This window comes from Mesorhizobium kowhaii, assembly GCF_003253745.1.
GTDB classification, from domain to species: domain Bacteria; phylum Pseudomonadota; class Alphaproteobacteria; order Rhizobiales; family Rhizobiaceae; genus Mesorhizobium; species Mesorhizobium kowhaii.
The window spans coordinates 283,886-395,176 of the sequence record NZ_MZXV01000013.1 but is presented as its reverse complement, the minus strand read 5'-3'; the positions used below and the strand labels follow the sequence as shown (position 1 = coordinate 395,176).

Here is a 111,291-nt window from a genome sequence, read left to right as displayed (position 1 = left end):
GCCGCGATAGGGTTTTCTCGACACCAGGCCGTCGGCGCACAGCCTGGTCAGCATCTTGGCCACCGTCGGCTGGGCGACGCCGAGCCGTGCCGCGATATCGACCTGGCGCGCCTCGTTGCCGTCCTCGATCAGGTCGGCGATCAGCTCGACATAATCCTCGACCAGCGCGCTGCGGCGCGCTTCGCGCGTGTGCCTGAACCCTTCCGAATGGACATCGGCATCAGGCAGCGGCTTTTCGCGCGGGACCGGTCTGTTCTTCAGCGCCAATGCGCGCCCCTCCTGGGAGTTTAGCCGTCGATGCATTTATAGCACGGGCTCTGATTCTTCAGCCCGTTTATTTGCATTCCGCCACAGGTGCAACCGGCGGTCCCGATTGCAAATTTAGTGCATTGACACGGGAACCGAATAAAAAGCACCGACAATGAAATATAGCATATTGCATAATGTTGAGCCATGGCATAGCTTAAGGGAACATCAGCACGTCTCGCGGAAAGCCCCCTCATGTCTGAAGTCGAAGCCACAGCCTCCCGGTCCACATGGCGGTTCGCCAGGCCCGAGGAGGACGACCAGCCCAGCCTGAGGGAAGTCAATTCTTCCATCGCAGTGCCGAGTTCGGGCGTCTGGTTCCGCCGGCTGTTCGCCTTCATGGGCCCCGGCTACATGGTCTCGGTCGGCTATATGGATCCGGGCAACTGGGCGACCGACCTCGCCGGAGGCGCCCAGTTCGGCTACACGCTGCTGTTCATCATCATGCTGTCCAACCTGATGGCGATCCTGTTGCAGGCGCTGGCCGCCCGCCTTGGCATCGCCACCGGGCGCGACCTCGCCCAGGCCTGCCGCGCCTACTATCCGCGTCCGGTCAATTTCGTGCTGTGGATCGCCTGCGAACTGGCCATCATCGCTTGCGACCTGGCCGAGGTCATCGGCACGGCGATCGCGCTGCAACTTCTGTTCGGCATTCCGCTGATCGGCGGCGCCATGCTCACCGCGCTCGATGCCTTCCTCGTGCTGCTGCTGATGAACAAGGGGTTTCGCTATCTCGAAGCCTTCGTCATCGCGCTTTTGATCATCATCTTCAGCTGCTTCGCCATCCAGATCTTTGTTGCCGCACCGCCGGCCGGCTCGATCCTGCATGCCATGTTCGTGCCGTCGTCCGAGATCGTCACCAATCCGGCGATGCTCTACATCGCCATTGGCATCATCGGTGCCACCGTCATGCCGCACAATCTCTATCTGCACTCCTCGATCGTGCAGACCCGCGCCTATGAACGCACAGACAAGGGCAAGCGCGACGCCATCAAATGGGCGACGACGGACTCGACCATCGCCCTGATGCTGGCCTTGTTCGTCAACGCCTCGATCCTGATCGTGTCGGCGGTTGCCTTCCACAACACCGGCCACCAGGATGTCGCCGAGATCGGCCAGGCCTTCGAGCTGCTGTCGCCGCTGCTGGGCCTCAGCATCGCCTCGATCCTGTTTGCGGTGGCGCTGCTGGCTTCCGGCCTGAACTCGACGGTGACGGCGACGCTGGCCGGCCAGATCGTCATGGAAGGTTTCCTGCGCCTGCGCATCCCCAACTGGGCACGCCGGCTTTTGACACGCGGCGTCGCCATCATCCCGGTGGTGGTCGTCACCGCGCTCTATGGCGAAAAGGGCACCGGCCAGTTGCTGGTTTTCAGCCAGGTGATCCTGTCGATGCAGCTGCCCTTCGCGGTCGTCCCGCTGGTGCAGTTCGTCTCCGACAAGAAGAAGATGGGCAACCTTGCCATTCCGCGCAGCGTCGCCGCACTGGCCTGGGTGGTCGCCGCGGTCATCCTGGTGCTCAACTTCAAGCTGCTCTACGACACCATGTTCGGGGTCGGCTGAGTTTCGGCGTCGCCGAGAAATCGACTGCCCTCTGCGAAGAGGTAATCTCGCGACAAATCGGCAATCCGCGCTATCTTGTCCCGCGTCATGACCGGGATCGAAGACATCAGGACGTTCTACGCGCGGCTGATGGCCGCCAACGCCGGCTCGCGCGATCCGCGCCTGGAGGCGGTCTTCGCCGAAGTGCCGCGCGAAGCCTTCCTCGGCCCCGGGCCGTGGAGGATCGTCGCCGGCAACGGCAAGATCACAACGCCGAGCGCCGATCCGGCCCACATCTACCAGAACGTGCTGGTGGCGCTCGACGACGCCAAGGGCATCAACAATGGCGAGCCGTTCCTGCACGCCATGTGGATTGGGAAGCTTGCACTGAGACCCGGCGAGGCCGTTTGCCACATCGGCGCCGGCACCGGCTACTACACCGCGGTGCTGGCCAGGCTGGTTTCCCCCGGCGGCACCGTCACCGCTTTCGAACTCGACGCCAAGCTGGCCGAACTCGCACGACAAAATCTCGAAGCCTATGGCAATGCAACAGTCGTCCATGGTGACGCCGTGACGACGCCCTTGCCGCCATCCGACGTCATCTATGTCAATGCCGGCGTCGCTGCGCCACCGGCGGGATGGCTGAAGGCGCTGCGGCCAGGCGGCCGCATGATCTTTCCCTGGCGCCCGGCCGAGCGCGTCCCGCTTGCGGTGATAGTGACCCGCACCGAAAAGGGCTTTGCTTGCGATCCCTTCATGCGCTCGTGGTTCATTCCATGTGTCGGCGCCTCGGTTGCAGGCCCTGCTGCGAAGATCCCGACGCGCGACCAGGCCGCGCGCAGCCGCTCGATCTGGCTGACGTCGGACAAGGCGCCGGACCGCACCGCCACCGCGATCTTCGGCGATGTCTGGTTCTCCTCGCGCAGCCTCGGTGGCAGGCCACGCAATTGACGCGCCGATGGCGGGTTTGCCAGAAATTTCACATGGCCAGAAATTTCACATGGAGTGTCGGACGGGTGACCGGTCGCTCGTCCTTGGGTTGAAGTCCGGCCACGACGGTGTGGATTGAAGAACGGGAGTATTGGAATGAGAAAGATCATCGCAGCGACATTCGTCAGCCTCGATGGCGTCATGCAGGCCCCCGGCGGTCCGGAAGAGGATCCGGTCGGCGGCTTCAAGTTCGGCGGCTGGACGTTCCACTACTGGGACGATGCCATGGGCGCGTTCATGGGCGAGACCTTCACCAAGCCCTTCGACCTGCTGCTCGGCCGCAAGACCTACGACATCTTCGCCGCCCACTGGCCTTACCAGGACAACGACCCGATCGCCGAAAGCTTCAACGCCGTCACCAAATATGTGGCGACGCACCGGCACGACACGCTGACCTGGAACAACAGCCAGTCGCTGGGCGACGATGTCGTGGCGACGCTGCGCCAGTTGAAGCAGGAAGACGGCCCGGATCTGCTCATCCAGGGGTCGAGCGACCTGATCCAGACCTTGCTGGCCAATGATCTGATCGACGAGATCAGCCTGCTGATCTTTCCGCTGGTGCTGGGCAAGGGCAAACGGCTGTTCGGCAACGGCACAATGCCTTCCGCCTTGAAGCTGACCCGCTCGCAGGCCTCGAGCACCGGTGTCATCATGGCGACCTATGAGCGCGGCGGCGAGATCAAGGCTGGATCGTTCGCGCCGGAGAAGCCATCCGAGGCAGAGATCGAGCGGCGCAAGACCTGGAAGTAGCGGAAGAGATTTCAGAACCTGGGTTCCTCGCCCCCGCCGGAGCGGGGGAGAGGTGGCCGCGAAGCGGACGGAGAGGGGGTTTTCGTAGAACGAATGCCCATTGGAACTGGGCACCGTCGCGCCAGTCCCCTCTCCGTCTCAGCTGCGCCGAGCCACCTCTCCCCCACATTCGTGGGGACGAGGAACCCAAGTCTACAACCCTCAAGCCGCCACCAGTCGCCGCGCCAGCCCGTCACGGATATGCCGCGCGAACTCCTGCGCTGCGAGCCCGACGCCGTGCCTGGGCAGATGCAGGTTGATGGCAAAATTCGGCAGCGGCGGCAGCCCGGACTCCAAGGGCAATATGTCGAGATCGGCCGGCACGGTGGAGGCCAGCCATGTGGTGACCGCAAGATCGGAGCGCACGGTCGCCGTCGTCGCATCGATGTTGCCGTTCTCGAACACGGTGCGCCATTCCAGCCCATGCTCGCTGAGCGCCGACAGCACCGCCGGTCGGAAGGCACAGGTGTCGGCAACGATCGAGACCGGCAGCGGCCGCTTGGCGCGGGCAACGCCGCCCTTGGCGCCGACCCAGACCAGCCGGTCGATGGCAAGGCACTCGCCGGCCGACGGGCCGACCCGTTCCTCGATCACCGCAAGGTCGATGGTTCCCGCCGCAAGGGCGGCGGCCAGTTCCGGCGACGAGGCGCACACCAGCGATATCTCGACCTGCGGATAGGTCTCGGCATAGCGCTTCAGCACCGGCGCCAGCAAGGTGCCGACAAGATCGTAGGGCACGCCGAGCCGCACCTGGCCGGCCACCGGGGTACCCGCCATTTCGGCCCAGATCTCGTCATTGAGGCCGAGCAGCCGCTTGCCCTTGCCGAACAGCCGCTCGCCGGCGCGCGTCAGCCGCAAGCCGCGCCGGTCGCGCTCGAACAGGCTGGAACCAAGCGCCTCCTCCAGCCGCTTGACCTGCTGGCTGACCGCGCCCTGTGTCAGGTGCAGCGCATTGGCAGCCGCCGTCATGCTGGCCTTGTCGGCGACGGTGACGAAGGTGCGGATCAACGCCATGTCGAGATTTCGGATCATGGCTGGCATTATGACTGCTAATGCCAACCATGGCAAACATTGCATTTACTGAAGTTCGCGCGTGGCTACGATGGCAACTTCCTACAGAGGAAGCCGCATGCTCGAGTCCATCATCCCCCTCGTCCTGTTTGCGATCGTTGCCACCACTACGCCCGGCATCGCCACGACCTTGTCGACGGCGTCCGGCGCGCAGTTCGGCTTTCGCCGTTCCGTTCCCTTGCTGGTCGGCAGCGCCGCTGGCCTCGCCACCGTGACAGGGGCCGCGGCGGCCGGGCTTGCCGGCCTGCTGCTTGCCGTGCCCTCGCTGCAACTGGCGATGAAGGTCATCGGCTCGCTCTATCTCGTCTGGCTGGCGATCAAGATCGGCCGCAGCGGCCCGCCCAACCTGGACGTGACCATGGCCAGACCGAACAGCTTTCTCGGCGGCGCCGGCATTCAATGGATGAACCCCAAGGGCTGGGCGATGGGGCTGGGTGCTGCGGCCTCTTTCGCGGCTTTGGCCAGCGGCCCGCTGCAGCTTGCGCTGCTGCTCGGCGCCACCTTTGGCCTCGCGGCGGCTGCCTCGCTGTCGCTGTGGTGCGTGGCCGGCATGCTGCTCGCCCGGCTGCTCAAGACCGAGTGGCAATGGCGCGCGCTCAACGTCGTGCTTGGCTTGGTGCTTGCCGCCTCGATCATTCCGATGTGGCGGTCGGCCTAAACGCCAACCGCCACGCTCTCATCAAGCCGCGTAGCGTGCCGCCGGCTTGTCGGCATGCAGGCTGCCGTAGAAGGCTTGCCGCGCGCCGAGGAACGTGTCCAGCTTGGCCGCGTCGGCAAGCCCCGGCACCGTGACGGCTTCGCCTTTGGCCAGCCCGACTAGCGCGGCATCGACCAGATCATCGGCCGTCATGACGATCTCCTGCGGAAGGCTGTCGATATCGCTGCCGGCAAGCTCCCAGAAATCGGTCCGGGTCGCCCCCGGCAACACCACCTGCACCTTCACCTCGGTATCAGCAACTTCGCGCTGCAGGGCTTCGGTGAAGTTGACGACATAGGCCTTGGTGCCGCTGTAGATGCCGCCGAACGAGGTGTCGAAGGCGAGCACCGAGGCGATGTTGACGATGGCGCCACGGTTGCGCGCCACCAGCCCCGGCAGTACTGCACGGGTCAGCCGCGTCAAGGCGATGACATTGACCTTGATCATCCGCTCGGCCGCATCGGCGTCGGCCGTTGCGACGACCTGCTGGCCGCCGATGCCGGCATTGTTGACCAGCAGCGTCACGCTGTCGTCGGCGGCGATCACTTGCTCGACGCGGCGGATATCATTGTCGTCGGCCAGATCGGCGCCGATCACGCTGACCTTGCGGCCGTAGGCATAGCGCAGCTTCTCCGCCAGTTCCTCGAGCCGGTCGGCGCGCCGCGCCACCAGCACCAGATCATAGCCCTGTCCTGCCAGCCGGTCGGCATAGATCGCGCCGATGCCTGCCGAAGCACCGGTGACGACCGCCGTGCCCTTGTTGTCCTGTCCACTCATTGTCCTGTTCCTTCTTCGACTGATTTGCTTCGTTCAACCCGGCCGCCGGCACCGTGGGCAATCGCCCTCGCCGTAGCCAAAATCATCTGATTTCATTTAGTGGCATATGCCACCATTAACGAAATAGGCATATGCCACTATCTTGTCAATGATCGGAACGGGGATTATTTATGGACGCTGCGGGCGGACATCCTGTCGCCGTCGCTAAGGATAACATCATGTCGAAAGACACCCTGCCCGGCCTGACACTCTGCAACAACGCCATGCTGCGTCGCGCGGCGCGCAAGCTTGGCCAGTTCTATGATGATGTGATGGCGCCCTCGGGCCTGAAAGCCACGCAGCAAGGCCTGCTCTACCAGATCCATATCGGCAACGAGCCGGCGATGGGCGCCATTGCCGCCTCCCTGATCATGGACCTGTCGGCGCTCGGTCATACGCTGAAGCCGCTGATCCGCGACGGCTATGTCGAGACCTTTGCCGATCCGGACGATCGCCGCATCAAGCGCGTGCGGCTGACGCCGCGGGGTCTGGTCAAGCTCGACGAGGCGATGAAATTGTGGAGCGTCGCCCAGCAGCGCTTCGAGGATGTGGTCGGCAAGGATCAGGCGGCAAAACTGCGCGCGGCGCTGGATGACATCGCCGCGCTGGATTTTGATTTGCCAGCCAGCTGAGCCGGCCGGCGATCCAAGGACCGTTCTATTCTGCCGGGACCGCAACCGGCTTCACCAGCCGACCGGCCAGCACGATGCCGAGCCCGATCAGCGGGAAGGCCGCGGCGACCAGGCCGAGATCGGCGGGCGCGCCGTAGCGCAGCACGGCACCACCGACCACCGCGCCCAGCGCCACGCCGAGATAAAGCGCCGAGCCGTTGAGCGACAGCACGATCGGGGCGGCGTCGGGCGCCAGCTTGATGATGCGGCTGGCCTGCGCCGGCGGGAACGCCCAGCCGACAATGCCCCAAGGCACCATCATCGCCATCAGCGCCGGCCCGGCAATGTGGGGCGGCAGGAAGGTCGGTATGACCGACAGCAGGACCAGCATGGCGGCGCTCAGCGCCAGCGACCAGCCGACGGTGCGCGTTGCGCCGAAGCGATCCGCTGCCTGGCCTCCGGCAATGTTGCCGATCACGGCGCCGACACCGAAGGCGAGCAGCATGCCGGGCAGCGCGATCTGGCTGAGCCCGCCGCCCTCGATGGCGAGCGGCGCGACATAGGCAAATACGGTGAAGGCACCGGTCAGCGCCAGCAATGTCGTCAAAAGGATCGGCATGACACCGGGACGCAGGGCCGCCGCCAGCCGGCGCTTCAGGGGCAGCCTGGTGCCGACAATGCCGCGCGGCAGCCGGTACCACAGGATGGCGCCGGCAAGCGCACCGAGGCCGGCAATGGCGTAGAAGGTGCCGCGCCAACCGGCGATCGTCGCAACCAGCGCGCCGAGCGGCGCGCCGACGGCGACGGCCACCGTGGTGCCGCCGACGACGACGGCAATGGCGCGGGCCCGGTGATGGTCATCGACCAGCGCCACCGCGGTGCCCTGCGCGGTCGCGGCGAACAAGCCGGACGACAGCGCCATGACGATGCGCGCGATCAACAGAAGTTCGAAGGAGGAACTCAAGGCGGCGGCAATGTTGCCGATGACGAAGAACACCAGCGTCCACAGGATGACGCGGCGGCGGTCCCATTCGCCGGTCAGCGTCGCCAGGATCGGCGTGCCGACCGCATAGGCGAGCGCAAAGGCGGTGATCAGCGTGCCGGCCAGCGGAATGGAAATGCCGGCGTCCGCCGCGATGTCGGGCAGAAGGCTGGAGATGACGAAGCCTTCGGTCGAGATCGTGAACGATCCGAGCGCAAGCCAGAAGAGGCGCTTGTCCATGGGGCGGTGTCCTTAGTTCAAAGGTTATTGAACAATTGGACATGACAGGGCATGATGTCAATGAAGCCAGGGGAAAATAGCTGAACCCTCCTGACAGCCCTGTGTCAGCACAGTCGGTCAGCACGGGTCATGAAACGGAGAAACAGTGTGCAGGGCCACGGCCGGACGGATGCGTTGAAATCGGCCCGAACTGCGCTTAGGTTCCGGCGATGACCTTGCCACACCCCAATACCGACCAGATTAGCCTGCCGATCGTGCTCGGCGTGCTCGGCGACCCGACCCGGCTCGCCATCGTGCGCTATCTCGCCAGCAAGGAAGGCGTGCCGTTGAACTGCAGCCAGTTCCTCGATCTCGGCTCGAAGACCAATCTCAGCTACCACCTCGCCAAACTGCGCGAGGCCGGCGTCACCCGCGCCGAGGTGGTCGGCACCAACCGGATGATCACGCTGCGCCGCGCCGACCTCGACGCCCGCTTCCCCGGCCTGCTCGACAGCGTTATCGCCGCGGCCGGAGACGATCCCGCGCTGCCCGCGGTCGGCGGCCACGACCTCGAAATCCCCGCCTGAGGCTGTTCCTCGCCCTCGCTTGAGAAACGTTGCCTCACCAACGGAGCCACCCAAAATGTGCATCGCTGTCTTCGCCGATATCCACGGCAATGTGCTGGCGCTGGACGCCGTGCTTGACGATCTGAAGCACCGCGGCGGCGCCGACCTGACCGTCAACCTCGGCGACAGCGTTTCCGGCCCGCTGTGGCCGCGCGAGACGATGGAACGGCTGGAAGCACTCAACCTGCCGACGGTGCGCGGCAACCACGACCGTCGCGTCGCCGCCGACCCGGCCGACGACGCGATGTGGCCTTCCGACGCCTACGCGCAGGAGCGGCTGACGCGGGCGCAGCGCGAGGCGCTGTTCGCTCAACCCCTCACCTTGGAGATCGCGCCCGGCATCATCGCCTTCCACGCCCGCCCCGACCATGATGAGAAATATCTGCTCGATGCGATCACCGATGGCCAACTGGTCCGCGCCCCTCTGGCGGCGATCCGGCGGCGGCTGAAGGCACTCGACCCCGCCTGCCGTATCGCGCTGTGCGGCCATAGCCACCGGGCGGAGCTGATCCGCATTCCCGGTGGTCCGGTCATCTTCAATCCCGGCAGCATCGGCTGCCCCGCCTATGACGATTCGACGCCGCCGGCGCATGTCTCCGAGCAGGGCTCGCCGCATGCGCGCTATGGTATCGTCACCCTAGGCGCGGGCCAGCCCGACCGTTTCGAGGCCATCGCCGTCGACTACGACCATGAGGCGGCGGCCAGACAGGCCGAACTGGCAGGACGCCCGGAATGGGCCCACGCGCTCAGGACGGGGTTTATGCCCGGATAAACGCGCTTGCGTTTATGCCAGGCTGAACGCCCTTGCGTTCTTGCCGCCAGGGTCGAATTTTCGGGCTTACATGGCGGCACGTCGTCCCTTATAAAACCGGCCGGGCATGCGGCGGACTCGACCCGCAGCGTGCATAGTGTCTCTGAGTATCAGCGCACGGCCAAATGATGAGGCGCACAGTTACGCTCCGAACAACCCTGCCTGCGCTGATTGCCGTTCCGCTGCTGATGGCGGCATGGCCGGCCATTGCCATGGCCGAAGAGGCGTCGGATCTCGTCATCTCCATCGTCACCGGCCTGGCACCGGACGATCTTCTCAATGTCCGCGCGACCGCATCGCCGATCGCCAAGGTCGAAACGCGTCTGGCCGTCGGCGACAGCGTCACCAATCTCGGCTGCAACGACGTCAACGGCCACGAATGGTGCAAGATCGAGAGCACCGGCAAGGAAAAGCTGAGCGGATGGGCGCCGGCGCGCTACCTCACCCCCCTCAATCCGGCCCCCTATGTCGAAGGCCAGACAAAACCGGTCGATGCGACGGAGGTCGCCTCCAGCGGCAATGAGGCCGACCAGGCACAGCCGCCGGACAGCCCGCAGACCACCGGCACGGACAGTCCTGCAAAGCCGCAGCCGGCGGTCGCACCACCGCCCGACCTGACGGAGCGGCTGGGCGGCGCTGATCCGGTGGCTGGGGCCCAAAGCACGCTGAAATCAGCCGCCGAAATCGGCCAGACGGCTATGCAGGATGCCTACGGCCTGGCCTTCGCTGCGCAGGAAAACCCGACGACCGGCGAGATCGAAGAGCCGGTCGCGGCCCTGGCATCCACTGCCCCGCCGCCTGACCCGCAGACCGTCGCGCGGTTGGAACCGCCGTCCGATCATGCCGCCGATGCCACCAACGAGATTCCCTGCGCCCGCTATGTCGGTGAGCCGATGACGCGTTGTGCGGTCAGCGTCGTGCGCGCTGGCACGGACAAGGCCGACGTCACGGTCACCTGGCCCGATGGCGGCACCCGCGTCATCTCCTTCGTCGCCGGCAAGCCGGCCGGCTCCGACGCGCGCAGCGACTTCCGCTTCACCCGCGAAGGCAGCCTGAACATGATCCGCGTCGGCGTCTCCGAACGCTTCGAGATTACTGATCGGTTGGTGCTGGGCGGTTAGTTTCTTAGGGGAGTAAGGGAGTAGGGCAGTAAGGCAGTATGTTTACAACGCGCTCGAACCCCTACTGCCCTACTTCCCTGCCCGCATTTTCGGGGTTACATCGGGCAAAACTCTTCCCTATAAGGCCCTCCTAGCCTGATACCAGAATCGCGAGCACAACCGGCCGGGTCTTCCCGTCCCGGTTTTTTGTGCAAGCCGCCCGCCGAACGGAACTTTCGCCCATGCCAAGACGCACCGACATCAAGTCGATCCTGATCATCGGGGCCGGCCCCATCGTCATCGGCCAGGCCTGCGAGTTCGATTATTCCGGCACCCAGGCCTGCAAGGCGCTGAAGGAAGAAGGTTTCCGCGTCATCCTGGTCAATTCCAATCCGGCCACCATCATGACCGATCCGGAATTGGCCGACGCCACCTATATCGAGCCGATCACCCCTGAAGTCGTCGCCAAGATCATCGCCAAGGAACGGCCCGACGCACTGCTGCCGACCATGGGCGGCCAGACCGCGCTCAACACCGCTTTGTCGCTGCGCCGCATGGGCGTGCTCGACCGCTACAATGTCGAGATGATCGGCGCCGACGCGCATGCCATCGACAAGGCCGAGGACCGCGCGCTGTTTCGCGAGGCGATGAAGAAGATCGGCCTGGAAACGCCGAAGTCGATGCTGGCCAACGCCACCGACGTCAAGAACACCGACCGCAAGACGCATGAGGCCGAGCGTGCCGCCGTCAAGGCCGAGGCCCCGGCCGATCTCGATGCCGCGCTCGATGCGCTGGAAACCCGCTGGAACCTCGGCGAAGGCGACCGCAAGCAGCGCTACATCAGCCACGCCATGGCAATCGCCGCCCAGGCGCTCGACCATGTCGGCCTGCCCGCCATCATCCGCCCGTCCTTCACCATGGGCGGCACCGGCGGCGGCATCGCCTACAACCGCGCCGAATTCTACGAGATCGTCCAGTCCGGCCTCGACGCCTCGCCGACCACCGAAGTGCTGATCGAGGAAAGCGTGCTCGGCTGGAAGGAGTATGAGATGGAGGTCGTCCGCGACAAGGCGGACAATTGCATCATCGTCTGCTCGATCGAGAACATCGACCCGATGGGCGTGCACACCGGCGACAGCATCACCGTCGCCCCTGCCCTGACGCTCACCGACAAAGAATACCAGATGATGCGCAACGCCTCGATCGCGGTGCTGCGCGAGATCGGCGTCGAGACCGGCGGCTCCAACGTGCAGTTCGCCGTCAACCCGGCCGATGGCCGGCTGGTCGTCATCGAAATGAACCCGCGCGTCTCGCGCAGCTCCGCTCTGGCTTCGAAGGCGACCGGTTTCCCCATTGCCAAGATCGCGGCCAAGCTCGCCGTCGGCTACACGCTGGACGAGCTGGAGAACGACATCACCGGCGGCGCCACGCCCGCCTCCTTCGAGCCGTCGATCGATTACGTCGTCACCAAAATCCCGCGCTTTGCCTTCGAGAAGTTCCCCGGCGCCGAGCCGGTGCTGACCACCGCCATGAAGTCGGTCGGCGAAGTCATGGCCATCGGCCGCACTTTTCAGGAATCGCTGCAGAAGGCGCTGCGTGGACTGGAGACCGGCCTCACCGGATTGGACGAGATCGAGATCCCCGGCCTTGGCCATGGGACTGCGCCCGCCAACCGTGCCGACGACCGCAACGCCATCCGCGCCGCGCTCGGCACGCCGACGCCCGACCGGCTGCGCATGGTGGCGCAGGCGATCCGCATGGGCACATCGCTGGAAGACGTGCACGCCATGTGCAAGATCGACCCCTGGTTCCTCGAGCAGATCGCTGGCATCGTCGCCATGGAAGCCCGCATCCGCGAGCACGGCATCCCTGGCGATGCCGTCAACCTGCGCATGCTGAAGGCGATGGGTTTTTCCGACGCCCGCCTCGCCTCGCTGACCAAAACCGACGCCGAGGTGATCCAGAATATCCGCGAAAAGCTCGACGTTCATCCGGTCTACAAGCGCATCGACACCTGCGCGGCCGAGTTCGCGTCGCCCACCGCCTACATGTACTCGACCTATGAAGTGCCGTTTGCTGGCGCGCTCGCCAACGAGGCGCAGGTCTCGTCGCGCAAAAAAGTCGTCATCCTCGGCGGCGGGCCGAACCGCATCGGCCAGGGCATCGAGTTCGACTATTGCTGCTGCCACGCCGCCTTTGCGCTGCGCGACGCCGGCTATGAAGCGATCATGATCAACTGCAACCCGGAGACCGTCTCGACCGACTACGACACCTCGGACCGGCTCTATTTCGAGCCGCTGACGGCGGAAGACGTGCTGGAAATCCTGCGTGCCGAGCAGGCGTCGGGCGAACTGGTCGGCGTCATCGTCCAGTTCGGCGGCCAGACGCCGCTGAAGCTGGCCGACGCGCTGGAGAAGGCTGGCATCCCGATCCTCGGCACCTCGCCCGACATGATCGATTTGGCCGAAGACCGCGACCGCTTCCAGAAGCTGCTGCACAAGCTCGGCCTGACCCAGCCGAAGAACGGCATCGCCTATTCGGTCGAGCAGGCCCGCCTCGTCGCCGGCGAGCTCGGCTTCCCGCTGGTGGTGCGCCCCTCCTATGTGCTCGGCGGCCGCGCCATGCAGATCATCCATGACGAGGGCATGCTGCAATCCTACCTGCTCGACACCGTGCCCGGCCTGGTGCCGGAGGACATCAAGCAGAAATACCCCAACGACAAGACCGGCCAGATCAACACGCTCTTGGGCAAGAACCCGCTGCTGTTCGACACCTATCTCTCGGGCGCCATCGAGGTCGATGTCGATTGCCTCTGCGATGGCAAGGCGACCTTCGTCTCCGGCATTCTCGAACACATCGAGGAGGCCGGCATCCATTCGGGCGACAGTGCCTGCTCGCTGCCGGTGCACTCGCTGCCTTCGGAATTGGTCGACGAGCTGGAGCGCCAGACGGCCGCCCTTGCCCGAGCCCTCAATGTCGGCGGCCTGATGAACGTGCAGTATGCAATCAAGGACGGCACGGTCTATGTGCTGGAGGTCAATCCGCGCGCATCACGCACCGTGCCTTTCGTCGCCAAGACCATCGGGCGGCCGATTGCCAAGATCGCCGCCCGCATCATGGCCGGCGAGAATCTCGAAGGCGCCTTCGCCCATTACGGCGCCATGCCCGACCCCAGAAGCCCCGGCCACATCGCGGTCAAGGAAGCAGTGTTCCCCTTCGCCCGCTTCCCCGGCGTCGACATTCTGCTCGGACCGGAAATGCGCTCGACCGGCGAGGTCATGGGCCTCGACCGCGACTTCGCGCTCGCCTTCGCCAAGAGCCAGTTAGGGGCCGGCGTAGACCTGCCACGCTCCGGCACGCTGTTCGTCTCGGTGCGCGACGAGGACAAGAAAGGCATCTTGCCGGCGGTCAAGCGCCTGGCCGGCCTCGGCTTCAAGGTGCTGGCGACCTCAGGCACGCAGCGCTTCCTCGCTGAAAACGACGTCGTCGCCGAGAAGATCAACAAGGTGCTGGAAGGCCGCCCGCACATCGAAGACGCCATCCGCAACCGCCAGGTGCAGATCGTCTTCAACACCACGGATGGCCAGAAGGCGGTGTCGGACTCGAAGTCGCTGCGCCGCGCCACGCTGATGCAGAAGGTGCCGTATTACACGACGCTGTCGGGTGCGGCTGCGGTGGCCGAGGCGATTGCAGCGCTGAAGGCGGGGAACCTCGAAGTGCGGCCGCTGCAGGAGTATTTTGCCTAGTCTAGAGCGAAGCGGCGGCTGCCTCAGCTTCGGCGTCGGCGTCGTAATTCCACACCCAGGCGCGTTCCTGCGGCTGAGCGTCAAGCTTGCGGTCGCGGCTATGCAAATCGCCACTGGATGCGTCATAGCGAGCACCACTCACGCGCGACATGCGCTGGACGCCGGCAGTCCGCTCGCGCCGTAGCTGCTCGTAAATCAGCAGCGCCCGTGGGGCTGACTTGCGGTCCGCGTGGCTCAGCACGGTCGCCAGGGCAACTGCATCTTCGATGGCCTGATTGGCTCCTTGTCCCAAATGCGGCAGCATTGGGTGGGCCGCGTCGCCCAGCAGGGTCAGGCGTCCGCGAGTCCAGCTTGCGAGCGGCTCACGATCGAACAGGCCCCACCGAAACGCAGTTTTCAGTTGGGCAATGATCGTCTCAACCATTGGGTCCCAGCCGGCGAACTCCCGGGCAAGGGCGGAGGGATCGCCCCGTGCCGACCATGACTCCTTCATCGGCTCGTCAGTCGTCACAAAGCCGACGTAGTTGATGAGCAGGCCGGCCCGCACCGGAAAGACGAGAAAATGCTTGCCTGCACCGAGCCAGTTGCGCATCGCTCCTGGCGGCCACGAGACACCAGCCGCCGGGATCACCCCTCGATAGGCGACCGATCCCGAATAGAGCGGGGCGGACGGGGCGACTACGAACTGCTGAAGGGTTGAATGGATGCCGTCAGCGGCGATCACGACGTCGGCCGTGGTGCGCAAACCATTGGCGAAAGTGATGACGGCCTGCTCATCGTCCTGTTCGAAGCCGATACATCTGTGGCCGGCCTTCACAATGTCGGCAGGTAGCCGATCGACGAACATTGCCAGCAAATCGGCGCGGTGCATGCCGTAGAACTCGATTTGGCCGGCAAGCTCGGGGGGCCACATCACGGCGGCATACGATCCATCGGGGCGACGAAACTGTGGGTCGATCCATCTGGCCCCCGAGCGGATCAACTCGTCACCGAGGCCGAGCCGCCGAAGCATCCGGACACCGTTCGGTTGGATCGCGACGCCGGCACCGACCTCGGTCAGGGCCGTCGCCTGTTCATAGAGACGGACGTCCATGCCGCGTTGAAGCAGGGCAGCAGCAGTGGCGGCGCCGCCGATGCCGCCGCCAATGACCGCCACGCGTAGCGGGCTCGTGCTCATTGCTCCGGCTCGTCAAGCATTGTCAGCCCTTGGCGCGTGCCACCACCGCGGCCGCCCGTGAATATGACCCGCTTTCTCGCCCGCAAGGGAATATGCGCTATACTGCCTTCCCCGCGAACCAAGAGAACCGGAACCTCATGCCACCGCCACACACTCGATCTCGATATCAAACTCCATAGGCCATGACGCCACCGGCACGAAGCTGCGCGCTGGCGGGTTGACACTAAAGTACTTCGCATAAACCCGGTTGATGGCGTTGTAGAAGCCGGAATTGACGGCGTAGATGCGCACCATCACCACATTGTCCAGCGAGGTGCCGGCCGCTTCCAGGCAATGTTTCAGGGCCTTGAGCGAGGCCTCGGTCTGCGTTTCGATGTCGCCGCGCACCATCTCGCCGGTCACCATGTCCACCGGCGGCGTCGCCGAGATGAACACGAAGCCGTTGGCCTTGACCGCAGTCGAGCAGGGAAGCCCGAGCGCCCGCACCTTGGCCGACATGACCGGCACTTCGATGACTTCTTTGTTCACGGCAATCCTCCCTGGGTTTGCAGGGAGCTTATCGCGCCACCGGCCGAACGCCAGAGCCGAGCCATGGTCCAGCCCCGCTCAGCTCAGCCCACCGCCACACACTCGATTTCGATATCAAACTCCATCGGCCATGACGCCACCGGCACGAAGGTCCGCGACGGCGGATTCTCGGGAAAATGCCTGGCATAGACGCGGTTGATGGCGTTGTAGAAGCCGGAATTGACGGCGTAGATGCGTACCATCACCACGTTGTCCAGTGACGTGCCAGCCGCTTCCAGGCAATGTTTCAGCGCCTTCAGCGACGCTTCGGTCTGCGTTTCGATGTCGCCCTTCACCAGTCTGCCGGTCAAGATATCGAGCGGCGGCGTGCCGGACACGAAGACCAGCCCTGCGGCTTTGGTCACCAGCGACAGCGGCAAGCCCAAGGCCCGCACGGCCGCCGACAGCACCGGCACTTCGATGATTTCTTTCTTCATCGCAATCCTCCCTTTGTTTGCAGGGAGCTATCCCGGCAGTAGCGGAACGCCAGCGCGGATGCATGGGCCAGAACTACCCCTGCCCCGGAAATGGCGCGCCGTCCTTGTGCAGGAAGCGGCCATCGGAGCTCGGGCTCATCATGTCGATGTCGGAGCAAGAGATGACATCGTCCGGATTGCGCGAGCCGACCTCCAGATAGACCGCCGTCGTGGACGACCGGTTGATCAGGTGATGGCCGTTGCCGCTGTTTTTGGCAAAGGTGGCGCAATCGCCTGCCTTGAGCAGCGTCTCGCCGCCATCCTCGACCAGCGTCAACTCGCCTTCCAGCACGGTGACGAACTCGTCCTCATGGCTGTGCCAGTGGCGCTGGCTGGACCAGCCGCCGGGCGGCAAGGTCATCAGGTTGACGCGAAATCGGTGAGGCCGCCGGCATCGCCCAAGCGCCGCCGCGTGCGGTCGGCGCAGGGTTGATCGAAAGGCGCGGGGTAGCCCGAGCCCTTGCGGACGGGCACGGCTGATAGGTCGATCTTGGGCATGGTTGCTACCTCAATTTCTCGAAGGTCCAACGCGGCAGATGCGGTGAAGTTGCGCGCCCTTCCGTTCCCCCCTTGTGGGGGAAGGTGGCCTCGCGCAGCGAGGTCGGATGAGGGGGTGTTCCAGCTTGGCGATACGCTCACTTAAAACAGCAAATTAGCGCCGAAGAGCGTACAATCGCCAACGCCTCATTCCCTCCAACACCCCTCATCCGTCTCGGCGCTGCGCGCCGATCCACCTTCTCCCCCTGGGGGAGAAGGCAGGCCCCCCTCTAATGACAACACCCCCCACCATACTGCAACTGCTCGTGCCAGTTCGGCCGGCCCTCAGGCGTAAAATCCATCAGGTTCCACAGGATCTCGCAGGTACCGATGGCACGGGGGTCCTGGCCGGGTTCCGTCGGCGCGAAGCCGAGCTCGGACGACCAGAAATGGCGGATGCCGTCGGCGTCGCGATGAAACACCGACAGAAGCGGGATCTGCGCGCCAGCCGCATCCTCGGCATTGTAGTCGCGCTTGAAGCTGTTGGAGGCCGACGACACCAGCCGCATGTTGCGCCAGCCACGGTCGCGGCCGAGCGTGACCAGGTTTTCGAGCGCGGTCTTGCCCACCACCGCGAAATTGAACCCGGCGACTTCGAGATGACCGACCGCGCCGTCGAACTGGTCGAGCAGCGCCGTGCAGGACGGGCATGGCTGGTCCGGTCGCGCGAGCTTCGCCGTGTCGCCGCTTGTCGCCACCTCGCGCGTCTCCTGCGGGTGGCGGGGAAACATCATGTTGTAGAGAATGAGCGAGTCCTTATCCGGCGCAAACAGCTCCGACAGTTTCAGCTTCGCGGGCTTGCCATCAGCGCCAAGCCCATCGAACACATAGTCCTGCGGCACCAGTCCGCCGGGCGGCAGCGCGCGCCGCGCGACCGCGACTTCTTCCATGACGAGGCGCAGTTCGATTTCCTTCTGCAGCAATTTTTCGCGGGCGGTGCGGTATCTGGCGGATTCGTTGGGAAAGGTGATCATGATCGGCTCCTTGGGTCGTCGCGCCGGCGTCCCGGCGCGGTTGCTCTACGACCCAAGGACGTCTGGCGACGATCGGTTCCGACATTTTTGCACGCCGCGCGGCGACGAGGGAGCATGCCTTCCCGAAGGGTGGACGAACGCTACTGCGCCGCCGGCACCGGACAGTCCAGGACGCCTTCCTCGCAATGGAGATAGTCCTGCAAATCCTTCAGCCTGAGGTTGGTAAGTCCCGCCTGGCAATTGGCGACCACCATCGGACGGACGCTGCCCGCATTGGCGGGCGGGCCGCCCTGGAAGGCGCATTCGGCGTCGCGGAAAGCGACCCAGGCGCGCTGCGCATCGACCAGCAGCGTCTTCGACGCCGCGTTGTCCTTCAGCCGGCCCTCGATCTGCTTGTAGGCGCCGTTGAGCTTCTTGTCGGCCGCGTCGAAATCCTTGCCGGCGCATTCGTCCATGGTGGCCTGGTCCTGCGCGTTGGCGCAGTCGTCGGCCCGGGCGGCGTTGACGAGCAGTGGAGCAGCAAGGATCAAGGTGGCAAGGCTGGAGAGCAGGAGCCGCATCATGTTTCCTCTGGTTCTGGCAAAGCCCCACCGGCCGAAGCTTAGCAACCGGATGAGCGCAGGCAAGATGCGGCCTGCCGGCTTGGTGGACAGTTCCTTTCCGCTGTTGGAACCCGCGGCTTGGCGGCATTCCTCGCATCAGCCCCTCACCCCTTGACGCCGCCGGCGGTGAGGCCGGAGACGATCTTGCGCTGGAAGATCAGGACCAGCACCACCAACGGCACCGTGACGATCACCGATGCGGCCATGATGTTGCCCCATGGTATCTCGAACTGCGAGTTGCCGGAGATTAGCGCGATCGCCACCGGCACGGTCCGCTGTGCGTTGTTGGAGGTGAATGTCAGGGCAAAGAGGAACTCGTTCCAGGCGCCGATGAAGGCCAGCAGCCCGGTGGTCGCCAGCGCCGGCCACATCAGCGGCAGGAAGACCCGCGTGATGATGATCCACGGCGTCGCGCCGTCGAGGATCGCCGCCTCCTCGACCTCGAGCGGCAGGTCGCGGACGAAGGTGGTGAGCACCCAGACGGTGAATGGCAAGGTAAAGATCATGTAGGAGAAGATCAGCGCGAAGAGCGAATTGTAGAGGCCGAACGTCCGGATCAGTTCGAACAGCCCGGCCAGCACCGCCACCTGCGGGAACATCGAGACCGACAGGATGGTGAACAGCAGGGCCGAGCGGCCGCGAAAGCGGATGCGTGCCAGCGCGTAGGCGGCAGTGACACCGAGCAACAGCGAGAGGGCGACGACCGCGCCCGAGACAAACAGCGAATTTAGAAGGTTGCGCACGAAGGTGCCTTCGGTCAGCACGTTCCTGTAGTTGGCGAGACTGACCGTCGTCGGCCAGAGATCGGTCCGGAAGAGGTCGGTCCCTGATTTCAGGCTGGTGACGATGGCGTAGTAGAACGGGAACACCGCGACGAAGACGATTCCCCCGACCAGCAGGTAAAAGGCCATGCGCTTCAGGATCCACATGTCAGCGGCCTCCGTCCAGGCTTATCCGGCCGATCCGGATGGTGACGATGGTGAGCAAAGCGAGGATGAGGAACAGCAAGGTCGAGGCGGCGGAGCCATAAGCGAACTTGTCGAACTCGAACAGGTTCTCGCGGGCGAATACCGACATCGACTTGGTGTGCACATTGTTGGGCGTCAGCACATAGATCAGGTCGAAGATGCGCAGGGCATCGAGCGCGCGGAAGATCACCGCCACCATCACCGCCGGGCGTATGAGCGGCAAGGTCACCCTCCAGAAAATCTGCCACGGGTTGGCGCCGTCGAGCTTCGCCACCTCGATGATCTCGCCCGGCAGCATCTGCAGCGCGGCAAGGATGAGCAGCGCCATGAACGGTGTCGTCTTCCAGATATCGACGATGAGGACGGCCGCCATCGCCGTGTCGGCGCTGGCCGTCCAGGCGATCTTGCCGCTGATCAGGCCGAGGTTGAGCAACACGACATTGATGATGCCGAACTGATCGTTGAGCATCCACTGCCACATCTTCGCCGAGACGATCGTCGGGATCGCCCAGGGGATGAGGATCGCCGCCCTGACGATGCCGCGTCCGACGAACTCGGCATTGAGAACCAAGGCGACGATCATGCCGAGGATCGTCTCGCAGGTCACCGAAATCACCGTGAAACGCACTGTGTTCCAGACGGCACGCCACCAGACCGGGTCGACGAGCAGCCCGTCATAGAGGGTCCGGCCGCTCGGCATGCGCAGCACCGAGAAGTAATTGGCAAAGCCGACCCATTGGCGCGCGTCGAGATCGGCCAGCGAGGCGTCGGTGAAGCTGAAATAGACCGTGCGGGCGAGCGGCCAACCGGCGACGGCGGCGAGCACCAGCAGCATCGGCGCCAGGAACAGCCATGCCGAGCGCACGCGCTGGCGCATCAGCCGCGAGGGCGGGCGCTGAGCCGCGGCTGTTTCAGGCGCCGGTTGCGCTCTTGCCACCGCAGACCCGCTGGCTCTTGTCTCCTGCTGGCGTGGATGCCTCGGCCGGCTTGGCCGCTGTGGCGTCACCATGCGCTGCCCTTCAACTTAGTCAGCGCCACTTCGAGATCGGCCAGATTGTCGGCGGCGCTGCCTTCTCCGGACATGGTCTTGTGGACGGCGTTCCAGAACTGGCTCGACGCCTCGTTGTACCTGATCCTGACCGCGGCCGAGGGACGCGGCACCGCGTTGAGGAAGACCTGCTTCCAGCGCGGAATGATCGGCTGTTCCCTGGCGATGTCGGCATCGTCATAAAGCGCCTGGATGGTCGGCAGGTTCGACGTCTTCAGCGTCCGGTACTTCTGCATTTCGGGCGAGGCGATGAACTTGACCAACTCAATCGCCGCGTCCGGGTTCTTCGAATATTTGGACACCGCAAGGTTCCAGCCGCCCAGCGTCGCGGTCGGCCGGGCGCCCTCGCCTGTGCCGGCCGGCAGCGGTGCCACGTCGAACTTGCCCTTGATCGGCGAGCCTTCGCCGTTGCCGAGCGCATAGGCATAGGGCCAGTTGCGCATGAAGACCGCGTTGCCGGTCTGCCAGACGCCGCGCGATTCCTCTTCCTGGTAGGCGAGTACGCCGGGAGGCGAAATGGTTCCAACCCATCCCTTGGCCATGTCGAGCGCGGCAGCCGCTTGCGGGTTGTTGATGGAGATGGTGCCGTCCGGCTCGATGATCTGGCCGCCGCCATTCGACACCACCCATTCGAGCGCGTCGCAGGTCAGCCCCTCATAGGCGTTGCCCTGAAAGACGAAGCCCCAGATATCCTTGTTGCCCGCTGCACGCTCCTTGTCCATCACCAGCTTGGCGGTGTCGGCCAGTTCCTTCCATGTGGCCGGCACCTTGGCGCCGTATTTGTCGAGAAGATCCTTGCGGTAATAGAGCGCCGGCGCATCGGTGAAGATCGGCAAGGCGACGAGCTTGCCGTTGACGGTCTGCGACTGGATGATCGACGGGAAATGGGCGCCGACGACATCCTTGGTTGCGGCGGTCAGGTCGACGAGTTGGCTGGCAAGCTGCGGCGCCCATATGACATCGGTCTGGTAGACGTCGATGTCGCTATTGCCGGCGGCAAGCCACAGCCTGTACTGGCCGAACTGGTCCGTCGTCGACGGTGGCATGACGACGATGGTGACCTTGTTGCCGCTCTGCTTCTCGTAGCGGTCGAGTATCTCGCGAAGCACCTTGATGCCGTTGCCGGTGTCCCCCGACACGATCGACAGGTCGGCGGCCCGCGCCTGCGTGCCAGCCAGCATGGCGGCAACCGCAAGCGCCAGGAATGCGTGAAAAAGCTTCATGGTGATGGATCTCCCTTTGCAGCTGGCAACGGAAGACCTCCCACGCGCCGGCAGATTGTCAGACCCCACCCTGCATTGAATGCGGAGGAACGCTTTGGGTTCCCAAAACCGGGGCCACTTTTGGGCGACATGCATTAGGTGTGTTGAGATTCAGGTCAGGCCGAGCCGAAGCGGTGGTTTCCGAGAACCGGAGCGGAGCGTCCTTGAAGTACGTGAGCACCAGAAGCACAGGGAATCGACGCTTACAGGCCGGCATCACCTGAATATCAACGCAGCCTTAGCCTTCCCAGGCGACAGGCTTCATCCCCAGCCGCTCGTAGAGCCGGACGGCGGCGGCATTCTCGACCGTGTTGGTCTTGAGGTCGACATAATCAGCGCCGCGATCGCGAAAGGTGCTGAAGGCGTGCCACATCAGCGCCTCGGCAATGCCCTTGCCGCGCGCCTCGGGATGGACGGCGAGGTCCTTGACGAAGGCCGAGGTCCAGCAAAGTGCGGCCGCCGCCAGCCGCCCCTTGGCATCGATGACCAAAAAACACAGCGCCGGGTCGAATTCAGGATCGCCTGATATACGCTCCCACCAATCCTCGAACGGGCCATCGGCGCCGTCGTCGAACACTTCGGTCAAAAGCGCATGCAGGGGCGCTGCGTCAGCGGGCTCGAAGCAGCGCATGACAAAGCCCTCCGGCCAGTGCGCAGGAACCAGCGTCTCGTCGAGGATCTTGCGCAGCCGGATATCGTTCAGAGCCGGCGGGCGCGGTTCGGGCATCGCGCTCAGGCGTCGGGCTGCAGGCGGCGCTGGCGGTCGCGGCCAAGCCCGGTCGCCTCGAGCAGGCCCTTGCGCTTGGCGTCGAAATAGTAGCCGGTCTGGTAGAGCCAGTCGGCCCGCTTGGCGTTGCCGCCAGCCACCAGCCAGGCGCCACGCAGATATTTGACCGCGTATTTCAAATTGGTCTCGGCGTCGAACAGGCCCTTGGCCGGTCCGTCATAGCCCATGCCGCGCGCCGTCGCGTGCTTGATCTGCATCAGCCCCCAATGGCCATTGTTGTAGGCTTTCGGGTTGAAGGTGCTCTCGCGGTTGACGACATGGCGCACCAGATCCACCGGCACCTGGTAGAGGGCGGCATATTTCTCGATCAGCCGCTCGACGTCACCGCGCACGCCAGTTGCGTGCTCTTCTTCCACGGGTGCCATCGGGAACTGGACGAGGGCAGCCGGATTCTGCGGCACGACATAGGCGACCTGCTGCACATCAGGCACGACTTTCCGGTCGCCCTTGGCAGTCGCCGGCATCACGAGCCCGGCGGTCGTATAGGTCTCGGCCGTCTTGACAGGCTCACTTGCAGTCGCCGGCGGCGGCGCTTGCCAGGCATTGGCGGTCATGATGGCGGGTACTGCCGGCGCCGCCGGTGTCGATCCGGCAAAGGCTGCGGTCGCTGCAGCCGGCTGGACGGCGGGATCGAGTGCCGGCGTGGCCGGGCCGGGCGTCAATTCAGCGGTCTGAACGGGCGCGATCCCCGATGATTCCGGCAGCACCGAAACCGTCTCCGGCAACGGTATGGTGAAACCGGCGTCAGCGCCGGCGGCAGTCGCTGTTTCGGTCAGAGCAGGCGCGGATTTCATCTGCGAGGTCGACGTACAACCGGTCATGCCGGCGGCGGCCAGGATCACGCCGATCGCGATAAGAGTGTGTTTTGCTGGCAAGCCGCGCTCGGGTCCGATTTGTCGGGTTATTAAGAAATTCCTTACACCAGCGATTCACGACCGGCAATCGGGGCCATCAGGTGGTTTTCGGGTGGCGAGACTCTGGCCGGGATGCCATATTGTTCTGGATATGTACCGGGACGAATCCCGGTTTTCGCCACTTTGCGGAAAGGAACGCATCATGGAAACGACATCTTCGATCACGGCCGGCCACGCAGTGTTAGAAACAGTGATCGGCTTCATGGGCATCGCCTGGAGCGAAAAGGGCCTGATCCGGCTCTGCCTGCCCGAACGCAGCCGCGAAGCGGTGGAGCGGCGGCGGCTGCGCCATGGCGGCGTTTCCGCGTCCACCGCCGAGCCGCCATGGGTCGTCGACCTGATCGCGTCGATCAAGGCCTATGCGGCCGGCGAGGACATCGACTTCACTGGCGTACCTGTCGATCTCGACGGCGTCGACGACTTCCGCCTTGCCATCTATGACGCGGCGCGAAAGCTCGGCTATGGCGAAACCACCACCTATGGCGAGTTGGCCAAACGCGCCGGTCATAGTGGCCTGCCGCGCGAAACCGGTGCTGCCCTTGGCGCCAATCCGGTGCCGCTGGTCATCCCTTGCCATCGCATTCTTGCCGCCGGCGGCAAGATCGGCGGCTTCTCGGCGCCCGGCGGCTCGAACACCAAGGAGAAGATGCTGGCCATGGAAGGCGTGCGCGTCGGCCCGCCGCCGCCGGCGCAGGTTTCCTTCGGGTTTTGAACAGCTGCACCAAAGCCAAGCGCGGGCAAGGTGCCTAGTTTTGACGCAATTCCCTAGGGAAAGCGCTACGCGCTTTTCCCGGCAAAACCGCTTCACACTTTTCCTGGAATTGCCCTTCGTTTTGACGCAATTCCGGACGGAAAACCGCTTCACACTTTTCCTGGAATTGCTCTAGTTGTTGTGGAAGAACCGCCGGCGGAAATGCCGATCATTGTCCGGCCGCTTGCAGTTGTAGACCGGACAGGACTTCGTATCGGCGCTCGGCACGTAGGCGCGTGTCCTCACCTCGCCATGGTGCAGAATTGCTGGCTTTGCACATAGCGGTCGTAGAGCGGCAACCCCGGCACCCGCGTCGACTGGTAGCGCAGGATGACGGCGCCCTGGCGCGCGATCGTCGACTGGACCTTGCCGCAGTTCATATGCGTCGGATCATAGCGCGAGATCGCCTGCGCCTCGGCGGCCACCAGCGTCAGGCAGGCGGCAAGCAGAATGGTTTTCATGATCCTCTCCCCTCTCCCAAAGCGAGCGGATCGAGCGCGCGAGGGCTCCGATCCTGTTGCGACGCTCTCACGCGATTGGGGCGGCCATTGGGCGGCCCTTTGATCACGGCTTTCTCACGCAGTCTTGTTTTTCGTGCGAAAGCAGACTATATGCGTTCCATTGATATTTCGGCCGATCGATCCGGGCCTCGCGATATTCGCGTTTGCTGACGTCTATCTCCAAAATCTCGATACACACCGGCTGGACCTCGGTCTGGTCAATCTAAAGCAAATGTGAAGGACTATCTAAATGGCAACTGGAACGGTCAAGTGGTTCAACGCCACCAAGGGCTTCGGCTTCATCCAGCCTGACGCGGGCGGCGCGGACGTTTTCGTCCACATCTCCGCTGTCGAGCGTGCTGGACTGTCGACCCTGGTCGAAGGCCAGAAGATCAACTTCGAAATCGAGCAGGACCGCCGCACTGGCAAGTCGTCCGCTGGATCTCTGAGCAAGGCAGCCTGATTTTGCGAATGGCGCGCGCCGGGCGAGAGCCCGGGGCGCGCGGCAAGTCACGGATGTACTGACAGTCGCGCGAGAAGCGCGCCGGAGCGGAAAGACCCGACAAGCTGGATCAGCAGATAGCTGCCAGCCCGGACCGGACGCTCCCGATCAGGCTACCGAAAATGGGAAGGCGGGATTTATCCCGCCTTTTTGTTTGTCTGCATTTCGGTTCACCGCTGCCTTGGCTTATGGTACCTGTCATGGTCTTTTTAGCCCAGCAATGGTACTATTAACCCATGACAAAGCTCGAACAGATCGAAAAATCCGTCGCAGCCCTGAGCCCCGAGGAACTGAAGGCGTTTGCCTCATGGTTCGAGGCGCTTCAGGCGGATATGTGGGATCGGCAGATCGAGGCGGAAGCGAAGTCGGGTCGATTCGACAAGCTTGCCGAGCAAGCGCTGGCTGACCATCGCGCTGGCCGGACCCGAGCCCTGTGAATCATGTCGCCTCTCCATCATTTTGGGAGGCTTATGAAAAACTGCCATCGTCGATCAAAGCTAAGGCGGACAGACGTTTTACCAGACTGCGCTCTGATCCTTTTCATCCATCGCTGCATTTCAAACAGGTCGGGCTACTGGTCGGCGCGAGTTGACGAAAACTACCGGGCTGTTGCTATACGCAACAATGAAGACGTGATCTGGTTTTGGGTCGGCACCCACACCGACTACGACCATCTCTTAAAGTAGCCAATTACCTAACCCAGGCAGCCACTCGCTCCCTCGGCCGAAGGCCGCAAGCTCGACCGGGCGTCGCGCCTGTTGGCGCGCCCGTCCGGAGCAGCCGCGAAGCGGCGACAGCGTGAGGACAAATTATGGAAGCCATTCCATCGGCACATGCCCCGGATCCGCTTCCACTCGGCTAAGCCAGTCTGCCACCGCTGGATAAGCATCAAGCTGGAAGCCGCCCTGCTCTGCCGTATGCGTATAGGCATAGAGCGCGATGTCGGCGACGCTGTAGGCGCCACCAGCGAAGTAGGCATTGTTTTCCAGATACTTGTTCATCACGCCGAGCGCCTTGTTGCCGCGCTCCAGCGTCACCGCCAGCCGCTCCGGCGTCGCATCCCTGGCGCGTTCGGGAAAGGTCAGCAGCGCCTTGCGAACGGCGATATAGGGCTCGTGGCTGTATTGCTCGAAGAACAGCCATTGATAGGCCAGCCCTCGCTCATATCTGTCCGCCGGCAGGAAGCGCGTGCCTTCGGCGAGATAGAGCAGGATGGCGTTGGATTCGGCCAGCCGCCGGCCATCGTCGAGCTCGAGCAGCGGCACCATGGCGTTCGGATTCTTGGCGACATAATCCGCTTTTCGCGTCTCGCCGGTGTGCGAACTCACCTCGACATTGGTGAACACGAGGCCAAGCTTGGCCATCAGCAGGCGCGGCTTGTAGCAATTGCCGCTGTCGATCATGCCGTAGAGTATCATTGCGGTTCCCCGGTGCGCTGCCTCTGCCGGCGCGATTATCGCAGCGGCGACGTCCTCAACCAATGATTTATTTTGGCACGACCATCAGCGCCGCTGATGTGTGAACGTATGAGGGCGCTCAAGGGCGTGTTGAGATTCAGGTCAGGCCGAGTCGAAAACGGTGGCTTCCGAGAACCGGAACGGAGCGTACTTTTTGGTACGTGAGCACCGGAAGCGCAGGAAACCGCCGTTTGCAGGCCGGCCTCACCTGAATATCAACGCGCCCTAGCCGAACAGCGGCACAACCTTGCTATCCCTGCCAAGCAGCGCATCGATAACGAGCGACTCTTCGTCGAAGATCGTGCCGGCCAGCGCCGGCCGGGCGAGAAGAAAACCCTGCAGCAGATCGACGCCGCCTTCGAGCGCGACGCGCAGATGGGTGGGCTGCTCGATGCCTTCGACCAGCACCTTGGCGCCGCGGTCGTGCAAGGTCGAAACCAGCGGGCGGAAGAACCGTTCCGCGGCGGCATGGCGGCAGAACTCGGCGAACCAGGTGCCGTCGATCTTGACGATGTCGGGGTGGAGCAGGCTGACCCGCTCCTCTGTCGAGTGGCCGGTGCCGAAATCGTCGATGGCGATGCGGATGCCGTCGCGCCGCATTTCGCGCACCAGCCGGGTGAGAAGCGCGTCGTCGGCCGCCTGTTCGGTGATTTCGCAGACCAGCATGGCCGGCGCGAGGCCGAAATCGCCGAGATGCCTGGTCATCAGCCGGATCTCGGCCAACGCCCGCTCGGGATGGTCGTTGATCAGCGGATTGTAGTTGAAGAACAGATCGAGCCCGTCGACGCCAATGTTGCGAAAATTCCTGAGGTGAAGCACGCGGCACATGGTCTCGACAAACAGCCGGTCCGAAGCGGCGATGCTTTCGAAAAACACCTTCGGCGCCCCGGGGCGGCCGGCACGGTGCGGCTCGATCAGGGCTTCGACCGCGACCGCGTGAAGGAAGCGGCCGCGCGGCGCGAAAATCGGCTGATAGGCGCTACGCAGCCGGAACTCGCCATGGACGCCATACTCGATGCCGACCTCGTCGGCGAAGATCGCATCGCCGACATTGCGCCGCCGCTCGGGCCTCATGGCGCCACCCTGCGACCGAAGGCTTTCGCTTGCCGCGTCGCATGCGGTGAGGCCGGTTGGACAGGCGCGGCTCCAACAACCGCGGGGGCGGGTTGCTGCGCGGTTTTGCCGAAGACGCGAAAGCTGGTCGGCGCCAGCTCGGGCCGCGCCAGCACGAAACCCTGCACCATCGACGCTCCCGATTTCTCGGCGAGTTCCAGTTGCCAGCCCTCCTCGATGCCCTCGAACACCGTGCGGATGCCTTGCTCCTCGAAACTTTTCACCATGGTGGTCAGCAGCGCGAAGCCGGCGCCGGACTCCATCAGCTGCGTGATCCAGTAGGCGTCGAACTTGACGATGTCGGGCTTGAGCTCCTTGACGCGGTTGATGTCGGAATCATCGGCGCCATAATCGTCGACGGCGATGCGAAAGCCGTTGGCCCGAAGGGCTGCGACGAAGCTGTGCAGGGTCTCCTGCGACGCCGACCGCTGCTCGGTCACCTCGCAGACCACCCGGCGCGGATCGATGCCAGCCTCATGCAGCACCAGCCGCATTTCGCGCAAGGCATTGTCGGCAACGGTGCGCTCGGTGAACACCGATGGGTCGAAATTGACGAAGATCGAGGCCTCCTGCGGCAGGCAGGCGCCGGCGTTCAGAAGATGCAGCGTCCTGGTCAGAGCTTCGACATGCAGACGGTCAGCGGCCGGACAGGTGCTGAAAAAGCTCATCGGCGATTGCGGCTCGCCGTCGCGGAACGGCCGGATCAGCCCTTCGAACGCGGCCACCGACAGCTTGCCTTCGTTGAAGGCGAAGATCGGCTGGAAGGCGCTTTGCAGCGTGTAGATGCCCCAGACACCGGTGGAGGTGCCGTCGTCCTGACGGATGATGTGGGCAAGCCCGATGCTGCGCGACACGGTTCCTCGCTCCGCAAACTGGCGGATTAAAACTGCAATCCTGCCACGCAAGCCTCTACCGCCCGTTAATGAATTTATTGTTGCCGATCACGGGTCCTTGAGATCTGGATCAGCCGACAATGCTTGCACTGCGCGAAATCATGCGACATGAGAAGCGCCGCGGGCCGCTCCCGGCCCGCGCCGACCTTGCTTGGAGATATCTGGTCATGGCCTTTCTCGCCGACACCCTTTCCCGCGTAAAGCCTTCCGCGACTATCGCGGTGACGCAGAAAGCGCGCGAGCTGAAAAATGCCGGCCGTGACATTATCGGCCTCGGCGCCGGCGAACCGGATTTCGATACGCCCGACAACATCAAGAATGCGGCGATCGAGGCGATCCGTCGTGGCGAAACCAAGTATCCGCCGGTTTCAGGCATCGTGCCGCTGCGCGAGGCGATCGCAAAAAAGTTCAAGCGCGAGAACAATCTCGATTACAAGCCTGAGCAGACCATTGTCGGCACCGGCGGCAAGCAGATCCTGTTCAACGCCTTCATGGCGACACTGAACCCCGGCGACGAGGTCATCATCCCGCGCCCCTACTGGGTCAGTTATCCCGAGATGGTGGCGATCTGCGGCGGCACATCCGTGTTTGCCGAGACCTCCATCGACAATGGCTTCAAGCTGACCGCCGCGGTGTTGGAAAAGGCGATCACGCCGCGCACAAAGTGGCTGCTGATGAACTCGCCGTCGAACCCGTCGGGTGCCGCCTATACCGAGGCTGAGTTGCGCGCGCTGGCCGACGTCCTGTTGAAGCATCCGCATGTCTGGACGCTGACCGACGACATGTACGAGCACCTGACCTATGGCGACTTCGTCTTCAAGACCATCGCCGAGGTCGAGCCGAAGCTTTACGAGCGCACGCTGACCATGAACGGCGTGTCGAAAGCCTATGCCATGACCGGCTGGCGCATCGGCTATGCCGCCGGTCCAGTCCAGCTGATCAAGGCGATGGACATGATCCAGGGCCAGCAGACGTCAGGCGCCTGCACCATCGCGCAATGGGCATCGGTCGAGGCACTGAACGGCCCGCAGGACTTCATCGCCAGGAACAAGGCGATCTTCCAGGGCCGGCGCAACCTCGTCGTGTCGATGCTCAACCAGGCGCGCGGCATCACGTGCCCGTCGCCCGAAGGCGCCTTCTATGTCTATCCGTCCTGCGCCCAGCTGATCGGCAAGAAAACCAAAGCTGGCAAGGTCATCGACACCGACGAAACCTTCTGCTCGGAACTGCTTGAGGCCGAAGGGGTCGCCGTGGTGTTCGGCTCGGCCTTCGGCCTTGGCCCCAACTTCCGCATCTCCTACGCCACATCGGAGACGCTGCTTGAGGAAGCCTGCACGCGCATCCAGCGCTTCACGGCATCGCTGACCTGATCGAGCCAGTCTTGAAATTGAAAACCCGGCTTCAGGCCGGGTTTTTGTTGGCAACGACGCCTCCTCACAGGCTCGGCACTCAGCCGCCATATTGGACTGACGTCACCTCTTCCAGCCAGTCGGCGTGGACACCGTCGAGCGCCTCCTGCATGGCGATATGCGTCATCGCCGATTTCGGCGCCGCACCGTGCCAGTGCTTTTCGCCAGGCGCGAACGAGATGACGTCGCCGGCCCTGATCTCCTGGACCGGCTCGCCCCATGTCTGGGCAAGGCCGGCGCCTGAGGTGACATAGAGCGTCTGGCCGAGCGGGTGCGTGTGCCAGTGGGTGCGTGCGCCCGGCTCGAAGCTGACCAGCGTGGCCCGCAGCCGCGCCGGCGCCTCCTTCTCGATGATCGGCGTCTGCAACACGCGGCCGGTGAAGTACTTTTCCGGCGCTATGATGGTCGGCACGCTGCCGCAGGCAATGATCTTCATCGGGGTGATCCTGGAACTGGTGAAGCGATCGGCGACAAACGCCGCCCGACATTTGAGACAAACCGCATTTGAGACAAAACGCATTCTCGGCCGATATCATCCAAGGCGCAACCGGCCGTTTCGCGCGCCGCCGCAAGGTCTCTATTTTTCTTGCCCTGCCGGCAAACAAGTGGGACGATGGCTTTGGGCAGGTGGCGAAACCAAAAGAACCCCGCCCGCGACGGTCGAACAGGCCGGCCGCCGCTCAGGACCGATTGACCACGACTGAACCATGCATGCCAGTCGGTCCTACGGGAAACGCCTGAGTGGAGGTCAGTCATGGGTACTCGCGCCGGAGGACGACGCACGGGACCGAAATGCATTGCCATAATCGGTCCCTTCGCAAGCGGTAAGACGACACTTCTCGAAGCCATATTGGCCCGCACTGGCTCAATTCCCCGACAAAATCCCGTCTCATCGGGCAACACCGTTTCAGATCATTCGCCAGAGGCGCGCGCCCACGCGATGAGCGTCGAGGCGACCTTCGCCACCACCGAATTCATGGGCGAGCAGCTTACTTTCGTCGATTGTCCCGGCTCCATCGAATTCGCCTTCGAGGCCGAGCCGGTGCTGGCCGCCTGCGACCTCGCTGTGGTCGTTGCCGAGGCCGACGAAAAGAAGATCCCCGCCCTGCAGCTGATCATGCGCAGGCTCGACGATCTTGGCGTGCCGCGCATCCTGTTCCTCAACAAGGTCGACAAGGCAATCGCCGGCGTGCGCGACACGCTGAAGATGCTGCAGCCGGCCAGCGCCGTGCCGTTGCTGCTGCGCCAGATTCCGCTGCGCAAGGATGGCGTCGTCATCGGCTCGATCGATCTGGCGCTGGAGCGGGCCTACATCTATCGCGAATATGCCGAGAGTGAAGTGACCGAAATACCGGGCGACGACAAGGCGCGCGAACTGGAGGCGCGCTTCTCCATGCTGGAGACACTGGCCGACCATGACGACCAGCTGATGGAACAGCTGCTCGAGGAGATCGAGCCGCCCAAGGACGCCGTCTTCGACGACCTCGCCGCCGATCTGCGCGATGGCGCGGTGACACCGGTGCTGATCGGCACCGCCGAGAAAGGCAACGGCGTGCTGCGCCTCTTGAAGGCGATCCGCCACGACGCGCCCGACATCGAGGCGACCCGCAAGCGGCTCGGCGCGCCCGACGGCGCGGCCACCGTGGCTCAGGTGATGAAGACCATCCACACGCCACATGGCGGCAAGCTGTCGGTGTCGCGCATCCTGTCCGGCCAGGTCGTCGACGGCTCCGAACTCTGGCTGCCCGGCGGCGACACGGCGAAGGTTTCCGGGATCTACCGAATGCTCGGCAAGGACCAGTTCAAGCTCACCATCGCCAAGGCCGGCGACACGGTGGCGCTGGGCAAGCTGGACGAGGTCAAGACCGGCCAGACGCTGAGTTCGGCCAAGGGCGGCATCAAGCCGTTGCTTGAGTTCGAGCCGCCGCAGCCGGTCTTCGCTTTCGCGCTGCGCCCCAAGGAGCGCAAGGACGAAGTGAAGATGTCGGCCGCCATCCAGCGGCTGGCCGAGGAAGACCCTTCGCTCAGCCTGCGCCACAACCAAGACTCGGCCGAGACCGTGCTGTCGGGCCATGGCGAGATGCATCTGCGCGTCGTGCGCGAGCGGCTGGAAGGCAAGAACCAGATCCCGGTCGAAGGCCATGCGCCGGCGGTGCCCTATCGCGAGACGATCCGCAAAGCGGCGCAGCAGCGCGGCCGTCACAAGAAACAGTCCGGAGGCCATGGCCAGTTCGGCGACGTGGTGATCGAGATCAAGCCGCTGCCGCGCGGCTCCGGCTTCCAGTTCACCGACACCATCACCGGCGGCGTCGTGCCGAAGACCTATATCCAGTCGGTCGAAACCGGCGTGCGTGACTATCTGAAGTCCGGCCCGCTCGGCTTTCCCGTCGTCGATGTCGCCGTCAACCTGTCGGACGGCTCCTACCACGCGGTTGATTCCTCCGACATGGCCTTCCAGATGGCGGCCAGGCTGGCGATGAAGGAAGGCATGGCCGCCTGCGCACCGGTGCTTCTGGAGCCGGTGATGAAGGTCGAGATCGTCACGCCCTCCGACGCGACCTCGAAGATCATCGCGCTCATCCCGCAGCGGCGCGGCCAGATCCTCGGCTATGATGCGCGGCCTGACTGGCCGGGATGGGATGTCGTCGAGGCAACCATGCCGCAAGCCGAGATCGGCGACCTGATCATCGAATTGCGCTCGGCGACCGCTGGCGTCGCCAGCTACCGTGCCGTCTTCGACCACATGGCTGAACTCACCGGGCGTCTCGCCGACGAGGCGATGAACACCAACGGCAAGGCTGCCTGATTCCATCTGATGCATGTCGCCCAAAACTGCGCAGCGGTTTTGGGACAACGACATGCATGAGAACAAGGATGCCACGTTCCCCTCGAACCTCGGTTCGAGGGGCCAAATGAAAACGACGCCCGGCGGGGACCGGACGTCGTTTTATCTGCGGACCGTTTCCTTGGGAGGTAAAACGGCAGGTCCGCCGCATTGGTGCCGTCGAGCTTCGGCGGCAGAAACGGTTCGGACGCGGTAGCCGCCTGAGCCCGGGCCGTCCGAGTGATGCCCCCATCTCCCGCACGACCACACCGCGTCCTATCGTCTGGATAGCACGTGCCGGGCGTCCGTGTCATGTTACCTGAGGTTACATGTCACTGTTACGTGGCAACTCTGATGAATTTTTGAGTCGCTCCGGCAGAGCTCGGGCAACAAAAAAGCCGGATCAACGAAGATCCGGCTGAGTTTGATTGGAAGTGCCTGTTAAGGCTAACCTCCAGAGGGGAACACTCTAGGGCGCTAATGGGAGGAGAACGCGCCCAGGAGATGATCTATATATCTGCTCATCATGCCCAAGAAACAAGCATCTATTTTGCAACACACGCATGCAAAAAGACGCAGGCTGTGGTCTAACCCATTCCGAGAGCCGATAGGACCAGCAAAATCAACGAAACGGAGCGCACGGAGACGCGATTCTCACTACAGAATCACCAATCGCGATCGGTTTCTGTCCCCAAATGCCAAAAACGCGTAATGACGTGGAAGCAGGCAGCAACCGTTCATTTCTCAGGCAGTCAGGGAGGAAGCACCCAATGCGGACGTTTTCGGCGATCGCCGGCAGCGCAGCGTTCTTCATCGCCGCACCCGGCGTGGTAGCCGGGCTGGTGCCCTGGCTGTTGACCGATCGCTGGGGCTTGCCATGGTCGAGCCTGCCGGGCTTCGTCCCTGTTGGCGGGCTCCTGATCGTCGCCGCGACAGCTGCGCTGCTGCATGCCTTTGGCCGCTTTGCGCTCGAGGGGCTGGGCACGCCCGCTCCGGTCGCGCCGACCGAGAGACTGGTGATCGGCGGCATCTACCGCCATGTCCGCAACCCGATGTATGTCGCGGTGCTGTCGATCATCCTCGGCCAGGCGCTGCTGTTCTCGAGCTGGACGCTTGCCGCCTACGCCGTCATCGGCGCGATCGCCATGGTGTCGTTCGTCAGGCTCTATGAGGAGCCGACATTGGCCCGCCGCTACGGCGCGCAATACGAAGCCTATCGCCACGCTGTGCCCGGCTGGCTGCCTCGGCTGACGCCCTGGCGCGGGTGAGCCGAAGAAACCAAGCTGCGCCGTTCCAGGGCATGTCGAGATTCAGGTCAGGCCGGACCGATCGACATGCCCTCAAAAAGACCAGCTTCGGGCCTTGGCAATGATGAAATCGCGAAAGACATGCAGCTTGGCCTGGTTCTTCATCGCGTCCGGATAAGCGAAATAGGTGTCGAAGGACGGCACTTCGGTCGCCGGCAGCAATTGCACCAGGTCGGAGTCCTTGCTGATCACATAGTCGGGCAGCATGGCGATGCCGGCGCCGCCCTGCACCGCACGCTTGATCGACAATATGTCGTTGATCTGCAGCGTCGGCACCCTTTGTCCGCCTTCGAAATCGCCAACCGTTTCCAGCCAGTTCAGCTCCGACAGATGCGACGGCACCGGCACGCCGAAGGTGACAATGCGATGGCTCTTCAGTTCGGCCACGGAAGCCGGCTTGCCGTGCTTGGCGACATAGGTGGGTGAGGCATAGAGGTGGAAATGCACGGTGAACAGGCGGCGTTGGATCAGGTCCGGCTGCTGCGGCTGGCGCAGCCGGATGGCGCAATCGGCCTGGCGCATGGTCAGGTCCAGTTCCTCGTTGGCGAGGATCAGCTGCAGGCTGATTTCTGGATAGAGCTCGATGAACTCCTGGACCCGCTCGGTCAGCCAGCCGGCGCCCAGCCCGACGGTGGTCGTCACCCTGAGCACGCCGGAGGGGCGGTCCTTGGTCTCGGTCAGCCGCGACTTGATGGTTTCGAGCTTCATCAGCACGTCATGCGCCGTGCGGAACAGCATTTCGCCCTGCTCGGTCAGCACCAGCCCGCGGGCGTGGCGGTTGAACAGCGGCACGCCGACATCATGCTCGAGCGCGCTGACCTGCCGCGAGATCGCCGATTGCGACAGATGCAATGTCTCGGCCGCATGGGTAAACGACCCCGCCTCCGCCGCAGCGTGAAACACGCGTAGCTTGTCCCAGTCCAACGCCATGATTCCCCTCGTTCCGTTTTGGCGTCTGAATGAAAAATCAGGCTTTTACACGGCCTTTATAAGCCGCTTTCTGAACTCTCTCTACTCCGCCGCTTCGCGGAGCACTTCGATGCCGGCCAGATACTTCTCCGCCTCGAGTGCCGCCATGCAGCCGAGCCCTGCCGCCGTCACCGCCTGGCGGTAGATGTCGTCGGTCACGTCGCCCGCCGCGAACACGCCGGGAACGTCGGTGCGGGTCGAATCCGGCGCCGTCCACAGATAGCCGTTCGGCTTCTGCTTCAGCTTGCCGGCAAACAGCTCGACCGCCGGCGCGTGGCCGATGGCCACGAACACGCCGTCGACCTTGAGATGCGTTTCCTGGCCGGTCACCGCATTGCGCAACTTCAGGCCTTCGACCGAAGGCGGCAGGGGCGCCTTGCCGGGACGGCCGGTGATCTCGTCGACGATCGTGTCCCAGATGACACGGACATTGTCCTTCTTCAGGAGCCGCTCGCGCAGGATCCGCTCGGCGCGGAAATCGTTGCGCCTGTGGATGACGGTCACGCTCTTGGCCAAGTTCGACAGATAGAGCGCTTCTTCCACCGCCGAATTGCCGCCGCCGATCACCGCGACATCCTTGCCGCGGTAGAAGAAGCCGTCGCAGGTGGCGCAGGCCGAGACGCCGAAGCCCATGAAGGTCTGTTCGGTCGGGATGCCCAGCCATTTGGCTTGCGCGCCGGTGGCGATGATCAGCGCGTCGGCGGTGTAGGTGGTGCCGGAATCGCCCTTGGCGCGGAACGGTCGCACATTGAGGTCGACCTCGGTGATGATGTCGTTGATGATGTCGGTGCCGACGTGTTCGGCCTGCTTCAGCATCTGCTCCATCAGCCACGGACCCTGGATGGGGTCGGCGAAGCCGGGATAGTTCTCGACATCGGTGGTGATCATCAACTGGCCGCCCTGCTGCAGGCCGGCGACCAGCATCGGCTTCAGCATGGCGCGCGCGGCGTAGACCGCCGCCGTATAGCCGGCCGGGCCGGAACCGATGATGAGAACGGGCGCATGCTTGGTGTTCATCTGGAAGCCTCTGCGGAGGGCTGCCGGCAATTGCGGCATGGAAAACTCGTCGATATCGCGCGTAATGTAAGTGTTGCCCACGACGCCAGCAAGGCAAGTTGGCATTCGTCCCCGGAAAGCTTTGTCGCACCCTGTCGCTGCTTTGATCCTCCGAAATATTCCGAGCGAGGGATGGAATGGACAGCGAAGTCGTTTAATTACAAAATCACGCAAGATTCTTGCGTGTTGCCCCTGACTTATCGAGAGCCCTCATGCCGCTCAAGGCCGATCTCGACGCCATCGACTGGAAGATCCTGCGCGAACTTCAGGCCGATGGGCGCATGACCAATGTCGAACTGTCGAACCGCGTTGGCATTTCGGCGCCGCCGTGCCTGCGCCGCGTCAAGCGGCTGGAGGAAGCCGGCATCATCCGCGGCTACCGTGCCCTGCTCAACGCGCCGGCGCTTGGCCTCGATGTCGTCGCCTTCTGCCTGATCGGCCTGCATCACCAGGCCGATGCCGAGCTGCGCACCTTTGCCGAGCGCACCCGCGGCTGGCCGATCGTGCGCGACGCCTGGATGGTGTCGGGGGAATCCGATTTCCTGCTGCATTGCGTGGCGAGCGACCTCGGTGCCTTCCAGACCTTCGTCATCGAGGAACTGACCTCGACCCCGAATGTCGACACGGTGCGCACCGCACTCACCATCCGCCGGATCAAGGACGAAGGACTGGTCTCGTTTGCACAGCCTTGAGGCCGGTGGACGGCAGCACCACATCGAGCGTGCCCGGTCGAGGCGAATTCCCGGCTTCGCCTTACCAGGGCCGCTTTCGCATTCGACAGGCTCTGGTGTAGAAAGCGGTGGCATTCTGCCTGTCATGGCCGCCATGTTGGTTTCCTAAGGCAATTTCAGGAAAGCGTGTACGGTTTTTCGTCCGGGATTGCGTAAAAAACAGTTGGCGCAAGCAGCATAATTTCCCAGAACAGTGTGCCGCAGAGTGGGATCATGACTCGATTTTCTAGCCCGGTTTCGGCGCTTATCATCTGCATGAACGAAGCCGACATGATCGGCCCTTGCCTGGAAAGCGTCGACTTCTGCGCCGAGATCATCGTCGTCGATTCAGGTTCGACGGATAACACCCTGGACGTCATTCAAGCGTTCATCGCCAAGGGCTACCCGATAAGGCTGTTTCACAACGACTGGCCGGGTTTTCCACGGCAGCGGCAATTCGCGCTTGATCAAGCGACGCAGCCATGGTGCCTTTCGATTGAAGCCGATGAGGCCGTCGACGACCTACTCAGGCAGTCGATCATGACCGTGACGCAGCCTCGGAATGACACCATCGACGGATGGTACGTAAGACGCCGCGACAAGCTGAAAGGCTATGGCTATGCGCACCGCTGGGTGCTGCACAACAGGCTGCTGCGTCTTTTCCGCCGCGACAAGGCCACCATGGACATTGACCTGCGGGTCCACGAATCGTTCGAGGTGCCGGGCGAAACCGGTACGATTAAAAATGGCGTGTTGCTGCATCGCCGCGAAATGACCATCGCGGAGGACCTGGCAAGGGCCAACACCTACTCCAGCCTCAAGGTTGCCACGCTGGTCGAGAGAGGCAAGAAGCCCGGCTTGATAAGGCTGGTCCTGTCGCCGCTCGGCAACTTCCTGAAATTCTATCTGGCCAAGCGCTACTTCCTGTGCGGCCGGCACGGCTTCGTCTATTCGATGATGGTGATGGTGTATTCGTTCGCCACCGAGGCCAAGCTTTATGAAGCTTGGCGAGACAACGACCCGGCGTGAGCCGTCACGGCTCGCCTGCGCCGAGTGTCGCTATTGCGGCGAGCAGGCCGCCAAAATCCTCGCGATCGCGCCAGGGCCTGACCGCGAAGCCCGATTGAACAACCGCTTCGCCGTCGACCAGCCAGCCCTGCGAGAGGCCGGCACGCTGTCCCGCCTCCATGTCCGCCGGCTTGTCGCCGACGATCAGCGAGCGCTGCAGATCGAGCCCGAAACGTCTGCCCGCCTCCAGCAGCATGCCCGGATTGGGCTTGCGCATCGGATGATCGGCGATCGCAAGCGGCCCCTCGCCCGCCTCGTGATAGGCGCAGGCAAGGACCATATCCACGAACGCGTTGTCGGCGCGCAGCAGGTCGAGCACGCGGCCGTTGACGGCGGCGAAATCGCCCCAGCCGTAATAACCGCGCGCGATGCCCGACTGGTTGGTGACGATGATGACGGGAATGCCAGCCCGATTGGCGGCACCGATCGCCGCAGCGATATCCTCGCGCAGGACCATTTCGGCCGGATCATCGGGATAGCCGGTATCGACATTGATGGTGCCGTCGCGGTCAAAGAACAGCGCCGGAGTGCCGGCGGGAAACATCTTCGAGCCGACCCGCTCGACCCATAGGCCGGGCTCCTGGAGCGGATAGGGTTCGGGCTTCACGACAGCGTCCCGTCAGCCATTGCTGAGACGCGCTTCGACCACTTCGCACAGATGGTGATAGAGGCACAGATGCCCCTGCTGGATGATCGGCGTCGAGGTCGAGGGCACGTTGAGCAGGATGTCGGACAGCGGCTTGAGCTTGCCGCCGGTGTCGCCGGTCAGGCCGATCACCGTCATGTCCATCATCCGCGCCTGTTCGGCGGCGGCGAGAATGCTCGGCGAATTGCCGCTGGTCGAGATTGCCAGCAGCACGCCGCCCGCCGAGCCATGCGCCTCGACCTGGCGCGAAAACACCGTGTCGAAGCCATAATCATTGCCCCAGGCGGTCAGCACAGCGGCATTGGCCGGCAGCGCGATGACATTGTAGGCCTTACGCTCCTTGAGGAAGCGGCCGACCAGTTCGCCGGCGATGTGGATGGCATCGCTGGCCGAGCCGCCATTGCCGCAGATCAGGAAGGCTTTGCCCTGCGAAAGAGCCGTCACGACGGCGCTCACTGCCCGCTCCATCTCGCTGGTCAGGTCGCGCTCGACCATGGCGGAAATCGCGGCCGCCGAGCGGACCAGGTAGTCGTTCAAGTTAGACATGAATTCCTCAGTTGGTGGTGCCGCCAGCGCGCAATTTGCCAATGGTGCTGGTGGTGCTTTTGCCGGCGACGAGATCGACCAGCACGACGCGTCCGCCCGCTTTCTTCACCACATCGGCACCGACCACGGTGTCGATCGTGTAGTCGGCGCCCTTGACCAATATGTCGGGCAGCAGCACTTCGATCAGCGCCAAGGGCGTGTCTTCCTCGAACACCACGACCGCATCGACCGAGGCAAGGGCTGCGAGCACACAGGCGCGGTCATGCTGGTCGTTGACCGGCCGCCCGGCACCCTTCAGCCGCCGCACCGAGGCATCGCTGTTGAGGCCGAGCACCAGCCGGTCGCACTGGCTGCGCGCCGCGTGCAAGAGACTGACATGACCGGCATGCAGGATGTCGAAGCAGCCATTGGTGAAGCCGACGCTCAAGCCCTCTTCCTTCCACGCCGCCACCATGCGTGCGGCTGACGTGGCATCGAGGATGGCGTCCTTGTGGGCGGTCGGCCCGTGCGAGCGGAACAGCGCACCGGTGAGTTCCTCGACCGTCAGCCGCGCTGTGCCGCGTTTTCCCACCACGACGCCGCCGGCGGCATTGGCGATCGAGGCCGCCGCGACGGGGTCGGCACCGGCCGCCAGCGCCAATGCAAAGCTCGCGATCACCGTATCGCCGGCGCCCGAAACGTCGAACACTTCGCGCGCCTGGGTCGCGATGTGGCGCGCCTCGGTCGGGCCGACCACGCTCATGCCCTTTTCGCTGCGCGTCGCAACGACGAAGTCGAAGCCATGCGCCGAAATCAGCTGGCGCGCCGCCGCAACAATCTCGTCATCGGCGAACACGGCATGGCCGACGGCTTCGCCAAGCTCCTTGCGGTTGGGGGTGATGGCGGTCGCCCCGGCATAGCGCACATAGTCGCGGCCCTTGGGATCGACCAGCACCGGCTTTCCCGCCTCGCGGCAGATGGCGATCAGGTCGCCGGCGACGCCGTCGAGCAATATGCCCTTGCCGTAGTCGGACAGGATGACGATGTCGGCGCGCGTCAGCGCCGCGCGGAAATGCTGGATCAAACCGGCGCGCTCTGCGGCGCCGAGCGGCTTGATCTCCTCCTCGTCGAAGCGCAGCACCTGCTGGTTGAGCGCGCTGAAACGGCTCTTCGACGAGGTCATGCGGCCACGCTCCTGCGCCAGGCCCACCGTGTCGGCGCCGAGTTCGCGCAGCATGCGCACGAGATTGTCTCCGGCGGCGTCAGTGCCGATCACCGACACGGGAACCGCGGATGCGCCGAGCGAGACGATGTTGGCGACGACATTGCCGGCGCCGCCCATCGTCGAGGTTTCGCCGCGCCCGTGCAGCACCGGGATCGGCGCTTCCGGCGAGATCCGTTCGATGACGCCGTTGACGAAGCGGTCGAGGATGAAGTCGCCGACCACCAGCACGGTGGCCTGGCCGAACCGCGCAATGGCGCGGTGCAGGGGTTCGGGAGAAGGCGGATTGTGCTTGATCATGTCACTGGCAACGCTTGGAAAAGGCCGATTTCAATCTTGCAGGGTATCATCAATCGACGGGCCGGATCGTTCATGGCGAAGCCGATATACCGCAAATCCACGTAGCGCAACGGCTGGCCATGGCCGCGATGGCCCAGGCGGTCAGCTCTTCTGCAAGGCGACATGGACACCCAGCCCGACCAGCACCGCGCCGCCGGCCCGCTGCATCAGGCGCTGTGCGCGGCTCGAACGCCGCAGCCGGCCGATCACGGCACCCGCCAGGAACACGCAGACGACATCTGCCGAAGAAAACATCAGATTGACGATGGTGCCCAACACGACGAACTGCAGCCAGACCGGAAATGCCGCCGAGGCATCGATGAACTGCGGCAGGAAGGCCATGAAGAAGATTGCCGTCTTCGGATTGAGCACCTCGACGGTGATGCTCTCGAAAAAGGCGCGCCGCGCCGATTTCCGCTCGATCGCGGGCAGCGCCGCATCGCCCTCCACGCGCTTGCGGAACAGCGAGACGCCGAGCCAGATCAGGTAGAGCGCGCCGACCAGCTTGACCGCCATGTAGAGCGTCGGCACGGCGTGGAACAGCACCGACAGGCCGGCGGCAGCGGCGAAGACATGCACGTAGCCGCCCAAGTGGATGCCAAGCGCCGCGGTCAGCCCGGACCAGCGACCGCGCGCCATCGTCTGCGCTGCGGCATAGAGCATGGCCGGGCCGGGAATGTAGGCGAAGATCGCCGTGGTGGCGAAAAACGCGATGAGCAGTTCGGTCGACGGCATTCTTTGTCCCTCACGATCATGCCGGGCTGCACAAACCGACTGAAGCGGAAGCTTTGCGGCGCCACTGTGACATCCGCTCCGTTGCCTGCTTTATCGACAGCCCACCTTGCCTCCCTTATAAGGGCCGGAATCGGCAAGCGAAACGCGTATCAGGGCCAACAACATGATCATCGTCACGGGCGGCGCCGGCATGATCGGCTCCAACATCGTCGCCGCGCTCAACGCCGAAGGCCATGACGACATCCTGGTCGTCGACGACCTCACCGACGGCCACAAGATTTCCAATCTCGCCGATTTGCGGATAGCCGACTATCTCGACAAGGACGATTTGCTGCCCCGCATGGAGGCCGGCTCGCTCGGCCGCATCGAGGCCGTCTTCCATCAGGGCGCCTGCTCGACCACCACCGAGTGGAACGGCAAGTTCATGATGGAGGTGAACTACGCCTTCTCGAAGCGGCTGCTGCATGCCAGCCAGGCGCTGCGCGTGCCCTTCCTCTACGCTTCCTCGGCCTCCGTTTACGGCGGCGGCGCCGATTTTCGCGAGGACCCGGCGCTGGAGCGGCCGCTTAACGTCTATGCCTATTCCAAGAAGCTGTTCGACGACTATATCAGGCGCACCATCTTCGATACCGACCATTCGCAGGTTGCAGGCCTGCGCTACTTCAACGTCTATGGCCCGCGCGAGGCGCACAAGGGCGCCATGGCTTCGGTCGCCTTCCATCTGTTCAACCAGGTCGAACGGGGCGAGAACCCAAAACTGTTCGGCGCCTATGATGGGTTCGGACCCGGCGAACAAAGCCGCGACTTCATCCATGTCGGCGATGTCGCCGACGTCAATCTGTGGCTGTGGAAGCGCGGCTCGAGTGGCATCTTCAATTGCGGCACCGGCCGCGCCCAGCCGTTCCGCGCCATCGCCGAAACGGTGATCGACACGTTGGGTAAAGGCGAGATCGAGTTCATCGAATTCCCCGACCATCTCAAGGGCAGCTACCAGAGCTTTACACAAGCTGATATGTCCCGTTTGCGCGCAGTCGGTTACAATGGCCAATTCCGGACAGTGGAAACCGGTGTCAGAGACTATGTCGAATGGCTGAAAGCCCAACGATCCTCGTGATCGGCCCACGCTGGGTGGGCGACATGGTGATGGCGCAGTGCCTGTTTTCGGCGCTGAAAGAGCTGCATCCCAACGCAGCGATCGATGTGCTGGCGCCTGCCTGGGCCGCACCGCTGGTCAAGCGCATGCCCGAAATCCGCCAGCAGATCGACTTTCCGCTGAAACCCGGCGCGCTCGAATTCACCCATCGCCGCCGCTTCGGCCGCCTGCTGCGCGGCCGCTACGACATGGCCTATGTCCTGCCGGGCAGCTGGAAATCGGCACTGATTCCGTTCTTTGCCCGCATTCCGCGCCGTTTCGGTCATTTGCGCGAAATGCGCTATGGCCTCTTGACCGACATCGTGCCGCTGCCCGACAGCGTCAAGCGACGCACGGCGCAGGCCTATTTCGGCCTCGCCCAGGGCGGCGGCTTCCGGGCGCCACGGCTGACCGTGGACGCGAAAAACCAGGTCGCCCTGCTCGACCGCTTCGGGCTGGCGCCGCAGAAATTCGTCGCCCTGATGCCTGGCGCCGAGTTCGGCCCGGCCAAGCGCTGGCCGAGCGAAAGCTATGCCGGGCTTGCCCGTGATTTTATGGCGAAGGGTTTGAAGGTCGCGCTGTTCGGCTCGAAGAACGACCGCGACGTGACGGCGGAGATAGCCGCCCTCGCCCCCGGCGTTGTCGACCTCGCCGGCCAGACGAGGCTGGAGGACGCCATCGACCTGATATCAGTGGCAAGGCTGGCGGTGTCCAACGACAGCGGGCTGATGCATGTCGCCGCCGCCGTCGGCACGCCGATCGTTGCCGTCTATGGCTCGACCTCGCCGCAAAATACGCCGCCGCTGGCCGAACGGCGCGAACTGGTCTGGCTCGGCCTGTCCTGTTCGCCTTGCCACCAGAAGGTCTGCCCGCTCGGCCACCTCAACTGCCTGAAGACGCTTGAAGTCCAGCAGGTCGCGGCGGCGGCGAAACGCCTGCTGGAAATCCCGGCAGCCGCATGAAGGTCCTCATCGTCAAGACGTCGTCGATGGGCGATGTCATCCACACCTTTCCGGCCGTCGAGGATGCCCGCCTTGTCAGGCCGGACGTATCCTTCGACTGGTGCGTGGAAGAGGCATTCGCCGGCATCGTGACGCTGCATCCGGCGATCGACAGGATCCACACGGTGGCGATCCGGCGCTGGCGCAAGGCACTGCTCGACGGCGGCACCTGGCGCGAAGCGGCCGCCTTGCGCCGCACCTTGCGCGAATGCCGCTACGACCTCGTCATCGATGCGCAGGGCCTGCTGAAATCAGCCCTGGTGGCACGACAGGCGGGCGCACCGATCGCCGGCTTCGACCGGTCGAGCGCGCGCGAACCTTCAGCGACGCTGTTCTACGACGTCACCTACGCCGTGCCGCGCGACCTGCACGCCATCGAACGAACGCGGCGGCTGTTCGGGCTGGCGCTCGGCTATCGGCCCGATCTTTCGAGACTGGACTCCGGCATCGTCCCGCCGCCCGGCAATCTGGCCGGCATCGCCGGAAAAATCGCCTTCCTGCTGCACGGCACCAGCCGTGAGGACAAGAAATGGCCGGTCCAAGACTGGATCGAAACCGCCCGCCTGCTGGTTGAAAGAGAAATGACGCCGTTCACCACATGGTCGAACGAGCGCGAAAAGGCGGCGGCCGAAGCGATCGCGAACGCCGTACCGTCAACGATCGTAGTCCCAAAATCACCACTGGCCGACATCGCCGCGATCATCGGCCGCTCGACGCTGGTCGTCGGCGCCGACACCGGGCTGACCCATCTCGCCAGCGCCTTCGGTCTGCCGACGGTTGCGGTGTTCCTGGCGACCGAGCCAGGCCTCACCGGCCCGCGCGGGCCCTATGCGTCGACGCTCTTGGCCGCACCCGGGGAGCGTGTAACGCCGGCGGAAGTGGTGGGCGAGGCAGAGAGGCTGCTGGAGCTTGGTCGGACCAGTACCGGCAGAGATTGATTTATTCAATCAATTCAATTGGAAACGTTGGCGCCGCCCCTCATTGCCCTGCCGGCATTTCTCCCCGTATAGTGACGGGGAGAAAGAAGCTGGCCGCAACGCCAACGCCTTACTTGCAACGCTAAAAATTGGCGAAATTATTGATGAAGGCGTCCTTCTCCCCGTTCACGGGGAGAAGATGGCGGCAGCCAGATGAGGGGCGGCGCGGCGTTCGGGATTGAAACAAAGGCCCCCGCTTTGGATCCCTAAATAAACTGCACCTGGACGATCTCATACCCCCTGGCACCGCCTGGCGCGTTGACCTCGATGGCGTCGCCGACTTCCTTGCCGATGAGCGCGCGCGCGATTGGCGAGGAGATCGAGATGCGGCCGGACTTCACGTCGGCTTCCTGGTCGCCGACGATCCGGTAGGTCTTCTTTTCCTCGGTGTCCTCGTCGACCAGCACCACGGTGGCGCCGAACTTGACCTTGTCGCCGCTGAGCTTGCTGACATCGATCACTTCGGCGCGCGCGATATAATCTTCAAGCTCGTTGACCCGGCCCTCATTGAGGCTCTGCGCCTCTTTGGCGGCATGGTATTCGGCATTTTCGGAAAGGTCGCCATGCGAGCGCGCCTCGGAGATGGCCTCGATGATGCGTGGCCGCTCTTCCTGCTGGCGCCAGCGCAGCTCTTCCTTCAATGACGCGAACCCCTCGCCTGTCATCGGGACCTTGTTCATGATGCCTGACCTTTCCTGCCGCCACCCCCGCGTTTCGGGGAAAGCCTTGTCGATGGGTACAAAAAGAAAACGGTCCGACAGCCTCGGGCTAACGGAACCGTTTCACCGCAATTTCCTTGAATATAGCAATCTTCGCGGGTTTTTCACGCCAAAAAAACGGTTTTGCAAAAATCATCTACCGCTTTCACAAATGCCATCGCTGCTTTCGCAAATGCCGTCGGGTCAAATGCCAATTGCGGATGGCCGGCAACAAAAATCCGGCCGCGATCGCTCGCGGCCGGATTGAGAAGCACAGGGAGCCGAATCAGCTCCGCATGAAATGATCGATCTGCTCCGACAGCATGCCGTATTCTCGCGACCCCTTGCCGGTCCGCTTCTCGATCTCCATCAACTGCTGCTGGGCGCCGGCCAGATCGCCGATCTGCAGATGCGCCTCGCCGAGATACTCGCGCACCAGTGTATAGTTGGGATCGATACGCAGCGCTTCCTCGTAATAGCCGAGGCCGACGGTGACGCGGCCGGAATGGCGGTGCGAATAACCGAGATAGTTGAGGATGCGCGGATCCTGCTTGTTGGCGGCGAGGCTGAGCACGGCGATCGCCTCGTCATAGCGCCCGGCCAGCGCCAGCGAATGGCCTGCATCATAGATGCTGTCGTCGTCCAGCATGCCTTCCTGGGGTGCGACGCACTTTTTCTTCTTCTTGTCCCAGACTTCGCCCTTCTTGCACTGGGTGACAGTCTGATCGCTGCCACCGCTGCTGCCGGCGGCGAACGCCGGAACGGCAAGGAACTGCAGCGCGACAAGGGCAGTCGCCGCCTGGATCAGCATTCTTTTATGCATCGAAGCCTCCTTGAGGGGTGAGAATGCAACACTAACGCCGGACGGCCTGGGTTTCATCCCGGAAAAAAGCATACGGCAGAACATCAGGTGACGGATGCTGTAAATCCGCTATCATCCAAGCAAACGACCTGACGGAGACGGCCCGTGCAGCGGCGGCTTGAAAAGGACTGGGAGCTTTCGATCGGCCCCGACACCGTGCGCCTGTTTATCCTCAAGGCCAAGGCACTGAGTGCCGCCGTCAACGAGGATTATGCCGATGGCGCCGAGCATGAGGTCGAACTCGATGGCGAGGCGCATGCCAACCACCATCATGACGGCCTCGCCGAGGAGAGTTCCGAAAACCTCACCGAGGAAGAGCTGCGCGAGCTGATCAACGACCTCAATGTCGATGAAGCAGCCGAACTGGTCGCACTGGCCTGGGTCGGTCGCGGCGACTACGACGCCGCCGAATGGGTGGACGCGCTTGCCGCGGCGCGCGAACGCGCCAACAAGCGCACGGCAAAGTATCTGCTTGGCATGCCGCTGCTTGCCGACTGGCTGGAGGAAGGGCTGGAAGCGATCGGCGCGTAACGCCGTGGTTACCGTTCGTGATGGGGCGCAGGCAACCTCCTTGCGTTGGCGCCGTTGACGGCGATGGCGTCGTTTGTCTTTTCCCAAACCTGCAGAGTAGCATTGGTCGTGGCCGTCACGGCTTTGCTGGTTGCGCCAGCCGACGCCAGGCATCGGCACCGGCACCACAAGCTGCGTGCGCCGCATGTGGAGCAGCCGCTGACACCGCGGGTCGACCAGCCGCTGAAACGGCGGGGCGAGCGGCCGCTGAAACGGCGGAGCGAGCAGCAGGTCAAGCCGAGCCAGACACAGCAGAAAACGCAGGAGCCGCTGCCATCGCCTGCCGATGTTCCGGTGCCTCAGCCACGTCCCGTAGACGCGCCGAAGGCCGACGCTTCAAAGACCGAGGGCGACCAGAAGACGGAAGCTCCAGGGAGCGGCGCAGCGGGCCGGTTCAATGAAGAAAAATCCCATCAAAAAAAGCAGGCCCGCCCCGAACCATCGGCCAATACGGAAAGCGAGCCGGAGCCCCCGGCTGTAGCGCCGACGCCGCCACAAAAGCCCGACACCGCAGAACCTGAGGTTCAGCCGCCGCCCATCGCCCCGCAGCCGCCGCAAAAGCCGGCCGATGCAGGCGACAAGAAAATGCTCCCCGACCCGCGCTCGGCCGATCTTCCCGACGCGAAAATGCCGGAAGAGGAAGTCGCTTGCCGCGAGCGGCTGAAAACGCTCGGCGTCGAGTTCGAGGAACACAAGGCGGAAAGCAATCCCGAAATCGGCTGCTCGATCCCCTACCCGATCGTCCTGAAGACACTTGGCAAGTCAATCGCCATCGCCCCCGGCACCGAGCTCAATTGCCCGATGGCCGAGGTGGCGGCGCGTTTTGCCGCAAATGTCATCCAGCCGGCCGCGAAAGCCGATTTCGGCGCCGATCTGAAATCGATCGGCCAGGCATCGGCCTTTGTCTGCCGGCCGCGTCACGGTACACGAAAACTGTCGGAACACGCCTTCGGCAACGCGCTCGACATCGCCAGCTTCACGCTGTCGGACGGCAAGAAGGTCGAAGTCGGCCCGACGCCGCCGGAAAAGGACGCGAAATTCCTCAACGCCGTGCGCAAGGCAGCCTGCGGACCGTTCAAGACCGTGCTCGGACCAGGCGCCGACCCCGACCATGCCTTGCATTTCCATCTCGATCTCGAACCGCGCCGCCATGGCGGCACCTTCTGCCAGTGAGCATGGTCGGCCGAGACCGCGTGCCGCAATTCGGCCGCAGGCATGAACGCGGGCGCTGAGTTTTCCTTTACCCTTGATCGTTAAAATGCCGGATATCCGTGAATGGGATTCCGCCAATGGCCGGCAAATTTCGCGCCGTTTTTTCAGCCGCCGCGCGCCAATCGAAACGTGCAGCGATGGTGGCCGCCGGCCTTGCCCTCGCGGCGGTTTCGGCTTGCAACACCGGCAGCGTGCTGTCGCTTGAACCGGCCGTTGATGTCGGCTCCCAGACGGCTGCCGTGCCGCAATATACGGGCATGCAGAAGCTTGTTCCCTCCAATCCCTACATGACGACGGCCGCCTATCCGCGCATGGATGAGCCGATGTCGCCGGTCGAGCAGATGCCGGCCAGCGAAACCGACTGCCGCCAGCAGCTGAAGCGCCTCGATGTCGCCTACACCGACCTGGCGCCGATCCATGAAGGCCAGTGCGGCATCGACTACCCGGTCAAGGTCTCGGCCATCGGCAGCATCCAGATGAAACCCGCGGCGACGCTGACCTGCGATATGGCCGCCACCTTCGCCGGCTGGACCAAGAACGAACTCGTTCCCTCCGCCCGCTGGCGCTATTTCTCCGGCGTCAAGACCATCCACCAGGGCTCCAGCTATTCCTGCCGCAACATCGCCGGCGAAGGCGTGCTGTCGGAGCACGGCAAGGGCAACGCGCTCGACGTCATGAGCATCGAACTCAACAATGGCGACGACATCGACGTGCGCAAACCCGGTCTGTTTGCCTTCCGCACCCGCGGTTTCCTCAACAATGTGCGCGCCGACGGCTGCCAGTATTTCACCACAGTGCTTGGCCCCGGCTACAATTACGACCACCGCAACCACTTCCACTTCGACATCAAGAACCGCAGGAACGGTTATCGCGCCTGCCGCTAGGGCACGATCCCGAAAAGTGGATACCGGCTTCGGAAAAGATCGTGCTCAAACACCGAGATAGAGCCCATCCCGATTCCATCGGCATGGGACAGACTCTAGCAAAAGATCAGGCGGGATCAGCGCCACCGGTGGAAGCGATGATTTGGCGCGCCACCAGATCCTGGATATGCCACAAATTCCTGTCGCGAATACCGCTCTCCTCAAGTTTGCCGACGGTCCGGAACAGATACTGCGCCGACGAGCCCCAATGTCCGGCAGCCCGGGCCAGCGTGTCGGCAACCTGTTCCAACGGCTGCCGGCCGGCGTAGGCCCTGCCGTCTGGCGCGGCGACGAAAGCCAGGGCGATCAGCGGACCCTCCTTGGTCCCGACCTTGATCCAGCGCGGCACGTTGGTTGGCGGGTTCGCATCGATCTCCCGGCGCAGCAATTGGCCGAGCTGTCCGAAATGATCTTCGGCCGGCAGTCGGTAAACAATGCCGTTGCAACTGCCACCACGGTCGAGGGCCAACATCAGGGCCGGCAAATCGCGGGTTCCGCGCCAGCGCGTCAGCTTCAGGCAGAATGAGCGGTGCCACCCTTGCGCCGTGGCCGGGCGCTGTTCGACATGGACGAATTCGGGATTCCAGATTAGCGAACCGTAGGCAAAGACCCACAGCGTTTCGGGCTGGTATTCGACAAGCAGCTGTTCGACAAGGTCATCGAACTCCGCGTCGGTATGCTCGCTGGTTCCAGGCTCTGGACCGGGATCAGGCTCGATACGATCGACCTTGGCGACGAGGTCGGCGGTCAACGCCATCGATCTTTGGCCTGCCGGCTTTCGCTTCATTCCTGCCCCCTCACAAAAACGATGGCTGACGATAGACCGACTGCGCGCGCCTGGCCATTGATTTCCAGGGTTCGTCAGGCAACAGATACCGCACAGATCGAGCCTCCTTCATGAGCCAGCGAAGTTTTCGGCGACGCGTTGCAATCTGGGTGGCGGCCTTGTTGGCCGCCTATCTGGCGCTCGCCTATTTCGCCGCGCCGGAATTCTGGACATTCCGGGATCGCGGCTTTCGCACCCATCGCTTCGAGATGGTGACGCACACGCCGCAGGGCATTCCGGGTGATCCGATCAATGTCGGCCTTGTCGGCACGCAGAAGGAGGTGGTCCATGCCTTCGCCGTCGCCGGCTGGGACACTGCCGACGCCGTAACCTTGAAGACCGCGATCGAGATCGGTGAAAGCGTGCTGTTCGACCATCCCTATCCGGATGCGCCGGTCAGCCGGCTGCTGTTCGACGGCCGCGCCCAGGATCTTGCTTTCGAAAAACCGGTGGGAGCCAGCGCCGACCGGCGTCATCATGTCCGCCTCTGGCAGACCGGCGCGACCGGCGATGACGGCCGGCCGCTATGGCTTGGTTCTGCCAGCTTCGATCGCGGCGTGGGGCTGAGCCACGATACCGGCGCCATCACCCATCATATCGGCCCCGACATCGATGCCGAACGCAATTTCCTGATGCGCGATCTGGCCACCGCCGGCACGCTGATCTCGACCAGCGACATGGCCGGCATCGGCGCCACCAGCACCGGGCGCAATGGCGGCGGCGATCCCTATTTCACCGACGGCGAGGCAGTTGTCGGCGTGTTGAAACAACTGCCATGAGATCATTTGCCCAAAAGTGGTTCCGGTTCTGGGACAACGACATGCATCAGAACAAAGACTTAAAAGCGCGACGCCCGGATCCGTTTAAAGGCGACGCGCTTTAGCTATTTTCGAAAACCGCGCCGCAATGCTATTGACCGCTCATGCTATACGTTGAAATCGCTATCGTGGTCGTCCTCATCTGTGTGAACGGCCTTTTGTCGATGTCCGAGCTCGCCATTGTCTCGTCGCGCCCGGCCAGGCTCAAGGCGATGATCGACCGCGGCGTCAACGGCGCCGGTCGTGCCCTTGAGCTTGGCTCCAATCCCGGCAAATTCCTGTCCTCGGTGCAGATCGGCATCACTTTGGTCGGCGTTCTCTCCGGCGCGTTTTCCGGCGCCACGCTGGGCGACCGGCTTGCCACCTTCCTGGTCTCGAACGGCATGCGCGAAAACGTCGCCGATCCGCTTGGCGTCGGCATCGTCGTCGCCATCATCACCTATTTCTCGCTGATCGTTGGCGAGCTGGTGCCCAAGCAGATCGCCTTGCGCGATCCTGAACGCGTGGCCGCGCGGGCGGCCCCGGCAATGACCATCCTTGCCACCGTCTCGGCCCCTCTGGTCTTCCTGCTCGACATTTCCGGCCGCGCCATATTGTGGCTGCTCGGCCAGCGCGGCGAAAGCGAGGAGAAGGTCACCGACGAGGAGATCAAGATGCTGGTCGCCGAGGCCGAGCATCACGGCACCATCGAATCCGACGAGCGGCGCATGATCGCCGGCGTCATGCGGCTTGGCGACCGCGCCGTACGCGCCGTGATGACACCGCGCACCGAGGTTGACTGGATCAATCTGCAGTCCGACGAGAGCGCCATCCGCAAGCTTTTGATGGAAACCCAGCATTCGCGCTTGCCGGCGGGCGATGGCGGCGTCGATGTCATGGTCGGCGTCGTCCAGACGCGCGACGTGCTCGCAGCACTGCTTGCCGGTCGTGTGCTCGACCCGCGCCGGCATGTGCGCGCCGCGCCCATCGTCTATGATCAGGCCGACGCGCTGGATGTGCTGCAGAAGCTCAAGGAATCCGATGTGCCGATGGCGCTGGTGCATGACGAATATGGCCATTTCGAAGGCATCGTCACCCCGGCCGACATTCTCGAAGCCATCACCGGCGTCTTCCGGGCGGATATCGACGCCGGCGACGAGGAGAATGCCGTCAAGCGCGAGGACGGCTCATGGCTGCTCGCCGGCTACATGCAGGCCGACGAGATGGCCGACATTCTCGGCATCGACCTCCCGGAAAACCGCGACTACGAGACCGTCGCAGGCTATGTGCTGTCACACATGCATCATCTGCCGGCGACCGGCGAATGCGTCGACGCGCAGGGCTGGCGTTTCGAAGTGGTCGATCTCGACGGCCGCCGCATCGACAAGCTGATCGCCACCCGCCTGCCCGGCGCCCACCGCGAGGCGGTGCGCTGACGATCAACGCAATGTAGACCATTCGAGGGTCAGCTTTTTGACCCACCCCGGAAGTTCTGTTTCTCGCGGGATAGTGCATCAGGCTTGGGATTTTTCCCCTAGGTATTTGCGGCACCCAGGGCTAGCATAAGCCCACTGGGAGGTGGGCGATGACAAACGTCTCGATCCGCCGGGCGGACTTTATGATGGTCCTCGCCTATGCTTCGGACCTTGCCACCGGCCATTCTCGCGACTTCGCGCTGAAATCCTGCGTGCTTGCAATGCGGATCGCCGAGCTTGCGGGTGTTTCCGATGAGGTTCGGCGCAATGCCTACCAACAGTCGATGCTGCGCTATGTCGGCTGCAATGCCGACACGGACCTTCTGTCGGCCACCTTCGGCGACGAAATCGCGCTCCGCCAGGATCTTGTCGGTCTCGACATGGGCAATCGTGCGGAACTGGGCAGGGTCTTCGTGCAGGCCTTCAAGCGGTTCTACTACGATCTCGAGCCTGACGCGCAGGCCAGGGCGATCGAGGCCGCGATGTCGCAGGCGCTCGCGGTGGCCCGCCCGGTGCTCACAGCGCATTGCGAGGTCGCGCAGCGGATCGGCGAGCGGCTCGGCCTGTCCGACGAGATCCGGCGCAATCTTGGACAGATCTACGAACGCTGGGACGGCAAAGGCCTGCCGCGTGGGCTGAGTGGTGAGGATGTCCTGCCCGCCGTGCGCCTGATCACATTGGCGCAGGATGCGATTGCGCTCAGCGATGCCCTCGGCATCGACGAGATGGCCGAAACCATCGCCAGCCGCGGCGACGGCCCATACGAAGCGGATCTGGCCCGGCTCGTCTCGGCCAACGCGGCGGTCCTGATGGAGGGCATCGGCGCGACGGTCGACCGCGAGACCATTTTGGCGCTTGAGCCCGATCCGCCGGTGACGCTGGATGAGGGGGCTTGCGATGAAGCGTTCCTGGCCATAGCCGACATGATCGACATGCGCATGCCGTTTACGCAGGGCCATTCGAGGATGGTGTCGGAACTGGCCACGGGTGCGGGGAAACGGATCGGGCTGCCGGACCCTGACGTTCGCGCGCTGCGCTGGTCGGGCTGCATCCATGATATCGGCGAACTGGTGGTGCCGGTGGCGACCTGGATGCGCAACGGCCCGCTGTCTGTCCGCGAGCGCGACGCGGCACAGCTGCACGCCTATTACGGCGAACGGGCGCTGGCCTCGTTCGGCCGCGAGGGCGACGCGATGGCCGCCCTCGTGCTTCGCCATCACGAACGCCTGGATGGCTCGGGCTATCACCGCAAGGTCGGCGGCTCCGATCTGTCCCCGGCTGCAAGGATCCTGGCCGCTGCCGAAGCCTTCCAGACGTGGCGAGAGGAACGTCCGCACCGCAAGGCGCTGTCCAGCGAGGCGGCGGCGACACAGCTGCGCGCCGCTGTGCGTGACGGTTGTATCTGCCCCGACGCCGCAGAGGCCGTGTTGTCTTTCGCGGGGCAGCAGTCGCGCCGGGCTTTGCCGCGGGCGCTAGCCGGCATGACGCCGCGCGAAATCGAGGTGCTGCGCCTGATCGCCGCCGGACTGACGGCGAAGGAGGCGGCACGCAAGCTCGATATCTCGCCCAAGACCGCGGACCACCATATCCAGAGCGTCTATTCCAAGATCGGCGTGACCACCCGCGCCGCGGCCGCGCTCTATGCGGTCGAGCACGGCCTTATCCGACCGGGTGAAACGCAGGCATAGGGAATCCACCCCATGTGCACCCGCTCCGGGGCGCGCATCGTGATCCTGTCGACGGACCAATGGTGGCCGCGACTGACAAGGAGGAAATCAAATGCTTCTCGCAACGACCAAAGTGGCTGATGTCGACCACTTCATCCGTATCTTTTCGACCAAGGGCGCCGACAAGCGCCGGCTGCACGGCTCGAACGGCGCAACCGTCTTCCGCGACCCCAGCGAGCCCGACCGCGTCTGGGCGATCTTCGACTGGGACGCCGAGGGCTGGAAGAATTTCGTGTCGGATCCGGAGGTGCCCGCGATCCTGCAGGAAGCCGGCCATGTCGGCAAGCCGCAGGCGGCACTGCTGCTCGGCCACTACGAGGCCTGAGGTCCCGCCCTGCGCGCCGCCCGCCGCCCGGCGACGGCGCGCCCGACCAACCCCCAGATTTGGAGAAATCAAATGGATCCGAAACCCATCAAGATCGGCCTTATCGCCGAACTCACCGGCCCGTTGTCTTTCATGGGCGTCGCAAATGCGAACCTCACCACCATGCTCGTCGACGATATCAACGCCAAGGGCGGTTTGCTCGGCCGGCCGCTGGAGCTTGTCATCGAGGATGGCGAAACCATCGACGGCGTCGCCAAGGCAAGGACCGCGAAACTGATCGACGTCGACAAGGTCGATGTGGTCGTCGGCGGTATCTACAGCTCGACCCGCCAGGCCATCAAGAGCGAGGCGGTTACGCGGGGCAGGACGCTCTACATCTACACCGAACAGTACGAGGGACAGGAAAACGATCCCCTGATCTTCTGCACGGGGCCCGTGCCCGCGCAGCAGGTTGAACCGCTGATACCATGGCTCATGAACAGCACCGGCGCGAAAAGGTTTTATTTGCCGTCGGCCGACTACATCTGGCCCCATTTGCTGAACAAGGCCGCGAGCCGCGTGGTGCGCGCCAATGGCGGCGAGATCGTCGGTGAGGAGTATTTTCCGCTGGATACCGTCGATTTCCGGCGGACGGTGCAGCAGATCATGGCGAGCGGCACCGACGTGGTTTTCAACACCATCGTTCCGCCGGGCCTGACACCGTTCCTTGAAGAACTGCACAGGGCCGGTTTCGGCAAACGCGGCGGCAAGATCGTCTGCACCTACTTCGACGAGAACTTCTTCAATCTGGTGCCGTTCGAGCAGATCGAGGGCCTCTACAGCTGCCTCGACTACTACCAGGAACTCGACGATCCGTTCGGTCGCGCGCTCTTGCGCCGCTACAGCGAACGGTTCTCCGGCAGTGCCATGTTGACCGCGGGCAGCGGGTGCACCGGCCACTACCGGGCGATCAGGATGTGGGAAGCGGCGGTGAAGGAGGCCGGCACTGTGGAGCGCGACGCGGTCATCCGGGCGCTCGATCACGCCCGCATAAGCGAGGGACCGGGCGGCCCGGCCGAAATGGTTCCCGGCCAGCACCATGTTCGCATGAACATGTACATCGCGCAGGCGCAGGGCGGTCGATTCCGGGTTGTGAAGAACCTGGGTCCGATCGATCCCAACGAGCGCGCGCTTAGCGACGAATTCTAACTAAGCAACGCAGGCTGAATCGGCCTTGGGCGCGGCCGACTATCGCGCGTGCAGGCCAGCGAGCGTCTTGACCAGCCTCATCGTATCGGCCGGGCCCTCGTTGGCCCGTAGCCGATCCGGCACAAGCACGTGGCGGCCTGACGTGCGACCGCCCGTCAGGCCGCAGGCCGGATGTTTTGGTTGACCCGGAAGAGGTTGGTCGGGTCATATTTTTTCTTCAGGGTAGCTAAGCGATCGTAGTTGTCCCCATAGGCCGCCTTGAGTCTTGCATCGCCCTCGTCATCCATCATGAAGTTCGGGTAGGCGCCACCCAGATCGAACGGATGCACCGCCTCCCAATAGGCCTTGGTCCAGCGCGTGACCGGCCCCGCTTTCTGCGGGTTCGGATCGATCCCTGCGATGACCATCGACCATGTCGCATCGCGGCAATTCCAAGCCGTCTCCTCTTTGCCGATGCGTTGGACGGCGCCATCGATTGGATAGAGATGCATGAGCGATAGCTCGCTCGGCGTCTTCGCCGCCTGCTCGAGATGGGCGTCAATCGCCGCGTCAGACAGTGTCTTGACGAAATCGCCCCGCCAATACCACTGCATCCCCTTCGGGTAGAGCCCATCGAACATGCTCTGCACGGCGGGATAGGGCATCGTTCCCATCCAATTGAACCAAGGCGCGGGGAGCGCATCGATGAGCGGGGCTAGCGCCTCTCTACCTTTTTCCTCCGAACCGTTGTAGCAACACATCAGAAGACACATCCGTTTTCCCCAAAACTCTTCGGGGAACGGCGCGCTTGAGAGGATCGTCTTGAGCCCGAGGAAGATCCCGAGTTCCTCGGGTGCGCGCGGCAGGAACTCGCGATAACGCTGCATAATGGTGCGGGCTTGGTCCTGATCCCATGCGATCGGCCCCGCAAAGACCATGTTGACCGGGTGAAGCTGGAACACAAAACTGGTGACGACGCCGAAATTGCCGCCACCGCCGCGAAGTGCCCAGAACAGGTTGGGGTTCCGTTCCTTGCTGGCGGTAATGAAGCTTCCGTCGGCAAGCACGACGTCGGCCTCGATCAGATTGTCGATGGTCAGACCATATTTGCGCGTCAGATAGCCGTGGCCGCCACTCAGCGTCAGTCCAGCGACCCCGGTGGTCGAGATGATGCCCGCCGGTACGGCCAGACCAAAAGCATGGGTGGCGTGGTCGACGTCGCCCTGGGTGCAGCCCGCCCCTACCCGCGCCGTACGGGCATCCGGATCGACGCGCACGCCGTTCATCGCTGACAGGTCGATCACCAGACCGTCGTCGCAGCTCCCTAATCCCGGTCCGTTATGGCCGCCGCCACGTACCGCAACCAGCAAATTGTTGTCGCGGCCGAAATTCACCGCTGCGATCACGTCGGCGACGTCGACACAGCGAGCGATGATCAGCGGCCGCTTGTCGATCATGCCGTTGTAGAGCTTGCGGGCTTCGTCATAGCTGGCGTCGCCGGTGCGGATGACTTCGCCCCGGAGGCTTGCTGCGAATTTGGTAATGTCTTCGTCGTTCATGATATTCCTCCCTACCGAACCTGTCGGCCGATCGATGGACGCTAACCCCATCCCGTGCTCGCGAAAATGTCACATCGTCCAATTCTGTTGCCCGATCGTTCAGAGTAGGAGCGCGCATATGCGCGCTTGCTCATATGGCCATATTGCTGGATAGTTCGGGATGTCTGGCCGAAAAATTCGTCATTAAGGGAGTAGTCGATCGTTTCCGGAGGTGTAGTGCATGGATGTCCTTTCCGATGTGCTCCGAGCCGTTCGCCTCACGGGTGCGATCTATTTCGACGTCGACGCCAGTTCTCCCTGGGTCGGTGAGTCGCCGGGCACGGCCGAGATTGCCGCCGCCATCATGCCAGAGGCAGAGCACATCATTTCGTTTCATGCCGTGATGTCAGGCTCGTGCTGGGCCGCGCTGGGAGACGGCTCCGTGCCCCCAGTGCGCGTGAACGCCGGTGATGTCGTGGTCTTCCCCGGTGGTGTTCCGAATGTCTTGAGCTCGTCGCCCGGGGCGCGGGGCGAACCCAACATGGCAATGTATTATCGGCCGATAGACGAGCACCTGCCGTTCGCGGTGATTCATGGTGGTGGGGGAGACGAGCGGACGCGGTTCATTTGCGGGTACCTTGGCTGCGATGCGCGTCCTTTCAATCCCCTCCTCGCCGCGTTGCCGGCCATACTGTGCGCCCGCAAGCCCGTCGATGGAAGCAGCTGGGTTATCGACCTCTTTCGGCTGGCGCTGGCAGAGGGTGGCAGTGGGCGGGCGGGCGGTGAAACGATCCTCGCCAAGCTGAGCGAGCTGATGTTTGTCGAGATCATCCGCCGTCATCTCGAGACCCTCCCCGACAATTCGCGGGGGTGGCTGTCAGGCCTTCGGGATCCACACGTCGGCGAGGCGCTCCGGCTCATTCACGCACGCCCCAGGGAGGAATGGACTTTGGACCGACTCGCCCGCGAAGTAGGGCTCTCGCGCACTGCATTTGCGGGCCGCTTTACCCATTATGTCGAGGTCTCGCCGATGCACTATCTTGCTCGGTGGCGTCTGCAACTGGCGGGACGCCTCCTCGAACGACCTGATGTGAGCATCGCGCAAGCAGGTGCTGAGGTCGGCTATGAATCGGAAGCCGCCTTCAATCGCGCCTTCAAAAAGTTCGTTGGCGTTCCACCTGGTACCTGGCGCAAGGGACGTTCGGCGTTGCTGGAGGCCCAAAGGTTGCCCCCTATCGTTGTCCACTAGGAAAAAATGGCAGGGGCGTTCACGTCTCAGTCTGCGTGCCGCGCCAACGTCGCCCCAGAGCTAGAAAGCCCGTTCCTTGCGCAAGCAGACAAATTCGAGATCGGCCTGCAGGCGACCACAACACTAGGGCATCAGCACAACCTTGCCCGTCGAGCGGCGCTCGTCCAGCAGCCGGTGCGCTTCTCCCGCTTGGTCGAGCGGGAAGCGGCCGCCGATCGCAACGTGCAGCCGGCCGCTCGCCGCCAGCTGGAACAGCTCGGACAGGCTGGCTTTCAGCACGTCGGGGGAGAGCAGCGGCAGCAGCGCGAAACCTCTCAGCGACTGGTTGCGGCCGATCATCGCTTCCAGGTCTGAAGCCCCGAGTGCATAGCGGCCTAGTGCTGCAAACACCAGTTCGCCGCCGGGCGCCAGCGCCTGCAGCGACGCCGCCGTCAGTGCGCCGCCGACGGTGTCGTAGATGATGTCGGCGCCCCCGCCGCCAGTGATGTCGCGGACGCGGGCGGGCCAATCCGGCTTGATATAGTCGACGGCGGCATCGGCGCCGAGCGACAAAGCGAGATCGAGCTTGGCCTTGCCGCCGGCGGCCGCGATCACCTTGCGTGCGCCCTTCAGCCTGGCCAGTTGGACAAGCAACGAACCGACGCCACCCGACGCGGCCGGCACCAGCACCGACTTGCCGTCCGGCGGGCTTTGCCGAAGCAGGTGAAGGGCTGTAAGGCCTTGCACCATCAACGCCGTCGCATCCTCGAACGACAAGGCGTCCGGCAGTGGCACGATCAGATCAGCGTCGATCGTCACCTGCTCGGCATAGCCGCTGTGAGGACGCTGTGACACGAACAGCGGCGCGGCGACGCGGGTTCCCAGCAGCGATGCATCCACCCCGTGTCCAACAGCCTCGACGAAGCCCGCTGCCTCGACGCCGGGGATCATCGGCAGCTGCGGCGTCACCGCGTAGCCATCCCTGCGCATCAGCACTTCGAAGAAATTGATCCCGGCGGCGTGGACGCGAACCAGCACTTCGCCAGCCTGCGGCACCGGCGATGGCAGGTCAACCACCTCAAGCACGTCGGGACCGCCGAAGCGGCTGAGTTGAATGGCTTTCATGGCAAACTCCGATCGCATTGGCATCGGTCACGGTTTGCCACTATCTGCGGAGCCTCGACTACACACTCATTTGTCCCCTGCTGACCAGGAGGTGACCATGGCCAATCTGAGCAAGAGAATGCCCATCAAGAGACTGCCGATGCTGCCGGCGGAACGTGCGCTGAAAGTGATCGCGGGGCGCTGGAAGGCGGTCATTCTCTACCATCTGTTCGATGGCCCGCGACGGCTGTCCGCACTGAAGGCGATGATTTCAGGCATCACCCAGAAAGTGCTGATCCAGCAGCTTCGGGAAATGGAGGAACACGGCCTCGTCAGCCGCGAGATCTTTGCCGAAGTGCCCTCCCGCGTCGAATATTCCGCGACAAGTCTCGGCCTCAGTCTCGAGCCGATCCTGCTGGCGCTCTGCCAATGGGGCCAGCATCACGCCGACGAACTCAACGAGATGGATCGCCTCGCCGATTGCATCATCCGCCCAAGGCCGACGCGGGAGACGCACGCCTCCCACAATTGAAAAAGGGCGGCGCAAGCGCCGCCCCGAATCCTTGGGAGGATAACTCGAACCGACGGTTAGGCCGCCTTGACTTCCTCGGTGATGGCGTCGGCCTGACGCGCTGCCTTGAGCGCCTTGGCCCACCAGGCGACGTCGTTGACCAGCGCCGTGGCAGCCTGGTTCAGATGCTCGAGGTCTTCGAGCTTCTTCTCGCCCTGGCGGACGGCGAGGAAGTCGCCCCAGGCGATATGGACGGCCGACTTGACCGGCGCCATCTGCAATTCGACCGCGTGCATGCGGAGCTGCTCGACGGCGCGGGCGCCGCCGACGCTGCCATAGCCGACGAAGCCGGCCGGCTTCTTGTTCCATTCGTTGGCGGCGTAGTCGATGGCGTTCTTCAGCACGGCCGTCGGGCCATGATTGTATTCGGCGGCGGTGAAGATGAAGCCGTCATATTCGGCGACCTTCTTCTGCCAGCGCTTCGCTACTTCGTTCTGCGACGGCGCCCAGGCGGAGGATGCGACCTCGTCGAAGAACGGCAGCGGGAAGTCGCGCAGGTCGACGACTTCGACGTCGATATCGGCATGCGCTTTGGCGATCTTGGCGATCCATTGGGTCGGCACATCGGCGAAGCGCGCGGCGCGCGTCGAACCGACGATGATGGCGATTTTTGGTTTTGACATGGGGGCTCTCCATAAGTAAAGCTGGTATCATTTAGATACCGGCGCTATATGAGATACTGTCAACTCGATGCGCAAGGAGGCACCTTTTTGTTACTGAGGAACCCGCTTAACACCGAAGATTGCCGCGCCGTTTCGGAAATCCTGCAGCGCGTCGGCGACAAATGGACCGTTCTCGTGGTCGGCAAGCTCGGCCAAGGACCGTTGCGATTCAATGAGTTGCGCGCCGCTGTCGGCGGCATTTCGCAGAAGATGCTGACCACCACTTTGCGCGGATTGGAGCGTGACGGCTTCGTTACCCGCACCGTATTCCCAACCATTCCGCCGCGCGTCGATTACGAGCTGACCGAACTCGGCCATGAATTGCTGATCCCGGTCAGCGCACTCGGCGAATGGGCGCGCATCAACACCACGCGCGTGCGGGCAGCACGTGAGAAATTCGACGCCACGCATGCCTGAAGCCTTTGTATTGCAAGGGTTTTCGCCGATGGCTGCGCTAGCGACATTGCATTCCGTCGGCGGCTGTTGATCCGTTTCGGTTCTGGCTTTTCAGACAGACGCCGTCAGCAGACAAGGCAAAGCCGCAGCGACACCTGCCAGCGCGGCGTTCAGCGATCGTTGACTGATTGTCTTCGTCCCAGTCGCAACCAACACAATCAAAAGACCGTGCGGCGGCCCATTTCGCATCTGCCGCGTGTTACCCGGCATGGCTGTGCGCCGAAGCCCCGGTCAGCCTTCCGCCGGAACCGCCTTTGGTTTGCCCTCGCCATCCAGCGCCACCATGACGAAATCGGCATGGGTGACCTTCTCCATCAGGTCGGAGAGGTAGCGCTGCGCCCAGGCCTCGACCTTGAGCGTCATAGAGGTGCGGCCGACGCGCTCGACATGGGTGTAGATACACAGCGTGTCGCCGATCTTCATCGGCTTGGCGAACGACATTTCCTTGACCGCCGCCGTCACCACGCGGCCCTTGGCGCGCTCGGCCGCACGGATGCCGCAGGCAAGGTCCATCTGCGCCATCACCCAGCCGCCGAAGATGTCGCCCGCCGCATTGGCATCCGAAGGCATGGCCAGCGTGCGCAGCGTCAGATCGCCGAGCGGCCGTCCATCTGCGTAGTGCACCATGGGGGAAATCCTTCGAGGTCAATTGCCCTCGATCCCGTAGCGTCATGGCGGTGACGCGTCAACGCGCCACCTAACGAAGCTCGCTTGCCGCTAGAAGTAACGCTCGAGGTTCGAACGAATGCGATCCAGGACGCTATGCCCGGAAACGTCAGGAGAGAATTCTCTGCCCGTGATTGCCTCGTAAGCCTGCGCATAGACACGCGATGCCTGTTCGACGATCTCGTCGGGTATGTCAGGAATCGGTTCGCTGTAAGGATCGCACCTTGCCGACACCCACGACCGGATGAAATCCTTGTCGAAGCTCTCCGGCCGGCTGCCGCTGGCAAGGGCTTCCTCATAGCTCTTGGCGATCCAGTACCGGCTGCTGTCCGGCGTGTGGATCTCGTCGGCAAGGATTATGGTCCCGTTCTTGTCGGTGCCGAATTCGTATTTCGTATCGGCGAGGATGAGGCCACGTTCGGCGGCGCGCTGCTGGCCGCGGGCGAACAGCTGCAAGGCGTAACCCGATACGGTGTCCCACTGCGCCTGTGTGAGAAGGCCCTGTTCAAGGATCTCGGCCTTGGACAGAGGCTCGTCATGGCCACCGTGGAGGGCCTTGCTGGTCGGCGTGATGATCGGCTCGGCCAGTTTTTCATTGTCGCGCAGGCCGTCCGGCAGGGTCATTCCATACATGTCCCGATCACCGCGCCGGTACCTTGTCAGGATCGAGGTGCTGGTGGTTCCCGCCAAATAGCCACGCACGACGATCTCGACCGGCAGGATGTCGAGCCGGGTGCCGACGACGACGTTTGGGTCAGGGTATTCGAGAACATGGTTCGGGCAGATATCGGCGGTTTCCTCGAACCAGTACCTGGCCGTCTGGGTGAGGATCTCTCCCTTGAACGGGATCGAGGTCAGGATGGTGTCGAAGGCACTGAGACGGTCTGTGGCGATGATGATGCGCCTGCCGTCCGGCAGGTCGTAGTTTTCGCGGACCTTGCCGCTGTAGTGGCCCGGCAGTTCAGGAATGAAAGCATCAGGAAGGGTGCGCATAGGCCATCGCATAAGCCCTCGACCCCCGGCATATCAAGCAGGATTGTCAGCCTCTCAATTCAAACCAGCGTCGGCAGTCGCTTTTTTCACAACGCATGCCGGAAGGCGCCGCGACTTGGGAGCGCCGCCGCGTCTAGGCTGCAGCCGGATTTCCGGAGCCGCCCACCAATCATGCAGACCTATGACTTCATCATCGTCGGCTCCGGCTCGGCCGGCTCGGTCCTGGCGGACAAACTGTCGGCCTCCGGGCGCTTTTCCGTGCTGCTGCTGGAAGCCGGCGGCACCGACCGCCGCTTCTACGTGCAGATGCCGCTCGGCTACGGCAAGACCTTCTTCGATCCGGCGGTCAACTGGAACTACAAGGCCGAGCCGGACCCGGGCCTCGCCGGCAATGCCGACCACTGGCCGCGCGGCAAGCTGCTTGGCGGTTCGAGTTCGATCAACGCCATGGTCTGGATCAGGGGCGCGCGCGAGGATTTCGATGCCTGGGCCGCCGCCGGCAATCCCGGCTGGGGTTATGACGACCTGCTGCCCGTCTTCAAGGCGCTGGAGGACAACCAGGCCGGTGCCGACGCATGGCGCGGTGTCGGCGGCCCGCTGCATGTCACCGACTGTTCGGACGCCGTCCACCCGCTGACCAAGCGCTACCTAGCCGCCGGCCAGCAGGCCGGCCTGCCGCTCAATCCGGATTTCAACGGTGCCGCCCAGGAAGGCGTCGGCGTCTACCAGATCTCGACCAAGAACGGCCGCCGCATGTCGGCGGCGCGCGCCTTCCTGCGCCCGGCGATGAAGCGCAAGAATGTCCGCGTTGCGACGAATGCGTTGGCGACCCGGGTGCTGTTCGAAGGCAGGCGCGCCGTCGGTGTCGAATATTTGCAGAACGGCGAGACCAAGACGGCGCGTGCCGGCCGGGAGGTCATTCTGTCGGGCGGCTCGGTCAACTCGCCGCAGCTGCTGCAGCTGTCCGGCGTCGGCCCCTCTGCGCTGCTCAAGGGGCTTGGCATCCCCGTCGTCCATGCCAACGAGAATGTCGGTGCGCATCTGCAGGACCATGTCGGCATCAACTACACCTTCAAGGGCAGGCTGCCGACGCTCAACCAGACGCTGCGTCCCTGGTGGGGCAAGCTGCTGGTCGGCATGCAATACATCCTGACGCGCTCCGGGCCGCTGTCGCTGTCGATGAACAATGCCGGCGGCTTCTTCCGCACTGATCCGGCGGCAACCCGCCCCAACATGCAACTTTATTTCCAGGCCTTCTCGACCGTTATTCCGAAGAGCGGCGAGCGCCCGATCCTGACGCCCGACCCATGGCCCGGCTTTTCCATCGGCCTGTCCAACTGCCGCCCGTCGAGCCGTGGCGAGATCATGATCCGCACCAGCAACCCGCGCGACTATCCCAGGATATCAGCCAATGCCTATTCGACCGAGGCCGATGTCGCCGAGATGCTCGACGCTGTGAAGTTCGTGCGCAAGATCGCCTCGATGCCTGATATGGCCGAGATCATCGAGGAAGAGGTCCTGCCCGGCCCATCGATCAGTTCGGACGCAGATCTGATCCAGGATTTCAGGAAACGCTCGGGCACCGTCTATCACCCGGTCTCGACCTGCCGCATGGGACCTGATCCCTCGCGCGCCGTCGTCGACCCACGCCTCAAGGTGCACGGTATCGAGGGCCTGCGTGTCATCGACGCCTCGATCTTTCCCGACAATATCACCGGCAACACCAACGCCGCCTCGATCATGACCGGTTGGAAGGGTGCCGAACTGGTTCTGGAGGACCAAAAATGAAAATCACCGACGTCAAGACCTGGGTTGTCGGCAACCCGCCGCCCGGTATCGGCGGCAAATATTTCATCTTCGTCAAGCTGACCACCGATGGCGGTGTCGTCGGCTATGGCGAGGCCTACAACGCCACCTTCTCCGCCCATGTCACGGCGAAGATGGTCGAGGATATGGCCGAGCGCTATCTCGTCGGCCGCGATCCGCACGACATCGAGAACTTCTTCCGCCGCGCTTATTCCTCCGGCTTCACCCAGCGCCCGGATGTGTCCGGCATGGGCTGCTTCTCGGCGCTCGAAATGGCCTGCTGGGACATTATCGGCAAGGAGGCCAACAAGCCGGTCTACAAATTGCTCGGCGGCCAGGTGCACGAGACGCTGCGCTCCTACACCTATCTCTATCCGCACTCCGGCAGCATCCACTCCGAGGATGCGCGCGGCAAGAATGTCTACAACGACCCCGATCTCGCCGCAGCCTGCGCGCTCGAATATGTCGAGCAGGGTTTCAACGCGGTCAAGCTCGACCCGGCCGGCCCCTACACCGCCTTCGACGGCCACCAGCCGCGCCTTGTCGACATCGATCTCTCCGCCCGCATGATCAAGGCGATCCGCGAAGCGGTCGGCACCCGCGCCGACATCCTGTTCGGCACCCATGGCCAGTTCACCGCCTCGGGCGCATTGCGCATGGCGCGTGCCATCGAACCCTATGATCCGCTGTGGTTCGAGGAGCCGGTGCCGCCTGACATGCCAGAAGTGATGGCGCAGGTGGCGCGAGGCACGTCGATCCCGATCGCCACCGGCGAGCGGCTGACGACCAAGTTCGAATTCGCCCGTGTCATCGAGAACCGCGCCGCGACCATCCTGCAGCCCGACCTCGGCCGCTCCGGCGGCATTCTCGAAACCAAGAAGATCGCCGCTATGGCCGAGGCCTATCACATCCAGGTCGCCCCGCACTGCTATTGCGGGCCGATCGTCGGTGCTGCCAACATCCAGCTGGCGGTGACGCTGCCCAACTTCCTCATTCTCGAATCGCTGAAGCAGTGGGACGGTTTCCACGCGACGCTGCTTACGAAGAAGATCGAGTGGCAGGACGGCAACGTCATCCCGTCGAAGGAGCCCGGCCTCGGCGTCGAGCTCAACGAAGCGGTCTGCGACGCGCATCCCTACACCGGCAAGGAACTGCACCTGCAGATGATGCAGACGCCGTTGATGCCGTGAGCGAAAGCTACGCCTTCATCGGCCTCGGCCATCTCGGCGGCAACCTTGCCGCCAACCTGATCCGCAACGGTTTTGCGGTCACTGTCTTCGACCGCGACCCGGCCGCCGTCGAGCGCCTCGTCGCGCTCGGCGCCACAGCCGCCAACAGTCCCGCCGAGGCTGCCGCCAGAGCCGGCAACGCCATCACCTGCCTGCCCTCGCCCAAAGTCAGCGAAGCGGTGCTGGCTGGTCCTGGCGGCTTGCTCGAAGGCCTGCCCGAAGGCGGCACCTGGATCGAGATGTCGACCAACGGCCGCGACGAGATCGTCCGTCTGGCCGCGCTCGCCTCGGTCAAGGGCATCGAGACGTTGGAATGCCCGGTCACCGGCGGCGTGCATCTGGCGGCGGTCGGAAAAATAACCGCGCTGGTCGGTGGCGATGCAGCGCTCTATGCGCGTCATCGCTCGGCCATTGAAGTGATGTGCGCGAAGTCGTTCCTGATGGGTCCGGTCGGCTCGGCGGCGGTGATCAAGGTCATCACCAACATGCTGGCCTTCATCCATCTCGTCGCCGCCGGCGAGGCATTGATGCTGGCCAAACAAGGCGGGCTCGACCTCGCCCAATCCTACCACGCCATCGTTGCCTCCTCCGGCAACAGCTTCGTCCATGAGACCGAAAGCCAGCTCATTCTCAACGGCTCCTACGACATCGGCTTCACCATGGACCTGGCGCTGAAGGACCTCGGCTTCGCGCTCGCCATGGGCGAACAGTCAGGCGTGCCGCTCGAACTTGCCACGCGCGTCAACGCGATTTTTGAGCAAGGCAGAGAAGCCTATGGCGGCGGCGCCTGGTCGACCCAGATCGTCAAGTTGCTGGAAGATACCGTCGGCACCGACCTGCGCGCGCCCGGTTTTCCGGCCAAGCTCGACGTTTGATACCAGGCAAGAAATCAAGCGATTTCAGTGGGTTGGTTTCATCGCCGGATTCACCTGAATCGATCTGTTAACGACTTGATTCAATATCTGAGCGTCAGCGCGCCGGGCAGGATCTCGAAGGTCGCCGGTATGCGTCCCGGCGACTCGCCGTCTATGTCGACCAGCGCGCCGTTCTTCTCGACATCGCCCAGCGGCTCGACCACCACTTTTTTGCCGCGCAGGATGGTGATCGCCGGGTGGTTGCGGTGCCGGCCGCCATAGAGCAGGCGGATGTCCCAGATCAGCTTCAGCTTGCCGGCCGCGCGCAGGATGACGATGTCGAACTGCCCGTCGGCCAGCTCGGCATCCGGCGCGATCATCATGCCGCCGCCGAAGAACTTGCCATTGGCCACCGCCACCAGCGCCATGCGCGCTTCGACCGGCGCGCCGTCGTCGACCGTGATCCTGACATCCTGGAAGCGGTAGCGGATGAACTCGACCACGGTGCGCCACAGGAACAACGCCTTGGCCGACATCTTGCCCTTGCGCTTGTCGGCATTGACGGCACGGTCGGTGGCGCCTGACAGGCCGAGGCTGGCGATGTTGATGAAGTGGCGGCTGGCCAGCGCGCCATGGTCGTCGATGTAGCAGATGCGTCCGGCGTCGACCTTGCGTCCCTTGGCCTCGGCGATATGCTTCAGCACCGCATCCATCTCGCGCGGCAGGCCAAGCCCGCGCGCAAAATCGATGCCGGTGCCGCACGGCAAGAGGCCAAGCTCGGTTGTCCTGCGGCCTTCCTCGGACGCCTGCAGCAGCCCGTCGGCCACCTCGCTGGCGGTGCCGTCGCCGCCGGCCGCGATCACCAGGTCGAAGCCGTTTGCCGCGAGGTCGATCGCCAGCCGTTCGGCATCACCCTCGGCCTGCGTTTCGCGCAGCTCGAATTCGCCGAAATGCTTTTTCAGCGATGCGGCGACCTCCGGCCAATGCCGTTTCAGCCGGCCGCCACCGGCAATCGGATTGAGAACCACCCCGACTTTCAAGCACACCCTCCCGCAAGGACACCAATGCGCCCGGCGCCTCGAATCCTTTGCCGGCATTGAAACCCGCGCCCGCCGGCAGGGCAAGCGCCGAATGTCCGCCGCTGCCGCCCATCATGGCGGACCGGAAAATCCCGCTGTCATTGATTGATCCCCGATAATCCCGCTATCCACAGGCCCGCGGCCATTCCCCACAACCCTTACCCGGCGTAAGTTCAACCCATCTCAGGCGGCTACCGATCGCCCAGCCGAAAGGCGAAGTGAAAGGCGGATTTCCTGAGGCCCGTACGGCCCAGAGCGAGAGCAGGCTTGCCTGTTCGAGGGGCGGATGCCGAGACCTACGGGGCCGCGGAAAGCGTGCCAACGCCGACGGCGGACCGATGCTGCCATGAAGGACGGCAAAAACCTTCGATGGTGCGCAGGGCAAAGCTCGCAAGGGTGGAGACCGGCGTGGTCCCGAACGGACGCTGCTCTCGGGTGGCGGACTGGCAGGACCGTCAAAATCAAGGCCGGCATGGCGCGACGACTTTACGGAAGTTGCTGCCGCGACCGTGTCCTGATCTGACAGGGAGGCGCTGGGAGAAATCCCGGCGCCGACTGTCTTTTTGGCTATCCCCTACAATTTTTACGCTGTTTCCGGATAGGGCTGCAACCGGCGCTAAAATCAGCTAACGTTCGGCGTCACTTGAAGGGGGATACTTCATGACGTTGATCCAGAAGCTTGCCGTTGCCTATGCTTTCCTGTTCTTCGGCGTCGTCGCCATCGGCTACATACCGGCGTTCAACGATGCCAACGGCAATCTGTTCGGCCTGTTCTCGCTGCAATGGTATGACGACCTGCTGCACGCCTTCTCCGGCGTCTGGGCGCTGGCCGCCGCCTTCATCTCGCACCGTCAGGCGGTGTTCTATTTCAAGCTGTTCGGCTCAGTCTATCTGTTCGACGGCGTGCTTGGCCTGATCACCGGTTCCGGCTGCCTCGATGCCGGCATCTTCATCAACGGCTTCCGCTCCCTCAACGATATCGAATTCCCGGCCCGCTTCTTCGCCAACCTGCCGCACATCGTCATCGGCGGCTTCGCCGTCTATGTCGGCTTCTGGCTGTCGAAGCGCATACACGACCACTTCGCCACGGCCTGACCCGGCCATGTTCCTGTTTCGCTGGCTGAAGCGCATCGTCAAGACGATCCTGTGGCTGATCGTCATCGTCATCCTGATCCCGATCGTCGGGCTGAGCTATGGCTTCCTGACCACGTCGTCACTCGACAAGGCGCCGCTGCCCGGCATTGCCGATGGCGCACCGCCCAAGGCGCTGGCCGACAAGGTTCGCGCCGAAATCCCCGGCTACCAGCGGCCGGAGGAATCGACCTTCCTCACCTACCCGGAATGGGCGATCGTCTACGCCGCGCGCGAATATGCCGGCTTCGTCGACAAGAACCAGCCGAGCGGCTTTCCCTATTGGTCCTATGTCGGCCGCTTCTGGCAGGACTACGCCATGGTGATCCGCGCCAGTTCTGCCTACAAGTTCAACTTCGCCAACCACCAGATGCTGGTCATCATCGGCACCAGCCACAGCATCGAACATATCCTGCAATGGGCCTATGAGAACACGGTCGGCCGCATCACCGAGGCGACATCAGGCAAGCGCACCGCCGCCGACATCTATCAGGCCAAGGTGGCGGCCGACTATGCCGCTTTCCTCGACCAGGTGCCGTGGTATCAATTTCCCTATGCCGAGAAGCGCGCCGGCCTGTTTGCTGTGCAGCCGGCGCCGGGCGACAGCTCCATCCGCACCAGCGAACGCAAGCTTGCCTTCGGCCTCGCCGACACCATCAAGCAGGGCTACGCCGACCTGATCACCAAGGCACTCGCAGCCACGTCCCCACCAGCCTTCCTCGATATTCATGTCTGGGCCAAGGGGCCGGTCGGCGAAGCAACGCACAACGAGCCCGACACCTTGCTTGAGCGCGACTACGGCGCCGACGGCACCGTCTTCGTCACCAAGCGCTATCAGGTGTTTACTGAGATGATCCCGCGCCTGATCGACAAGGGCGTCTCCTTCGTCGAGATCGGCGGCAATGACGAGATCATGGTCACCATGCTTTCCACCGATTCGATCGCCGTTCCCGAAGGCATCCGCATTCTGTTCAGCTATCCGCTGCCGGCTGACCCGTCGACGCGCCGCACCGGGCTGACCGTCGCCGTGCGCAAGCTGCATCTGGTGCTACCGGCGCTGATCAAGTCAGGCGCCAAGCTCGAACACGTCTATGACTATTGAGACGATAGCCAGGCAATGCGCAGACTGATCCGCATCGTCGGCTGGCTCGCGCTCACGCTGATCATGCTCATTGTGGTCGCGCTTGTCGGCTTTCGCGGCGCGGCGGCGCTGCGAGAGAACCTGTCACCCGAGGAAGCAGCCCCGGCGGGAGCGCTGTTTGCCACCGTCGATGGCCTGAAGATCCACTATCAGGTCTGGGGACCGCAGGACGGGCCGCCGCTGCTTCTGTTCCACGGCACGGCCTCCTGGGCCGAGACATACCGCGATATCGCCGCGCCATTGGGAGAACAGGGCTTTCGCGTCATAGCGCCCGACATGCCTCCCTTTGGCTATTCGGAAAGACCGGCCGACCAGGATTATTCGCGCGCTTCCCACGCAAGACGCGTACTCGGTTTCGCCGACGCGCTCGGCCTTCGCCATTTCAGTGTCGGTGTCCACTCCTATGGCGGCGGTGGCGTGATCGAAGCCGCCTTCTCGGCCCCGGCTCGCATCGACTCGCTGATCCTGCTCGACGTTGCACTTGGCCTCGGCCGGACCGAGGCGCCGGCCTTGCCGTTCGCATCCTTCCTGAACAGCGACTGGCCACGCCAATTGCTGACCGCTTCGACCTTCACCAACCCGCTTATGGTCGGACCGGGTCTGCGCTCTTTCATTGAGAACGACGACGTGGTCACCGCCGAACGTATCGCGATCTACGCACGGCCACTCAATGTTGAAGGCACCACCAATGCGGTCGGCCATTGGCTGTTCAGCGGCCTGTTCAACGACGAACGAAAATCCCTTGCCGCCAACCCCGCGAACTATCGCACCTTCACGCCGCCCGTTCTCGTCATCTGGGGACGAGACGATACGACCACGCCCCTCGAACAGGGTAAAGAGATTGCCTCGCTGTTTCCGCACGCCGAACTGGCGGTTCTCGATGGCGTCAACCACATCCCGCAGGTTGAACATCCGCACGATGTGGTGCGGCTGATCGCGAATTTCCTCAAACGGATCTCGCCGGCCACGCGATAGATCGACTGTTCGGCGCTCCGCCACGCTCATTCCACAATCGCGGCCAAATCCCGCCTTGTTCGCGCGCGATGGGTTGTTTGCATGTCGCCCAAAAGCATGCCCACGGGCTCGACCCGAGGTGGAACCGGTTTTGGGACCACGACATGCGCCTAAATGGGCTGCCGGGGGGCATCTCGAAGGGACAAGACCGTGATCAAGACCGCCCTTGTCGCCATGACTATTGTCGGCTGCGACTGCGACGCCAAGCTTTGCGAATATATCGGCGAGACGCCGGCCAAGTGGTCGACCATCGCCGAGTGCGAAGCGGCGATGAAAAGCCAGATGCTGCACGAGCGCAATTTCAACTACCCGCTCATCTCCGGCATCTGCCGCGCGAAGGGCTCGTCGTCCTCCGCGCAACTGGCCGCGACCGCGTCGCGCCCGGAGCTGAAGCCCGTCAGCAGGGTCGTTAAAATTGAAAACCCGCTGCCGCCGGAATTGAGCCATCGGCCGAGCGTCCCGGTCGGCTCGCCGACCACGGCCATGGAAGCGGCCGCCGCCCGGCCCGTCGCCTATGAACAAGTGGTCGATGGCGGAACCGGCGTGCTCTATCGCACGAAGAACGGCTACGCCGTGGTCAAGACCGATCTTGGCCGCGCCGTGTCGGCGACCGCCGACATGGCAAAACGGTCGGCCAACTGGCTGACCGGCCTGGTGCCGAAAGGCCTGTAGCCCTTCTACAATTTGACTTTCAGGCTCTGCCAGAACTTGTCGATCAACGGCTTTTCGGTCGCCGCGTCCTCGCCGGCAACGCGGGTGATGAACAGCAGCCCCTGATCGGCATGGCCGAAGCCGACGATCTCGAAATCGGCGGTGTCGGTGCGTGTCGTCACCTTGGCGAGAATGCCAGTCAATTCCTTGCCGTCGGCGAGCTTGCGCGTCGTCGGCTCCTGCGTCAGCGCAGCTCCAGCCTGCACCGATTCCTTGGTCATCTCCTGCAGCATCAGCTGGTTGAGGAACACCGGATTCATCTTGCCGTATTCCTGCACGACGACGATCGTGCCCAGTGCCGACGCCATCAGATACTGCGTGATGTTTTCGCCGAGATCGGTCTTGGTCACCGAAATGTTGCTCGGATGGACGAAGGAGAAACTGCCGCCGGAAAAGGTGGCGAAGTCGTTGCGCTCGAGCGTCACTTTGCTCTGCTTGCCGCCGGGCAGCGTTACGTTTGCGCTCTCGCCGGGATCGATGTCGACCGTCACGCCGTCGATCGTCAGCTTGAAAGCCTTGAGATCCTCGGCTCCGGCCGGTCCAGCGCACAGCGCGATGAGGGTAAGTGCCGCCGCTGATACCATCCGCATTGGTTGTTCTCCTGCCTTCTACGCCACTCCGCTCAGCGCCTTGATGGCACGGTAGAAGGTCGAGGAAAACAGTTCCGTCGGGTCATATTGCCGCTTCGCCGCCAGGAAGGCCGGCAACTCGGGATAGGAGGCCAGCAACTCCCTGGCGGTGTAATGCAGTTGGTAGGGCAGGAAGAACCGCCCGCCATGCTTGATCGTCACGTCGATCAGCGCCCGTGTCAGCGCCCGCATTTTCGCATTGCCGTCGGCATCGGTCGGCTGGTTGATGTAGAGTACCAGCGAATAGGCCGGCTCCGGCGCGTAGGTCAGCGCGACATCCTCCTTGTGGACGATGCGCACCGAGGCGTTGAGCACCGGCAGCTTCTGGTTGCGCAGGATTTCGCGGGCTTCGGTGATGAACTCGATATAGGCGGCGCGCGGGATGAAATATTCGTGCAGGATGTCGGTCTCATCCATCAGGTCGTTGAAGAGATAGGGCACCGAATCATGCATCGGGTTGTTGCGGGTGACGAGACAGGCCTCGCCCTCGGCCATGGCTGAAGTGCGCGCCACCGTGCAGCTTTCGAATTTCGGCTCCAGCGTCTTTTCGGTGAACCATTTCAGCTCCTGGAACAGGCTGCCCCATTTCGCCAGATTGATGATCACCCGCTTCAGCCCCACCGAACCCGGCTCGCCGATCTCAGGCTGGTCGGCCGGCGGCTGGTCGGCCACCTTGTCATAGCGATAGACGATCATGTCCTCGAGGAAATTGCCCGGCGCCGTCGACAGATGGCCGTAGAACAGGCCGATCTCCTTGTTCGGCTCCAGCACATCGGCGAAGAATTTTGGGAAATCGTCCGATTTGATGATCTCGCGCGAGGTGCGGTAGACCGTGTTGTCGACGATATCGAGCGTTGCCTCCAGCACCACGCCGAACAGGCCGTAGCCGCCAACGACGTGGCGGAACAGGTCGATGTTCTCGGTTGGCGAGCAGGTTGTCACCGAACCATCGGCCAGCATCACCCGCATCGAGCGGATCGAGCCTCCCACCGAACCGGCCTGGTGGTCCATGCCATGCGCATTGACCGACAGCGAACCGCCGACCGAGAAGATGTCGGTCGATTGCATCGCCTTCACCGCAAAGCGCGGATGTAAGAGATTCTGGATGTCGTGCCAGCGCGCACCCGGTTGCAGGGTCATGGTCTTCGCCGCGGCATCCACGGTGACCTTGTTGAACTTTCTGAGGTCGAGCACCAATGCGTTGTCGTCGAAGGCATGCCCGCCCATCGAATGGCGGATGGCGGCCAGCGAGATTTTCAGCCCGTTGGCGCGCGCGAAGGCCAGCGCCTTGGCGATGTGGTCTTCCTCGCCAACCTCGACCACGCCATAGACCGGCGTCTTCGACAGGCCGCTGGCATCGTTGATATCGCCACCCTTGGCCGACCAGGGCAGCGAAGGATCAAAGGCCGGCGGGCTGGCGATTGGCTTCAGCGGCAGCGCGATGCCGTCGATATCCGCGATGCGTCCGGCGTTCTTCGGTCCCGAAGGCCCTCGCGCCAGCCGCGCCACGGTGGTGCCGCCCCACAGCACCGCGCCGCCGAAGACAGCCGCACCCAGCAGCAATCGCCGCGACAGGCGAAACCCTTTTTGTTCCTCGGCCATGAACGCCCCCGTTGGCCAAGGGATAGCGCGGCTCTTTGGCAAAAACCATAGCGGCGCTGTCGGGACCGCGTTCCGCCCAGAGCGATTCCTGGAAAAGTGTGAAACGGTTTTCCCGGGAAAAGCGCGTAGCGGTTTCCCTCAGGGAATTGCGTTAAACAAAGAGATAGAGCGGTTCGGCGTTTCCGTGAAACGGTGAACCGCTCTGGTCGCCTGGTGTTGAGTGGCGAAGACGATGAAAATGGCCGATCCCCGAAGGAACCGGCCAAGAAGTGTAGAACTGGGTCTGAAAAGTTCGGTCAGCAGGTCTGCTGACGCACTCGCGTCTACGAAGCCTTCTTGATGGATGTCACCATGCCGGTCTTGTCATCGACAGTCACCGCCACCTTGGCGCCGACCTTCAGTTTTCCGACAGTCGCGTCCGGCGACAGCTGGTAGATCTTGCCGTCGTCGAGGGTGATCGACTTGGTCGTCGGATCGACCGACTGGATGGTGCCCTGAACGGTCGCGGCATAGGCCGTGCCGAGGAAGGCGAGCAGAGCGACGGTGGTTGCGAGGGTCTTCTTCATCGGTAAGCACTCCGTGCTGTTTCGGTTTTCCGGGGCTGCCACCTTGAGAAACGACAGCACCGAACAACCCGAAACTGGACCGGAAAGCTCGGCCCGCGCAAATCACGTTGAGTGATTTTTGCAAACAATATCATAGGCTTAATTCCGACACATTGCTCGCTGTCGATGCAACTTCTGGCCACTTCGGTTTCCCCCAACAAGCGCACTTCCTTCCACGAAAAGAGTCACTTGGCTGATTGTGGCGGGCGGCATTCGATCACCACGCAGCCGCCGCAATCCATCTCGGGCGGCATCACGAAACAGACTGCTGACCGGTCATCGGTACAAATTTTGTTTCAAGGATCAGTTCGATCGCCCCCCAAAGCGGATGAAACTCGCGCTCCGGTTGCAAACCAGGAATGGATGCAGGATGGTGTCGACCGTTGCGATAAAGGGGGCCTTCGATGAAGTTTGCAGTCCGGACCATGATAGGCCTGATGCTGGCGTTTGCTCCGGGATTGGCCGGCGCACAAGCCACGGATCCGGGCGACGACAAAACGGTCATCTTTACCCCCGACGATCCCGATATGGCTCTGGCTACCGCGAAGGCGCGCGCCAGACTGGATGAATTCCTCGCCTTGTCCGAGGCTCCTCCCCCTGGGACAGACAGGTTCAAACTGAAGGTCAAGGTGCGGGACGGGAATGTCACCGAACACTTCTGGGTCATACCGTTCCGCCGCACCGAGACCGGTTTTGTCGGTATACTGGCGAACCAGCCGGAGGAAGTGCACACCGTCGTCCTCGGCCAGAATATAGAATTCACCAGGGACGACATTTCCGACTGGGGATACAGAAGCGGTGGGCGTCAGGTCGGTAGCTTCACCGTCTGTGTGATGTTCAAGAAAATGTCGAAAGAAGAAGCAGATTACATGCGCGACAAATACGGCTTCGACTGCTGACAGCGATCAACCGATCTCGTCCTTCGCGCCGATCTTGCGCACCAGTGCCGCCGTCGCCAGCATGGCGCCCATGTCCGCGATCATCGGTGCGACATGCCTGGTGTAGTCGAGCGGCACCGAGATAGCCGGCAACTCGAAGAAATTCTTCGTCTGCGGCAACAGCAGGAAACCGTCGCTGCCGTTGAGTGCGACGCGGGCCGGATCGTCCGGCCAGGTTTCGCCAAGCCATTTCAGTGCCTGCGCCAGGCGGCCGGTCACCAGCGGCCGTGCGGCCTCGATGTTGTCGGTGCGGAATTCATAGGCGGCGTCGAGCTCGGGCACACCGGACGACAAGTCCTGCATCTTGCTGGCGAACATGCCGCGGAAGAAGCCGACGACCGCATTGGTCCACCGCGTCGCCACCAATATTCCCGGGAACGGCTCGATCGCTTCGAAAGCGACGACGACACCCTTGAAGGCTGTCGATGAACCCTTGCCCGACCCTTCCCGCAGTTCTGCTTCGTAAAGCTCGAACGGAAACTCTTCGTAGCGGCCCGAAACGACATCGTCGAACGACTGCCGGTTGAACGGCCCGACCGCCTCGCGCGGCAGCCGGTCGAAAGAGTTCGGCCTCCCTCCATGCTGGTAACGCATATCCGCGATGAAGCCGAAGATGATCGGCAGCAGCGTCTCGCGGAACGATTGCCGCAGCCGCGTCGCCGGTTTCATGGCCTGGAAGTAGAGCAGGATCGAAGCCGCGAAGCCGATGACATAGAGAAACACATGCGGCGTCGAGAACCATTGCTCGTTGGGATCGGCGACCTTGTTGAACAGCCAAGCGACCAGCACCACGAACACCAGCACCAGGCCGACGAACAGCGGCACCCGCCAGCGCACCTGCCGAACCGCCGAAGCCCTCGCCGCCTCATAGATCTCGATGCCTTTCCGGATGCCGGCCGTGACCGCCTCGCTCGGCATGAAATCCGCTGTTTCCATCGCCACCCCCGCAAGCCTACCTCTGCCGGCGCATGATAGTCGGTTTTGCAGGGGCCGCCAGACGGTTAGGCGGTGACACCGTCTTGGCTTGGGGGAGAGGGAAAGATCGCTCTCAGCCGACCTTCGACCTTGCCGCGCATTCGCCCCTTCACCCCTTCCACCAGGACCAGTCGCTCATGATCGCCGGTGCGCAGCCGCACAAAGGGATGCAGCCGGTAAGACGCAACGGTGCCGCGCGTATCGGCATCGGTACTGACATCGACAACGAATATGCCACCGATACGACCCGGCCATGGCTGGCGGGCAAGGGCGGTGCCGAGAAAATCGCCGAGCCCATAAGCGACGATCGTCCTGCCGATCCGGTCCACCGGCTGCATGACATGGGCGTGATGGCCGGCGATCAGACCCACGCCCTGCCCGGCCAGCCGCCCGGCCAGCACCCGCGTCTCGGCCCTTGGAAAATGCCGGAACTCCCAGTCCCAGTGCGGCACCGCGCAGAGAAGATCGACAGCATCGCGCGGCCAATGCGCTGGATCGCTTTCCATCGACACGCGGCCGGCAAACAGGTTTTCATCGGCGTTGCGCCACAGCGTGAAGGCAGCGAAGCCGAATGTCAGCGGCCCGACTTGGGCCGGCATCACCGGACCATTGGCAGCCAGGCCGATGGTGCGGATACCGAGCCGCTTCAGCGCCGCCACCGTCGCGTCGAAACCGGCGACGCCCTGGTCGAGCACATGATTGTTGGCCAGCGACAGCACCAGCTTTTCGCGAGCAATACCCACTGCCGCCAACGCCTCGACCAGAAAGCGCTCGCTCATCGCATGATGCGTGCCGAGTTTTGTTCCCAGCGCCGCACTTGGTCCGTCCACGATCGGGCTTTCGCAATTGCCAATCACCAGGTCGGCGGAGCCAAGCAGCTTTGCGATCGCCGAATCGCAGTCTGGCGCGCCGCGGTTGGCCACCGCCGAGATGTCGCCGATGAAGGCGAGCCGCACCGTCTGCTTCGGCGGCGGTGTCATCGTCGACCCGGCCATCGGCGCGAAACCATTGGCATCACCGCCGAGCGAAGGCTTCAGAAAGCGCGGCAGCCAGGACAGTTTGTAGGAAAGCGGATAGTTCGACACGCCTATGCCCAATCGTTTGCCCTGTGTAGACCGTCGGCCTCAAGGGTTGAAGCGCATCCGTCGACAATCGTGCAACGATGGCGGTCTGCCGCCCCGGCGCTGACAGGCGCGGCGCCGCAAATATGTGTATGTTCGCTGGCGCGACCAACGCATGGGAGGAAAAGATGGCACGAATAGCAAGCCTGCTGGCATCCGCTTTCATTCTGCTTGTGCCTTTGTCTTCCGCCTCGGCCGCAATGCCCGAAGCGGCAACCGCCTTGTTCGAGGCCAAGACCGTGGCCGCGCGCGACACGGCCCTGTCGACGCTGGAGGCTGCCGCGCCAAAAGATCCGGCGTCAGCCTACGCGGCCGGCGCCGGCGAGTTCTTCACCGCGCTGGAGCTGCTGGCCAGTGGCCTGCACCGCCATGGTTTCGAAAGCCCGCAATCCATCGTGCTACCGTTGATGCGGCTGCCGGTGCCGGACAATCCCAACCCCGAGCCGCTGACCTATGAGCAGTTCCGCGCCATTCTGGTCGGCTTCCGTGACCGGTTGGAGAAATCCGCCGCCACGCTGGCCTCGGTCCCGGCCAATGCCGATATCGGCATGGTGCTCGACCTCACCCATGTCGGCATTGACCTCAACGAGGACGGCGCGATCACGCCGGATGAGAGCATGGCTGCCATCATGGCCTCGCTGTCGCGCGGCGGCAGCGCGCCGGACGATGCAGCTCCGTCTCTGACCTTCCGCTTCGATCGCGCCGACGGCTATTGGCTGCAGGGCTATGCCGAATTCCTGATGGCGCAGGCCGATTTCTGGCTCGCGCATGATTTCAGGAGCACCTTCGACGGGTCGTTCCACATGCTGTTCCCGCGCGCCAAACTGCCGCTGCAGGACATTCTCGTGCCGCCGAGCAGCGACATGGGCAGCAGCATCTTCTCGTCGGAATGGCGCATCGCCGATTTCATCTCGCTGGTGCATCTGGTCAACTGGCCGGTGGTCGAACCCGAGCGCCGGCAAGCGGCGCGTCGCCATCTGCTCGAAATGATCCGGCTGTCGCGCGAGGACTGGAAGGCGATCCGCGCCGAGACCGACAATGATCGCGAATGGTTGCCCGGACCGCAGCAAAAGGGCGAGAACCCGCTCACCGGCCTCGAAGTCGGCGAGGAGCAGGTCGAGGCCTGGCTCGCCACCTTGACCATGGCCGAGGATCTCCTGGAAGGCCGCTTGCTGCTGCCGCATTTCCGCATCACCGACAAGGGCATCAACATGAAGCGCTTCTTCGACGAGCCAAAACCCTTCGACCTCGTGCTGTCGATCACCGGCCCGGCCATCGCGCCCTATCTCGAAAGCGGCAAGATCCTGACCAGCGACGATTTCGACCAGATCCAGCGCCAGTTCGGCGGCGTAGGGTTCCTGACCTTTGCCCTGTGGTTCAACTAACGCGGAAAACCTTGCAGCCTGCCAAGCAGCCATTGCAGCGGATTGGCGACGAACGCCCGAGTGACGAACGTATCGTGGGCGGCATCCGAGGCAAGGAGGGCGACGGTGCCGGCTTCGAGGCGACGCGGCGGATCCGAGCTGGCGTCGATGCCCTGGCCTGCCAGCAATTGTCGGATCTGCGCATTGCCGGAGACGGAAGATTGGCCAAAGGCGCTGACGAAGAAGTTCTTCCTGTGGCTTGCGATCCAACCGGCGAAAATGTCGGCCTCGTCAAACACGGCGTCGAGCAGGATGACGCCGAGCAGGCGGCCGCCGATGTCGTCGTTCCTGAGCACGAAGGCTGCGGGATTATAGCCGCCACTATAGGCGACGAGCACCACCGGCATGGCGTCGAATCTTGCCGCCTTGGCGCCGGTCAACTTGCCCAGGCCTTGCGCCGCCTCGGCCATGAACGTCGCAAAATGGCCTGGCGTCCAGAAATTGCCGGCGCTCGAATCCAGCGCGTTGCTGGCGAATTGCGGCGCCACCAGCACGGCGTTGAGGCCGGACGATTCGACCTGCGCGACAACCCGCTGGCGGCCGACCACATCGCGCTGCAAGGTCGCGCCATTGCCATGGAAGAACACCACGATGACCGCCGGCTTGGCCGGATCGAAACCTCGGGGCGCCGCCAGCAGCGTGCTGCGGTCGGAATAGGTCTCGTCTTCCCAATAAATGCCGCCGCGTGGCGAGGTGTGGCCGCGCCGGCCGTTGGCCGTCACGTCGAGAAATGGCCCAGAGCCATCCGGCAGCTTTCCCCGATAGGGAAAGGGTGACGTCTTGAACGGCACGATCGTCGATATGGCCTTGTGCAAGCGCGCGCCCTCGCCCGCCGCCGGGAACGCCGCCGCGGCCAGCAGTCCGGCGACGATGGCGCGCCGGTCGGGCATCAGGCCGTCACCAGCCGGATGGCCGGCGCCTTCGACGGTAACAGCACGGCAAAGAACGCGGGGATGGCGATGAGATAGGCGATCGCCGCCCATTGCAGCACGGCGCTGAGGCCGAAGCTGGTGGCGACGATCGGCACGGCGGCCGAGCCAATCACTGAAAAGCAGCCATTGATGCCCCAGGCCCAGACGAACAAATGCTCCTTGCCGAGCCGCGCCAGCCAGGTCATGGCGGTCGCCATCGGCATGCCCATCAGGAAGGCCGGCGGCGATACCAGCAAGAAGCAGAGCAGCAGCCGGGCGGCATAGGGATAGGCGCCGATCCAGTCGAGCACCGGCGACAGGGTGAAGCCGTAGGCCAGCAGCAGCACGCAGATTGCCAACAGCACGACAGGCAACAGCGTGCTGGCGCGGTCGAAGATGCGCGCGGCAAACAGGCTGCCGAGACCGGAAAACACCAGCATCGACGAGATCAGCACCGAGGCCGACACGGTCGGATTGGCGAGCGCCACGGTGAACCGGCTGATCAGCCCGACCTCGACCATGATGTAGCCGAGGCCGAGGCACGCGAAATAGAGGATGGTGCCGAGCTTGCCGCGCGAGCGCGAGAACACGATGCGCCAGCCGAAGATGACCGGCAGCAGCACCAACGATGCCGCCGTGATGCAGGCGATGCCGAGCGTCGCCCAGATCAGCAGATAGCCCCAGTCATCCTGGAACAGGTCGAGCCGGTCCAGCGTCAGCGGCAGGTCGGCGACCTTCACATAGGCGGCGAAGTAGGGCTGGTCGTTGCTCAGCGGACGCACGTCAAAGACATAATCGCTGGTAAGCTTCGCCCAGCCGCCGGTCAAAAGCGCGTGCCAGGTCATGCGCTGCAGCGCGGTGGCCGGCAGCACATCGGGCCCTGCATTGCCGCCAGCATCGGCGCAGGCATCGAGGGTCGGATCGGCCGGCGTTGTCGGGTCGCAAGCTGCGTTCGGAGCGGTCGGATCGGCCGGCGCCGTCGCATCGGCGGCGGGCTGGGTCAGCGTCGCATCCTGTCCGCTGCCAAAGATCGAGGCGCGATAATCGTCGAGGATTTTTTGTGCCGTCGAGCCGTCATAAGGCATGCCGGGGTAGTAGACCTCCTCCCACGACATCGACTTGGTGTAGTCGCGCAAGGTCTTGATTTCCGCCGCGCTGAAGCCGCCGCGCTTGAACAGCACCGTGGTGGTCGAGAGATAGCTCGACACGGCGAAGATGTCGTTGGCGGCACCTTGCGGATCGAACGTCCGGGCCGCCTCGGCGACGGTCGAATAAAGCTTCAGCACCGATTTCGGCGGCTCTTCCTTGTTCCACAAGGTCACCGACAGCACGCCGCCATCGGCCAACGCATGCATGTAGCTCAGCATCGCCTCGTGCGTGTAGGCGTATTTCTCCGCGATGGCGAAGCCGCCCGGATTGGACAGGCCGACACTGTCGGCGAGGCTGAGGTCGATGACGTCGTAGCGCTCGCCGGTGTTGGCGAGGAACAGGCGCCCGTCATAGTCGATCACCTTGAGGCGCGGCTCGGCCAGGATATCGCCGGTGACGTCTTTCAGGATCGGGTCGCGGAACGCCCGCAATGTCATCGGGTTGCTCTCGGCGACGGTCACCGAGGTCGAGCCGGCATTGAGCGCGGCCTGGGTGGAGATGCCGCCGCCGAACTGCACGACGAAGGTCTTCGGCTTCGCCTTGATGACATAGGGGTAATGCATCGGCAGATAGCGGAAATAGACCTGCTCGGCCGGCGCCAGGTTGCGCATGATGCCTTCCGGCCCGTCTCCGTCGCGATACATGCCGACATAGGTGTTGGCCGGAACCTCGGGCATGCCGAAGGCGGCATTGTCGCTCAGGCCCGGCGCGAAATGCATGTAGGAGCTGGCATAGACCTGCAGGTCGCCAAACGGCGAAACGCTGCGGTAAATGCGTTTGCCGTCCGGGAAGTTGCGGGCATAGGCGACGCCCTTGTACTGCGACACCGCAATGTCGGGTATGCCGAGCAGGCCGGGCAGCATCAGGTACCCGGCGATCGACAGCGCTGCGACAACCGCGCCCGCGACGACGTTCTTCCAGGCGCCGAAGGCGAAGAACCACAGCAGCGAACCGGCGGCCCACAACAGCAGCGGCACGACGATGATGGTTTCCGGTGCGAACAGATACATCGACACCAGCACGACGAGGCCGGCGAGCCCGGAGCCGGTGAGGTCGGCGAAATAGACGCGGCCGAAGGCGGTGCGGCTTTTCAGGAAGACGATGCCGAGGAAGAACGCGCCGGCCAGGAACGGCAGGAGATAGAGCAGGAAGTTGGCCAGCAGCCGCCATTTCTGCGCGGGGTCGGAGACAAGGAAGATGGCGTTGAACGGCACCATCTGGGCAACGAGGTTGGAAGCGACGGCAAGCGGGCCGACCAGCAGCAGGGCCGCCGTGGCGGCCCCTTGCCAGTGCCGATTGAACCAGTCCTTGCCGGCGAAGATGACGACGCTGGACAGCGAGAAGCCAAGCATGGCGAGGCTGACCACCAGCGAGCCGAAATGCGACCAGCTGCCGACGGCGAACACCCGCATGACGGATATCTGCAGCGCGATGATGGCGCCGGCGATCAGCCCGATTGCAAAATAGTGCGCGAGACGAGGCGCCTCCAGCGAGGCTATGCTTGGTCGGGAGATCGATGCGACGGCTGCCATGCGGGCCTTTTCATCTGGCGGTTCAGCAAGGCCTTACCAAACGGCCAGCTCAGCTGTTATGCGTGCCGACGATCTGGTCGCCTTCCAGCTTGGTGAAGGGCACGAAAGGCACCACCTTGCCATTGTAGATGTCGGAGCGGACGATGTTGAAGGTGCCGTCGGCGAGCTGCTCTTTGATCACCTTGAGTACGTGCTGGGCGCCCGGCGGGCCGACCGGGATGACCATGACGCCATTCGGCTTGAGCTGCTGCAACAGCGACGGCGGAATGTGGTCGATGCCGCAGGTGACGATGATCTTGTCGAACGGGCCGACGCTTTCCCAGCCATAGTAACCGTCGGCATTGCGGCTGGTGACCGAGCCGAACTCGCTGTAGCCGCGCTCGATCAGCGCGTCATAGGTGCGGCGGGTGCGCTGCGCCAGCGGATTGATGATCTCGATCGTGTGCACTTGTCGGTCAGATTGGCCAGATAGGCCGACTGGTAGCCGGAGCCGGTGCCGATCTCGAGCACGGATTCGCCGAGCTTCACGTCGATGGCCGTCGTCATGCGGCCGACCAGGTGCGGGCCGGAAATGGTCACGCCATAGCCGATGTCGAGGAAGGCGTGATCATAGGCGCGCCCCAGATTCTGCGGCAGGACGAATTCTTCGCGCGGCGTCAACAGGAAGGCGCGCTTGTTGCGATCGTCCAGCACGTCCTTGTTGAAGACCATGATCTGGAAGCGATCGAACCGCTCGGCCAGCAACTTCGGGTCCTCGCCACGATTGGCCACCATCCACTCGATGAACGACTTTTTGTCGTTCACCGGCACTTCAGCGTTGCGGTCGTAAGGCACCGGCACGCCAGCCTTGACGGCGGCCGGAACAATGGAAAACGCCGCAGCCCCCGCCGACAGCGCCAAGAAGTCCCGACGCTTCATGGAAAAAGCCTCCAGAAGTGGCCTTTGCCACCCCAAAACCAAGCACTTCGATCCGATTGCACTGCCTCCCAAAACGAGTCAATGGCCGTCGAGAGGCGACCGTCCGGACGGTGAAATTGTGGCCGGCGGGCAACAGTTTTGCCGGTGCTGGCGGCTGATTCGGCAACACTCAATGGCGAGCGCCGTTGTCGCATGACTCGCTGAACGGCCTTTTGGAAAATTAGCAAGAGCTGTTTTGCTTGACTTGGACGGCAAAAACAGGCAGCAAAACAGCATTGGAGGGGCTCCAATACCGCGTTCATGGTCGTGGACAAGCCTTCTAGGGCACAAAGTCCACGTCTCTCGTTTGGTTTTGAGAGGGATTGATTAACCAACTTTGTCCATATTTTGAAGCAATCGGCAACTAACGACAGGCGCGGCAAACGCGTCGGGGACCACCTGGGATCACTCACAGAATGGTCGTCGCGGCTATCACAGCCGCGGACGTGGGAGCCGATTGGAGCAAGATTGGTTGCATGGCGTTCTTGAGTAAAAAAATTGTCGGGGACGGGCGTTGGGACGGCGAGACCGCCTGCGACGCGCCGCGTTCCTCTTCCTTCAACCCTGAACGGATCGTCCGCTGGGTCGCGGTGCCCGGCGTCAGCGCGGCCATTGGCCTGTGGCTGGTCGGCACCATGGCCGGCCTGAGTTCCGTCGGCGCCTCGCTGTCGGCGACATCAGGTGGCCTGCCGCAGACGCTTTCGATGCCGCGGTCGCTTGCCCTTGCCGATCCTCTGAAGCAGCGTTTCCTGACATCTTCGGCGCCGTTCGTGCTGGCCAATGCCAATGGCGGCGCGCAGGCGCTGCATGACCATGCCGTGCAGTGCGGCGCCAACTGCTTCAAGCTGGCCGGGGGGAGCCCGCAAGCGGAGAAATCCGCTCGCCTCGTGGCGCAGGCAAAGCCAGCCCCGATGGTCGTAAAATCGAAATCGCAGGAGCGTTTCGAACGCATGGAGGCGTCGCTGTCGCCGACCAGGCTCGCCGCGGCCTTTGCCGGCGCCGGAAAACCGGTCGTCGCGGTCGACGCATCCGCGCACCCGGTCATTTCTGCTGTCGCGCCGCAAATTGCCGAGGCCTCGCTGGTGCCATCCGTCGAGGTCATGGCCAGCCTGTCGGATGACATGCCGGCTCCCGCGGCGGAGCGCTTCGCCCGGATGGATACCGGCTCCGCGGTCGTGCAGACGGCACCGCAGCCGAGGGGCTTTGCCCAGTCGGATGGGGAGACGCCAGACAACGCGCAGTTGGCGCTTGCCCTCGTCCAGTCGCTGCCAGTCGACGACGAGGCGTTCGCCTCACCGCTGCCGATTGAGGAATCGTCGGCCGATGTAGCGGTTTCGCCGGTCGAAACCCAACAGGAACAGCCCGGCGATGCCGCCTCGCTGCCGGATGCGCTGACCGACGACGTGCCATTGCCGACCCGGCGCCCGCAATTGGACGCCCCGCAACAGCCCAAGGTCGTACAGCCGTCGAAGCCCGTCGTTGTGCAGCAGTCGAAGCCCGTCCAGCAGCAGAAACCGGCACGTGAGACGGTTCAGCAGGCCCAGCCGTCCAAGCCGGCGCGGCAAGGCAGACCGGCCGATGGCGGCGAGGTGCTGGCCTATGCCAAGCCGGACACCCCTTCGGGCGGCCTCGGCCAGGCATTCAGGAACCTGTTCAACGGGCCAGGAGGCTCCAGGAGCGGAGCCGGCAACGGCGTCGCCGTCTATGATATCAGCGCAGGAACCGTCTACCTGCCGGACGGCCAGCGGCTCGAAGCGCATTCGGGGTATGGCGCCATGGTCGACCAGCCACGCTATGTCGATAAGAAGGATCGCGGGCCAACACCGCCTAACACCTACAATCTGTCGCTGCGCGAATCGCGTTTCCACGGCGTTGAGGCCATTCGTCTGACGCCTGTCAGTGGCGGCAACAAATATGGCCGCGATGGCCTGCTCGCCCATAGCTACATGCTGCGCGGCGGCCGCGCCGAATCAAATGGCTGCGTCGTTTTCAGGGACTACGGCCGCTTCCTTGCCGCCTTCAAGAAGGGCAAGGTCACCCGCCTGGTCGTGGTGCCGCGCCTGAACGGATCGCCGACACGCGTGGCGGACAACGCGCGCGGCGCCTGATCCCTGGAGAGGCACGTGGCTGTGCCATCCCGCTTCCTCCTGACAGCCTTCTGTCAGGAGCCGCATCCGGCGAAGCGCCTCCCTCCATCCCACTCTTTCCATTTTGGCCAGGAAATCCCATATTCGGGACATGGCCAAATCCCCCGATGAAAAAACGCCGCCGACGGCGAATGACGACCGCGCCGCGCCGAAGCGGCGCAGTCCGCTGACCGATTTCCTCGACGCCTCGGAGCCGCTGCACAAAGGCGGCTTTGCCGAGATGCCGCAGGCCGAACTGTCGGGCACGCCGCTGACCGGTTCGATCGCCGATTGGGCCGAGCAGATCGAGCAGGAGGCCGAAAAGGAAGGACGTCTCGTCGGCAGGGGCGACGGCGGCAAGGCGCCGAAGCCGTCGAAAAAGATCCCCGAGCGCTCAACCTCCCCGGGCCGCAGTTCGCGCGGTACCTCGATGGGTGGCGCGGCGACAGCCAGGGAACGCACCGCAGCCGGCCTGAACCCGGTCGCCGGCCTCGACATCTCGCTGGAAGACGCAGAGACGATGGCCTCCGGCAGCGTCACCGCCACCGTCGCCGCGCTGTCGGCGCTGATCGAATCCGGCAATCCCCTGCACAAGGACGGCGTGCTGTGGACGCCGCACCGCCCTGCCCGCCCGGAAAAATCCGAAGGCGGCATAGCCATCAAGATGGTGTCGGATTTCGAGCCGGCCGGCGACCAGCCGACCGCCATCAAGGATCTGGTCGAAGGCGTCGATAACAGCGATCGCACCCAGGTGCTGCTCGGTGTTACTGGCTCGGGCAAGACATTCACCATGGCCAAGGTGATCGAGGAGACGCAGCGCCCTGCGCTGATCCTGGCGCCGAACAAGACGTTGGCCGCACAGCTCTATTCCGAGTTCAAGAAATTCTTCCCCGAAAACGCCGTCGAGTATTTCGTCTCCTATTACGACTACTACCAGCCGGAAGCCTACGTCCCGCGCACCGACACCTTCATCGAGAAGGAATCCTCGATCAACGAGCAGATCGACCGGATGCGCCATTCGGCGACGCGCTCGCTGCTCGAGCGCGACGACGTTATCATAGTCGCGTCGGTGTCCTGCATCTACGGTATCGGCTCGGTCGAGACCTATACGGCGATGACCTTCCAGATGCAGATCGGCGACCGGCTCGACCAGCGCGCGCTGCTCGCCGACCTCGTCGCCCAGCAGTACAAGCGGCAGGACATCAACTTCGTGCGCGGCTCGTTCCGCGTGCGCGGCGACACGATCGAGATCTTTCCGGCCCACTTGGAAGATCGCGCCTGGCGCATCTCGATGTTCGGCGACGAAATCGAGCAGATCACCGAGTTCGACCCGCTGACCGGCCAGAAGACCGGCGAGTTGAAGAGCGTCAAGATCTACGCCAACTCGCACTATGTGACGCCGCGCCCGACCCTCAACCAGGCGATCAAGTCGATCAAGGAAGAGCTCAAGCATCGGCTGGTGGAACTCGAGCGCGCCGGCCGGCTGCTCGAAGCACAACGGCTGGAACAGCGCACCCGTTTCGACCTGGAAATGCTGGAGGCGACCGGCTCCTGCGCCGGCATCGAGAACTATTCGCGCTATCTCACCGGCCGCCAGCCGGGCGATCCGCCACCAACACTGTTCGAGTACATTCCCGACAACGCGCTGGTCTTCATCGATGAAAGCCACGTCACCGTGCCGCAGATCGGCGGCATGTATCGCGGCGACTTCAGGCGCAAGGCGACGCTGGCCGAATACGGCTTCCGCCTGCCGTCCTGCATGGACAACCGGCCGCTGCGCTTCGAGGAATGGGACGCCATGCGCCCGCTCTCCGTCGCCGTCTCGGCAACGCCGGGCGGCTGGGAAATGGAACAGGCCGGCGGCGTCTTTGCCGAGCAGGTCATCCGCCCGACCGGCCTCATCGATCCGCCGGTCGAAGTGCGCCCGGCCAAGAGCCAGGTCGACGATGTCGTCGGCGAGATCCGCGACACCACCAAGGCCGGCTACCGCACGCTGGTGACCGTGCTGACCAAGCGCATGGCCGAGGACCTGACCGAATATCTGCACGAGCAAGGCATCCGCGTGCGCTACATGCACTCCGACATCGACACGCTGGAGCGCATCGAGATCCTGCGTGACCTGCGCCTTGGCGCCTTCGACGTGCTGGTCGGCATCAACCTCTTGCGCGAGGGCCTCGACATTCCCGAATGCGGCTTCGTCGCCATTCTCGATGCCGACAAGGAAGGTTTTTTGCGTTCGGAAACCTCGCTGATCCAGACCATCGGCCGCGCGGCCAGAAACGTCGACGGCAAGGTCATCCTCTATGCCGACCAGGTCACCGGCTCGATGGAACGGGCGATGGCCGAGACCAGCCGCCGCCGCGAAAAGCAGATGGAGTGGAACGCGGCCAACGGCATCACGCCGGAATCGGTCAAGTCGCGCATCTCGGACATTCTGGACTCGGTCTACGAGAAGGACCATGTCCGCGCCGACATCTCGCAGTTCACCGACAGCGCCGGCGCCATGATGGGCAACAATCTCAAGGCCCATCTCGACGCCATGGACAAGCAGATGCGCGACGCCGCCGCCAATCTCGATTTCGAGAAGGCGGCCCGCATCCGCGACGAGATCAAGCGGCTGCGCGAGATGGAGCTGTCGATCTCCGAAGATCCGCTGGCGAAGTACGCCGACGTGGAAAGCCCGGTTTCGGGCCGCGAGAAGGGCAAGCATAACAAGGGCCGCGCCATCCACCGCACGGCCGACGACAAGGGAAACATCCCTGTTGCGGCGGTCAGCAAACCGAAAGAGAGTGCACAGGATCGCGTCAGATCCGCCCTGTTCCGCAAGCCGTCGCTCGACGCCATGGGGCCGGGCACCGACATGCCGACACCCGCCGGCGCCGTGTCGCGTTCGCTGTTCAAGAAACAGTCGGCCGAAGAGGCGCACGGCTCCGATTTCGGCATGCCTGGCGACGCCACCAAACCGCTGTTCAAGAAGAACTCGCTCGATGAGATGACGGTGCGGCGGACCGAGACACCGATCGAGGGCGACAAACCCGTCAAGCGCGAGCGCGCCGGCATTGGTTCCTACGAGGATCCAGGCGACGCCCGCCGCGAAAAGCGCCGGCCGGGCAAGACGGGCAGGCCGGGACGGTAGCGATCCTTCGCGCCCCGGCAGCCTTGCCATCGGCCCCGCCTTTGGTGTAGTCAATCCCCACACTCGAACGTCTTGAAAGGAGGGCTCACGTGTTTACGTTTTTTCGTCACCATCGTCAGCGTGGCCCGATTTCTGCCCTGCGAGCTTGCTTGCAGGGCTGACCAGGGACGGTCCGGGTTTTTCCCGCTTCGATTTTTTTGGTCTGCCCTTCGTGGTGTTGCAACGCCGAGCCTGATGGCCAGCACGCGCACCGTCAAAGTGCATTGAACCGGAGTTTTCTCCGGCAAGACCAGAGAAATCAAAATGGCCCTGATCAGCCTCAAATCCCTCGGCGTCACCATGAGTGCGCCGCTGTTTGCCAATCTCGACCTGACCATCGGCACCGGCGACCGGCTCGGCATCGTTGCCGCCAACGGCCGCGGCAAGTCGACCTTGCTCAAATGCCTGACCGGCGAAATGGAGCCGACCTTTGGCGACATAACCCGCACGCGCGGCCTGCGCGTCGGCCATGCGAACAGTCCGTTGCCACAGCCCTTCTCGACCGAACGTTCCACCAGGTGGTGGCCGACGCCTTGCCGCCCGAGCAGGCCGAAAGCGAGCTGTGGCGCGTCGATGTGGTTCTCGATTCACTCGACGTGCCCGAGCCCATGCGCGAACGGCAAATGCAGGCGCTGAGCGGCGGTTGGCAGCGGCTGGCACTGATCGCCCGCGTCTGGGTCACCGATCCGGATGTGCTGCTGCTCGACGAGCCGACCAACCATCTCGACCTGGCCAGGATCAGCCAGCTTGAGACCTGGCTCAACACGCTGCCGCGCGAAGTGCCGGTGGTGACCGCCAGTCACGACCGCGCCTTTCTCGACGCCACCACCAACCGGACGCTGTTCCTACGCCCGGAACAATCGCCTGTGTTTGCCCTGCCCTACTCCAGGGCAAGGCAGGCGCTCGACGACGTCGACGCCTCGACGGAGCGCAAGTTCCAGCGCGACATGAAGGCGGCGCAGCAATTGCGCCGGCAGGCCGCCAAGCTCAACAACATCGGCATCAATTCCGGCAGCGACCTTTTGACAGTCAAGACCAAGCAGCTCAACCAGCGGGCGGAGCGCCTGGAAGAGGCGGCTGCTCCGGCCCATCGCGAGAAGTCGTCCGGCGCGATCAGGCTCGCCAATCGCGGCACCCATGCCAAGGTGCTGATCACGCTCGAGGACGCGGCGGTGGAAACCCCTGACGGAACGCTGCTGTTCAGGACCGGCAAGCGCCACATTTGCCAGGGCGATCGCATCGTCCTGCTCGGCCGCAACGGCATCGGCAAATCGCGCTTCGTCACCCTGATCCGCAACGCCATCCTCGAAGCGGATACGGTGCAGAACGTGAAGGTGACGCCGTCGACAGTGCTCGGCTACAGCGACCAGGCGCTGTCGGGCATCAGCGGCGACGACACGCCGCTGGCGATGGTCTCGCGCCGCTATGATGTCGGCGAACAGCGCGCCCGCTCGCTGCTCGCCGGTGCCGGCGTCGGCATCGACATGCAGGAGCGCCGGATCGACGTGTTGTCCGGCGGCCAGAAGGCGCGACTGATGATGCTGGCGCTCAGGCTCGCCAACCCCAATTTCTATCTGCTCGACGAGCCGACCAACCATCTCGACATCGACGGCCAGGAAGCGCTGGAAGCCGAGCTGCTGGCGCATCAGGCAAGCTGCGTGCTCGCCTCGCACGACCGCTCCTTCATCCGCGCCATCGGCAACCGCTTCTGGCTGATCGAGAAGCGGCGGCTGACCGAAGTCGAGGACCCGGAGGATTTCTTCCGCTCGGTGGCCGAGGGCACCGGCTGAAGAAACGCCAAGCGTCCGCCGGGCCGGCATTCGAGTTCTGCCGGCCACACTTCCCCGCTGGCCGAAAAAGGCGCATCCTGAGGTTTCGCAAACCGAGGGAGGATACCGGTCATGCGCGGGGTGGACGTCGTCAAGAACCTGTATGATGCTTATGCAAAACGCGACATCGAGGGCGCGCTGGTCGACTGCGCCGATGATATCGTCTTCCGCTGGGTCGCCGAACCGCAGGCACCTTTCATCGCGGCAGGCAACGGCAAGCAGGAGTTCCTTGCCCGCCTCATGGCGCTGGACAGCGATTTCGAGTACCGGAGCTTCGTCCCAGTGGACATCATCGACGGCGGCGACAGGATTGCGGCGCAGGTCGAAATCCATTTGACGCGCAAAACCACCGGCCAGGAGCTTGTCATGCGTACCGCTGATTTCTGGACGGTCCGCGACGGCAAGATCGTCGAGATGGTGGAATATTACGACACGGCGCTGGCCGCCTCGGTCATCTGAAGAAAAATTTCGACGACCTGTCGGGTCGCCTGAACCTGCCTCGTCCTTGGGATGCCGACACGATGATGCCGGCTTCAAGCAAGGAGAAAGCATCATGTTCACCCTGTCATCCATAGGCCGCATCGCCACCCGTTACGCGGCTGCTCGCGCTCGCCATCGCAGTGAGCGCGCCCTCCTGTCCTTGCCGATCGAGCTGCGCAAGGACATCGGCTGGCCCGAAATTTCATCGACCCGCAGAACGGCCCTCGTATCTGCAGAGCACCCTGACCGAGGCGGCCGCTGGTCAATCATGCGTATCGCCCGAAAGCGGCGTCGCCTGCATCGACGCGCGCTTTTCGAAAGCCTCGAACCAGTGCGTGAGCACCGCCCGCGAGCGAAAGGGCGGAAGGTGACGGAACGCCATCCAGGACAGCGTGGTGGCCAGGGCTATATGGCCCGACATGAAGCGGCGCTTCGTCGTCCAGAGCGCTTTCGATCCAGTCGTAGCTTGCCTCGATCTTTTCCCGGTATCCTTCGGCAAGAGCACCATAACGCAGCTGTTCGGGTCTCCTTTCCGTCTCCCAGCGCAAGGCAATGCCCGTCTGCGCTAGGCCCTGAGCGACCGACTGCAGCCGCAACGCCTGCCAGCGCGTCTCGCCGTCTTGCGGCAGCAATTTGCGGCCGCCATGCAGTGTATCGAAGTAGGCGCAGATGACATCGGAATCGAAGATCGGCGACGCACCGGGCCGCAACAGCACCGGCACCTTGCCGAGTGGATTTTCGGCGTAGACGCTGGCATTGCGCAAGGTCGGGCTGGTCTCGTGATGAATGACCTCGAGCCGATCGGCAATGCCGACCTCGTAAGCGAAGACGAGCGCCTTGCGCGCGAAGGGCGAATGGGTCTGGTAATAGAGGATCATTGTCGTCCCAGGCGTGAGGAAGCCACGTAGCCCCCCTGTTCTATCCTGCGAGCCGCGAGAATTGCGCTCTGATTGAGCCCCGCCGACGCAAGTTCATTTCACGACTCCCCTCAAACCACCGGCTACCAGGTCTGTGCGGGCGGCTTGCGAAAAATTTCCACGGCCCTGTAGGATCGCCGTCACCTCATGCGTCCTATGGTTCGCAAGGCTAAGCCAAACGCAAAGAGGAGCAAGATATGACTGATCAGACCCCCGTTCAGCCCGCGGCGAAAGTGCTCGGCGGATTGACCCCCTATCTGCAGGTGGACGGCGCCTTCAAGGCCGCCGAATTCTACAAGAAGGCCTTCGGCGCCGAACAGGTCTTTGCCTATCCGGCCGACGAACAGGGCCGCACCATGCACATCCATCTTCACATCAACGGCTCGACGCTGATGCTGGGCGACGCCTATCCCGAGCACGGCCACCCGCATCAAAATCCGCAGGGCTACACCATGCAGTTGCACCTCCAGGACGACACCATCGAAACATGGTGGAAGCGCGCCATCGAGGCCGGCTGCGAGGAAGTGGTGCCGCTGCAGGTGATGTTCTGGGGCGACCGCTGGGGACAGATGCGTGACCCCTTCGGCGTGGCCTGGGCAATGAACGCCCCGGTGAAGTAAGTTTTTTCAGCGAGCAGCAATGCCCCTTGCCGCCGGCGGGGGGATGATGCGCTCACCTGCGCCGGGTTGCATCCCTGCCGGCCCGGCGCTCGATTTCAGCAAAGGAGACCCACAATGTCCTATGTCGATGGCTTCGTGCTTGCCGTGCCCAAGGCAAAACTCGACGACTACAAGAAGCTCGCCAACACCGCCGGAATCGTCTGGATGGAGTACGGTGCGCTCGCCTATGCCGAATGCGTCGGCGACGACGTGCCGTATGGCGAGGTCACCTCTTTCCCGCGTGCCGTGCAGGCCAAGGACGACGAGATCGTCGTCTTCTCCTGGATCGTCTACGAATCGCGAGAAAGCCGCGATGCCGTCATGGCCAAGGTGATGGCCGACCCGCGCATGAAACCCGACTGGGCAACGATGCCGTTCGACGGCAAGCGCATGATCTTCGGCGGCTTCAAGCCGTTCATGGAGCTGTAGGCGTCAGTCCAACTTGTCGAGCAGCGGCTTCAGCCGATCGCCATAGCGCTTCCACAGATCGACCGAGCCCTGATACATCGGCTGGCGCACCTGCGCGGCGGAAGCCGTGCGCACCGGCCGGTCGGTCTCGTGGAACGACAGCACCGCATCGTTCCATGGCAGGCCGAGATGGGCGATCAGCGCCCGCGTCTGCCCTTCCTGGTCGGCGACGAAATCCTCATAGCGCACATCATGCACCACCCCAGGCAGCACCGTATGCCAATGCGCCATGATGTCGGTGTAGAGGTTGTGGAAATCGGCGAGTTCGCCGAGGTCGTAGCCGTAGCGATGGCTGTCGCCGCGGAAATGCACCTTGTAGATCGACAGGCACGTCGCCGCCGCGTCGCGGGCGCAATGGACGATCTTCGCTTTCGGCAACATCAGATGGAGGAAGCCGACAAGCAGGAAGTTGCCCGGCATCTTGTCGGTGACATGCTTGAAGCCGGGATAGCGGGCGTGCAGCATGTCGAGATAGGCCTCGGCGGCTTCGGCAAAAGCCTTGTCGGGCATGTCGGCGATCCCTGCTGGAAAGCCGCCCTTCATGGTCAACGGAAACTGCTTGCCCACCGCCGTCTTCAGGATGCTGAGCTCGCCAGCGCCATAGACCTGGGGATGGCTGGCGATGATCTGCTCGACCAGCGTCGTGCCGGAGCGCGGCATGCCGACGACGAAGATCGGCGTGTCGTCGGCAATTGAGCTCGGCTTGTGTTTTTCGAAGAAGCCGGCTTCGAAGGTTGCCTTCATGGCCTCGAATTCGGCGCGCGTCCTGGCCGCATCGTAGTCGATGCCCTTGCGGCGGATCGCATTGCCTTCGGCGAAATAGTCGAAGGCCCTGCCATAATCCTTCAGATCGTCATTGGCCTTGCCGAGACCGAAGGACAACTGCATGCGCGCCAGGCTGTCCTGCGGCGCCTTGGCATGCTGGGCCTCCATGCTGGTCAATTCGCTGTCACGCTCCTTCTGGCGCTTGACCTGCGTCAGCATCAGCCAGGCTCTGGCCATGCCGGGGTCGACCGCCAGCGCCTGCCGGAAAAGATCGACCGCTTCGTCGAGCTTGCCCTTTTCCATCAGCCCGACGCCCAGCCCGTGCAGCAGGTCGGCGTCCTTGGGCCGGATGGTCAGCGCCTCGCGGAAGACGGCAAGCGCCTCGTCCAGACGACCGGCTTCTTGTAGCGTTTCGGCAAGTCCGATGCGCGCGCGGACATGGAACGGATTGCGTCCGAGGGTACCGCGATAAATGTCTTCGGCGCCCTCGAACTGGCCGAGCTGCTTCAACGATGAGCCGAGATTGTCGCGCGCCGCCAGTTGGTCGGGCCGCAGCGTCACTGCCTTGCGAAAGCAGTCGACGGCAGCAGCGACCTGGCCGAGATCGCGCAACACTGTGCCGAGATTGTTGAGAAAATCCGGATTGCCGGGCTGCAACCGCACCGACTGCTCGATGAGATCAAGCCCTTCGGCGCTGCGCCCGGTCTGGTGCAGCAACAACCCAAGGAAGTGCGCAGCGGCGGCGTGATTGGCCTTTTGCGCCAGCACCTGCCGGTAGATCGCCTCGGCCTCTTGCCGGCGCCCGGCCTGGTGCAGTTGCAGCGCCTGCTGCACATGCTGATCAAGCCCCAGCGGTGGCTGTCCTCCAGCGCCAGATCTGGCTCCCGCGCCCGCCGCTCTTCTCTGATCTCTGTTAATGAGAAACCTGCCGTGTTTGTCCGCCGGCCGCGATCTACAGCAATTCCAGGAAAAGTGTGAAACGGTTTTCCCGGGAAAGCGCATGGCGCTTTCCCTTGGGAATTGCGCCAAAACAAAGAGATAGAGCGGTTCGGCGTTTCAGTGAAACGATGAACCGATCTAGGCCATCGGCGCATCAGGTTCAAGGCTTCGCTTGGTATCCGTCAGTGTAGAAGCGATCAAATCAACCGGTTGGTCTCCGCAACCTGCCTGGCACGACGGAGCGTTCCATCGGTATCGGCGACCCTTCGTTTTGCCGCTTCGTCACTTCTGATGGTCAGCCGCGGCGACAGGATGGGCTTTGCCATCACTGGTTTAACCAATGGCCCGACCGTGACTGCGGCTCCTGCCGATGTTGTTTCAGAAATCATGAGGTATCGTCCTTCCATGCATAAATAAAATTTAAATACCGGGAGAAATGTTCCCGCCTCTCTTCAAGCAATTTTTGAAATCGCTGGATTTGTATCATCATTTTTTTGAAAGTTACAGCGAGCAATTTTCTGAGCGTAATTCGATTTTCTTTTAAATTGCCTTGATTAAATTGAGACAAAGGCCTATCTGTTCAGGATCGTTTTGGGCCAGAATTGGCATCTCGCGGCGTCAGAGGTTCTCGACCCGCCAATCTCATTCCAAATCATCGATATTGGCCGCGCTTCGCGACCATTTCTCATTCCTCGAAAGACCCACATGAACACCGGAACCGTAAAGTTCTACAATGGCCAGAAGGGTTTCGGCTTCATTCAGCCGACCGATGGCGGCAAGGACGTTTTCGTCCATGTCAGCGCGCTGGAGCGCGCCGGCTTCCCTGGCCTCGCTGAAGGCCAGAAGCTGCAGTTCGAGTTGGAGCGTGACACCAAGGGCCGCGAGTCGGCCGCCAATTTGCAACTGATCTGATCCGGCCGAATTCGATGAACGCTGACCACGGATGTACTGGCAGCTCTCGAAAGCGGCTTATTTCCAGCGATTGCGGGAAATAGGAAAGCGGGGCTCGTCCCCGCTTTTTTGCTTTCAGGGACCGCTGCGGAAGCATCAAGGCAAGACAATGACGGACCGCACCACCCACTCCATCGCGCATTTCGCGGCACCCTTCGTGCTCGGCGGACTGGAAGGACAGCTGCCGGCCGGCGACTACGACATCGATCACGACGAAGAGGTGATCGAGGGCATGTCGCGGCTTGCCTGGCGCCGCGTCGCCACCTTCATCCATTTGCCGGCAAGGGCAGTGAAAAACCCGACCACCAGCCAGCTTGTCGCCATCGATTACCTCGAACTCGAAACAGCGCTGAAGCGCGACAGGGAGAATGCAGCATGATCCGTTTCCAGCAGAATGCGCGCCCGCGCACCGACACGCCCGCGCACCAGTTTGCGATCGGTCAGACTGTCCGCATGAAGAGCCGCACCGGCCTCGTCCAGAAAACCGCGGAACTGTTCCAGATCAAGAGCAGGCTGCCGGTTAAGGACGGCTCGCCGCAATACCGCATCCGCAGCGAGCAGGAGACCCATGAGCGGGTCACCACGGAAGACAATCTCGAACCGGCCGACAACCCGGTTGTGGCCAACAACCCGGTTGTCTCTGACAACTCGGTTGTTAGTGATAACCCGGTCGTCTGAGCGCCCAGCAAAGCCAAGCCAACACACACCAGGAGCACGACATGTCCAAGGGTCAACAGCGAAGCAATCGCGAAACACGCAAGCCGAAGAAGGACAAGGTCGTGGCCAAGCCCGCCTCCCCGTTCGGCTCTGCTGTCAAGCAGGCAGAGAGCAGCCTGAAGCCGAAGTCGAAGGGCTGACGCCCAGGGGCGCTTCGTGCGCCCTCTCCGTCGCCCTGCGTAAGGCGACGGACCGATTGAACAGGCCCGCGCAACGCTCTGCCGCACCACGGAGGCGCGCTTGAACTTCGTCATCGAGTTCTACCGGTCGCGCGACGCGGACGAAGCCACGCTCGACAAGGTATCGCTGGAAGCGCCGAACCTGCGCGCCGCCCTGCAGGGTGCCACCGCGCTGTTCCATACGCTGGCCATGCCGCAAATCCCCGATCGCCTGCGTATTTCCGACGACAATGGCAGCGAGCTCTACGCCGGTCCGGCCGACGGGGCGTATCCAGCTTAGAGGGAGCGATGCTTGCCGCATGGTCCCATTAAAGTTCATGTAAGGTCGACGCCGTAAGATCGGCCGAACCGGGCGGCTGCCGCAATTGGTGGCCCGCGAGGTCGCGGGCGCCCCATTGCAATCGCCGCTCGCGTCCGAAGGCAGGAGTCGTATGGACAGGTCGCGCATCATCGTGACGGCGGTGGTGTTGGCCTTGCTTGGCGCCATCGTGCCCATCGCGGCAATGGTTCACCTTTCATGGATCCAGGCGGTCCAAAAGGAACACAAACGGCTGCAGCTGTTCGCCAGCCGCGCCATCGCCAGGGCCGACATCTCGCGCGGCGATGCGACGGCCGCTTTGCTGCAGATCGATCAGTTCACCGGCATCCGCTGTTCGGCGGACCACATAGCCCGCATGCGGCAACTCACTATCAACACACGCTCGACCGAGGAGATGGGCTATTTCGAAAATGGCCTGCTCAAATGCTCGTCATGGGGACTGACCGAAGGGCGCGTTGCTCAAACCGTCCCGGATTTCACCACCAGGGACGGTATTGCCGTCACCGCCCGCATGCAGCCGGTGATGAGCGAAGGTCATTTGCTGATGGCACTGCGATACAAGGACCACAATGTCCTTGTCGATCCAGTACGCTTTGTCGACGTCATCGTCGATCCCGGCGTCCAGCTCGCGCTGACGACGGAAACGGGCATCCTGCTCGGTGCGCTGAACGGCCCGGATCCCGCCCGCATCGAGAAGATCATCGCCGGCCCCGACGAAGGCATCGATGACGATCTCCTGTTTGCCACCGCGCGCGGGACGGGCTGGATCGCTGTCGCCGCCGAGCCGAAGAGCCAGATTCTGGACAGCGTTCGCCAGCAGCGGCTTCTGCTGCTCCCGCTCGGTGCTTTCATGGCCGCCTTCATCATCGGCATGGTTGTCTGGCTGTCGCGACGGCGGCTTTCACCGTTGGGAGAATTGCAGATCGCGGTGCGCAAGCGCGAATTCATCGTCCACTATCAGCCGATCGTCGAACTCAGGACCGGCAATTGCATCGGCGCGGAAGCGCTGGTGCGCTGGAAGCGACCGAACGGTTCCCTGGTCCGGCCCGACCTCTTCATTCCGCTGGCGGAAGAGAGCGGCCTGATCACGGCGATCACCGATCAGGTCATTGCGCTCGTTGTCTTCGACCTGAACAGGCTTCTGGTCGCCGATCGTTCCATCCACATCGCCATCAATCTCAGCGCAACCGACGTCAGCACGGCGCGGGTTCTACCGGTTATCGAAAAGGCATTGCAGCACACCGGCATCGAGCCCCAGCAGATCTGGCTCGAGGCGACGGAACGCGGTTTTGTCGATATCAACTCGGCGCGTTCGACCGTCGTTCGTGCCCGCGAACTTGGCCACGCAGTGGTGATCGACGACTTCGGCACCGGCTATTCCAGCCTGTCCTATCTCGAGGGGCTGCCGCTCGATGCGTTGAAGATCGACAAGTCGTTCATCGACACGATCAGCACGAATTCCGCCACCAGTTCCGTCACCCCGCACATCATCGGCATGGCCAAGACGCTGAAGCTGAAGATCGTTGCCGAAGGCGTGGAAACGCAGGCACAAGCCGATTACCTGGTGGAACACGACGTTGAATATGGCCAGGGCTGGCTTTTCGCCAGACCCATGCCCGCGGCCGAGTTCATCGCCTATTGTCGGCAGGCGAAGGCGCCGGCGTAGAGGCGAGCGCTACCTGCCAGCAGGCAACACCTGCCTTCTCCCCTTGCGTGGGAGAAGGCAGAAAACCGGCCCTGTCAGCACGGTCCGTCGTCAACGACGCGATAGTCCGCGGCGCGGGCTTCGCAGGAATTGGGAAAGGTGCGCAGTTCGCCATGCCGGCGCGCGCACACGGGAGCATATTCGCGGGTGCAGAACGTCTGCTCTTCGCCGCCACCGCCACTGCCGCCGTCGCGGCACGGACCGTCGCGCACAATGCGGTAGCCGGCCCGGTCGGCAAGGCAGGCATTGGCGAAGGTCTGGCGGTCGCCGCCGCGCCGGGCGCAGACCGGCTCGTACTGCCTGCTGCAATATTGCGGTTCGGGCCGTGGCGGACGCGGACGCGGCCCTGGTCCCTCATCGACGACGACGGTGCAGGCGGCAAGAATTGCCGACAGGAACAGGATGGCAAAACCTTGCCGCGAAAAGATTGCCGCCAGAAACTTCATGTTGATCTCTCCCTCGATCCCGTCCCCGGAAGACGATCCTTGCCATTCCCTTGCCAAATGCAACCCCGTTCGCAGCCTCCCCGCTGGGAAACGATGCGTGGAGCCATGGCACCCATCAGCCCCATCTCGCTGGCGGCCACGACATCTGGCCCATTCGTGGCCGCGCTCTGGGCCGATGACCGAGCCGGCAACCAAGCCTATGTCGAGCCGCATCGATGCTCAGGTCAGTCGATCCATGCGTCGGGATGCGTCCAGAGCGGCGGCCCGCGGCGCTATCTTGCAACCTTCACGTTTCCGTGCGATAAATTCCGTGTTCGGGCATTTGCGACCCGGAGAGCGGAACGTTTTGGACGACCTTTCCCCGATACTGTGAATCTCTGACGGCCCCGTTTTCGGCGGGGGGTTTGACCATGCGCCAATGCATGACTGCCGAAGCAACCACCGGGACTTGCCCATTGCGCCAGGCGGCGGGCAGGACCACCAGACTGAACGGGTGAAGGAGTTTCCCCAATGGCCCAGACCGGCACCGTTAAATTCTTCAACGCGACCAAAGGCTTCGGTTTCATCACGCCCGACGGCGGCGCCAAGGATGTGTTCGTCCATATTTCCGCGATCGAGGCCTCCGGCCTGCGCACGCTCGTCGACGGCCAGAAGGTCACCTTCGACGTCGAGCCGGATCGCATGGGCAAGGGCCCCAAGGCCGTCAACCTCCGCGCTGCCTGAGCCATCGGCACGCCGAGCGTCTCTGACGCACGACGGAGGCTCCAATGCCTGGACCTGGCTTGGAGAGGGATTTGAATTTTTGAAAAGGCGCGGCGGTTTTCGTCGCGCCTTTTTCGCGCCGCGCGTTCTGCCCAATGCATGTCGCACAAAAGCGCGCGGAGGTTTTGAGTCAACGACATGCATAAAAACAAAGACTTAAAGCGCGTCGTCTGAATCCCTTCAAACGCGACGCGCTTTAGGGGCCCGCAAAACTTTCTCTTGCCGATGGCGCTAAAATAAAGGACAAATTTCCATTCGGGCATTTGCCGGCCCGAGACTGGACTTTATGGGATCAAAGGAGCTTCCCATGCCGCAGACCGGCACCGTCAAATTCTTCAACCATGCCAAAGGCTTCGGCTTCATCACGCCCGATGATGGCGCGAAGGATGTTTTCGTCCATATTTCAGCCGTGCAGGCGTCGGGTCTTCCTGGTCTTGAGGATGGCCAGAAAGTGTCCTTCGACACGGAACCGGACAAGCGTGGCAAGGGCCCGAAGGCCGTCAACCTGTCGGTCGGCTGAGCCGGCTTCAGACAGGCGGCGGGCCGGCTGGATAGCCCCGCTCCCTTGAGGGGTCTTTGACGCTTGTTTTGATATTGACGCGTCGAAATCCGTTCAGCCCCCATTCAGCCACGGTCGCATATTAGTCTTTGGTAAAGCCGGACCGCATCCCCCGAAACTGCACGGGCCGGTTACGAAGGAGACCGACATGAACCGAATTTTCAAGACCGCCGTCCTGTCCGCTGCCGTGGTCGCCACCACACTCATGACCCTGCCCGCCGCCAACGCGGGTGACTGGCGCCATCACGGCCATCACGGCGACGGCGACGCGATTGCCGCCGGCGTGCTCGGCCTTGCCGCCGGCGCGCTGATCGGTGGCGCGTTGGCCAATGACCGGCCGCCCCCAGACGATTATTACGATGACGGTTACTACGATCGCGACGTAGTGGTGCGCCCGGCACCGGTCCGCCGCTACTATGCGGAGCCGAGGGTTGTCTACAATGAAGGCTACGCCGAGCCGTGGACGCGTGGCTGGTATGACTATTGCTCGGACCGCTACCGTACCTTCAACTCCCGCACCGGCACGTTCACCGGCAATGACGGCGAACAGCATTTCTGCACGGCGAACTAAGATCAAGGGCTTCCCTGCCCCAAACAAAAAGCGCTGACCGCGAGGCCAGCGCTTTTTGTTGTTGGGCTTGACGTCCAAGATTTCTCTTGAGGTCGGCGCTGCCCCTCATCCGCCTGCCGGCACCTTCTCCCCGTGAAGTACGGGGAGAAGGGATTGGCTGCAACACAGGCGCCCTTAAGTCAGAAAGGGGTTGGTCCGGCGCTCCTCGCCGAAGCGTCCGCCGGGACCGTGGCCGCAGACAAAGCCGATGTCGTCGCCGAGCGGCAGGAGCTTATCCTTGATCGAGGCGATCAGCGCCGCGTGGTCGCCGCCCGGCAGGTCGGTGCGGCCGACCGAGCCACGAAACAGCACGTCGCCGACATGGGCGAACTTGGCCGCGCGGTTGTAGTAGACGACATGGCCAGGCGCGTGGCCGGGGCAATGCAACACCTCGAACACATGCGAGCCGAACGACACGGTGTCGCCTTCGGTGAGGAACCGGTCGGGCACACAGTTGCGCGCGCCGGCGATGCCGTAACGCCTGCCCTGGTTTTCCAGATTGTCGAGCAACGACTTGTCGGCCTCATGCGGGCCGATGATGTCGATGCCGAGCGCCTCCTTCAACTCCATGGCGCCGCCGGCATGATCGATATGGCCATGCGTTAGCCAGATCGCCCCCGCGGATATCGCATTGTCCTTCAGCACCGCCAGCACCTTGTCAATGTCGCCGCCCGGATCGACGACGACACCATGCTTGTCGTCCATGTCGAACAGGATGGTGCAATTCTGCTGGAACGGTGTGACCGGCACGATGCCGGCATTGAGCTGACCCATGATTGTCCTTTCGCTATTCCAGCGTGATGTAGAGCAATTCCAGGAAAAGTGTGAAACGGTTTTCCCGGGAAAAGCGCGTAGCGCTTTCCCTTAGGGAATTGCGTCAACTAATGCATGTCGCTCAAAAGTGGCCCCGGTTTTGAGACAACGACATGCATACAAACAAAGACTTAAAGCGCGTCGCATGAATCCGTTTCGACGCGACGCGCTTTAAGAGACAGTGCGGGCGAAGGCCGTCCACTCCTCGAAAAGACGACAGTCAGTAGCTCAAAAAAGAAATGGGCGGCCGAAGCCGCCCAATCAAAACGCCTAGACCGAATGGCTTACTTCTTCATGGCGCCCATGACCGCGCCGAGAATGCCGGTCAGGATCGCGCCGCCGCCGGCGCCGCCGACGATGTTGTTGAGGTTCAGCGCGCTGCCGAGACCGCTCGTTGCTGCTGCCGCAGCCGCCGGATCGACCGCGCCACCACCAAGCAGGCTGCCGAGGATCGCCGCACCGCCGACGCCGCCAATGGCGCCACCCAGGATTTTGGGAAGCTGACCCATCGCCGCCGTCTTGAGCGCCGCACCGACCGCCTGACCACCGATGACACCTGCAATCACCTGTATGATGATCGGAAGAAGCGTGTTCATGTCCATATGATTAGTCCCTCCATAGCTGCCAGCCTCCCGGGCCGACACCATCATGAGACGCTGAATTGGACGAAAGTCAAATGCAGAAACGCTTAAATAAAAGGGGCGACCCTAAAACCGCCCCTGCTTGCTGGAAAAGCTGTGACTTTCGTTATTCTGCCGCGATCGCGTGCTTGGGCTGAACCGCCGCAGAATAGTCGTTCATAAGGTTCTTGGCGATTTCGCCGACCTCGAATCGGTAAGATCCGATCTCCGAAACCGGCGTCACTTCCGCCGCGGTCCCGGTCAGGAAGCACTGCTCGAAGCCCTCGAGTTCTTCCGGCATGATTGCGCGTTCGATTACCTCCAGACCGCGATCCTTGGCCAGGCCAATGACCGTGCGGCGGGTGATGCCGTCGAGGAAGCAATCGGGCTTGGGCGTGTGGATCTTGCCGTCCTTGACGAAGAAGATGTTGGCGCCGGTCGCTTCGGCAACCTGGCCACGCCAGTCGAGCATCATGGCATCGGCATAGCCCTTGGCCTCGGCGGCGTGCTTGGACATGGTACAGATCATGTAGAGGCCGGCGGCCTTCGACTTGGACGGCGCCGTGCGCGGGTCGGGCCGGCGCCATTCCGCAACGTCGAGGCGGATGCCCTTCAGCTTCTGCGCCGGATCGAAGTAGCTCGGCCACTGCCAGATGGCGATGGCGCAGTTGATACGGTTGTTCTGCGCCGAAACGCCCATCTGTTCGCTGCCACGCCAGGCGATCGGCCGGACATAGGCGTCCTGGAAACCCTGCTTCGTCAAAAGCGTGGTGGAAGCATCGTTGAGCTCGGCCACCGAATAGGGAATCTTGAAGCCAAGCAGGCGCGCCGATTCATGCAGGCGCTCGGTGTGTTCGTTAAGCTTGAAGATCTCGCCGCCATAGGCGCGCTCGCCCTCGAAGACGGCGCTGGCGTAGTGCAGGCCATGGGTCAGCACGTGGATCTTGGCGTCACCCCATTGGACGAACGCGCCATTCATCCAGATGAAGCCGTCCAGTTGATCGAAGGGAACGGATGCCATGGTAACCTCCCGCGGGCGGCAGCCCGCATAGTGTTGTATCGTTGTGTGTTTCGTGTCGGCCGCGCAAAGCGGTCTTTATGCTGGAGCGTAGGCGGATAATTGCGCTCTGGCAAACTCAGGAAGTTCCGGAAAAACCGGCCTCTCTTGCCTTTTCGTTCGCAATCCGCCCAAAAGCTTGTCAAAAATTACCATTGCAGGGAAATTACGTCAATAGTACTGACATAATCTCTCTTTCAAGCGGAGAAAAGATGACGGATCGAAGCCACGCAGCCGGGAAACCGATCAGGACGGCGATCACCGACGAGGACGGCATCGACTTCGCCATCATCGAGCTGCTCTTCTTCGCCTATCGCGACTTCACCTCCGATCCGGATCAGATCCTGGCCGATTACGGCTTCGGCCGCGCCCACCACCGGGTGCTGCATTTCGTCAACCGCAGGCCGGGCCTGACGGTTGCCGAACTGCTCGACGTGCTGAAGATCACCAAACAGAGCCTGGCGCGGGTGCTCAAGCAATTGATCGACACCGATCATGTTGTGCAGTTGCAAGGTCCGCGCGACCGCCGCCAGCGCGAGCTCTATCCGACAGCCAAGGGCCGCGCGCTGGCGCTGGCGCTGGCGCGGCCACAGTCGCGCCGCATCCATGCTGCATTGGGAGATTCCGGGATAACCGAACGGACCCTGGTTGAACGGTTCCTCGAAGCGATGGTCAATCCGGAACTAAGAGCGCAGATCGACGTTGGGTCCGCAAAAATGTCAGGGAAAAGCCATGGAGAGCACTGAAAGGGTCGATCACGCGGCCGCACCGGACGACGACGCGCCGCACTTGCTTGTCGTCGACGACGACACCCGCATCCGCAATCTTCTCAAGCAGTATCTGACCGAAAACGGCTTTCGCGTCACCGTCGCCGGCAATGCCGGCGAAGCCAGGCGCAAGCTTGCCGGCCTCGACTTCGATCTTCTGATCCTCGACGTGATGATGCCCGGTGAAACGGGCGTCGACCTAACCAAGTCGCTGCGCGCCGAAAAGAACGTGCCGATCCTGATGCTGACGGCGCTGTCGGAAACCGACAGCCGCATCAGCGGGCTCGAGGCCGGCGCAGACGACTATCTGCCGAAACCTTTCGATCCGCGCGAGCTGATCCTGCGCATCAACAACATCCTGCGCCGCGGCGGCCCGACGACAACGCCCAAGGTCGAGCAGCTGGTCTTCGGCCCCTACACGTTCCAGATCGCCAGGCGCGAATTGAAGCGCGGCGGCGAGGCACTGAAGCTGACTGACCGCGAGCAGGAGATCCTGGCGATCTTCGCCGCGCGGGCAGGTGAGACGATACCCCGCCACGAGCTTGTCGGCGACGATTCGGAAGTCGGCGAGCGCACCATCGACGTCCAGATCAACCGGCTGCGCCGCAAGATCGAGCGCGATCCGTCCAATCCGGTCTGGTTGCAGACCGTACGCGGTATTGGGTATCGCCTCAGCGTGGAATAGAATGCCGCCTGCGGCCGGCTGAACGGTTGCGGGCAAGCGAAAAGAGCGAATGGCAACCACGGAACTGCAACAGCCGGGCAATGGCTTGAGCGCACGCGCCGCGCGCACGCTGAAGGCGGTGCCGCGTGCCTGGAACCGGTTCTGGCGCCTTGTTTCGCTCTATATGCCGAAGCGGCTCTATGCCCGCTCGCTGATCATCGTCATCGCTCCGATGATCCTGCTGCAATCGGTCGTCGCCTTCGTCTTCATGGAACGCCATTGGGCAACCGTAACGCAGCGTCTGTCGCAGGCCACCGTGCGCGACATCGCCGCCATCATCGACATGATCGAGACCTATCCGCACGACACCGACTACGCCAACATCATCCGCATCGCCCAGGACCGCATGCAGCTGAAGGTCGACCTCTTGCCGCCCGACCCGCTGCCCGCGCCGGGTCCCAAACCCTTCTTCTCGATCCTCGACGACGTTCTCTCGGCCGAAATCACCCGCCAGATCAACCGCCCGTTCTGGATCGACACGGTCGGCAATTCCAACATCGTCGAGGTGCGCGTCCAGCTTGAGAACAGGGTGCTGCGCGTCTTCGTGCGCCGCAGCCAGGCCTATGCCTCGAACACCCACATCTTCCTGATCTGGATGGTCGGCACCTCGCTGGTGCTCCTGATGATCGCCATCCCCTTCCTGCGCAACCAGATCCGGCCGATCCTGACGCTCGCCGAAGCCGCCGAAAGCTTCGGCAAGGGCCGGCCGATGCCGCGCGATTTCCGGCCGCGCGGGGCCGAGGAGGTTCGCCGCGCCGGCTTTGCCTTCATCCAGATGCGCGAGCGCATCGAACGCCAGATCGAGCAACGCACAGCCATGCTGACCGGCGTCAGCCATGACCTGCGAACCATTCTCACCCGCTTCAAGCTGCAACTGGCTCTGGCCGGCGGTAAGGCCGAGACCAAGGCGGCGCTCGACCAGGACATCGACGACATGCAGTCGATGCTCGAAGGCTACCTCGCCTTTGCCCGCGGCGAGGCTTCCGAGGATGCCGGACGGTTCGATCTCGACGCCTATTTCCAGAAGCTCGACGAGGAAGCCGGACTGCGCAAGCGCAAACTGTCGACGACGCTTGTTGGCGACCCTGATGTGCATGTGCGGCCGAACGCTTTTGCCCGGCTACTATCCAACGTCATCGGCAACGCCTTCCGCTATGCCAAGACGGTGGAGGTCAACGCCACCCATGGCCGCGGCTCGCTGCTGGTCACCATCGACGACGATGGCCCGGGTATTCCAGCCGACAGGCGCGAAGACGTATTCAAGCCCTTCGTGCGGCTCGACGAGGCTCGCAACCTCGATGCAAGCGGCACCGGGCTCGGCCTGTCGATTGCCCGCGATATCGCCCGCAGCCATGGCGGCGACATCACCCTCGATGACAGCCCGCTCGGTGGCCTGCGCGCCGTCATCAAGGTTCCGGCCTGATCGGCGGACGAGAGGGGCTTCATCCGCCCGTCATGAAACCATGGTGAAGAGCGCGCATGAAGCGCGCGACCTCCATTGATTCGGCCTTGCCGCCTCACTTCGATCCCGTGCCCGCCCGGGCGCGCCGGAGCGAAGCGAGAGCAGCAAGCTGGTCGCCGCTTAGGCATCGTCTCAAGGCAACCGTCGACCTTTCGAGCAAAGGGCCGCCATGCGCATATTGATGGTCACCGACGCCTGGCGCCCACAGGTCAATGGCGTCGTCCACACGCTGGAACGGCTGACCGAAACGCTGAAATCCTTCGATGTCGCGGTGGATTTCCTGACGCCCAACATCTTTCGCACGCTGCCCTTGCCGACCTACCCCGACATCCGGCTGGCGCTGACCACGCCCGGCCATGTCGCGCGCCTGATCGAAGCCGGCAAGGCGGACCACATCCACATCGTCACCGAGGGACCGCTGGGCATCATGGCGCGGCGCTATTGCCGCAATGCCGGCCGGCCGTTCACCACCAGCTATCACACCCGCTTTCCCGAATATCTGAGCGCCCGCCTGCCGGTGCCGGAAAGCTGGGCCTATCGCTGGCTGCGCGATTTCCACAATTCCGGCCAGGGCACGCTGGTCGCCACGCAGTCGCTCGCCGACGATCTTGCGGCGCGTGGCTTCAACAAGCTCAAGCCTTGGACGCGTGGCGTCGACACCGACCATTTCCGGCCGGACAAAAAGAAGGATCTCGGCTTCCCGGGACCGATCTTCCTCTGCGTCGGCCGTGTCGCCATCGAAAAGAACCTCTCGGCCTTTCTCGACCTCGATCTGCCCGGCAGCAAGGTGGTCGTCGGCGAGGGTCCGGAACTGGCCAAGCTGAAGGCGAAATACCCGCAAGCGCATTTCCTCGGCCATCGTCCCAATGACGAACTGGCTGAGATCTACGCCTCGGCCGACGTCTTCGTCTTCCCCAGCCGCACCGACACGTTCGGCAACGTCATCATCGAGGCGCTGGCCAGCGGCACGCCGGTCGCCGCCTATCCGGTAACAGGGCCGATCGACATCGTCGGCGACGGCTTTGGCGGCGCGGTGTCGACCGACCTGCGCGAGGCGGCGCTCGCCGCCCTCAACGTCGACCGCGCCGAGGCGCGCGACCGCGCCATGCGCTACAGTTGGAAAGCCTGCGCCGAAATGTTTCTCGACACGGTCGAGGAAGCACTTGGCACGACGGGGAAGCTGGCGGCCTAAGAAATATCGCGGGCTTAGAATGGATCCAGGTCAGGCCGAGTTGAGAATGGTGGGCTCCGAGAACCAGAGCGGAGCATACTTCTGGGTATGTGAGCAGCGGAAGCGCAAGAGGCCGCCAATGGCAAACCGGCCTCAGCTGGATGTATTGTAAACTGGCGTCAGCCCTCGGCGATGCGGATCGGTGGCAGTTGTGTGGCCTCTTCAATGCCGCCCATTCGTGCATTTCTCTCAGGAAATCCGGAACTTCGACAACTTGCCAATGCCCTTGGACAAGTCTTCCGCGTGAAGTTGTTGAGATGCACCGGAGATCCTGCGCCGGCGAGCTTTGACCCCTGCGAGCGCGCTCCTTGCGAGAGCTTGTGCGACAGTTCCTTGCGGTGCATTATTCTGCGTGTGTAGTTCCCTGCGGGATTGACGCCGATTTCTACGCTGGAGGAGTTGCCTGCCGTATCGCCGAAGCGTCGCGTCTTGCGCATCAGCAAGACCGTTGCGAGGGTGTTCGACTATTGCCGTGCGAATGCCTGGCCACTTTTCGTGGCCGCCTGGTTTCCCTGCTTTCTGACGACGCTCTGTCTGGCGGTGCTTGCTCTTATTCTTTTTGCCGATCCGGGGCAGGCGCCCACCTGGCTTCTATCGCGAGGCTTTGATCCCACGACTTGGCTTTCCGCGATTGTTGCCGCGCCGTTTTCGGCGATGGTCTTTGCGTTCGTTCTGGACCGCATGGCAAACGCGCCCGAGCACGGCCGTGTCGTTGTTCGGCGCGGCATTGAAAGTGTTAAGCGCTTCGCGATCCCGGGCCTGCGCTTTGAGCTCGGCCAGCGGATTCTTCTGGCTGCGTTGCTTCTCGCGGCCATCCAGCTTCTTTGCGGCTTTGCGGTCGCCGGCGAGCACAGACTGCTTGTTGCCGGCCTGCTGGCCACACGTGACCTACCGCTCAGCCCTGAGGACGTCGCGCCTTGGACGTCGGCGATGGGAGTCTTCAACGTGTTCGCGGGTGGTTTCGTACTTGTCTGGACATATCTCTTTGTCGGCGATTTCCTCTGGACGGGATCGTTTGATCCGATCGGATGCTGGCGTGCGCTCGACGGCAATCATCTGCGTTTCGTCGCCATAATGTTCATCGTTCTCGCAATAGTCGCCATACTCAAATATGGGCTGGTCCTGGCCGGAGGCTTGATCCTAATTCCCGCGGATGGTGCGTCACCTTCCTTCTTAAACCTTATGCTGATGCATTTCGGACTCGCATGGCCGTTCGACGTCCTGCATCTCGTGCTCTCAGCTGCAACGGTCGGAACCATTCTCGGCGCGTTTCGGCCCCCAGGTATCGCTTCAATTCGGCCGGCTGCGGCACCATGATGGCGGCTGCCGGGGTTTCCTGGCCGTGCTGAGCTCGGCGAGGTTCTTTTGAGCACGCCGGGCCAAGTTGCATCTGGCAAGAAAAGATCGAGCCAGGAGATGACGGAACCGGAGGGGATCCAAAATCAGGTCGATTTTGATCAATCTGCTGGCTGGGATGGAGACCAATGCGGATGAAGGAAGCCCGCTCGTCAATTTTAAAACAGCCGACCCCCGTCGGGCACCTTCCGCTCGATGGCGCCGAGCACCACGGCGCCCTCCTCGTCGGGAAAGCCGAGAGTCAGCACTTCCGACATGAACGGGCCGATCTGGCGCGGCGGGAAATTGACCACCGCGAACACCTGTCGGCCGATCAGCGTCTCGGGCACATAGTATTTGGTGATCTGCGCCGAGGATTTCTTGATGCCGATGTCGGCACCGAAATCGATCTTCAGCTTGAACGCCGGCTTGCGCGCCTCGGGAAACGGTTCGGCCTCGACGATCGTGCCGGCGCGGATGTCGACACGATCGAAGTCGGCAAAACTGATCTCGGGCTTGCGCTCGCGGCTCGAACTCATCTCTGTCTTGTTTGCCTTACCGTGACTCAGGCGTTGCCGTAGGTCTCGAACAGCACGCCGGCCAGCGCGTCCTTGGCCGAGGTTCCCGACCAGACGACGAACTGGAAGGCCTGGAAATAGCATTCGCAGGCTTCCAGCGCCGACGAAAGCAACACTTCGACCTGCTGGCTCGACGGCTCGACCCCACCGGCCAGCAGCAGCGATTGGCGGAACATGATCGCGCCCTCCTGCTCCCAGAGGTCGAAATGGCCGAACAGCATCTGCTCGTTGATCAGCGAAAGCAGCCGCATCACTTCCAGCGCGCGGGCCTCCGGCACCTTGATGTCGAAGGCGCAGGCCAGGTGCAGCGCCTCGAAATCCTCCATCCACGAGAAGGAGACGTGATAGTCGGTCCAGCTGCCGGCAACCGAGATCGAGATCTCGTCATCACCTGCCCGCTCAAAGGACCAGTCGTTGTTGTGGGCCACCTGCTCGATAACATCCACCGGATGGATTTCGCGGGAGAATTCGAGTTCGAGAAGTTCCATGGAATGCTTCCTGTCGTTCTGAGGAGCGCCGCCACACGCTCCGCGGGAGGGCACACACAACGAACAATCTTGTCTAGAACTCGGACGGCCAGGACTTCTCGACACAAAGACCCCAGACCGGACCCCACCGCCCGGCCACATGACCCTGCTCCGAATCATGCAACAAATTCAGTCTATTGATCGGGAGTCGCGTGAACAGCCCAATTTTTCGCACTGCGTCATTCGCATGTGGAAAGCCGCTGTCACAAAGATTCATGCAACGCTGTTAAGCGATTCACGGCAAAGCGCTTTTCAGGATCGGGCTATGTGGAAAAGTTTAATGATTATTTTTTTGCGCGGGGCTTTGCCGTCGCCGCCGGTGTGACCTGTCCGGTCATTTCGGCAAGCTTCGCCTCGAGCGCCTCGATACGTTCGGCAAGGCGGGTGTTTTCTTCCCGGGCCTTGGCGGCCATCTCGCGCGCGGCTTCGAACTCTTCGCGCTGCACCACGTCCATGGTGTTGAGGATGCGTTCGGCCTGGCCCTTGAAGGCGGTCTCGACCTCGCGGCGCACGCCTTGGGCGGCGCCGGCGGCATCGGTCATCAGCTTGGCGAATTCATCGAGAATGCGGTTCGGTCCGGTCGACATGGCAAATCCTCGCTTGGACAATTTGACGTAGTGGTGCTGTGCGCAGAATGCAAGAACGTTGAAGCCTGCTGCGGCATCAAGTCGGGTGCGTCCTACCAAAATCCCTGGCAAGCCTGATCAATAACTATTATTGTTCTAGGATGGTTTTGCAGGAGAGAACCGTCATGGCCATTAGCGCAGACCTGGGTAGCCGTCTCGAAGATGTCGTAAACCAGCTTGTCAGCACCGGTCGCTACAATTCGAAGAGCGAAGTGCTGCGTGAGGGCGTTCGCCTCGTCGAAGAGCGGGAGAAGCGCCTTGCTGCCCTCGACGCTGCCCTCGCAGAAGGCATTTCCGATGCCGACGCCGGTCGGGTGAAGCCCGGCGACGAGGTGCTGGACAGGCTCGAGGCCAAGTATAAGGCAATGGCAGAGAAGAACGGGTGAAGCGGCTGGTCTTCACCCGTCGGGCTGAAGCAGACCTTGCAGCCATTGGTGACTACATCGCGCGGCACAATCCGTTTCGCGCCGTGACATTCATTCAGGAATTGCACCACGATTGCATGGAATTGCGCTCCATGCCGGAGCGGTATCCGCTCTTTGAGCGGCATCGATCCTCAGGCATTCGTTGGCGCGTCCACGGCAAC

The 111,291-nt window shown here is 63.2% G+C and carries 112 protein-coding genes and 5 pseudogenes (2 of these 117 only partly in view); 63 read left to right on the top strand and 54 right to left on the bottom strand.

Going from position 1 to position 111,291, the window contains the following annotated elements; translation table 11 throughout:
- Positions 1–267, bottom strand: the 5' portion of a protein-coding gene (gene mntR / locus B5V02_RS04350) for a manganese-binding transcriptional regulator MntR (RefSeq protein ID WP_167458365.1). Its footprint begins 189 nt before the window's first position; 267 of the gene's 456 nt are visible here — the first part of the coding sequence; it begins with the start codon at positions 265–267; its stop codon lies beyond the left edge, outside the window.
- Between the two features lie 234 nt (positions 268–501).
- On the opposite strand from mntR, the gene B5V02_RS04345 reads away from it, so the two are divergent.
- From B5V02_RS04345 to B5V02_RS04335, 3 genes are all read left to right on the top strand, one after another.
- The gene (locus B5V02_RS04345; protein ID WP_111542978.1) at positions 502–1,866 is read left to right on the top strand and encodes an Nramp family divalent metal transporter; all 1,365 of its coding nucleotides are present in this window, start codon (positions 502–504) and stop codon (positions 1,864–1,866) included.
- 87 nt (positions 1,867–1,953) lie between these two features.
- Positions 1,954–2,796: a protein-L-isoaspartate O-methyltransferase family protein gene (locus B5V02_RS04340; RefSeq protein ID WP_167458364.1), complete on the top strand. Its 843-nt coding sequence runs from the start codon at positions 1,954–1,956 to the stop codon at positions 2,794–2,796.
- 135 nt (positions 2,797–2,931) lie between these two features.
- Entirely contained in the window at positions 2,932–3,585 is a 654-nt protein-coding gene (locus B5V02_RS04335) for a dihydrofolate reductase family protein (RefSeq protein ID WP_111542976.1), read from the top strand.
- 201 nt (positions 3,586–3,786) lie between these two features.
- Here the strand turns inward: B5V02_RS04335 and B5V02_RS04330 are convergent, their stop codons facing one another.
- Positions 3,787–4,656, bottom strand: coding sequence for a LysR substrate-binding domain-containing protein (locus B5V02_RS04330; RefSeq protein WP_111542975.1), 870 nt, complete (start codon positions 4,654–4,656; stop codon positions 3,787–3,789).
- A 97-nt stretch (positions 4,657–4,753) separates the two neighbouring features.
- Between B5V02_RS04330 and B5V02_RS04325 the strand changes: the two genes are divergently transcribed.
- Entirely contained in the window at positions 4,754–5,353 is a 600-nt protein-coding gene (locus B5V02_RS04325; protein ID WP_111543728.1) for a LysE family translocator, read from the top strand.
- A gap of 21 nt (positions 5,354–5,374) precedes the next feature.
- On the opposite strand, the gene B5V02_RS04320 is transcribed toward B5V02_RS04325, so the two are convergent.
- Positions 5,375–6,169, bottom strand: a complete 795-nt coding sequence (locus B5V02_RS04320) for an SDR family NAD(P)-dependent oxidoreductase (RefSeq protein WP_111542974.1) — start codon at positions 6,167–6,169, stop codon at positions 5,375–5,377.
- 218 nt (positions 6,170–6,387) lie between these two features.
- Here B5V02_RS04320 and B5V02_RS04315 point away from each other — a divergent pair, with 218 nt between their 5' ends.
- Entirely contained in the window at positions 6,388–6,840 is a 453-nt protein-coding gene (locus B5V02_RS04315; protein ID WP_111543727.1) for a MarR family winged helix-turn-helix transcriptional regulator, read from the top strand.
- Positions 6,841–6,865: 25 nt separating this feature from the next.
- Here the strand turns inward: B5V02_RS04315 and B5V02_RS04310 are convergent, their stop codons facing one another.
- Positions 6,866–8,041 carry an MFS transporter gene (locus B5V02_RS04310; RefSeq protein WP_111542973.1) on the bottom strand — a complete coding sequence of 392 codons (1,176 nt, stop codon included), beginning with the start codon at positions 8,039–8,041 and terminating at the stop codon, positions 6,866–6,868.
- Between the two features lie 209 nt (positions 8,042–8,250).
- On the opposite strand from B5V02_RS04310, the gene B5V02_RS04305 reads away from it, so the two are divergent.
- The 4 genes from B5V02_RS04305 (at position 8,251) to carB (ending at position 14,303) form a co-directional block, all read left to right on the top strand.
- Positions 8,251–8,607 carry an ArsR/SmtB family transcription factor gene (locus B5V02_RS04305; RefSeq protein WP_111542972.1) on the top strand — a complete coding sequence of 119 codons (357 nt, stop codon included), beginning with the start codon at positions 8,251–8,253 and terminating at the stop codon, positions 8,605–8,607.
- 55 nt (positions 8,608–8,662) lie between these two features.
- A complete protein-coding gene (locus tag B5V02_RS04300) occupies positions 8,663–9,418 on the top strand; it encodes a metallophosphoesterase family protein (RefSeq protein WP_111542971.1) in 756 nt (251 codons plus the stop codon).
- 164 nt (positions 9,419–9,582) lie between these two features.
- On the top strand, positions 9,583–10,578 hold the full coding sequence (locus B5V02_RS04295) for an SH3 domain-containing protein (RefSeq protein ID WP_167458363.1): 996 nt from the start codon (positions 9,583–9,585) through the stop codon (positions 10,576–10,578).
- Positions 10,579–10,799: 221 nt separating this feature from the next.
- Positions 10,800–14,303, top strand: a complete 3,504-nt coding sequence (gene carB, locus B5V02_RS04290) for a carbamoyl-phosphate synthase large subunit (RefSeq protein WP_111542969.1) — start codon at positions 10,800–10,802, stop codon at positions 14,301–14,303.
- Position 14,304: 1 nt separating this feature from the next.
- On the opposite strand, the gene B5V02_RS04285 is transcribed toward carB, so the two are convergent.
- The 11 genes and pseudogenes from B5V02_RS04285 to B5V02_RS04235 all read right to left on the bottom strand — a co-directional run bounded on the left by B5V02_RS04285 (position 14,305) and on the right by B5V02_RS04235 (position 23,576).
- Positions 14,305–15,480, bottom strand: a complete 1,176-nt coding sequence (locus B5V02_RS04285; RefSeq protein WP_111542968.1) for an FAD-dependent monooxygenase — start codon at positions 15,478–15,480, stop codon at positions 14,305–14,307.
- 135 nt (positions 15,481–15,615) lie between these two features.
- Positions 15,616–16,008 (bottom strand): RidA family protein, encoded by a 393-nt coding sequence (locus B5V02_RS04280; RefSeq protein ID WP_111542967.1) that lies wholly within the window; start codon positions 16,006–16,008, stop codon positions 15,616–15,618.
- A gap of 83 nt (positions 16,009–16,091) precedes the next feature.
- Positions 16,092–16,484 (bottom strand): RidA family protein, encoded by a 393-nt coding sequence (locus B5V02_RS04275; RefSeq protein ID WP_111542966.1) that lies wholly within the window; start codon positions 16,482–16,484, stop codon positions 16,092–16,094.
- Positions 16,485–16,557: 73 nt separating this feature from the next.
- Positions 16,558–17,021: pseudogene (locus B5V02_RS04270) on the bottom strand (cupin domain-containing protein).
- A 269-nt stretch (positions 17,022–17,290) separates the two neighbouring features.
- Positions 17,291–18,034, bottom strand: a complete 744-nt coding sequence (locus tag B5V02_RS04265; protein ID WP_111542965.1) for a DUF899 family protein — start codon at positions 18,032–18,034, stop codon at positions 17,291–17,293.
- 140 nt (positions 18,035–18,174) lie between these two features.
- Positions 18,175–18,597, bottom strand: a complete 423-nt coding sequence (locus B5V02_RS04260) for a lysozyme inhibitor LprI family protein (protein ID WP_342633846.1) — start codon at positions 18,595–18,597, stop codon at positions 18,175–18,177.
- A gap of 143 nt (positions 18,598–18,740) precedes the next feature.
- Positions 18,741–19,565 (bottom strand): carbohydrate ABC transporter permease, encoded by an 825-nt coding sequence (locus B5V02_RS04255; RefSeq protein WP_111542964.1) that lies wholly within the window; start codon positions 19,563–19,565, stop codon positions 18,741–18,743.
- 1 nt (position 19,566) lies between these two features.
- A complete protein-coding gene (locus B5V02_RS04250; protein ID WP_111542963.1) occupies positions 19,567–20,481 on the bottom strand; it encodes a carbohydrate ABC transporter permease in 915 nt (304 codons plus the stop codon).
- 125 nt (positions 20,482–20,606) lie between these two features.
- Entirely contained in the window at positions 20,607–21,875 is a 1,269-nt protein-coding gene (locus tag B5V02_RS04245) for an ABC transporter substrate-binding protein (RefSeq protein WP_111542962.1), read from the bottom strand.
- A gap of 277 nt (positions 21,876–22,152) precedes the next feature.
- Positions 22,153–22,641 carry a GNAT family N-acetyltransferase gene (locus tag B5V02_RS04240; protein ID WP_111542961.1) on the bottom strand — a complete coding sequence of 163 codons (489 nt, stop codon included), beginning with the start codon at positions 22,639–22,641 and terminating at the stop codon, positions 22,153–22,155.
- A gap of 5 nt (positions 22,642–22,646) precedes the next feature.
- Positions 22,647–23,576 carry a lytic transglycosylase domain-containing protein gene (locus B5V02_RS04235; protein WP_111542960.1) on the bottom strand — a complete coding sequence of 310 codons (930 nt, stop codon included), beginning with the start codon at positions 23,574–23,576 and terminating at the stop codon, positions 22,647–22,649.
- A gap of 181 nt (positions 23,577–23,757) precedes the next feature.
- Here B5V02_RS04235 and B5V02_RS04230 point away from each other — a divergent pair, with 181 nt between their 5' ends.
- Positions 23,758–24,327 carry a methylated-DNA--[protein]-cysteine S-methyltransferase gene (locus B5V02_RS04230; protein ID WP_111543725.1) on the top strand — a complete coding sequence of 190 codons (570 nt, stop codon included), beginning with the start codon at positions 23,758–23,760 and terminating at the stop codon, positions 24,325–24,327.
- A gap of 171 nt (positions 24,328–24,498) precedes the next feature.
- On the opposite strand, the pseudogene B5V02_RS04225 reads toward B5V02_RS04230, so the two are convergent.
- Positions 24,499–24,827 (bottom strand): annotated as a pseudogene (locus tag B5V02_RS04225) (hypothetical protein).
- A gap of 289 nt (positions 24,828–25,116) precedes the next feature.
- Here B5V02_RS04225 and B5V02_RS04220 point away from each other — a divergent pair.
- Both B5V02_RS04220 and B5V02_RS04215 read left to right on the top strand, forming a co-directional pair.
- Positions 25,117–25,329 (top strand): cold-shock protein, encoded by a 213-nt coding sequence (locus B5V02_RS04220; protein ID WP_010910991.1) that lies wholly within the window; start codon positions 25,117–25,119, stop codon positions 25,327–25,329.
- Positions 25,330–25,604: 275 nt separating this feature from the next.
- On the top strand, positions 25,605–25,805 hold the full coding sequence (locus tag B5V02_RS04215) for a hypothetical protein (protein ID WP_111542959.1): 201 nt from the start codon (positions 25,605–25,607) through the stop codon (positions 25,803–25,805).
- Positions 25,806–26,177: 372 nt separating this feature from the next.
- Here B5V02_RS04215 and B5V02_RS04205 read toward each other — a convergent pair whose 3' ends face one another.
- The 3 genes from B5V02_RS04205 to B5V02_RS04195 all read right to left on the bottom strand — a co-directional run bounded on the left by B5V02_RS04205 (position 26,178) and on the right by B5V02_RS04195 (position 28,792).
- Positions 26,178–26,786, bottom strand: coding sequence for a glutathione S-transferase family protein (locus tag B5V02_RS04205; protein ID WP_111542958.1), 609 nt, complete (start codon positions 26,784–26,786; stop codon positions 26,178–26,180).
- 264 nt (positions 26,787–27,050) lie between these two features.
- Positions 27,051–27,899 carry an EAL domain-containing protein gene (locus B5V02_RS04200; RefSeq protein ID WP_111542957.1) on the bottom strand — a complete coding sequence of 283 codons (849 nt, stop codon included), beginning with the start codon at positions 27,897–27,899 and terminating at the stop codon, positions 27,051–27,053.
- Complete coding sequence (locus B5V02_RS04195; RefSeq protein ID WP_111542956.1) at positions 27,896–28,792, bottom strand: EAL domain-containing protein; 897 nt, start codon at positions 28,790–28,792, stop codon at positions 27,896–27,898. Before B5V02_RS04195 ends, B5V02_RS04200 begins: the two co-directional genes overlap by 4 nt.
- Positions 28,793–28,998: 206 nt before the next feature.
- Between B5V02_RS04195 and B5V02_RS04190 the strand changes: the two genes are divergently transcribed.
- A complete protein-coding gene (locus tag B5V02_RS04190; protein ID WP_111543724.1) occupies positions 28,999–30,201 on the top strand; it encodes a pyridoxal phosphate-dependent aminotransferase in 1,203 nt (400 codons plus the stop codon).
- 79 nt (positions 30,202–30,280) lie between these two features.
- Here the strand turns inward: B5V02_RS04190 and B5V02_RS04185 are convergent, their stop codons facing one another.
- Positions 30,281–30,676, bottom strand: a complete 396-nt coding sequence (locus B5V02_RS04185) for a (R)-mandelonitrile lyase (protein WP_111542955.1) — start codon at positions 30,674–30,676, stop codon at positions 30,281–30,283.
- Positions 30,677–30,994: 318 nt separating this feature from the next.
- Here B5V02_RS04185 and B5V02_RS04180 point away from each other — a divergent pair, with 318 nt between their 5' ends.
- On the top strand, positions 30,995–33,046 hold the full coding sequence (locus B5V02_RS04180) for an elongation factor G (protein WP_111542954.1): 2,052 nt from the start codon (positions 30,995–30,997) through the stop codon (positions 33,044–33,046).
- Positions 33,047–33,834: 788 nt separating this feature from the next.
- On the top strand, positions 33,835–34,332 hold the full coding sequence (locus tag B5V02_RS04170; protein ID WP_111542952.1) for a methyltransferase family protein: 498 nt from the start codon (positions 33,835–33,837) through the stop codon (positions 34,330–34,332).
- 72 nt (positions 34,333–34,404) lie between these two features.
- Here B5V02_RS04170 and B5V02_RS04165 read toward each other — a convergent pair whose 3' ends face one another.
- Together B5V02_RS04165 and trxB are read right to left on the bottom strand one after the other, a co-directional pair.
- A complete protein-coding gene (locus B5V02_RS04165) occupies positions 34,405–35,301 on the bottom strand; it encodes a LysR family transcriptional regulator (RefSeq protein ID WP_111542951.1) in 897 nt (298 codons plus the stop codon).
- An 81-nt stretch (positions 35,302–35,382) separates the two neighbouring features.
- The gene (gene trxB, locus B5V02_RS04160) at positions 35,383–36,357 is read right to left on the bottom strand and encodes a thioredoxin-disulfide reductase (protein ID WP_111543723.1); all 975 of its coding nucleotides are present in this window, start codon (positions 36,355–36,357) and stop codon (positions 35,383–35,385) included.
- A 251-nt stretch (positions 36,358–36,608) separates the two neighbouring features.
- On the opposite strand from trxB, the gene B5V02_RS04155 reads away from it, so the two are divergent.
- Together B5V02_RS04155 and B5V02_RS04150 are read left to right on the top strand one after the other, a co-directional pair.
- On the top strand, positions 36,609–37,088 hold the full coding sequence (locus B5V02_RS04155; protein WP_111542950.1) for an Lrp/AsnC family transcriptional regulator: 480 nt from the start codon (positions 36,609–36,611) through the stop codon (positions 37,086–37,088).
- A 252-nt stretch (positions 37,089–37,340) separates the two neighbouring features.
- Positions 37,341–38,135, top strand: coding sequence for a glycosyltransferase family 2 protein (locus B5V02_RS04150; RefSeq protein WP_111542949.1), 795 nt, complete (start codon positions 37,341–37,343; stop codon positions 38,133–38,135).
- Positions 38,136–38,139: 4 nt separating this feature from the next.
- Here B5V02_RS04150 and B5V02_RS04145 read toward each other — a convergent pair whose 3' ends face one another.
- The 4 genes from B5V02_RS04145 to B5V02_RS04130 form a co-directional block, all read right to left on the bottom strand.
- The gene (locus B5V02_RS04145) at positions 38,140–38,781 is read right to left on the bottom strand and encodes an HAD family hydrolase (protein WP_245445671.1); all 642 of its coding nucleotides are present in this window, start codon (positions 38,779–38,781) and stop codon (positions 38,140–38,142) included.
- A gap of 12 nt (positions 38,782–38,793) precedes the next feature.
- Positions 38,794–39,366 (bottom strand): D-sedoheptulose-7-phosphate isomerase, encoded by a 573-nt coding sequence (locus B5V02_RS04140; RefSeq protein ID WP_111542948.1) that lies wholly within the window; start codon positions 39,364–39,366, stop codon positions 38,794–38,796.
- Between the two features lie 7 nt (positions 39,367–39,373).
- A complete protein-coding gene (gene rfaE1 / locus B5V02_RS04135; protein WP_111542947.1) occupies positions 39,374–40,867 on the bottom strand; it encodes a D-glycero-beta-D-manno-heptose-7-phosphate kinase in 1,494 nt (497 codons plus the stop codon).
- 141 nt (positions 40,868–41,008) lie between these two features.
- Complete coding sequence (locus tag B5V02_RS04130) at positions 41,009–41,641, bottom strand: LysE family translocator (protein ID WP_111542946.1); 633 nt, start codon at positions 41,639–41,641, stop codon at positions 41,009–41,011.
- A gap of 163 nt (positions 41,642–41,804) precedes the next feature.
- Here B5V02_RS04130 and rfaD point away from each other — a divergent pair, with 163 nt between their 5' ends.
- From rfaD to waaC, 3 genes are read left to right on the top strand one after another with little or no spacing between them, the layout of a single operon-like run.
- Positions 41,805–42,755 carry an ADP-glyceromanno-heptose 6-epimerase gene (gene rfaD, locus B5V02_RS04125; RefSeq protein WP_111542945.1) on the top strand — a complete coding sequence of 317 codons (951 nt, stop codon included), beginning with the start codon at positions 41,805–41,807 and terminating at the stop codon, positions 42,753–42,755.
- Positions 42,728–43,735, top strand: a complete 1,008-nt coding sequence (gene waaF, locus B5V02_RS04120) for a lipopolysaccharide heptosyltransferase II (protein ID WP_111542944.1) — start codon at positions 42,728–42,730, stop codon at positions 43,733–43,735. The genes rfaD and waaF overlap by 28 nt, the downstream gene beginning before the upstream one ends.
- The gene (waaC, locus tag B5V02_RS04115) at positions 43,732–44,712 is read left to right on the top strand and encodes a lipopolysaccharide heptosyltransferase I (RefSeq protein ID WP_111542943.1); all 981 of its coding nucleotides are present in this window, start codon (positions 43,732–43,734) and stop codon (positions 44,710–44,712) included. The genes waaF and waaC overlap by 4 nt, the downstream gene beginning before the upstream one ends.
- Positions 44,713–44,957: 245 nt before the next feature.
- On the opposite strand, the gene greA is transcribed toward waaC, so the two are convergent.
- Positions 44,958–45,431, bottom strand: a complete 474-nt coding sequence (greA, locus tag B5V02_RS04110) for a transcription elongation factor GreA (RefSeq protein WP_095090920.1) — start codon at positions 45,429–45,431, stop codon at positions 44,958–44,960.
- Here greA and B5V02_RS40020 point away from each other — a divergent pair.
- The gene (locus B5V02_RS40020; RefSeq protein ID WP_146606014.1) at positions 45,430–45,717 is read left to right on the top strand and encodes a hypothetical protein; all 288 of its coding nucleotides are present in this window, start codon (positions 45,430–45,432) and stop codon (positions 45,715–45,717) included. The genes greA and B5V02_RS40020 overlap by 2 nt on opposite strands.
- 18 nt (positions 45,718–45,735) lie before the next feature.
- On the opposite strand, the gene B5V02_RS04105 is transcribed toward B5V02_RS40020, so the two are convergent.
- The gene (locus tag B5V02_RS04105; RefSeq protein ID WP_111542942.1) at positions 45,736–46,272 is read right to left on the bottom strand and encodes a tetratricopeptide repeat protein; all 537 of its coding nucleotides are present in this window, start codon (positions 46,270–46,272) and stop codon (positions 45,736–45,738) included.
- Between the two features lie 144 nt (positions 46,273–46,416).
- Here B5V02_RS04105 and B5V02_RS04100 point away from each other — a divergent pair, with 144 nt between their 5' ends.
- The 3 genes from B5V02_RS04100 to B5V02_RS04090 all read left to right on the top strand — a co-directional run bounded on the left by B5V02_RS04100 (position 46,417) and on the right by B5V02_RS04090 (position 48,977).
- On the top strand, positions 46,417–46,842 hold the full coding sequence (locus B5V02_RS04100) for a DUF3775 domain-containing protein (protein WP_111542941.1): 426 nt from the start codon (positions 46,417–46,419) through the stop codon (positions 46,840–46,842).
- 186 nt (positions 46,843–47,028) lie between these two features.
- Entirely contained in the window at positions 47,029–48,054 is a 1,026-nt protein-coding gene (locus B5V02_RS04095) for an extensin-like domain-containing protein (protein ID WP_167458411.1), read from the top strand.
- Between the two features lie 116 nt (positions 48,055–48,170).
- Positions 48,171–48,977, top strand: coding sequence for an extensin-like domain-containing protein (locus B5V02_RS04090; RefSeq protein ID WP_111542939.1), 807 nt, complete (start codon positions 48,171–48,173; stop codon positions 48,975–48,977).
- 106 nt (positions 48,978–49,083) lie between these two features.
- Here B5V02_RS04090 and B5V02_RS04085 read toward each other — a convergent pair whose 3' ends face one another.
- The gene (locus B5V02_RS04085; protein ID WP_111542938.1) at positions 49,084–49,803 is read right to left on the bottom strand and encodes a gamma-glutamylcyclotransferase; all 720 of its coding nucleotides are present in this window, start codon (positions 49,801–49,803) and stop codon (positions 49,084–49,086) included.
- 110 nt (positions 49,804–49,913) lie between these two features.
- On the opposite strand from B5V02_RS04085, the gene B5V02_RS04080 reads away from it, so the two are divergent.
- From B5V02_RS04080 to B5V02_RS04060, 5 genes are all read left to right on the top strand, one after another.
- Entirely contained in the window at positions 49,914–50,621 is a 708-nt protein-coding gene (locus B5V02_RS04080; protein ID WP_111542937.1) for an LssY C-terminal domain-containing protein, read from the top strand.
- 143 nt (positions 50,622–50,764) lie between these two features.
- On the top strand, positions 50,765–52,075 hold the full coding sequence (locus tag B5V02_RS04075; protein WP_111542936.1) for a hemolysin family protein: 1,311 nt from the start codon (positions 50,765–50,767) through the stop codon (positions 52,073–52,075).
- A 149-nt stretch (positions 52,076–52,224) separates the two neighbouring features.
- Complete coding sequence (locus tag B5V02_RS04070; RefSeq protein WP_111542935.1) at positions 52,225–53,802, top strand: HD domain-containing phosphohydrolase; 1,578 nt, start codon at positions 52,225–52,227, stop codon at positions 53,800–53,802.
- 91 nt (positions 53,803–53,893) lie between these two features.
- Positions 53,894–54,166: a hypothetical protein gene (locus B5V02_RS04065; protein WP_027024197.1), complete on the top strand. Its 273-nt coding sequence runs from the start codon at positions 53,894–53,896 to the stop codon at positions 54,164–54,166.
- A gap of 72 nt (positions 54,167–54,238) precedes the next feature.
- On the top strand, positions 54,239–55,354 hold the full coding sequence (locus B5V02_RS04060; protein WP_111542934.1) for a substrate-binding protein: 1,116 nt from the start codon (positions 54,239–54,241) through the stop codon (positions 55,352–55,354).
- Positions 55,355–55,509: 155 nt separating this feature from the next.
- On the opposite strand, the gene B5V02_RS04055 is transcribed toward B5V02_RS04060, so the two are convergent.
- Complete coding sequence (locus B5V02_RS04055; RefSeq protein ID WP_111542933.1) at positions 55,510–56,892, bottom strand: FAD-binding oxidoreductase; 1,383 nt, start codon at positions 56,890–56,892, stop codon at positions 55,510–55,512.
- 220 nt (positions 56,893–57,112) lie between these two features.
- Here B5V02_RS04055 and B5V02_RS04050 point away from each other — a divergent pair, with 220 nt between their 5' ends.
- Complete coding sequence (locus B5V02_RS04050; protein ID WP_111542932.1) at positions 57,113–58,120, top strand: AraC family transcriptional regulator; 1,008 nt, start codon at positions 57,113–57,115, stop codon at positions 58,118–58,120.
- Positions 58,121–58,243: 123 nt separating this feature from the next.
- On the opposite strand, the gene B5V02_RS04045 is transcribed toward B5V02_RS04050, so the two are convergent.
- Complete coding sequence (locus tag B5V02_RS04045) at positions 58,244–59,224, bottom strand: quinone oxidoreductase family protein (RefSeq protein WP_111542931.1); 981 nt, start codon at positions 59,222–59,224, stop codon at positions 58,244–58,246.
- Between B5V02_RS04045 and B5V02_RS04040 the strand changes: the two genes are divergently transcribed.
- A complete protein-coding gene (locus tag B5V02_RS04040) occupies positions 59,214–59,735 on the top strand; it encodes a winged helix-turn-helix transcriptional regulator (protein WP_425374354.1) in 522 nt (173 codons plus the stop codon). The two genes, B5V02_RS04045 and B5V02_RS04040, sit on opposite strands and share 11 nt — an antisense overlap.
- Positions 59,736–59,791: 56 nt before the next feature.
- On the opposite strand, the gene B5V02_RS04035 is transcribed toward B5V02_RS04040, so the two are convergent.
- Positions 59,792–60,397, bottom strand: coding sequence for an NADPH-dependent FMN reductase (locus tag B5V02_RS04035; RefSeq protein WP_111542929.1), 606 nt, complete (start codon positions 60,395–60,397; stop codon positions 59,792–59,794).
- 87 nt (positions 60,398–60,484) lie between these two features.
- On the opposite strand from B5V02_RS04035, the gene B5V02_RS04030 reads away from it, so the two are divergent.
- Complete coding sequence (locus B5V02_RS04030) at positions 60,485–60,853, top strand: winged helix-turn-helix transcriptional regulator (protein WP_167458361.1); 369 nt, start codon at positions 60,485–60,487, stop codon at positions 60,851–60,853.
- Positions 60,854–61,123: 270 nt separating this feature from the next.
- Here B5V02_RS04030 and B5V02_RS04025 read toward each other — a convergent pair whose 3' ends face one another.
- Positions 61,124–61,519, bottom strand: coding sequence for an acyl-CoA thioesterase (locus B5V02_RS04025; RefSeq protein ID WP_111542927.1), 396 nt, complete (start codon positions 61,517–61,519; stop codon positions 61,124–61,126).
- 90 nt (positions 61,520–61,609) lie between these two features.
- Positions 61,610–62,551, bottom strand: coding sequence for a phosphoribosylaminoimidazolesuccinocarboxamide synthase (locus B5V02_RS04020; protein ID WP_111542926.1), 942 nt, complete (start codon positions 62,549–62,551; stop codon positions 61,610–61,612).
- Positions 62,552–62,722: 171 nt separating this feature from the next.
- Between B5V02_RS04020 and B5V02_RS04015 the strand changes: the two genes are divergently transcribed.
- From B5V02_RS04015 to B5V02_RS04005, 3 genes are read left to right on the top strand one after another with little or no spacing between them, the layout of a single operon-like run.
- Positions 62,723–64,339 carry a GMC family oxidoreductase gene (locus B5V02_RS04015; protein WP_111542925.1) on the top strand — a complete coding sequence of 539 codons (1,617 nt, stop codon included), beginning with the start codon at positions 62,723–62,725 and terminating at the stop codon, positions 64,337–64,339.
- Positions 64,336–65,547, top strand: a complete 1,212-nt coding sequence (locus tag B5V02_RS04010) for a mandelate racemase/muconate lactonizing enzyme family protein (RefSeq protein ID WP_111542924.1) — start codon at positions 64,336–64,338, stop codon at positions 65,545–65,547. Before B5V02_RS04015 ends, B5V02_RS04010 begins: the two co-directional genes overlap by 4 nt.
- Complete coding sequence (locus tag B5V02_RS04005) at positions 65,544–66,461, top strand: NAD(P)-dependent oxidoreductase (protein WP_111542923.1); 918 nt, start codon at positions 65,544–65,546, stop codon at positions 66,459–66,461. Before B5V02_RS04010 ends, B5V02_RS04005 begins: the two co-directional genes overlap by 4 nt.
- Positions 66,462–66,541: 80 nt before the next feature.
- Here B5V02_RS04005 and B5V02_RS04000 read toward each other — a convergent pair whose 3' ends face one another.
- Positions 66,542–67,480, bottom strand: coding sequence for a diacylglycerol/lipid kinase family protein (locus tag B5V02_RS04000; protein ID WP_111542922.1), 939 nt, complete (start codon positions 67,478–67,480; stop codon positions 66,542–66,544).
- Positions 67,481–68,179: 699 nt separating this feature from the next.
- Here B5V02_RS04000 and B5V02_RS03995 point away from each other — a divergent pair.
- From B5V02_RS03995 to B5V02_RS03980, 4 genes are all read left to right on the top strand, one after another.
- Entirely contained in the window at positions 68,180–68,614 is a 435-nt protein-coding gene (locus tag B5V02_RS03995; RefSeq protein WP_095090901.1) for a DUF4383 domain-containing protein, read from the top strand.
- A 7-nt stretch (positions 68,615–68,621) separates the two neighbouring features.
- Positions 68,622–69,752, top strand: coding sequence for a hypothetical protein (locus B5V02_RS03990; protein ID WP_111542921.1), 1,131 nt, complete (start codon positions 68,622–68,624; stop codon positions 69,750–69,752).
- A 15-nt stretch (positions 69,753–69,767) separates the two neighbouring features.
- Positions 69,768–70,766, top strand: coding sequence for an alpha/beta fold hydrolase (locus B5V02_RS03985; protein WP_111542920.1), 999 nt, complete (start codon positions 69,768–69,770; stop codon positions 70,764–70,766).
- Between the two features lie 189 nt (positions 70,767–70,955).
- Positions 70,956–71,477, top strand: a complete 522-nt coding sequence (locus tag B5V02_RS03980) for a hypothetical protein (protein ID WP_111542919.1) — start codon at positions 70,956–70,958, stop codon at positions 71,475–71,477.
- A gap of 5 nt (positions 71,478–71,482) precedes the next feature.
- Here B5V02_RS03980 and B5V02_RS03975 read toward each other — a convergent pair whose 3' ends face one another.
- The 3 genes from B5V02_RS03975 to B5V02_RS03965 all read right to left on the bottom strand — a co-directional run bounded on the left by B5V02_RS03975 (position 71,483) and on the right by B5V02_RS03965 (position 74,313).
- Positions 71,483–72,106: a hypothetical protein gene (locus B5V02_RS03975; RefSeq protein ID WP_111542918.1), complete on the bottom strand. Its 624-nt coding sequence runs from the start codon at positions 72,104–72,106 to the stop codon at positions 71,483–71,485.
- 18 nt (positions 72,107–72,124) lie between these two features.
- A complete protein-coding gene (locus B5V02_RS03970; RefSeq protein ID WP_111542917.1) occupies positions 72,125–73,747 on the bottom strand; it encodes an FAD-binding oxidoreductase in 1,623 nt (540 codons plus the stop codon).
- A gap of 323 nt (positions 73,748–74,070) precedes the next feature.
- Entirely contained in the window at positions 74,071–74,313 is a 243-nt protein-coding gene (locus B5V02_RS03965) for a DUF1344 domain-containing protein (protein WP_111542916.1), read from the bottom strand.
- A 443-nt stretch (positions 74,314–74,756) separates the two neighbouring features.
- Between B5V02_RS03965 and B5V02_RS03960 the strand changes: the two genes are divergently transcribed.
- Positions 74,757–75,251: a YegJ family protein gene (locus B5V02_RS03960; RefSeq protein ID WP_111542915.1), complete on the top strand. Its 495-nt coding sequence runs from the start codon at positions 74,757–74,759 to the stop codon at positions 75,249–75,251.
- 6 nt (positions 75,252–75,257) lie between these two features.
- Here B5V02_RS03960 and B5V02_RS03955 read toward each other — a convergent pair whose 3' ends face one another.
- A complete protein-coding gene (locus tag B5V02_RS03955) occupies positions 75,258–76,226 on the bottom strand; it encodes a DUF3137 domain-containing protein (protein WP_111542914.1) in 969 nt (322 codons plus the stop codon).
- 65 nt (positions 76,227–76,291) lie between these two features.
- Positions 76,292–77,350 (bottom strand): CapA family protein, encoded by a 1,059-nt coding sequence (locus tag B5V02_RS03950; protein WP_111542913.1) that lies wholly within the window; start codon positions 77,348–77,350, stop codon positions 76,292–76,294.
- 164 nt (positions 77,351–77,514) lie between these two features.
- Between B5V02_RS03950 and B5V02_RS03945 the strand changes: the two genes are divergently transcribed.
- Positions 77,515–78,771, top strand: coding sequence for a hypothetical protein (locus B5V02_RS03945; protein ID WP_111543721.1), 1,257 nt, complete (start codon positions 77,515–77,517; stop codon positions 78,769–78,771).
- Here B5V02_RS03945 and B5V02_RS03940 read toward each other — a convergent pair.
- The 3 genes and pseudogenes from B5V02_RS03940 to B5V02_RS03930 form a co-directional block, all read right to left on the bottom strand.
- Positions 78,768–79,700: a hypothetical protein gene (locus B5V02_RS03940; RefSeq protein ID WP_111542912.1), complete on the bottom strand. Its 933-nt coding sequence runs from the start codon at positions 79,698–79,700 to the stop codon at positions 78,768–78,770. The two genes, B5V02_RS03945 and B5V02_RS03940, sit on opposite strands and share 4 nt — an antisense overlap.
- The gene (locus tag B5V02_RS03935) at positions 79,700–82,402 is read right to left on the bottom strand and encodes a hypothetical protein (RefSeq protein WP_111542911.1); all 2,703 of its coding nucleotides are present in this window, start codon (positions 82,400–82,402) and stop codon (positions 79,700–79,702) included. The genes B5V02_RS03940 and B5V02_RS03935 overlap by 1 nt, the downstream gene beginning before the upstream one ends.
- Positions 82,403–82,451: 49 nt before the next feature.
- Positions 82,452–83,113, bottom strand: a pseudogene (locus tag B5V02_RS03930) (protein-L-isoaspartate O-methyltransferase family protein).
- A 722-nt stretch (positions 83,114–83,835) separates the two neighbouring features.
- On the opposite strand from B5V02_RS03930, the gene B5V02_RS03925 reads away from it, so the two are divergent.
- The 4 genes and pseudogenes from B5V02_RS03925 (at position 83,836) to B5V02_RS03910 (ending at position 90,948) form a co-directional block, all read left to right on the top strand.
- A complete protein-coding gene (locus B5V02_RS03925; protein WP_111542910.1) occupies positions 83,836–85,467 on the top strand; it encodes a DUF2778 domain-containing protein in 1,632 nt (543 codons plus the stop codon).
- Positions 85,468–85,597: 130 nt separating this feature from the next.
- Positions 85,598–88,621, top strand: coding sequence for an excinuclease ABC subunit UvrB (gene uvrB, locus B5V02_RS03920; protein WP_111542909.1), 3,024 nt, complete (start codon positions 85,598–85,600; stop codon positions 88,619–88,621).
- A gap of 303 nt (positions 88,622–88,924) precedes the next feature.
- Positions 88,925–90,450: pseudogene (locus B5V02_RS03915) on the top strand (ABC-F family ATP-binding cassette domain-containing protein).
- Positions 90,451–90,561: 111 nt separating this feature from the next.
- Positions 90,562–90,948 carry a nuclear transport factor 2 family protein gene (locus tag B5V02_RS03910; protein ID WP_111542908.1) on the top strand — a complete coding sequence of 129 codons (387 nt, stop codon included), beginning with the start codon at positions 90,562–90,564 and terminating at the stop codon, positions 90,946–90,948.
- Between the two features lie 283 nt (positions 90,949–91,231).
- Here the strand turns inward: B5V02_RS03910 and B5V02_RS03905 are convergent.
- Positions 91,232–91,847 (bottom strand): annotated as a pseudogene (locus B5V02_RS03905) (glutathione S-transferase family protein).
- A 236-nt stretch (positions 91,848–92,083) separates the two neighbouring features.
- Here B5V02_RS03905 and B5V02_RS03900 point away from each other — a divergent pair.
- The gene (locus tag B5V02_RS03900) at positions 92,084–92,506 is read left to right on the top strand and encodes a VOC family protein (protein ID WP_111542907.1); all 423 of its coding nucleotides are present in this window, start codon (positions 92,084–92,086) and stop codon (positions 92,504–92,506) included.
- A gap of 114 nt (positions 92,507–92,620) precedes the next feature.
- Positions 92,621–92,974, top strand: a complete 354-nt coding sequence (locus tag B5V02_RS03895) for a DUF1428 domain-containing protein (RefSeq protein ID WP_111542906.1) — start codon at positions 92,621–92,623, stop codon at positions 92,972–92,974.
- A 3-nt stretch (positions 92,975–92,977) separates the two neighbouring features.
- Here B5V02_RS03895 and B5V02_RS03890 read toward each other — a convergent pair whose 3' ends face one another.
- The gene (locus tag B5V02_RS03890; protein ID WP_111542905.1) at positions 92,978–94,612 is read right to left on the bottom strand and encodes a tetratricopeptide repeat-containing sulfotransferase family protein; all 1,635 of its coding nucleotides are present in this window, start codon (positions 94,610–94,612) and stop codon (positions 92,978–92,980) included.
- Between the two features lie 302 nt (positions 94,613–94,914).
- On the bottom strand, positions 94,915–95,106 hold the full coding sequence (locus tag B5V02_RS03885; protein ID WP_111542904.1) for a hypothetical protein: 192 nt from the start codon (positions 95,104–95,106) through the stop codon (positions 94,915–94,917).
- Between the two features lie 316 nt (positions 95,107–95,422).
- Here B5V02_RS03885 and B5V02_RS03880 point away from each other — a divergent pair, with 316 nt between their 5' ends.
- The 6 genes from B5V02_RS03880 to B5V02_RS03860 all read left to right on the top strand — a co-directional run bounded on the left by B5V02_RS03880 (position 95,423) and on the right by B5V02_RS03860 (position 98,549).
- Positions 95,423–95,629 carry a cold-shock protein gene (locus tag B5V02_RS03880; protein ID WP_023809797.1) on the top strand — a complete coding sequence of 69 codons (207 nt, stop codon included), beginning with the start codon at positions 95,423–95,425 and terminating at the stop codon, positions 95,627–95,629.
- 148 nt (positions 95,630–95,777) lie between these two features.
- Complete coding sequence (locus B5V02_RS03875; protein ID WP_095090880.1) at positions 95,778–96,047, top strand: hypothetical protein; 270 nt, start codon at positions 95,778–95,780, stop codon at positions 96,045–96,047.
- Positions 96,044–96,346 carry a hypothetical protein gene (locus tag B5V02_RS03870; RefSeq protein WP_111542903.1) on the top strand — a complete coding sequence of 101 codons (303 nt, stop codon included), beginning with the start codon at positions 96,044–96,046 and terminating at the stop codon, positions 96,344–96,346. Before B5V02_RS03875 ends, B5V02_RS03870 begins: the two co-directional genes overlap by 4 nt.
- A gap of 41 nt (positions 96,347–96,387) precedes the next feature.
- Positions 96,388–96,525, top strand: coding sequence for a hypothetical protein (locus tag B5V02_RS40425; protein WP_167458359.1), 138 nt, complete (start codon positions 96,388–96,390; stop codon positions 96,523–96,525).
- A gap of 100 nt (positions 96,526–96,625) precedes the next feature.
- On the top strand, positions 96,626–96,844 hold the full coding sequence (locus B5V02_RS03865) for a hypothetical protein (protein ID WP_111542902.1): 219 nt from the start codon (positions 96,626–96,628) through the stop codon (positions 96,842–96,844).
- A 151-nt stretch (positions 96,845–96,995) separates the two neighbouring features.
- Positions 96,996–98,549 carry an EAL domain-containing protein gene (locus B5V02_RS03860; protein WP_111542901.1) on the top strand — a complete coding sequence of 518 codons (1,554 nt, stop codon included), beginning with the start codon at positions 96,996–96,998 and terminating at the stop codon, positions 98,547–98,549.
- A gap of 74 nt (positions 98,550–98,623) precedes the next feature.
- On the opposite strand, the gene B5V02_RS03855 is transcribed toward B5V02_RS03860, so the two are convergent.
- Entirely contained in the window at positions 98,624–99,034 is a 411-nt protein-coding gene (locus B5V02_RS03855; protein ID WP_111542900.1) for a Kazal-type serine protease inhibitor family protein, read from the bottom strand.
- A gap of 510 nt (positions 99,035–99,544) precedes the next feature.
- Between B5V02_RS03855 and B5V02_RS03850 the strand changes: the two genes are divergently transcribed.
- The 3 genes from B5V02_RS03850 to B5V02_RS03840 all read left to right on the top strand — a co-directional run bounded on the left by B5V02_RS03850 (position 99,545) and on the right by B5V02_RS03840 (position 100,926).
- On the top strand, positions 99,545–99,757 hold the full coding sequence (locus B5V02_RS03850; RefSeq protein WP_006202520.1) for a cold-shock protein: 213 nt from the start codon (positions 99,545–99,547) through the stop codon (positions 99,755–99,757).
- 346 nt (positions 99,758–100,103) lie between these two features.
- Positions 100,104–100,316: a cold-shock protein gene (locus B5V02_RS03845; RefSeq protein WP_013530020.1), complete on the top strand. Its 213-nt coding sequence runs from the start codon at positions 100,104–100,106 to the stop codon at positions 100,314–100,316.
- Positions 100,317–100,503: 187 nt separating this feature from the next.
- Positions 100,504–100,926 carry a BA14K family protein gene (locus B5V02_RS03840; RefSeq protein WP_111542899.1) on the top strand — a complete coding sequence of 141 codons (423 nt, stop codon included), beginning with the start codon at positions 100,504–100,506 and terminating at the stop codon, positions 100,924–100,926.
- 174 nt (positions 100,927–101,100) lie between these two features.
- Here the strand turns inward: B5V02_RS03840 and B5V02_RS03835 are convergent, their stop codons facing one another.
- From B5V02_RS03835 to B5V02_RS03820, 3 genes are all read right to left on the bottom strand, one after another.
- Positions 101,101–101,739: an MBL fold metallo-hydrolase gene (locus tag B5V02_RS03835; protein ID WP_111542898.1), complete on the bottom strand. Its 639-nt coding sequence runs from the start codon at positions 101,737–101,739 to the stop codon at positions 101,101–101,103.
- A 323-nt stretch (positions 101,740–102,062) separates the two neighbouring features.
- Positions 102,063–102,380 carry a hypothetical protein gene (locus tag B5V02_RS03825; RefSeq protein WP_111542897.1) on the bottom strand — a complete coding sequence of 106 codons (318 nt, stop codon included), beginning with the start codon at positions 102,378–102,380 and terminating at the stop codon, positions 102,063–102,065.
- A 145-nt stretch (positions 102,381–102,525) separates the two neighbouring features.
- On the bottom strand, positions 102,526–103,419 hold the full coding sequence (locus tag B5V02_RS03820; protein WP_111542896.1) for a branched-chain amino acid aminotransferase: 894 nt from the start codon (positions 103,417–103,419) through the stop codon (positions 102,526–102,528).
- 248 nt (positions 103,420–103,667) lie between these two features.
- Here B5V02_RS03820 and B5V02_RS03815 point away from each other — a divergent pair, with 248 nt between their 5' ends.
- The 4 genes from B5V02_RS03815 (at position 103,668) to B5V02_RS03800 (ending at position 107,600) form a co-directional block, all read left to right on the top strand.
- Positions 103,668–104,201: a MarR family winged helix-turn-helix transcriptional regulator gene (locus tag B5V02_RS03815; protein WP_167392346.1), complete on the top strand. Its 534-nt coding sequence runs from the start codon at positions 103,668–103,670 to the stop codon at positions 104,199–104,201.
- Positions 104,188–104,907, top strand: a complete 720-nt coding sequence (locus B5V02_RS03810) for a response regulator (protein WP_111542894.1) — start codon at positions 104,188–104,190, stop codon at positions 104,905–104,907. Before B5V02_RS03815 ends, B5V02_RS03810 begins: the two co-directional genes overlap by 14 nt.
- A gap of 49 nt (positions 104,908–104,956) precedes the next feature.
- A complete protein-coding gene (locus tag B5V02_RS03805; protein WP_111542893.1) occupies positions 104,957–106,369 on the top strand; it encodes an ATP-binding protein in 1,413 nt (470 codons plus the stop codon).
- 208 nt (positions 106,370–106,577) lie between these two features.
- Positions 106,578–107,600, top strand: coding sequence for a glycosyltransferase family 4 protein (locus tag B5V02_RS03800; protein ID WP_111542892.1), 1,023 nt, complete (start codon positions 106,578–106,580; stop codon positions 107,598–107,600).
- A gap of 158 nt (positions 107,601–107,758) precedes the next feature.
- Here B5V02_RS03800 and B5V02_RS40420 read toward each other — a convergent pair whose 3' ends face one another.
- Positions 107,759–108,076, bottom strand: coding sequence for a hypothetical protein (locus B5V02_RS40420; protein WP_167458342.1), 318 nt, complete (start codon positions 108,074–108,076; stop codon positions 107,759–107,761).
- Here B5V02_RS40420 and B5V02_RS03795 point away from each other — a divergent pair.
- Entirely contained in the window at positions 108,069–108,956 is an 888-nt protein-coding gene (locus tag B5V02_RS03795) for a hypothetical protein (protein ID WP_245445667.1), read from the top strand. The genes B5V02_RS40420 and B5V02_RS03795 overlap by 8 nt on opposite strands.
- 197 nt (positions 108,957–109,153) lie before the next feature.
- Here B5V02_RS03795 and B5V02_RS03790 read toward each other — a convergent pair whose 3' ends face one another.
- The 3 genes from B5V02_RS03790 to B5V02_RS03780 form a co-directional block, all read right to left on the bottom strand.
- Positions 109,154–109,513 carry a tRNA-binding protein gene (locus B5V02_RS03790; RefSeq protein ID WP_111542890.1) on the bottom strand — a complete coding sequence of 120 codons (360 nt, stop codon included), beginning with the start codon at positions 109,511–109,513 and terminating at the stop codon, positions 109,154–109,156.
- Positions 109,514–109,539: 26 nt separating this feature from the next.
- On the bottom strand, positions 109,540–110,040 hold the full coding sequence (locus B5V02_RS03785; protein WP_006202532.1) for a type III secretion system chaperone family protein: 501 nt from the start codon (positions 110,038–110,040) through the stop codon (positions 109,540–109,542).
- A gap of 323 nt (positions 110,041–110,363) precedes the next feature.
- Positions 110,364–110,666 carry an accessory factor UbiK family protein gene (locus tag B5V02_RS03780; protein ID WP_111542889.1) on the bottom strand — a complete coding sequence of 101 codons (303 nt, stop codon included), beginning with the start codon at positions 110,664–110,666 and terminating at the stop codon, positions 110,364–110,366.
- 164 nt (positions 110,667–110,830) lie between these two features.
- On the opposite strand from B5V02_RS03780, the gene B5V02_RS03775 reads away from it, so the two are divergent.
- Entirely contained in the window at positions 110,831–111,091 is a 261-nt protein-coding gene (locus B5V02_RS03775; RefSeq protein ID WP_111543720.1) for a type II toxin-antitoxin system ParD family antitoxin, read from the top strand.
- Positions 111,088–111,291, top strand: the 5' portion of a protein-coding gene (locus B5V02_RS03770; RefSeq protein ID WP_208647038.1) for a type II toxin-antitoxin system RelE/ParE family toxin. 99 nt of this gene lie beyond the right edge of the window; 204 of the gene's 303 nt are visible here — the first part of the coding sequence; its start codon is at positions 111,088–111,090; its stop codon lies beyond the right edge, outside the window. Before B5V02_RS03775 ends, B5V02_RS03770 begins: the two co-directional genes overlap by 4 nt.

Coding starts and splice junctions, on each gene's coding strand:
- B5V02_RS04345 (WP_111542978.1), top strand. CDS start 502: ATGTCTGAAGTCGAAGCCACAGCCTCCCGGTCCACATGGCGGTTCGCC.
- B5V02_RS04340 (WP_167458364.1), top strand. CDS start 1,954: ATGACCGGGATCGAAGACATCAGGACGTTCTACGCGCGGCTGATGGCC.
- B5V02_RS04335 (WP_111542976.1), top strand. CDS start 2,932: ATGAGAAAGATCATCGCAGCGACATTCGTCAGCCTCGATGGCGTCATG.
- B5V02_RS04330 (WP_111542975.1), bottom strand. CDS start 4,656: ATGATCCGAAATCTCGACATGGCGTTGATCCGCACCTTCGTCACCGTC.
- B5V02_RS04325 (WP_111543728.1), top strand. CDS start 4,754: ATGCTCGAGTCCATCATCCCCCTCGTCCTGTTTGCGATCGTTGCCACC.
- B5V02_RS04320 (WP_111542974.1), bottom strand. CDS start 6,169: ATGAGTGGACAGGACAACAAGGGCACGGCGGTCGTCACCGGTGCTTCG.
- B5V02_RS04315 (WP_111543727.1), top strand. CDS start 6,388: ATGTCGAAAGACACCCTGCCCGGCCTGACACTCTGCAACAACGCCATG.
- B5V02_RS04310 (WP_111542973.1), bottom strand. CDS start 8,041: ATGGACAAGCGCCTCTTCTGGCTTGCGCTCGGATCGTTCACGATCTCG.
- B5V02_RS04305 (WP_111542972.1), top strand. CDS start 8,251: ATGACCTTGCCACACCCCAATACCGACCAGATTAGCCTGCCGATCGTG.
- B5V02_RS04300 (WP_111542971.1), top strand. CDS start 8,663: ATGTGCATCGCTGTCTTCGCCGATATCCACGGCAATGTGCTGGCGCTG.
- B5V02_RS04295 (WP_167458363.1), top strand. CDS start 9,583: ATGATGAGGCGCACAGTTACGCTCCGAACAACCCTGCCTGCGCTGATT.
- carB (WP_111542969.1), top strand. CDS start 10,800: ATGCCAAGACGCACCGACATCAAGTCGATCCTGATCATCGGGGCCGGC.
- B5V02_RS04285 (WP_111542968.1), bottom strand. CDS start 15,480: ATGAGCACGAGCCCGCTACGCGTGGCGGTCATTGGCGGCGGCATCGGC.
- B5V02_RS04275 (WP_111542966.1), bottom strand. CDS start 16,484: ATGAAGAAAGAAATCATCGAAGTGCCGGTGCTGTCGGCGGCCGTGCGG.
- B5V02_RS04265 (WP_111542965.1), bottom strand. CDS start 18,034: ATGATCACCTTTCCCAACGAATCCGCCAGATACCGCACCGCCCGCGAA.
- B5V02_RS04260 (WP_342633846.1), bottom strand. CDS start 18,597: ATGATGCGGCTCCTGCTCTCCAGCCTTGCCACCTTGATCCTTGCTGCT.
- B5V02_RS04255 (WP_111542964.1), bottom strand. CDS start 19,565: ATGTGGATCCTGAAGCGCATGGCCTTTTACCTGCTGGTCGGGGGAATC.
- B5V02_RS04250 (WP_111542963.1), bottom strand. CDS start 20,481: ATGCGCCAGCGCGTGCGCTCGGCATGGCTGTTCCTGGCGCCGATGCTG.
- B5V02_RS04245 (WP_111542962.1), bottom strand. CDS start 21,875: ATGAAGCTTTTTCACGCATTCCTGGCGCTTGCGGTTGCCGCCATGCTG.
- B5V02_RS04240 (WP_111542961.1), bottom strand. CDS start 22,641: ATGCCCGAACCGCGCCCGCCGGCTCTGAACGATATCCGGCTGCGCAAG.
- B5V02_RS04230 (WP_111543725.1), top strand. CDS start 23,758: ATGGAAACGACATCTTCGATCACGGCCGGCCACGCAGTGTTAGAAACA.
- B5V02_RS04220 (WP_010910991.1), top strand. CDS start 25,117: ATGGCAACTGGAACGGTCAAGTGGTTCAACGCCACCAAGGGCTTCGGC.
- B5V02_RS04215 (WP_111542959.1), top strand. CDS start 25,605: ATGACAAAGCTCGAACAGATCGAAAAATCCGTCGCAGCCCTGAGCCCC.
- B5V02_RS04205 (WP_111542958.1), bottom strand. CDS start 26,786: ATGATACTCTACGGCATGATCGACAGCGGCAATTGCTACAAGCCGCGC.
- B5V02_RS04200 (WP_111542957.1), bottom strand. CDS start 27,899: ATGAGGCCCGAGCGGCGGCGCAATGTCGGCGATGCGATCTTCGCCGAC.
- B5V02_RS04190 (WP_111543724.1), top strand. CDS start 28,999: ATGGCCTTTCTCGCCGACACCCTTTCCCGCGTAAAGCCTTCCGCGACT.
- B5V02_RS04185 (WP_111542955.1), bottom strand. CDS start 30,676: ATGAAGATCATTGCCTGCGGCAGCGTGCCGACCATCATAGCGCCGGAA.
- B5V02_RS04180 (WP_111542954.1), top strand. CDS start 30,995: ATGGGTACTCGCGCCGGAGGACGACGCACGGGACCGAAATGCATTGCC.
- B5V02_RS04170 (WP_111542952.1), top strand. CDS start 33,835: ATGCGGACGTTTTCGGCGATCGCCGGCAGCGCAGCGTTCTTCATCGCC.
- B5V02_RS04165 (WP_111542951.1), bottom strand. CDS start 35,301: ATGGCGTTGGACTGGGACAAGCTACGCGTGTTTCACGCTGCGGCGGAG.
- trxB (WP_111543723.1), bottom strand. CDS start 36,357: ATGAACACCAAGCATGCGCCCGTTCTCATCATCGGTTCCGGCCCGGCC.
- B5V02_RS04155 (WP_111542950.1), top strand. CDS start 36,609: ATGCCGCTCAAGGCCGATCTCGACGCCATCGACTGGAAGATCCTGCGC.
- B5V02_RS04150 (WP_111542949.1), top strand. CDS start 37,341: ATGACTCGATTTTCTAGCCCGGTTTCGGCGCTTATCATCTGCATGAAC.
- B5V02_RS04140 (WP_111542948.1), bottom strand. CDS start 39,366: ATGTCTAACTTGAACGACTACCTGGTCCGCTCGGCGGCCGCGATTTCC.
- rfaE1 (WP_111542947.1), bottom strand. CDS start 40,867: ATGATCAAGCACAATCCGCCTTCTCCCGAACCCCTGCACCGCGCCATT.
- B5V02_RS04130 (WP_111542946.1), bottom strand. CDS start 41,641: ATGCCGTCGACCGAACTGCTCATCGCGTTTTTCGCCACCACGGCGATC.
- rfaD (WP_111542945.1), top strand. CDS start 41,805: ATGATCATCGTCACGGGCGGCGCCGGCATGATCGGCTCCAACATCGTC.
- waaF (WP_111542944.1), top strand. CDS start 42,728: ATGGCTGAAAGCCCAACGATCCTCGTGATCGGCCCACGCTGGGTGGGC.
- waaC (WP_111542943.1), top strand. CDS start 43,732: ATGAAGGTCCTCATCGTCAAGACGTCGTCGATGGGCGATGTCATCCAC.
- B5V02_RS40020 (WP_146606014.1), top strand. CDS start 45,430: ATGATGCCTGACCTTTCCTGCCGCCACCCCCGCGTTTCGGGGAAAGCC.
- greA (WP_095090920.1), bottom strand. CDS start 45,431: ATGAACAAGGTCCCGATGACAGGCGAGGGGTTCGCGTCATTGAAGGAA.
- B5V02_RS04105 (WP_111542942.1), bottom strand. CDS start 46,272: ATGCATAAAAGAATGCTGATCCAGGCGGCGACTGCCCTTGTCGCGCTG.
- B5V02_RS04090 (WP_111542939.1), top strand. CDS start 48,171: ATGGCCGGCAAATTTCGCGCCGTTTTTTCAGCCGCCGCGCGCCAATCG.
- B5V02_RS04085 (WP_111542938.1), bottom strand. CDS start 49,803: ATGAAGCGAAAGCCGGCAGGCCAAAGATCGATGGCGTTGACCGCCGAC.
- B5V02_RS04080 (WP_111542937.1), top strand. CDS start 49,914: ATGAGCCAGCGAAGTTTTCGGCGACGCGTTGCAATCTGGGTGGCGGCC.
- B5V02_RS04075 (WP_111542936.1), top strand. CDS start 50,765: ATGCTATACGTTGAAATCGCTATCGTGGTCGTCCTCATCTGTGTGAAC.
- B5V02_RS04070 (WP_111542935.1), top strand. CDS start 52,225: ATGACAAACGTCTCGATCCGCCGGGCGGACTTTATGATGGTCCTCGCC.
- B5V02_RS04065 (WP_027024197.1), top strand. CDS start 53,894: ATGCTTCTCGCAACGACCAAAGTGGCTGATGTCGACCACTTCATCCGT.
- B5V02_RS04060 (WP_111542934.1), top strand. CDS start 54,239: ATGGATCCGAAACCCATCAAGATCGGCCTTATCGCCGAACTCACCGGC.
- B5V02_RS04055 (WP_111542933.1), bottom strand. CDS start 56,892: ATGAACGACGAAGACATTACCAAATTCGCAGCAAGCCTCCGGGGCGAA.
- B5V02_RS04050 (WP_111542932.1), top strand. CDS start 57,113: ATGGATGTCCTTTCCGATGTGCTCCGAGCCGTTCGCCTCACGGGTGCG.
- B5V02_RS04040 (WP_425374354.1), top strand. CDS start 59,214: ATGGCTTTCATGGCAAACTCCGATCGCATTGGCATCGGTCACGGTTTG.
- B5V02_RS04045 (WP_111542931.1), bottom strand. CDS start 59,224: ATGAAAGCCATTCAACTCAGCCGCTTCGGCGGTCCCGACGTGCTTGAG.
- B5V02_RS04035 (WP_111542929.1), bottom strand. CDS start 60,397: ATGTCAAAACCAAAAATCGCCATCATCGTCGGTTCGACGCGCGCCGCG.
- B5V02_RS04025 (WP_111542927.1), bottom strand. CDS start 61,519: ATGGTGCACTACGCAGATGGACGGCCGCTCGGCGATCTGACGCTGCGC.
- B5V02_RS04020 (WP_111542926.1), bottom strand. CDS start 62,551: ATGCGCACCCTTCCTGATGCTTTCATTCCTGAACTGCCGGGCCACTAC.
- B5V02_RS04015 (WP_111542925.1), top strand. CDS start 62,723: ATGCAGACCTATGACTTCATCATCGTCGGCTCCGGCTCGGCCGGCTCG.
- B5V02_RS04010 (WP_111542924.1), top strand. CDS start 64,336: ATGAAAATCACCGACGTCAAGACCTGGGTTGTCGGCAACCCGCCGCCC.
- B5V02_RS03995 (WP_095090901.1), top strand. CDS start 68,180: ATGACGTTGATCCAGAAGCTTGCCGTTGCCTATGCTTTCCTGTTCTTC.
- B5V02_RS03990 (WP_111542921.1), top strand. CDS start 68,622: ATGTTCCTGTTTCGCTGGCTGAAGCGCATCGTCAAGACGATCCTGTGG.
- B5V02_RS03985 (WP_111542920.1), top strand. CDS start 69,768: ATGCGCAGACTGATCCGCATCGTCGGCTGGCTCGCGCTCACGCTGATC.
- B5V02_RS03975 (WP_111542918.1), bottom strand. CDS start 72,106: ATGCGGATGGTATCAGCGGCGGCACTTACCCTCATCGCGCTGTGCGCT.
- B5V02_RS03970 (WP_111542917.1), bottom strand. CDS start 73,747: ATGGCCGAGGAACAAAAAGGGTTTCGCCTGTCGCGGCGATTGCTGCTG.
- B5V02_RS03965 (WP_111542916.1), bottom strand. CDS start 74,313: ATGAAGAAGACCCTCGCAACCACCGTCGCTCTGCTCGCCTTCCTCGGC.
- B5V02_RS03960 (WP_111542915.1), top strand. CDS start 74,757: ATGAAGTTTGCAGTCCGGACCATGATAGGCCTGATGCTGGCGTTTGCT.
- B5V02_RS03955 (WP_111542914.1), bottom strand. CDS start 76,226: ATGGAAACAGCGGATTTCATGCCGAGCGAGGCGGTCACGGCCGGCATC.
- B5V02_RS03945 (WP_111543721.1), top strand. CDS start 77,515: ATGGCACGAATAGCAAGCCTGCTGGCATCCGCTTTCATTCTGCTTGTG.
- B5V02_RS03940 (WP_111542912.1), bottom strand. CDS start 79,700: ATGCCCGACCGGCGCGCCATCGTCGCCGGACTGCTGGCCGCGGCGGCG.
- B5V02_RS03935 (WP_111542911.1), bottom strand. CDS start 82,402: ATGGCAGCCGTCGCATCGATCTCCCGACCAAGCATAGCCTCGCTGGAG.
- B5V02_RS03925 (WP_111542910.1), top strand. CDS start 83,836: ATGGCGTTCTTGAGTAAAAAAATTGTCGGGGACGGGCGTTGGGACGGC.
- uvrB (WP_111542909.1), top strand. CDS start 85,598: ATGGCCAAATCCCCCGATGAAAAAACGCCGCCGACGGCGAATGACGAC.
- B5V02_RS03910 (WP_111542908.1), top strand. CDS start 90,562: ATGCGCGGGGTGGACGTCGTCAAGAACCTGTATGATGCTTATGCAAAA.
- B5V02_RS03900 (WP_111542907.1), top strand. CDS start 92,084: ATGACTGATCAGACCCCCGTTCAGCCCGCGGCGAAAGTGCTCGGCGGA.
- B5V02_RS03895 (WP_111542906.1), top strand. CDS start 92,621: ATGTCCTATGTCGATGGCTTCGTGCTTGCCGTGCCCAAGGCAAAACTC.
- B5V02_RS03885 (WP_111542904.1), bottom strand. CDS start 95,106: ATGATTTCTGAAACAACATCGGCAGGAGCCGCAGTCACGGTCGGGCCA.
- B5V02_RS03880 (WP_023809797.1), top strand. CDS start 95,423: ATGAACACCGGAACCGTAAAGTTCTACAATGGCCAGAAGGGTTTCGGC.
- B5V02_RS03875 (WP_095090880.1), top strand. CDS start 95,778: ATGACGGACCGCACCACCCACTCCATCGCGCATTTCGCGGCACCCTTC.
- B5V02_RS03870 (WP_111542903.1), top strand. CDS start 96,044: ATGATCCGTTTCCAGCAGAATGCGCGCCCGCGCACCGACACGCCCGCG.
- B5V02_RS40425 (WP_167458359.1), top strand. CDS start 96,388: ATGTCCAAGGGTCAACAGCGAAGCAATCGCGAAACACGCAAGCCGAAG.
- B5V02_RS03860 (WP_111542901.1), top strand. CDS start 96,996: ATGGACAGGTCGCGCATCATCGTGACGGCGGTGGTGTTGGCCTTGCTT.
- B5V02_RS03855 (WP_111542900.1), bottom strand. CDS start 99,034: ATGAAGTTTCTGGCGGCAATCTTTTCGCGGCAAGGTTTTGCCATCCTG.
- B5V02_RS03850 (WP_006202520.1), top strand. CDS start 99,545: ATGGCCCAGACCGGCACCGTTAAATTCTTCAACGCGACCAAAGGCTTC.
- B5V02_RS03845 (WP_013530020.1), top strand. CDS start 100,104: ATGCCGCAGACCGGCACCGTCAAATTCTTCAACCATGCCAAAGGCTTC.
- B5V02_RS03840 (WP_111542899.1), top strand. CDS start 100,504: ATGAACCGAATTTTCAAGACCGCCGTCCTGTCCGCTGCCGTGGTCGCC.
- B5V02_RS03835 (WP_111542898.1), bottom strand. CDS start 101,739: ATGGGTCAGCTCAATGCCGGCATCGTGCCGGTCACACCGTTCCAGCAG.
- B5V02_RS03825 (WP_111542897.1), bottom strand. CDS start 102,380: ATGGACATGAACACGCTTCTTCCGATCATCATACAGGTGATTGCAGGT.
- B5V02_RS03820 (WP_111542896.1), bottom strand. CDS start 103,419: ATGGCATCCGTTCCCTTCGATCAACTGGACGGCTTCATCTGGATGAAT.
- B5V02_RS03815 (WP_167392346.1), top strand. CDS start 103,668: ATGACGGATCGAAGCCACGCAGCCGGGAAACCGATCAGGACGGCGATC.
- B5V02_RS03810 (WP_111542894.1), top strand. CDS start 104,188: ATGGAGAGCACTGAAAGGGTCGATCACGCGGCCGCACCGGACGACGAC.
- B5V02_RS03805 (WP_111542893.1), top strand. CDS start 104,957: ATGGCAACCACGGAACTGCAACAGCCGGGCAATGGCTTGAGCGCACGC.
- B5V02_RS03800 (WP_111542892.1), top strand. CDS start 106,578: ATGCGCATATTGATGGTCACCGACGCCTGGCGCCCACAGGTCAATGGC.
- B5V02_RS40420 (WP_167458342.1), bottom strand. CDS start 108,076: ATGCGCAAGACGCGACGCTTCGGCGATACGGCAGGCAACTCCTCCAGC.
- B5V02_RS03790 (WP_111542890.1), bottom strand. CDS start 109,513: ATGAGTTCGAGCCGCGAGCGCAAGCCCGAGATCAGTTTTGCCGACTTC.
- B5V02_RS03785 (WP_006202532.1), bottom strand. CDS start 110,040: ATGGAACTTCTCGAACTCGAATTCTCCCGCGAAATCCATCCGGTGGAT.
- B5V02_RS03780 (WP_111542889.1), bottom strand. CDS start 110,666: ATGTCGACCGGACCGAACCGCATTCTCGATGAATTCGCCAAGCTGATG.
- B5V02_RS03775 (WP_111543720.1), top strand. CDS start 110,831: ATGGCCATTAGCGCAGACCTGGGTAGCCGTCTCGAAGATGTCGTAAAC.